The organism is Lacinutrix cladophorae (assembly GCF_053604645.1).
Genome location: NZ_JBSHNR010000073.1, coordinates 115,343 through 201,308 on the forward strand (window position 1 = coordinate 115,343; position 85,966 = coordinate 201,308).

An 85,966-nucleotide genomic window follows, 5' to 3' on the forward strand; every position below is an offset into this window, starting at 1 on the left:
AAAGTTATTTTAAGTTGTTTTAATTTTCTTCTTAAAATTTCTTTACCTTCCTCTGCTACCAATTTTGTGCTTTCTTTTAAAGCAGTTTTAATTTTGCTTCTAGCTCTTGCTGTTGTTGCATAATCTAACCAGTTCGGATTAGGTTTTGCACTTTCTGAAGTTAATATATCTACTTGATCTCCACTTTTTAGCTCATGACTTAAAGGCACTAATTTTCCATTTACTTTTGCGCCTCTTGTTTTCATGCCAACTTCGGTGTGAATACTAAAGGCAAAGTCTAAAGGAGTAGCACCTTTTGGTAAGGATTTTAAATCTCCTTGTGGTGTAAATACAAATATTTCTTTAGAATAAAGGTTGAGTTTAAATTGCTCTACAAAGTCTACGGCATTTGCTCCATGGTTTTCTAAAGCTTCCTGTAGTTTGTTAATCCAGGAGTCTAAACTATCTTCTTCTTTTTCACTTTTGTTTTTATATTTATAATGTGCAGCATAGCCTTTTTCTGCTATTTCATTCATGCGCTCGCTACGTATTTGTACTTCTACCCAACGTCCTTTTGGTCCCATTACAGTAATGTGTAGAGCTTCGTAACCAGTAGATTTTGGAGAGGAAATCCAATCTCGAAGTCGTGTAGGATTTGGTCTAAAATGATCGGTTACTATAGAATAGATTTTCCAAGCAAGAAATTTTTCGTTTGCTGCATCGCTTTTATAAATAATACGAACAGCAAATTTATCGTAAACTTCATCGAAAGAAACCCCTTGATTCACTATTTTTCTTCGAATAGAGAAAATAGATTTGGGCCTTCCTTTTATGTCATAATTAAGGTTTTCTTTATCTAATGAGTTTTTTATTACATCATTAAATTCTTGGATGTATAAATCTTGTTCCTCTTTGCTTTCTTTCATTTTAAGCAAAATATCATTATACACTTCTGGTTCGGTGTATTTTAATCCAAGATCTTCAAGTTCTGTTTTTATGTTATACAGTCCAATTCGGTGTGCTAAAGGTGCATAAATATATAGTGTTTCGCTTGCTATTTTTACTTGTTTATCTGCTCGCATAGACTCCATAGTTTGCATATTATGCAGCCTATCTGCTATTTTAATAATGATAACACGAACATCATCATTAAGTGTGAGTAGCATTTTTCGGAAGTTTTCTGCTTGCATAGATACATCCATATCTTTATTAAGCGAAGAAATTTTTGTGAGTCCATCTACAATTTTGGCAACCGTCTCTCCAAAGAGTTGTTCGATATCTTGAATAGAATAATCTTCATTGTCTTCCACAACATCATGAAGTAGTGCTGCAGCAATAGAAGTGCCATCTAAGCCAATTTCTTGTGCTACAATTTTTGCAACAGCTATAGGGTGAAAAATATAAGCTTCACCAGATTTTCTACGTTGTTCTTTATGTGCATCTACAGCAACTTCAAAAGCTTTTCGGATAAGTTTTTTGTCTTCGGTAGTAAGCGTTCTGTAGCTTACTTTAAGCAATTCTTTATATGCTTTGGTAATGGCTGCGTTTTCTTGTTCTATTTCTACATCTGTCATAAGTATTAAAAATAGTATAAAGAAAATTAATGTACAACCCTTTTTTGTTTAAAGTTTGGGAAGATTTTTTTGAAAGAAATTATTTCTTTAAATTCTGAATTCTCTCCAACAAAGTAGGATGCGAATAATGCATAAACACATACGCTTTATGAGGTGTTAAATTACTTAAACTGTTTTTAGATAATTTTTTTAGCGATGTAATTAAGGATTCTGCTTTATAGGTGTTTTTAGCATAATCATCTGCTTGGTATTCAAACTTTCGGGAAAACCAATTCATTAATAAACCTGTTATTTCGGAAAGCGGACTATATAATATACCAAAAGCAATTAAACCAATATGAAAACTAGGAGTTGCTACGCCTAAAGCTTGTGATAATATAGGTTTTGAAATAAATAAGGAAAGTATAAAAAGGGTGAACCCAGTTAATAAAATCGATGCTGTTAAATTGAAGATGATGTGCTTTTTTTTGTAATGACCAATCTCGTGTGCCAGTACTGCTACTATTTCTTCTTCGTCTAGATCATTAATCAATGTATCGTATAAGGTTACGCGTTTTTCGCTACCAAAACCTGAAAAATACGCGTTTGCTTTCGTGCTTCGTTTAGAGCCATCAATCACAAAAATTTTATCTAAAGTAAAACCAACGGTTCTTGCATAGGCAGAAATTTTATCACGAAGGCTTCCTGCTTCTAAAGGCGTTTGCTTGTTAAATAATGGGACAATAAGTTTGGCATAAAACATATTCATGAAAACCGTAAAAGCTGTAACTAAAGCCCAAGCGTATAACCAAAAGTGTTTTCCTGTGGTTTGGTAAAACCAAAGGATAGCAGCAAGAATAATACTACCAAGAAAAGCCATCATGAACCATCCTTTTATTTTATCTAGCCAAAAGGTTTTCTTAGATGTTTTATTAAATCCGAATTTTTCTTCAATTACAAAAGTCTTATAATAGGAAAATGGAGTTGTAAGTATATCACTTCCAATCATTATTATTGCGAAGAAAATTAATGCGATTAGAATTGGATTTTCAGAATAACTTCTAGCAAGGTTGTCGATAGCTTCAAAACCATCAAAAAATAAAAAGCTTAGTGTTAAAATAATAGAGAACGAAGAGGTTAAGATTCCGAATGTATAATTTGTCTGCTTGTAGTTTTGTGATTTTTTATACTCCGTTGCATCATAAACATCTTCAAGTTCTTGTGGAACAGTATCTTTAAAGCGTTTGGCGTTTAATGCGTCTAGAGTTTTATCAATAATAAAATCGATAATTAAAATTGCAATGATGATGTAGAATAGAGTAGTAGGTGTCATGCTTTTACTTAAAATTTCTTTGTCTTTTTGCTTCAAAAACTAATATTCCTGCAGCAACAGAAACATTCATAGAATCTATTTCACCTTGCATTGGTATTTTAATATTTTGTTTAGATGCTTTTCGCCAAGATTCGCTTAAGCCATCTGCTTCAGTACCAACTACAATTGCAGATGCTTTGGTGTAATCTTGTTCGTGATAATTTACAGCTTCTTGTAAAATTGCACTATAAATAGCAATGTTGTTATTGTTTAAAAAAGTAATAATTTCTTCTGTTGTTCCTGTGGCAATTTGGTTGGTGAAAATACAGCCAACGCTAGATCGAATTATATTGGGATTATAAAGATCTGTCTTAGGGTTTGCTATAATTACAGCGTCTACATTTGCTGCATCTGCAGTACGTAAAATAGCACCAATATTTCCAGGTTTTTCAGGAGCTTCAGCAATTAAAAGTAAAGGGTTTGAAGTCTTAAATTTTAAGTTATTAATAGAGGATTCTTTTGCTTTTGCAATAGCAATAATGCCTTCTGTAGTACTTCTGTATGCTAGTTTTTGATATACTTCTTTAGAGACTTCTATGCAGTTAACATCTGTTACGTTTAGCTCGTTCAGGTTCTCTTCAGAAAATAACGCAGGGTAAAAAACAATCGTTTCCAATGTATAGTTTCCTTTTAAGGCTAAAGAAACTTCCCGTTCTCCTTCAATTAAAAACAATCCAGATTGTTTTCTGTTTTTAGATTTATCTTTTAAAAGCACAAGTTCTTTTATGTAAGCGTTTTGCGTGCTAGTTATTTGTTTAAAAGCCATAAATTTACTTATCTTGTATGCACAAAGTTACACTATTATGAAGAAACAACTACTCTTATTATACGTTACCATTTTATTTAGCGTAAATCATTATTCGCAAATATCCTTTATTTCTCAAGAGGTAGAATGTGCTACAAATTGTTCTGAATTAACTATAGATTACTATAATGCTTTAGCAACAGAAAATTATACGGTTCAGAGTATAGCTTATAATCCACCATCTGATTTTTTTGGATTAGCTAATAATATTAATAATACAGATGACTCTTGGAGTGATACTATTAATTTACCTTTTGATTTTGATTTTTTTGGCGAGACTTATTCTCAACTGTTAGTTAGTGGAAATGGCGCTATATCTTTTGAAATGGAAAATGAATCCGATTATCATGCATGGAATTTTTCAGAAACCTTACCAAATAATACTAATGATGCATTTAGCCAAGCAAATATTTTTACTCCAATGCAAGATATGGATCCGGCAAATCAAAATAATAGTGAAATTAATTGGGGAGTAATTGGTGTAGCTCCAAATAGAGCAGTGGTTATAAGTTACTATAATATGCCTATGTTTAGTTGTAATGATTTAACGACAACACAAATGGTAGTCTTATATGAATCGACAGGTATTATTGAAATGTTTATTGAAAACAAACCAATATGTACCAATTGGAATGGTGGAGTTGCTGTTTTAGGGATTCAAAACCCAGAAGGAACTCAGGCTATTGTACCTCCAGGAAGAAATACAGGTGCTTGGGAAACTGTAAATGAAGCTTGGCGTTTTAATCCTAGTGGAACAACTTTTGAAAATGAATATGCTTGGTATGATGCTAGTGGGACTTTAATTAGTAATACCATAAGTATTAATGTTTGTCCTACTGCAGAAGAGGTTTATACCGCAGAAGTAAGTTATTATAATCCCAGCACAGCTTCTTATGAAACCGTAACTGAAGATATCACTATATACGCTACTTATCAAGGTGAAGATCCTAGTAATATGGAAGTTTGTGCTACACCAGACGAAACGGTATTCTTTGATTTAACACTTCAAGCAGATTTAATTACTGGAGGAAATACGTGTAGTCTGTTAAGCTATTATCTTAGTTTAGAAGATGCAGAAAATGCAACAAATACTATTGTAAATGAAGAAACTTATACTAATATAGCTAATCCAGAAACGATATATATTCGTGTAGAAGATAGCAATACAGGAAGTTATGAAACCAAGATGTTTGATTTAATAGTTAAAGATTCACCATTAGCAATTTATGTAGATGTTATTGTTTGTGGACAAGATGGATACGCAACTTTTAATTTACCAGATTTTAATAATGAACTAACCCAAGGAAATACCAATTATTTAGTTTCCTATTATGAAACAGTTATAGACGCAGAGAATGCAGAAAACATGTTATCTGATATCTATGTGAATACAATAGCAAATAATCAAGAAATATTTGCTCGAGTAGAAGATGCTATAAATGGATGTTACAGTATTTCATCTTGTTTTTTAAATGTAGATAATGGTGTTGATTTAACTAATGTGGCAGACTTAGTTCAATGTGGTACTAATGCAACAGCGTCTTTTGATTTAGTTTCACATGTATACCAAAATATTAATACGAGTGTACAGCCAGAAGTGATTTTCTTTACATCTCAAGAAGATGCAGTGAATGAAAATAATCCTATTTTTCCAGCAGATAATTATACCAATATAAGTAATCCACAAACTATTTTTGTTCGAGCACAAGATGTAAATTCAGGTTGCTTAAGTTATGGTAGTTTTCTAATTCAAGTAGAAGATGGTGCTACATTTAGTACTCCAACTCCATTAACAGTATGTGATTTTGATGGTGCAGAAGATGGTTTTTATGTGTTTCGTTTAAATGAAAAAGATGCAGAGATTTTAGAAGGGTTAGATCCTAATTCTTATTTAATAACATACCACGAAATAGAAGCAGATGCAGCAACAGGAATTAATGCATTAAATAGCACCGAATATTATAATACAACACCAAACGCACAAACAGTATTTGTACGAGTAGAAAACTTAAATGTGGGATGTGTTTCTTATACTACTTTAGATCTGGAAGTAGAGATATGTCAAGTTTCTTGCGAAGAAAATGTAACCTTTTGTTATACTAATGATGTTGTGACCTATACTTATAGTAACGATAATGGTGTGCCTTTAACCGTAATATTTAATGCAGGACAAGTTGAAGTTAATTATGACGAATTAGTTGTTTTAGATTCGGATGGAGTTACTAATTTAAATGAAGCAAACCCTTATGGAAACAATGGGGATTTAACAGGGTTAACATTTACATCTTCTGGAGATTCTTTAACTATAATTATTCAATCTGATGGTTCCATTAGTTGTGAAACGAATAATTTCACCGAAATAGATTTTTATGTTTTCTGTTATGTAGAATCGGGATCTATAGAAGTAAATGCATTTATTGATGAAAATAGCGATTCCATATTTGATGCTTCCGAAGTAAATTTCAGTAATGGCGTATTTACATACGAAGTAAACAACGATGGTGTTATAAATTATGTGAACTCTTCTTCGGGAAGTTTTGTAATTCCAAACTCTCAAGAAGGAGATACTTATGATATTGGTTTTACAATGTTTGAAGAATATAACAGTTGTTTATCCCAAACCTTTATATTAGTGGAAGATGTTGTTATTATGGATAACGAAATTTCCGAAGTAAATTTTCCACTAACTTTAATTTCAAACTGTAGTGATGTTGCAGTGTATTTAAGCGCTAATACAGCGCCAAGACCAGGGGTTATTTATAATAATACTTTAGTAATAGAAAATTTAGGAAGCGTGCCAGTTTCTGGTTCGGTTGAATTTACTCATGATGCATTAGTAACTCTTGATGCTGTTTATAATTTAAACGCAGGCAATAGTATTACCAATACTGCAACTGGTTTTATATTAAATTTTAATAATTTACTTCCTGGAAATCAAGAACAGTTTTATATAGCACTTAATGTTCCTACAAATTTAAATATTGGAGATGTTATTACAAACACTGTAGTTTACAGCGAAACCGATTTAAATTTAGATAATAATACATCTTCTATAACACAGGATGTTGTGAACTCCTACGATCCTAATAATAAACTGGAATCGCATGGGCCAGAAATCAAGCTAGATGATTTCACAGATCAAGACTATTTATACTACACCATTAATTTTCAAAATTTAGGAACAGCTGAAGCTTTAGATATTAGGGTAGAAGATGTTTTAGATGCACAATTAGATGCAAGTACCTTTAAGATGCTTAGCGCTAGTCATGATTATATGGTAACAAGAGTAGCTAATAACTTAACTTGGCAATTTGAAGACATTAATTTGCCAAGTGAAAGTATGGATGAGCCAAACAGTCATGGTTTTGTGTATTTTAAAGTGAAGCCTTTAGCAGGTTATCAAGAAGGAGATATTATACCAAATGTAGCAGATATTTATTTCGATTTTAATCCTGCAATTACAACAAATGTTTTTGAGAGCGAATTTGTTACAACGCTTTCTGTAGATGCATTTACTGCAGTAAGTTATACCATGTATCCTAATCCAGCCAATAGTAATGTTCATGTTGTGTTTAACAACGCTGTAGCGGAAGATATTTTAATTAGCATTTATAATTTACAAGGTAAATTAGTAAGTAAGACAAGTGTAGCTTCTAGTGACAATAAGATTCGTTTTAATGTGTCTAATCTTTCACAAGGAATGTATTTTATAGAATTTAAAGGGGAGAGCTTCAAAATGGTAGAAAAATTAATGATAGAGTAAATAGATACGTTAAATTTAAGTTATAAAAGCTTCCGTTCTACGGAAGCTTTTTTTGTAATGTTTATTTTTACTTTTCGACTAAAAAAAATAACCAAAAAAAACACATTGATGAAAAATTACATTTTTGCTATTGCCTTATTAATTAGCTTCTCGGCATGTAAGCAAAACACAAAAACAGAAGAAATTACAAAAACAGTAGAAGAAGTAGTAGAAACACCAGTTGTTACTTATCCCGATAATCTAATTAAAGTACTGGATGCACATGGCGGAATAGAGAAATGGAAATCTATGAAATCCTTAGTTTTTACTATGGAAAAGCCAGATGGAAAAGAAGTGATAACTACCAACTTAATTTCAAGAGAAGGATTAGTAGATAATCCAAAAGAAAGTATAGGTTTTGATGGTGAAAAAGCATGGTTTTTAAATAAAACAAAAGGAGATTATAACGGGAAAATGGCGAAGTTTAAATATAACTTAATGTTCTATTTCTATGCGATGCCTTTTATTCTTTCTGACGACGGAATTAATTATGCGGATGCAGAACCTTTAGTTTTTGAAGGTGTTACTTACCCAGGAATACAAGTAACATATAATGCTGGAGTAGGGGAAACACCAGAAGATCGTTACGTTTTATATTATAATCCAACTACATATCAAATGGAGTGGTTAGGGTATACTGTTAGTTTTGTCCCAGGAATTGATAAAAAAGAATTACATTTTAGAAGGTACAACAATTGGCAAGAAATAAACGGTTTACTATTACCAAAAACAATTGTAGGTTATGGTTTTAAAGACGATAAGCCAACAGATGCTAAAAAGAGTACAGCATTTATAGATGTTCAGCTTAGTGATGAAGCTAAAGGTTCTAGTACATTTGCAAAACCTGAAAAAGGAGAATTTGTAGAATAACATGTTTATTAACAATAAATAAGCGAGTAATAATTAAATTATTGCTCGCTTTTTTTATATTGTAAATTGTTGCTAGTAAGCGACTGGTTTTAATTTGGATTAGGATCAATAGGTCTATCTAATCCAGGAATTTCTAACATTACTTTTTGTAATTCGTATTTTAAAAAGTATTTAGAAAAATCTTGATATGCCGTATTTCTATTAAAATTTTGAGGAATAAATACCAAGTTACGATTTGTAATCGTTTCAAAATTTTTAAAAGGTGCTGTTGTTTTTAAATTTTCTTCTAAAGTGTATATGTTCTCAAAAGTATAGCTGTCAAAAAGAGAGTAGTTTTCTTTTTTTATTTTCTTTAACTCTAGTGTTTGTGCAAAAGAAATAACGCTAAGTAAAAGTGTCAAGCAGGTTAGTTTTATTTTCATAATTAATGAATTACACCTACTAATTTATGAAAATTATATCGAATTATAAAGTTTCCTTGTCATAATGATTTACTAGAAGCGCAACCACATAACTGTAACTTTGCATTCCTCCTTTTTGATTGTTAGCCTTTAAAAAGCTAGAATACACCGTTTCAAAAATGGGCTCGGTAATATTTTGATACTTATCCCAAAAAGCTTGTGTTTCTTGGTAGTTTTTAATAATTCCAGAATTTATTGATTTTAATAATGATTCGTAGATTACTGGGTCTCTTCGATAAATTTCTAATAAGCAATGTTTTAATCCAAAGGTGAAACCAGAATAATTGAAATAGATGTTTTCGTTGTTTATGGCTGCCAAAAAGCCAATAAAATTAGCTTCGTTTTCTTTTGCATAACCTAATTGATGCGCTACTTCATGCGAGGCTGTGGTTGGAAATTTATATTTTGGAATTAAAGCATCTACTTGTGCTTCATTAGTTAACGGATTTAAATAACCAGAAAATCCCATATAGGTTAAAGGTAAACTAAATAGTGATTTTTTTATGCTTTTAGTATGGTAAGAAAGATGCGGGAAATCTTTTTCTAAAATAGTATAACCATTTGGAACTTGTAGTAATAATTCGGTTTTACTATATGGCATTTCTACTTTAATGGTATCGTTTTTTGTAATTTCAAGATGTAATTTGTTTGATTTTTTAATGAGCTCTTTTGTAACGCTTATTAATTGTTCAGTAGTGTAATCTGCTTTCAGATTTAGGTTTTTGTGTAATGGTAATCGATAGTAGTTCATTGCCCAAAAAAGATGAAAAGCAAAGTAAATTATTGAAATGGCAGCAAAAACGTCTAATAGCCAGTTTTTCGTGTCTTTTCTAATTCTTCTCCTATTAATTATAAACCATCTAATGCCATAAATTATGGAAAAAGCATAAAATAAATCGCCAAAAGAAAACGGTATCCAACCTAGAGTAAATCTGAAAATATTCGAGATTATTGGATATAACCCGTTACTATAATAGGTTTCTATAAATTCAGGATAACCAGAAAGTAACTTCACCATAAAGTAAAGTGGAAGTATAGAAAAAGCAATATAAGGTTTTGGGTTTTTCAGCATCTTTCAAAAGTAAGCAAATGTTTGTAATAGTTTCCTTGTAGGATTTAAAAACTGGCAAGGTTTCTTCTAAGACTATTTGTATCTTTACACTTTCAAATAAAATAAAGAGATGAATTCAGAAATAAGACAATTAGAGCCACAACAACTTTGGAACAAATTTGCAGATCTAAATGCTGTACCAAGACCATCCAAAAAAGAAGAGCGTGTTATCGCGTTTATGAAAGATTTTGGAAACAAATTAGGTTTTGAAGTAATAGAAGATGCCGTTGGAAACGTAATTATAAAAAAACCAGCTACAGCAGGAATGGAAGATAGAGTAACCATTGTAATGCAATCGCATTTAGATATGGTACACCAAAAAAATGCAGATACTACATTCGATTTTGATACTCAGGGAATTGACATGTATGTAGATGGAGATTGGGTTCGTGCAAAAGGAACAACGCTTGGTGCAGATAATGGTTTAGGGGTTGCAACTATCATGGCTATTTTAGAAAGTACAGATATTCCTCATCCTGCAATTGAAGCATTGTTTACTATTGATGAAGAAACTGGAATGACTGGAGCAATGGGATTAAAAGGAGGTTTGCTGGAAGGCGGAATTTTATTAAACTTAGATACCGAAGAAGATGATGAAATAGGTGTAGGTTGCGCTGGTGGAATTGATATTACAGCAACAAGAACATATGCTGAGGAAGAAACTCCAGAATTTAAAACTGGTTTTTCTATTGTAGTTAATGGTTTGCAAGGCGGGCATTCTGGGATGCAAATTCATGAAGGTTTAGGAAATGCAAACAAAATCATGAATCGTGTTTTATTTGATGGTTTTGAAAACTTCGGTTTACGTATTTCTGAAATTGATGGAGGTAGCTTGCGTAATGCTATACCAAGAGAAAGTAAAGCTATAGTGGCTATTGATGCAGTTCATGAAGATGCTTTTATAGCAGAAATGGCAGAAATGGCAAATACGATTAAAACCGAATTTAAAACAATGGAGCCAGATTTAGAAATTACGGTTTCTAAAATCGATACACCAGAAACCATAATGGATTTAGGGGTGCAAGAAGGGGTTACAAGAGCTATTTATGCAGCTTGTAATGGCGTGTACCGAATGAGTGCAGACATTCCTGGCTTAGTAGAAACATCAAATAATATTGCAAGAGTTATTATTAAAGATGGCGCAATTAAAATTGGTTGTTTAACACGTAGTTCTGTGGAGAGTTCTAAAGACGATTTAGCAAATACGCTTCGTGCAACTTTTGAGCTTACAGGTTGTGAAGTTGCGCTTTCTGGCGATTATCCTGGTTGGGCTCCCAATATGGATTCGTCTATACTAAAAGTGTTAGATGGTTTATACGAAAAAATGAATGGCGAAAAAGCACATGTTGCTGCATGTCATGCAGGATTAGAATGTGGAATTCTAGGACAAAATTATCCAGAAATGGAAATGATTAGTTTTGGGCCAACAATTAAAGGAGCGCACTCTCCAGACGAAAGAGCTAGTATTTCTTCGGCTCAAAAATATTGGAAGTTTGTTTTAGAAATTTTAAAAGAGATTCCTAAAAAGTAAATACAAAATAATAGAAAATAAAAAAGCAGCTCATCGAGCTGCTTTTTTTATAAAATAGAATTCTTAATTACTTTTGAATTCCCATTATCTCTAAATCAAAAACTAAGTTTGTGTTTGGAGGTATAGGCCCCATTCCGTTTTCGCCATAACCTAAATAACTAGGAATAAAAACGTGAGCTTTATCACCAACATTCATGTTAAGCATTGCTTCTCTAAATCCAGGAACAAGAGTTGCCGTTTCGTTATATATCATTGGAAATGGTTTGTATCCACCTTTTTTATCACGTTGCTCGTTGTATTGGTCGTTGTCTTTAGCTACTTGAACCCAACTGGTATCAAATAATCTACCATCTTCAAAGAAACCAGCGTAGTTAATTAGTACTTTGTCTGTAGCTGTTGGTTTTACACCATTTTTAGCTTCGTCTACAATCATTACTAAACCAGTAGGAAGTGTTTTTATAGTTCCTTTTTTAGCTTCATTCTTTTTTAAGAAATTTTCGGTAGCAACTTTTGCTTGTTCTTTAAGTTTTGCTGCTGCTTCTTCTTTTAACTTTTTAGTTCTTTCGTCAATTTTAGGTAATTCTTCAGTGTATACTTTAGGAGCATCAAATGCTTTTGCTAATTTTCCTTTTCTAATAATGTTTAATTCATTTATAACAACATCAATAAAAGGCTTATTGCTTGGTTTTTCAATTTGAACATTAGAGATACTATCTTGTACTTCTAAACCTAAAACAACTTCTCCAAAAACAGCATGACAACTAACTCTAGGATTGTCGCATTTTTTTAAGTTTCCTTGTGCATCAAATGCATCTAAGTTTGGTGTAGGACCTTCTGTTATAAAAAATTGACTACCATTAGTATTTGCTCCAGAATTAGCCATAGATAATATTCCCGGTTTGTCATGTCTTAAATCTGGGTTAAATTCATCTGTAAACTTATAACCAGGATTTCCCGATCCAGTTCCTGTTGGATCACCTCCTTGAATCATAAATTTATCTATCACTCTGTGAAAAGTTATTCCGTTATAGAATCTTTTTCCTTTTAAAGAATCGGTAACATTTGGATGTGTACCTTCTGCTAATGCTACAAAATTAGCAACGGTAACAGGAGCTTGTTCAAAATATAATTTAGCGACCATTGTACCTTTGTTGGTTACAAATTCTGCATAAAGACCATCTTCAAGATCTGGATATTTGTCTTGGCAAGAGGTAACACTTAATAAAAGTGCTAGAATAAAAATTTTCATAGTTTGTTTTAAAAAATTCATGTTAATTAGATTGATTTTGAGTTATTGAATTTACGGTTACTTCACATATTAAAGGAATGCTTGTTCCTATTCTATTATTGTCTCCATAATAACCATATGCTTTTGGTGATGGAAAAAGAAAAGTAACAGTCTCTCCCGATTTCATAAGTTTTAAACCTTCACGTAAACCAGTAAAAAGTTCTTGCTTATCCATCGCATAGTTTTGGGTTTTTAATTCTTCTTTAGAATAAATTAAGTTTCCATTTAAAGTTTTTACGTTGTAATTAAAATTTACAATGTCACCAAATTTAGGCTTTATAATACTGTCTTCTATCTTCGTGTTATAATAATACCAGAAACCGCTTTGCGAAGCTACATAGTTATTCTCTGGATTTTTATCCATTATGGCTTCTATGTTAACTTGTTCTTTAGCAAAAAGCTCTTTGTTTCTAGCAACAGACTCTTCAATAAAAGAACCAGAAGTAGCAGAAATGGGCCTTCTTGCTTCTGGTGATTTACAAGATGCGAATAGTATTAAAAAAAATGATAATATTACAAATTTATTCATTGTTTAAAGCCTTTTTATAGCTTGGTAATATACTAATAAATTTTTCAATGGTTTTATTCATATCTGTATCGCTTTTACCTCCTGCTGCATTAGTATGTCCTCCACCTGAAAAATGTGCTCTTGAAAATTCGTTTACAGAAAAGTCCCCTTTAGATCGTAACGATATTTTTATGATACTTTGTTTTTGGTCTTCAATAAAAATTGCTGCAAATATAATGTTTTGAAGAGATAATGCATAGTTTACAAATCCTTCCGTATCTCCTTTTTTGTAATCAAAATTGTTTAATTCTTGTTGCGAAAGTGTGATATAAGCAGTTCGGTATTCTGGTAAAATTTTTAGATTGCTCAAGGTACACCCTAATAATTGTAATCTGTTGTAGCTATTAGTATCGTAAATAGCATTATGTATTTGTGCATTTTGTGCTCCTTTGTCTATTAAGTCTGCAATTACTCTATGTGTTGTAGAAGTTGTTGAAGAAAACCTAAAAGACCCAGTGTCTGTCATAATTCCTGTGTATAAACATGTTGCTATATCTGCATCAATTTTAGTTATATCATCTAGCATATTTATAAAATTATAAACCATTTCGCAAGTAGAACTCATGCGTACATCGCTATAGGTGTATAATGCATAATCATCGGGTTGTTGGTGATGATCTATCATTATTTTTAGGGCTTCACTTTTAGCAAGAATAGCCTCCATATCTCCCGTTCTATTTAAGGCATTAAAATCTAAAGTGAAAATAATTTCTGCTTGATGTATTAAAGCATCACTCGTTTTAGTTTGCATATCATATTTTAAAATAGTGTTTTCGCTTGGCATCCATTTTAAAAAATCAGGATAATCATTTGGAGCAATAACGCAAACTTCATGATTATATTTTAATAGATATAAATATAGTCCTAATGTAGATCCTATAGCATCTCCATCTGGGTTTTTATGAGGAACAATTACAATTTTTTTTGGGGATTGTAAAAGTGTTTTAATGTTACTAATGTCTTGTTTTTTCATAGGTAGCGAAGATACAATTTTTTAATAATGGATTATATTGTTTTTATGAAGAAATACATTACTTTTGCAAAAAAAATTATATTTAAAAAATGGCAACAAATAGAACATTTACAATGCTTAAACCAGATTCTGTTGAAAAAGGGAATATTGGTGCAATTTTAGAAAAAATCACAGCTTCAGGGTTTAAAATCGTAGCAATGAAGTTAACACAAATGACATCTGCTGATGCGCAAGCATTTTATGCAATACACAGCGAACGTCCATTTTTTGGAGAGTTAGTAGAGTACATGACACGTGGACCAATCGTTGCAGCTATCTTAGAAAAGGATAATGCAGTTGAAGACTTTCGAACTTTAATTGGTGCAACTAACCCTGCCGACGCAGCAGAAGGTACTATACGTAAACTTTATGCAGCATCTATTGGTGAAAACGCTGTTCACGGAAGTGATAGTGATGAAAATGCAGCTATTGAAGGTGCTTTCCATTTTTCTGGAAGAGAAATGTTCTAGGAAATTCACATAACAATTATTAAAAAAGCCTGCAATTTGCAGGCTTTTTTGTTTCTATAATTTAGCTAAGTTTAAACTTTAAATAAGTTGTAGTATCTTTATAAAAAAAAATATAATGAAAAAATCTTCCAGACTTTTATTACTTTTCTTCTTGTTAGCGATTACTGCTAATGCGCAAGAAATACAAAAGAGTATTGCTTCGTTTGTAAATGAAACAAATGCAATTGTTACCATTAATAAAAATACTGAAATTGTAAATTTCGTTAAGTTTCAATCTGCAAATCCTTTAGTCTTAGAAGGGGGAACATTAGAACAAAAAGTATTTCAGTTTCTAGAAAAATATAAAGGAATATTTAATATGAATTCAGTGGAAGATTCTTTTATTGTTGAAGGAACAAAAACGGATACATATGGGTTTCAACACATAACATTTAATCAGGTTTATAATGGGGTTGCTGTATATGATGGTCAATTAAAGTTTCATTTTAATAGTGACAATAAACTAACTTCTATTAATGGAAATTTCATTCCAAATATTAAACTTTCAGCGTTACCAAATATACCAAAAGAAACAGCGAGTAGTGTCGCTATGGAAGCTGTAGGGAAACAAAATATAAATACTTCTCGTAAACCTTTAAAAGTAAATAAAAACACATTATATGTTTTTCAAAAAGGATTGGCTCAAGGAAATTACACTTCAAAACATCTTGTCTATGAAGTGGAAATTAGAAATGATGTAGATGTAAGAGAGTTTGTTTTTGTCGATGCACATTCTCAAGAAATAGTTGAGCAGTTTACAGGAATGGCTAATGCTTTACATCGAATTGTTTATGAAGATAATACCTCAAACATTGTTTGGGAAGAAGGAGATGCCTTACCAGGAACTTTATCAAACTGGCAGTTAAATGAAGTAGAAACTTCAGCACAAGTATATTATTTGTTTAATAATACTTTTGGTTTTGATTCTTATGATGGTTCTGGGGCTCAAATGCGAACGGTTAACAACGATCCAAATGTTGCAAATGCAAGTTGGAATGGTTCTACCACAAACTATCGTGATGGTACAGCAGCCGATGATGTCATTGCGCATGAATGGGGGCACGCATATACCGAATACACAAGTGGTTTAATTTATGCTTGGCAAGCTGGAGCAATAAATGAATCTTATTCTGACATTTGGGGAGAAACTATTGATTTGTTAAATAATTATGAAGATGAAGGAGAAGATTTTTCTTTAAGAACGGGCTGTTCGAGTTCAGATAGATGGAGAATGGGAGAAGACGCTACTTATTTTAGTGCTGCAATTCGTGATCTTTGGGATCCTACCTGTAACGGAGATCCAGGTAAGCTTACAGATGCTGAGTATCACTGTTCCGATAGTGATTCTGGTGGAGTACATGTTAACTCTGGAGTACCAAATCATGCCTACGCTTTATTAGTAGATGGAGGAACTTATAATGGACAAACTATTAACGGAATTGGGTTTACTAAAGCGGCTCATATTTTTTGGAGAGCTCAAAGTATATATCTAAGTGCTACAAGCGATTTTTCGGTTTTAGCAGATGCTTTAGAAACTTCTTGTATAGATTTAATAGGAATAGATCTTCCTGAATTAGTGACTACAAACACTACAGCAGGAGCTTCTGGTGAAATTATTACAGTTGCAGATTATGACGAATTAGTAAAAGTGCTTTTGGCTGTTGAGATTCGTATCTTACCAGAACAATGTAATTTTACAGCGATTTTACAAGAAGTACCAGAATTATGTGAGCCTGCGACTAATAATGCTGTGTTTTTTGAAGATTGGGAATCTGGTTTAGGAAATTGGGTAGCTACCGAATTACCAAGCAATGCTGCAACTTGGGAGTCTAGACCATGGAGTCTAGATACTAATTTACCTAACGGTAGAAATGGACAAGCTGTTTTTGGTGCTGATCCTGTAAATGGTGATTGTGCAACAGATTTACAAAACGGAATAATTAGATTAGAAAGTCCATTAATCACATTACCAGATTTTACAGAGGGTGTTTTTGAAATGGCTTTCGATCATTATGTTGCTACAGAATCGCAATGGGATGGTGGAAATATAAAATATAGTGTTACTAATGGTCTTTTGTGGAATATTGTTCCAAGTTCTGCATTTACACATAATCCATATAATAATACCTTAAATACTAATGGAAATGATAATCCATTGCAAGGTCAAGAAGCTTTTACAGGAACCAACGGAGGTAGTATAGGAGGTAGTTGGGGAAAAAGTATTATAGATTTATCGGCAATAGGAGTAGGAGCAAATAGTACTGTTAAATTTCGATGGGAATTAGGTACAGATGGTTGTAATGGTAGAGTAGGTTGGTATTTAGATGATGTGGTAATTTATAATTGTGATAAAGCTTTATCTGTTACAAATTTTGAAGCTTTAAATAACAGTATAAAAGTGTATCCAAATCCATCTAATGGTTTATTTACAATTCTTAAAACGCAAAACATAAATTTAAGTACTGCTAGTATTCATGATATCAATGGAAGATTTATTAAGCAAATAGATTTAACCAATATGCAAAAGCAAAAAGATATCAATATATCTAATTTAGCTTCTGGTATTTATTTTATGACAGTTGCTTCTTCAGAAAGTAAAGCAGTTATTAAGCTTGTTAAAGAGTAATCGTAATCGTATTATTATAATTGTAATAGAAAAGCACAACTATAATCGTTGTGCTTTTCTATTTGATGTTCCCTGTAAATTAGAACATAATGCAAAACAAAAAAACGCAACCTATTGGTTGCGTTTTTGTTCTAAAAAGATAAGCGTATATATTAGATAACTTTTACGTTTATTGCGTTTAATCCTTTTTTTCCTTCTGTTAATTCGAACTCAACTTCATCGCCTTCACGAATCTCATCGATTAATCCCGAAATGTGTACAAAATGTTCTTTGTTTGAACCTTCTTCTGTGATAAAACCAAATCCTTTGGTATCGTTGAAGAACTTTACTGTTCCTTTACTCATTGTTAAAATATTAAATATTAATTAATTCTATTAAGGCAAATATAGTGCCAATAAATTTAATAAACTGTAATTATTTGTAATTTATCTTAAGACTAGTTTCTTAATTACCTCTTTTCCAAGACTCTCATTAAGCATTTTGATTATTTTTTCTTTACCATAGCTCAATTCTTCGCGTAAAACACTAGAGCTTAATTGTATATATAAAGTATCTCGTTCTAATTGTATTGCTGTTGTGTAATTGTTTACACCATTTCCCATTAAGTTAGCCCAAGCTTCGGCTACATTAACTTTGTCTAAGCCTTTTTCTAGTCTGTTAGTTTCTACAAACTCTTTTAAAGCATCTGCTATACTTAGGTTTTCATTATTCCGTTTTGCCATGTTTACTTCCCACGTAAGTGGGAATATTTATTTAATTAGTATTTATTTCACCTAAATCTAAAGGTAGATAACGCTTATATAAATATACGTCCTTATTCTGGTTTATTATTTTTAATTGCTCTGTAGTTGCTAACAAAATGCTTTCTTTCCAAGTAGCAAAAGGTGTTGTGTAATATATATTTAAACTGTCGTTTTCTATTATAACCTTTATGTTTTCTACATCTTTAGAGGTTTCAAAAGTACCAATGAAATTCGGTTTTAACTTTTTTCTAATTCCTGTGAAACTATCGTTTATTTCGAAATAATCAATAGTATCGTTATAATTGTAGTCTTTTTTGCTTCCGTCTTGTAAAATCACTTCATCAATTTCCCAATATCCATTTATATGAGGAATAAAAGTTTCCGGATTTGGCGAACAGTTAAAAATAAATAGTGTTAAAAATAAAAATGCGTATGGTTTCATAGCTTGAAAATTTCAAAAGATTGGTGTACTTGTTTTACAGCATTTTCGGTGCGTTCTGCATGTGTGTCGCTAATAAATAATTGCCCAAAATTTTCATCATCTACTAACTTAATAATTTGTGCAACGCGTTGTTCGTCTAGCTTATCAAAAATATCATCTAAAAGTAGAATAGGATTTACACCACTTTGTTTTTTAATGAAATCGAATTGCGCCAATTTTAAAGCTATTAAAAATGATTTTTGTTGCCCTTGACTTCCAAACTTTTTAATAGGATGCGCTTCTATATTAAAAACTAAATCGTCTTTATGAATTCCTGTACTTGTATACTGAAGTGCTTTATCTTTATTAATAACTCGCATTAAAAGAGTGTTGAGATCTCCTTCAAATAAATCACTTTTATATACCAAATCTACGGTTTCATTATTATTGCTAATTGCTTCATAACGCGATTTAAAAATAGGAATAAACTCTTGTAAAAAAGTATCTCGCTTTTTAAAAATACGTGTTCCATAATCGGTTAGCTGATTGTTGTAAACTTCTATTGTGTCTTGATTATAAGTGTTGTTTAGAGCAAAATATTTTAATAAAGAGTTGCGCTGCGCTAGAATCTTATTATACTTAATTAAATCGTCTAAATAAGTCTTATCACTTTGTGAAATCACACTATCTATAAATTTACGTCTTGTGTCACTTCCTTCCGTAATTAAATCTCTATCTGCTGGCGAAATAATCACCAAAGGCAAAAAACCAATATGCTCGCTAAATTTTTCGTAAGCCTTATTATTTCGTTTAATTACCTTTTTCTGACCTCTTTTTAAACTAACCGCAACTTTTTCTGTGTTATTTTCTTTTTCATAATCGCCATTAATTACAAAAAACTCTTCATTGTGTTTTATATTTTGAGAAGCAACAGGATTAAAATAACTTTTACCAAAAGACAGATGATAAATTGCATCTAAAATATTGGTTTTCCCTATGCCATTGTTGCCAACAATGCAATTTATTTTTTCATTAAATGAAAAAGAAATGCTGTCAAAATTCTTGTAATTAAGTAGAGAAAGTGATTTTAAAATCATAAAAAAGTTAGATAAACGTAATTCTAGAAGTTGTTTTCTTAAAATGTCTTGCAAATTATTGAAAAATAACAAATAAATAAACCTTATTTCTGAAGAAAAATTTTATTTTTGCCTCGCAATAATTAAGAATATAATGGCAACATACAAGAAAAGAGGATATAAACCGAAAACTAAAGTAGAAGAAGTTCAAGTAGAAGAAGAAAACTCAACAACTGCAGAAGTTTTTAATACACTAGATGAAACAGCTTCTAAAACAGAAGATTGGGTTATTAAAAATCAAAAATACATTTTTGTAATTATTGGTATAGTTGCAGTATGTGTGTTAGGTTATTTAGGTTACAAAGAATTTGTTTCAAAACCTGCTCAAACAGAAGCGATGAACGATATGTTTCAAGCGCAAAAATATTACAACGAAGCGGTAACTGGCGCAGACAAAGATTCTTTATTTAATCTAGCATTAAATGGAGGAGAAGGTAAGTATGGAATGTTAGATATTATATCAGAACACAGTGGAACAGACGCTGCTAATCTTGCAAATTATTATGCAGGAATGGCTTACTTAAACATGAAAGATTACAAAAATGCAGTTTCGTATTTAGGTAATTATACAGGGAAAGACGAAGCTACTGGACCTATTGCTAAAGGTGCAATTGGTGATGCATTTGTTCAATTAAACCAAAAAGAGGATGCTTTAGGCTATTATGTTCAAGCAGCAGAATTGCGTAACAACGAATTAACTTCACCAATGTATTTATTCAAAGCTGGTGTTATAGCTCTAGATTTAGGAAAAGCTACTGAAGCATTAAAGTATTTTACTAAAATTAAAGAAGAATATTCTTCTGCTACAGAAGCTACAAATATTGATGTATTTATTGGCAAAGCAGAAGTGTTGGCTAGTAAATAAATTACCGCTTTCGCGGAAAAAAATATGGCAACAGTAAATAAAAATTTATCCGATTACGATAAAAACACAATCCCAAATGCGAAAGATTTTCGATTTGGGATTGTTGTTTCAGAATGGAATGATAATATAACCGAAGGTTTATTTGAAGGCGCATATAACACACTTATTGAAAACGGTGTAACAGAAGAAAATATACTTCGTTGGAATGTTCCTGGAAGCTACGAACTTATTTTTGGAGCAAAAAAAATGCAACAATATAATGTAGATGCAGTAATTGCAATTGGAAGCGTAATTCAAGGTGAAACAAAGCACTTTGATTTTGTTTGTGAAGCAGTTTCTCAAGGTATTAAAGACTTAAATGTTTTACACGATATACCCGTAATTTTCTGCGTGCTTACCGATATGAACATGCAACAAGGTATTGAACGTTCTGGCGGAATTCATGGCAATAAAGGTACAGAAGCTGCTGTGGCTGCTATTAAAATGGCTGCACTAAATACGCTTTAGTTTTTAGCGCATAGTCGGGTTTGCAATCGAAGGCTTAGACTTTACAAAACTATTTTGCTTTTTTACAAGTTTATAAAGAAACAAGCTTAATTGAATCTTGTTAACATTTTTTAGCACTTTCAAACCAATATTTCCTTGTAAATTAAGTAAATTTGAAAGGTAACGTACTTTTAATTTTACAGTGAATTTATTTAAACAGCGCAGAAACAAATCGTTTAACTACACTCCAAGACACCAAACGGAACAGGAGCAAAACCCTAAAGAAGAACTAGCTTCTAAATGGGAAGAAATTCGTGGTACTTCTAAACGTAAAAGCACTTTTTTTTCAAGCTTACCTCTTATGGTGTTGTTTTTGATAGCTGTGTTAGTACTCTTATACATTTTAAGTCGTTACTAATAAAGCAAACATTATGGGAATTTTTAAAACAAGACAAAATAAAAAGTTTGATTATACACCGCAACACTTTAAAGGGGAAGGAAATCCTTATGAAATTAAACATAAATTTGATGACCATAGGCAAACAGTTGGTAGTCAAGGCGGACTTAAATCGAAGTTAGTTTCAGCACTAAACGATTATAAACACAACGAAGATAAAACAGCAAATAAACGCGTTTTAATTATAATCGCTATTCTCATCTTTGTATTTTTGTTTATTATAGATTTCGATTTATCTATATTCTTTTCAAAATAATTTATGGCAGACATTATTCAACTTTTACCAGATCATGTTGCAAACCAGATAGCAGCTGGAGAAGTAGTACAACGGCCTGCTTCAGTAGTAAAAGAATTACTAGAAAACGCAATAGATGCACAAGCTACAAGTATTAAGCTAATTGTAAAAGAAGCTGGTAAAACCCTAATTCAAGTGATTGATGATGGTAAAGGAATGAGTACAACAGATGCTCGTTTAAGTTTCGAGCGTCATGCAACTTCCAAAATTCGTACCGCAGATGATCTTTTTCAATTAAATACCAAAGGCTTTCGCGGTGAAGCTTTAGCAAGTATTGCTGCTATTGCTCATGTAGAATTAAAAACCAAACAAGAAGGGGAAGAAGTTGGAACAAGTATTATTATTGAAGGCAGCGAAATTGTAGAACAGGAAGTAGTGGTAGCTCCTAAAGGAACTTCTATTGCAGTAAAAAATCTGTTTTTTAATATTCCTGCACGACGCAATTTTTTAAAGTCGAATACCGTAGAATTGCGTCATATAATAGACGAATTTCATCGTGTTACACTAGCGCATCCTAATATTGCATTTGCGATGTATCATAATGGATCGGAATCTTTTCAGCTACCAGAAAGTAATTATAGGCAACGTATTGTAAATATTTTTGGAAACAGAACCAATGAAAAATTAGTTCCTGTAGAAGAAGATACCGAAGTATTAAAGATTTCAGGATTTGTAGGTAAACCAGAATACGCCAAAAAATCGCGAGGAGAACAATTCTTTTTTGTAAACGATAGATTTATAAAAAGTGCCTATCTAAACCACGCTATTGCATCGGCTTTTGAAGGTTTATTAAAAGATGGCGCACATGCGAGTTACTTTTTAAACTTACAGGTAAACCCGCAAACTATTGATATTAATATTCATCCAACAAAAACCGAAATTAAGTTTGACGATGAGCATACCCTCTATGCAATTTTACGTTCGTCTGTAAAACACAGTTTAGGACAATTTAATATAGCTCCTGTTTTAGATTTTGAACGCGATGCAAATTTAGACACCCCTTATGGTTTTAAAAATAAAGGGGCAAGTACTCCAACAATAGAAGTAGACAGAAGTTTTAATCCTTTTCAAGAAGAAAAAGAAACAAGAACAAAACCACAAGTTTCTTATAAAAAGGAAACTGCTGGAAGTTGGGAAGGTTTATATGTTGGTTTAGAGTCTAAAAGCACGAAAACACAACAGGATTTTAGCGAAGTACATTTTGAAAGCGATGAACAAACTGCTTCTATGTTTACTAATGAAAATGAAGTAGAGCAACAGCAATCTACCTATCAACTAAATAATAAATATATTATTAGTAAGGTGAAATCTGGAATGCTACTTATCGATCAGCATAGAGCGCATCAACGAGTACTGTACGAAGATTTTTTGAAAAATTTAACGGTAAAAGAAGCGATGAGTCAACAGTTGTTATTTCCACTGCAATTGCATTTTTCATCGCAAGAAATTACAATTATAAATCAGGTTAAAGAAGATTTAGAACACACAGGTTTCATGTTTGCTTCCATTCATACAGATAGTATCGAAATAACAGGAGTTCCTGTAAGTGTTCCAGAAAGTGAAGTTTCAATCATTTTAGAACAGCTTATTAGCGATGTGGAAAATGAAGTGCCAGATAGTAATTTTAGTGCAACCGATTTATTAGCAAAGTCGATGTCTAAAAGTCTAGCAATTAAAACCGGACAAAGTCTAAGTTTACAAGAACAAGAACATTTGGTGAATAAACTCTTTGCTTGTAAAGAGCCTAATGTTTCACCAACCAATAGGCCAACTTTTGTTACTATGACTATGGATGAGTTGGATAGAAAATTTTTATAATATATAATAAGAGGATTCCCTTTTTCAAGGGAATAAAAACAAGTTTTTGATGAATAGAATAACAGATACAGTAAAACATTTAATTATCATAAACGTACTAATGTTTATTGGTACTTTGTTTGTAGGTGGAGGACAATTGTTTTATGAATGGTTTGCTTTATATTTTCCTAAAAATGAAGCATTTCAACCTTGGCAAATTATTACGCACATGTTTATGCATGGTGGTGCAGATTTGCAAAATCTAAGTCTAATGCATTTAGGTTTTAATATGTTTGCTTTATGGATGTTTGGTTCTTCTGTAGAGCAGGTTTTAGGAAGTAAGAAATTTTTGTTTATCTATATTTCAGCAGGTTTAGGAGCCGTATTGTTTCAATTGGGGTATTACTATTTCAGTTATATTCCTTTATATGATGAATTGATTGCTTCTGGATTAACAAATGATCAATTGGTGCAAATGTTTACTTCTAATGAAACTATTTCTGGTATTACTGATGCACAATTAGTAAATCTAAAACAAGCTTTTCCTATTTACAATGCTTCAATGGTTGGAGCATCTGGTTGTATTATGGGAATTCTTGCAGCATTTGGTATGATGAATCCCGAAGCAAAACTGATGATGATTTTTTTACCAATTCCTATAAAGGCAAAATATTTTATTCCAGGAATTATTTTATTAGATGTTATTTCTGCAATCTCAGGACAATCTTTCTTTAGTCCAAGTAATACAGCGTATATGGCACATGTTGGTGGTGCTATAACAGGATTTATAATCATGTGGTATTGGAAAAAAAATCAGTTTAATCAAAATCGTTGGGATTAATGACAAATCTAAATCAGGACATTAAACAAAAATTAACGCAGCTTAATGTGTTTGAAAAGCTTATTGCTGTTAATATTCTTGTTTTTATTATAGCGCAAGTTTTAAGATTTGTATTAAATACAGCATCTAGTATGTCTTGGTTAGAACTGCCTAGTGATTTTTTTACTTTTTTAAAACAACCATGGAGTATTATTAGTTATGCTTTTGTGCATTATGATTTTATACACATGTTGTTTAATATGCTTTGGCTATATTTTATAGGTCGAATGTTTATTAATTTATTTAACACCAAACTAGCTTTAAATGTGTACTTTCTGGGTGCTATTTTTGGTGGCCTCGTTTTTTTATTAGGCTACGCATTATTGCCAGATGTATTTAGCGCTGGTCATCGATTAGTTGGTGCTTCTGGAGCTGTTAGAGCTTTGCTAATTTTTATGTGTGCTTATATGCCTAATATGGATTTGCGTTTCTTTACCTTTAATATTAAATTAAAACACGTAGGTTTTGCTATTATTATTTTAGATTTTATTGGTCTTTTTGGCGGAAATGCAGGAGGGAATTTAGCACATTTTGGAGGAACTATTCTTGGTTATTTTTACGCAACACAACTAACTAAAGGAAAGGATATAGGAAAAGGTTTTGAAGGAGTTATGGATCGTTTTGCAAATCTTTTTAAGAAAAATCCTTCTAAATTAAAAACAGTTCATAAAAATAAAAGTAAGGTTGCGGGCTATACTAAAGATGAATTTAAAGAGTTTAATAACCAGAAGCAAATTGATATTATTTTAGATAAAATAAGCAAAAGTGGCTACGAAAGTTTAACCAAAGAAGAAAAAGAATTATTGTTTAGAGCAGGTAAGTAGAACAGTAGTCAATAAGTAGTAAACATGTTTACGTTTTAAACAGCACATGAAAAATTTAAATTTTATAAATAAAATAGTATTCTTCTTCAACTCTGTTGCTGCTACGCTTTTATTGCTTTCTTATGTGTTGCCTTTTGTACCTCCAAAAACATTTTCAATTTTATCTGTCTTAAGTTTAGGTGTGCCTTTTTTAATTTTAGTAAATGTATTATTTTTTTTATACTGGTTATTAAAAATTAAAAAACAGTTCTTTTTATCTTTATTCGTTCTAGTTATTGGCTATATGTCTTTTGGTTCTTTGTATAAATTTTCAAACAAAGTAGAAGTAGCTAAAGCGAGTAGTCTTACCGTTATGAATTATAACGTGCGACTTTTTAATTTATATCATTGGATTGAAGAAGACAATACCGATTTGAAACTAATTGATTTTATTAAAGAAAAGGCTCCTGATGTAGTTAGTTTTCAAGAATACCATCCTAAAGAAAATATAGATTTGTCTTTTTTTAAATATAAATTTGAAAAACTTACAGGTAATAAAATTAAATTCGGACAAGCAATTTTTTCACAATATCCAATAATAAATTCAGGTTCTGTTGCTTTTCCAAATACTTCTAATAATGCCATTTTTGTAGACATTGTAAAGGAAAAAGATACTATTCGTGTATATAATGTGCATTTACAATCTTTAAAAATCGATACTAAGGTGGAAACTATATCGCAAGAAGATTCGGAGCGTTTAGTAAGGCGTATTGGGAAATCTTTTGAAATGCAACAAACGCAAACCGAATTGTTTTTAAAGCATAAAAAGCAGTGTAAGTACAAAGTAATTGTTAGTGGCGATTTTAACAATACAGCATTTTCTTATGTATATAAAGAAATTAAAGAAGGTTTAAAAGATGCTTTTAAAGTAGCAGGAAATGGTTTTGGTAGAACCTATGATTTTAAATTTTTTCCTACACGAATTGATTTTATTCTAGTAGATAAAAATTTTAAAGTAGATACTTTTAAAACCTATGATGTGCATTACTCCGATCATTTTCCTGTAATGACTAAGTTGTCTTTAGTGGATTAGTCTTTTTTAGAATTACATAAAAGAACAATCTACATAATCTGCAAGCATGTGTATGCATAAACCAAGTCCGATTAATCTTGTTTTTTTAGGAAGTAATAACAACACATAAACGATCATTGCGTAATAGGTATGTAACGGATGAAAGTTTATACTACATCTATTTGCTTCAAAAATTGGTGTTGCTAGTAGATGATCTACATCTATAATAATTGCAGAAGCCAGTATTAAATAGGTAACTTTCCAATTGCTTTTATAAAAGAGAAGTGCAATTAGTAATGGGAAACCAAAGTGAATTCCATAATGTAAAAAAGATTGCAGCATTATAGATGTTTAAACTGATTTTCTAGATAATTTATAGCATTTGTTCCTTCATTAAAAAGTAAATCTAAGATGCTTAAATTAGAAATATATCCATGTTTTTCGTTGAATACTTGTGTGTAATTATCAAAATTGAAATTTGGTTCTTTTCTAGAGTTTACCAAATATCTAAAGTCGGATTGGTCTGTAATTTCTTTTTGAAAAATTTCCGTTTCCGAAGATTTTATATCCAGTTGTAAGCATTCTAAAATGGTTTCAAAACATTTTAAATTAAAGTCTAAAAGGAATTCTGCTTTTTGTGTAAATAAAGGTTGTAATTCATCTTCGTAAAATTCAAAAAAAGGAGAGGTTCTATAAGCAGATTCTAGAGATTTCCAATGTAAGGTTTGCCATTTTTCGGCATTATGAATTTTAATATCGCTGTATTTTTGTCTTTCCTTTTGCGAGTATATTACAGGTACACTTAGTTGTAATTTGCCATTTGCACCATAAATAAAACTTCTATTTCTATAGGTTTGCTTTTGGTAATTGTCGTGCATTTCAAATACAACATTATTAGCTTGAAGCATAGCTGCAAAATGTGCTATATTAGGAAAGTAAGTTGGATGTATAAGGATGTTCATTTGTAGATGCGTTTATTTTTTGATTTGGTAGTTTTTCAACGCATTCAATTTATTGGTAATACTTTCAACGTTTATTCTTAATTGTGAACACAACCAATACTTTTCCTTATTCGGAAAGGTGTTGGTTGTGTTATAAATAGTTTTAGTTAATTCTTTTGTTTCCTTCCAAACTTCTAACTTTTCAAAACTATATTGATACATATTAAAATAAACAATTAATTTGCTTCTTTTCTCTTTCTCCATTTACCATAACCATACCAACCAAGTAATAAAACTAAAAACGGAATTAAGTACGAAACACGCTCTCCACTACCACCAACAGTGGTGAATAAACGATCCCATCGTATTTTGTTCTTAATACCTTTGCCATCACTATCCCAACTAAACCAAATAAAAACAGGTTTACCAACTACGTGGTCAAAAGGTACAAATCCCCAAGTTCTTGAATCTTGAGAGTCATGTCTGTTATCTCCCATTAACCAATAGTAATCTTGTTTAAAGGTGTAGTTTGTTGCTAGCGTATCATTAATAAATATCTGGTTTCCTTTTACTTGTAATGTGTTGTTTTCGTATTCTGTAATAATACGTTTGTAAAGTGGTAAAACATTTAAATTTAAGTCTACCGTTTTTCCTTTTTCAGGAATGTATAAGTTTCCGAAATAATCGTTATTCCAGTTGTAGTTTGGATCGTGCGGAAAAATATTTGCATCTCGTTTTCCTTCTTCACTTTTTAAAGGAATGATTTTATCGATTTTCGGATTATTTTTAAATTTCTCTAAATCGCCTTTATAAATTCCCATAAAGATATGATCATTTCCGCTTTTTCCAATTCTATTCGGATTCATATCATACCTATCATGAAGATATTGCAGATTAAAATTTTGATTGTTTTTTGTTTTTACTCGGTACGAAAATTGCAATTTAGCTCTGTCTGGTAGTTCATTTTGTTTTCCGTTAATAAATACATATCCATCACGAACAGATAAAGAGTCTCCAGGTAAACCAACACAACGTTTTACATAGTTTGTTCTCTTGTCTATTGGCTTATTGTAGTTTCTGTCTGGTCTAGGAACAGTCATGCTATATGATGTGTCTATTGGCCAGTTAAAAACCACAATATCATTACGTTTTATTTTTTGTAATCCAGGAATTCGCATATAAGGTAAAGACAACTTATTAATCCAAGAAGTGTTCTTTTTTTCTAAGTTATCATCATACAAATACGATTTCTTTTTTATAAAAGGAATCGTGTCATGTACCATTGGCGCAGCAACGGTTGTCATAGGTACTCTTGCACCGTAGTGAAATTTACTAACAAATAAGAAATCACCTACTAATAACGATTTTTCTAAAGATGAAGTAGGAATCGTGTATGGTTGCATAAAATAGGTGTGTACAATAGTTGCGGCAACAATTGCAAATAAAATAGAACTTGCCCAATCTCCCGAAGCAGATTTAGGATGTAAACTTCTGTCTTTAACATGCTCTACATCTGCAATATAATTAAGATAATAATTGTAAAATCCGAAGCTAATAATTGCTAAAAAAGTATCTAAAGGTTGGTTTTTGCCAAAGCTTCTAGCGGTTTCTACCCAAATTACCGGAAACATGATAAGATTAACAATTGGTAAAAATAAAAGAATCGTGTAGTACCAAGGTCTGTTAATAATTTTCATTAAAATTACTGCATTGTAAACTGGTACAAATGCTTCCCAAGCTTGTCTTCCTGCTTTTGTATAAAGTTTCCAGGTTCCTAATCCGTGGATGACTTGGATACTAATAAAAAAGATAAATAATTGCGTAAATGTCATAATCTGTATAATGATAATTGCTTGTAGCAATTAATTAATTGTTGTTAGTTGTTGCTTGTGTGTGTTATGTTACAAATATATTACTACTTAACTAATATTTAACACATCTTTCATTGTAAAAACGCCAGTTTTTCCAAGTAACCATTCTGCGGCAACAACTGCTCCAAGAGCAAATCCTTGTCTGTTATGTGCTGTATGTGTAATGTCTATTGTGTCGACATCACTTTTATAAGAAATGCTATGTGTTCCAGGAACGTCTTCTATTCGTTTTGCGATTATTGGTAAAGCATTTTCAGTATTTTGGTCTATACTCCAATTAGTATAACTAGTGTGTTCTTTAATAATATCGTTTGCAAGTGTAATTGCTGTTCCGCTTGGTGCATCTAGCTTTTGTGTGTGATGAATTTCTTCCATAGATACTTTATAGTCTTTTAAAGTATTCATCATTTTAGCTAAGTAATTGTTTAATTCAAAAAATATATTTACACCTAAACTAAAATTAGAGGCATAGATGAAGGCTCCTTTTTTTTCTTGACATAATGCTACGGCTTTGTCATAATCTTCTAACCAACCAGTTGTTCCCGAAATTACAGGAATATTATTCTCTATACAATTAGATATGTTTTTGTATGCTGCTGTAGGAATACTAAAATCGATAGCAATATCTGCTTCAGAAATATCATAATCTTCATCCATTGCTTTGGTAACAATAGTATGACCACGTTGTATTGCTATCTGTTCAATGGTTTTTCCCATTTTTCCGTAGCCAAGAAGTGCTATTTTCATCAAAAATATAAATTTTTATTTCCGAGATATCGGAAATACTATTAATGTCTATTAAAATTTAAAATTTAGAGTAAGTCCTAAATCTCCTGTATTATCAAATTCGTTAATTTTATAATGCGGCATAAAAGTAAGATTCTCGTCTACATTAAATTGCAATAAATGCGCATCTACATTTGCCCAAACAATGTTTAATATATAAATACCTGCAGTAATTAAAAGGGATAATTCTTTGTTTCTTCGTAATGTACTTTGTGCTTCTTCTAAACCATCATCTGTAATTGTATCATAGAATTCGTCGTCTGTAAAGCCTGCTAATCTACGTTTGTATGCATCACGATAGCGATTGTATTCCTTTTGGTTGTCTAAATAAAAATACATTCCAGCACCTAGTCCTGCGTAAATAACAGGAACTTTCCAATATTGTTTAAGATGTATGTGGCCTAAACCTGGTAAAACAGCTGAATAAAAAGCAGCACGAGCAGGAGTAAGCGGGTCTATTGGTTCTCTTGTACTAATTTCTCCATCGATAACAATTCCTTCTTCAGCTAATTGTTTTTTTGTTTCTTTGGTTACTTCTTCTTTAGGTTCTTTTTCTTGTGCTAAAGCCGATAAACTAAAACAAATGCTTAAGAATAGGAATATGAAAAGTTTATTTTTCACTTTGTACTAACTTTTTTATTCTATTAAAATCTTCTTCCGAATGAAAAGGAATTGTAATTTTCCCTCTACCATTACTAGAAACTTTAACGTCTATTTTATGACCAAAGTATTCCGAAAAATCTTTCATGCCTTTTTTAACAAACTTTGGCAATTCTTCTTTTGTTTTCTTTGGTATGTTTACTTCTTGTGTCTTATTGTAGTTTTTAACTAGTGCTTCTGTGTCTCTAACAGATAATTTGTTTTGAAGTATTTTTTCATAAATATCTAACTGAATAGATTGGTCTTCAATATTAATTATTGCACGACCATGTCCCATAGAAATAAAACCATCTCGCATTCCTGTTTGAATGATTGGATCTAGTTTTAATAAACGTAAATAGTTAGCAATTGTAGATCGTTTTTTACCAACACGCTCGCTCATTTGCTCTTGTGTTAATTGGATCTCGTCAATAAGACGTTGGTAGGATAATGCAATTTCAATAGGATCTAAATCTTGACGTTGAATATTTTCTACCAAAGCCATCTCTAGACTTTCTTGGTCGTTCGCTATTCTAATATAAGCAGGAACGGTTTCTAAGCCAATTAATTTGGATGCACGAAAACGACGTTCACCAGAAACCAGTTGGTATTTTTCGAAGCCTAATTTTCTAACCGTTATTGGTTGTATAACACCAAGTTCTTTAATAGATGAAGCTAGTTCACGAAGAGATTCTTCATTAAAATTAGTACGTGGTTGAAAAGGATTCATTTCAATTAAATCCAATTCTAACTCTACAATATTACCAATTACCTTGTCGGCATTTTTGTCTTCTGCATTTTGTATATCGTTACTAGGGTCTTTTAAAAGGGCAGAAAGTCCTCTTCCTAAAGCCTGTTTCTTTGTTGCCTTCGCCATAATCTAGGAGTTTTTTGTAATCACTTCTTTAGCCAAACTTAAATAATTACTTGCACCTTTACTAGAAGCATCATAATTAATTATACTTTCGCCATAACTTGGCGCTTCACTTAAACGTACATTACGTTGAATGATGGTTTTAAAAACCATATCGTTAAAATGTTTTTGCACTTCTTCTACCACTTGGTTGGAAAGGCGTAAACGCGAATCGTACATGGTTAATAATAGGCCTTCAATGTCTAAATCTGGATTGTGAATTTTTTGAACACTTTTTATGGTGTTTAATAATTTTCCTAAACCTTCTAATGCAAAATATTCGCATTGAATTGGTATTATTACTGCATCGGAAGCTGTTAAAGCATTCAATGTTAATAAGCCAAGAGAAGGAGCACAGTCAATTAAAATATAGTCGTAATCCTCTTTGATTTCTTGTAAAGCCTTTTTTAACATATACTCGCGAGATTCTTTATCGACAAGTTCTATTTCAATAGCAACAAGATCTATATGGGCTGGAATAATATCTAGGTTAGGTGTTTCTGTTTTAACAATAGCCTGTTTGGCCGAATTTGTATGCTCTAAAAGTTGGTACGTACCAATTTCTACAGTTTCTACATCGATACCAAGACCAGAAGTTGCATTTGCTTGCGGATCTGCATCTATTAGAAGTACTTTTTTTTCAAGTACACCAAGTGAAGCTGCTAAGTTTATTGAGGTTGTAGTTTTACCTACCCCTCCTTTTTGATTAGCAATTGCTATAATTTTACCCATTAATTTCATTTCATTTTAGGAACAACCAAAAATACGATTATTTATGGGTTTATAAAACCGAAGTTGTTAACAGTTGGTTAAAAGAAGGTGTGTTTTATGGCATGGTTTTTAAAATAGTAACCATTACAAGGTTAAAACATTATTTTTCATGAGATTATGTGTATTGTTAAATAGACAGGTCTTACTATATTAACTATTTTTACAAAACTTATTTTTTAATAGATTATGAAACAATTTGTACAATTACTATTTTCAGTTTCCCTTTTGTTAAACGTATTAAACGCTTTTGCTCAGGAAGTTATTGCCAAAAACGGAAGTTATGGAATAGATAAAGAAAACAGAGTTATTGTTTGGCATACTAGCAATCTAGATTCTTTAACTTCTGTTAATGAAAAGATTACTAGTATTAAATTTGATGCATCTTTTACATTAGTAAATAGCAAAAAACAACTCTCATACTCTAATATTAATGTTGTTAAAGGGAAAGAAGCATATACATTATATATTTCTAAGCTTCCATTGGTTCATATAACTATAGATACTACATCTATAAATAATCAATATAAAAGGCCTGGGTATTTTACCCTTTTTTCCGATACGGAATATATAAAAAGTACAATAGGAGTAAGGCATCGTGGTAATTTATCATTGTCTTTTCCTAAAAAATCATTCGATATAGAATTTTGGACAGATAGTATATCTAAGCAGAAAAAAGATGTTAAATTTAAAGGTATGCGATCTGATGATGATTGGATTCTAGATGGATTATATAATGAGCCTTTACGTTTAAGGTCTTATATCTCAACTAAATTATGGAATAAAATTCATTCTCCTTATTACGCAAAAAAAGAGCCAAACGCTAAAAGTGGTTTTGATGTAGAATTTGTCGAGGTATTTAAAAATAACTCCTATTATGGTCTTTATCAATTATCAGAATCTGTGGATAGAAAACAATTAAAACTAAAAAAAAATAAAGCAAATATTATTCATGGAGAATTGTATAAAGCACATTCTTACAAAGGTGGACCAGGTTTTACAAAGTCTCCTGCAGAATATAATAATATTTTTCCGCATTGGAACGGTTGGAAAACCGAATACCCATTTATTGATTATACATCCGATTTTAGTAATTTATCTGCTTTTACAAATTTGGTAGTACATGCCTCAGACAAAGATTTTTCGCAAAGGATAGAAACTAATATCCATATAGAAAATGCTATTGATTATTATCTTATGGTTAATATAATTAGGGCTTCAGATAATATGGGGAAAAATTATTATTTGGGAAAATATGATATATTAGAACCTTACTTTTTTGTGCCATGGGATTTAGATGGGGTTATGGGAATTATTCAAGACGGAAAACGAGAACGAGGTGTTAATCAAATTTTATCTAATGGACTTTTTGATAGATTGTTAGAAAACAATCCAAATGAATACAAAGCAAAAATGAAATCCAGGTGGTTTACTTTAAGAGAAAATGCTTTTAGCAAAGAAGCATTGTTAGGTAGTATTACAAAAATATATGATAGATTTACTGTTGAAAAAATTTACGAACGTGAACAATTGATTTGGATTAATAAGTTGAATGATCTACCCAATAAAGACCATTATGAATATCTAGAAAATTGGATTGAAGAAAGATTAACCAATCTAGATGAGTATTTTAAATCGCTATAAACTATTTGGTAACAGCTTTTTTATTTTGGTATCATCAATACTAAAAATAGTGTCTTTTTTAATAAGTAATCCTTTTGTTTTGCCCGAAAACTTTAGCTTTCCATGGTGTACATCTGTTCTAATAACCGTGCCGTCAAAATCTGTTGATATATCTTTAACCGTAGTGTGACCAATTATAATTTTTTTAGAATTGTAATGTTTTAAAATTTTTTGTAGCTCAAAAGCTCTTATTTTATCATATTTTATTCGGTTGGTAATTAATCCTCTATACCAAAAAGGAGCATGAGAACTATACAGAAATTTAACAGTTTCATTTTCTTTATCTGTTAAAGCGTAATATTTTAATCTAGTAATTTTATTTATTTCATCTAAAGTTAATCTGTATTTTAATATTTCTGGACTCAAACCAGCGTGTACGAATAGATAGTTTCCTATTTTTTCAATAACATTTTTTGTAGCGAGCCATTTACCTAATTCAGACTTTTTAGAATACATAAACTTAGTAGCTTCTTTTGGGTCTTTTAGTTTACTTATATCTTGTGCTGCTTTTATGTATTTGCCGCGATTATATCTATGGTCACCTTGAAAATTAAGTATTTCATGATTGCCTAATATAAAATGTACAGCTCCGTTTTGTTTTTTTGCTTGGTGTTCTAACTTATAGATTAACCATAAAACTTGTGTTACATTTATTCCTCTATCTACAAAATCACCACCCAATACTAAATGACCATCGTTAAAAATCCAATTGTGGTTTTTGTCTATTACATTATTAGCAATTAAAAAACTAGCAAACGCATTGTAGTTCCCTTCAATGTCTGAAATGACAATCATTTTTTCAGGTAAACTATAAATGGTTTTAGGTAAAGTGTACTCTTTTTCTAAGGTGACAAAAAAAGCATCTTCCTCTACATTATTTACTCTAACAAGTATGGAATCCCTTTTAAAAAAGGATCTTGCAGTAAGTTTATTTTCTTTATTTATATAATATATGCTATCGTTAATTATATAAGGCCCATCATTGCCATTAAATGAAATTATTTTTTCTTTTTTTGTTGGATGATTAGATTTTGTAACATTGTCTTTTTGTTGTGCTTTTGGAAATGGGTTTGTTTGTGCAAAACTTTTAGTCATACAACTTGACAAGCATAGTATGAAGCATATAATATAGCAATTTGTATATTTTAATAAATCATGCTTCATGGTAATAATACTTCAACTCGTTTTGTGGAGCTGTAATTTAGAAAAAATAAATAGGTCTTTTAAGTATTGTTATATTTTTTAAGAGTTAGAAAGGTTGAATTTAACAGTTTGTTTTATTAATCAATTAATATTTCTAAAATTTTAATTGCAGCATCACTAATTTTAGTACCAGGACCAAAAACAGCAACAGCTCCAGCATCGAATAAATATTGATAGTCTTGTTTTGGTATTACCCCTCCAACAATAACCATAATATCTTCGCGACCATATTTTTTAAGTGCTTCTATTACTTGTGGTACTAGGGTTTTATGTCCTGCAGCTAATGACGATACACCAAGAATGTGAACATCATTTTCTACTGCTTGTTTTGCTGCTTCTTGTGGTGTTTGAAAAAGTGGGCCTATATCGACATCAAAACCAACATCTGCATAACCAGTTGCTACTACTTTTGCACCACGATCATGACCGTCTTGTCCCATTTTTGCAATCATAATTCGCGGACGTCTACCGTCTTGTTCTTCAAATTTATCTGCAAGTTCTTTTGCTTTAGCAAAAGATTTATCATCTTTAATTTCTTTACTATACACGCCAGAAAAGGATTTAATTTGTGCTTTGTAGCGACCGAATTCTGCTTCTAAAGCATCACTGATTTCGCCTAAAGTTGCTCTTTCTCGAGCTGCAATTACTGCTAAAGCTAGTAAATTTTCTTCACCTGTTTTAGCAGCTTTAGTTAAATTCACTAATGCTTGGTTTACTTTCTCGTTATTTCTTTCAGATTTAATTTTGTTTAAACCTTCAATTTGTTGTAAACGTACGGTTTGGTTGTCTACTTCTAAAGTAGCAATAGTATCTTCTTGTTCTAAAACATATTTGTTTACACCAACAATAATATCTTGGCTAGAATCTATTCGCGCTTGTTTTCTTGCAGCAGCTTCTTCAATTCTAATTTTTGGTATTCCAGCTTCAATAGCTTTAGTCATGCCTCCAAGTTCTTCTACTTCTTCAATTAAAGACCATGCTTTTTGTGCGATATCATGTGTTAGTTTTTCTACATAATAACTTCCTGCCCAAGGATCTACCGTTTTTGTAATATTGGTTTCTTCTTGTAAAAATATTTGTGTGTTTCTTGCTATACGTGCAGAAAAATCTGTTGGTAAAGCAATAGCTTCATCTAAAGCGTTGGTGTGTAAAGATTGTGTTCCACCAAAAGCTGCTGCAGCTGCTTCGATGGTTGTTCTTGCTACATTGTTAAAAGGGTCTTGTTCTGTTAGACTCCACCCAGAAGTTTGGCAATGTGTTCTTAAAGCCAAAGATTTTGGATTTTTTGGATTAAATTGTTTTACCAGTTTAGCCCATAACATTCGAGCAGCACGCATTTTAGCGATTTCCATAAAGTGGTTCATGCCAATTGCCCAGAAAAAAGATAATCTAGGCGCAAAGGTGTCAATATCCATTCCTGCCGCTAAGCCTTTTCTTATGTATTCTAAACCATCAGCTAGTGTATATGCTAGCTCAATATCACAGGTTGCTCCAGCTTCTTGCATGTGGTAACCCGAAATACTAATGCTATTAAACTTTGGCATGTTCTTACTAGTGTATTGAAAAATATCTGAAATAATTTTCATAGATGGTGTAGGAGGATAGATGTATGTATTTCGTACCATAAACTCCTTTAAAATATCGTTTTGTATGGTTCCAGCTAAGTCTTCAGGTTTTACACCTTGTTCTTCAGCAGCAACAATATAAAATGCCATGATTGGTAAAACAGCTCCATTCATGGTCATAGAAACCGACATTTTATCTAATGGAATTTGATCAAAAAGCACTTTCATGTCTTCTACAGAATCTATTGCAACTCCAGCTTTACCTACATCTCCAACTACGCGTTCATGATCGCTATCGTAACCTCTGTGTGTTGCCAAATCGAAAGCAACAGAGAGCCCTTTTTGTCCTGCTTCTAAATTACGTCTATAAAAAGCATTGCTTTCTTCTGCGGTACTAAATCCTGCATATTGCCTAATAGTCCAAGGTCTACGAACATACATGGTAGAATATGGACCACGAAGGTTTGGAGCAATTCCAGCTACAAAACCTAAATGTTCGACATCTTGAATATCCTTTTTATTATAATTGGACTTTACAGGAATGTCTTCGGCAGTTAGAAACGGACTATTAGCTTTTGTTTTTTTGCTTTTAGTTTCCGTGTTCAAGGTAATATGTTGGATGTTTTTACGCATAAGTTTATTTTACTGCTTTACCGGACGCTTATTAAAATCTACTTTAGAATTGTTTGCGTTTGGATTAAAAATTGGCTTCGTGTTTTCTTGTTTTGTAGCTTTTGGTCTGTTAAAATCTACATTAGTGAAATCTGTTTTTAATATTTCTACATAAAAGTATTCTAAGGCAACATACAAGGATAAATATTTGTCACCATTTACTTTATGTGTTTTTGTTTGTAATGCAGGATTAAATAATTGTTTACTAAAACTATTGGTTGCTACTAGAGCATTAAAGGTTGTTTTAATACCTTCTTTTTTCATGTTCTCAGCGATACATTTAATAAGCGGGTTGTTATAATTTACTCCTTTTCCTGTTATAAACCCAGATTCTTTAAGCGCATTTGCTAGCGCTACAGAGTGTTTAGAAGCAAACAGGGTTGGGTCTATTTTTTTTCCTGTGGCTTGTTTTGTGAAGGTATTGTATGCACGAATAGGATTTTGTTGTAAAAGATCATAAAACGGTACAAAATCTTTTTCGAAAGAATATAATGCTTCGTTTAATAATTCATTGTCTAAGTCCCCGCAATTAATTACTTGAACTTCGTTATTAAATTGATAATCTGCAAAAGATGACTTTTGCTTTTTACAGCTTGAAAAGTTAATGATTATGGTTAATAATAAAAGTTTAATACTAATGTTTTTCATGTGTTTAATTTTCGGTTTTTACTCTCTCTTGTTCTATGTTTTCAGCCAAGCGTTTTTCAATAATTGGTTGTACTAGGGTTTTTCTAATATTTGTTTTTACAAAAGGGAAGAGTTCTAATTCGTCTTTCATTTTATCGTTTTTGTTAGGATGTTTGTTGGTTCCTAATAAAACGATTTCACCTGTATTAAACTGTTCTTGCTCTTTTGCAGCACTTTCTTTTATTTTTCTTTGGATAGTGCCTTCTTTTAATTGGTTTAAAAAGCCTCCTTGTGCTTCAATATCTTTAAATAGCTCTAATGCTTTTTCGGCTAGTTGCTTGGTTAAGCTTTCAATGTAATAAGTACCTTCGGAAGCATTTTCTACTACATCAAAATAGCTTTCATTTTTTAAAATTAGTAATTGATTACGTGCTATACGTTCCCCAAACTCATTGTTCTTGTGGTAAATAGCATCATAGGCTAAATTGCAAATGGTATCCGCTTCTCCAAGTATGGCACTCATGCATTCTGTTGTAGTTCGAAGCATGTTTGTATTGTAGTCGTATATAGTTTTGTTTCGTTTTGTTGGTGTTGCAAAAATATTACAATTTGCTTCTAGGTTATATTCCTTAATTAAGGCATTAAATAAAATACGTAAAGCACGAATTTTAGCAATTTCGAAGAAATAATTTGTGCCAACAGAAATATTAAAAATTACTGTTTCAACTTTTGTGTTTTCATGTAAGTGATTGAAGTATTCATTGGTTTTTGCTATTGCATAAGCCAATTGTTGCACCATTGTTGCTCCTGCATTTTGATAAAGAGAAACATCAATACTAAAAGAATTAGTTTGATTAACAATGGTTTCAAAATGTTGGTGGTCTTCTTTTAGGTTTGTAAACCAGTTTCCAGATTTTGCTAAATTACCAATAATGTCTGTGTTAATATGTAAACCTGCTTTTGAAGGAATTGAATCAAGTTCTTTTACAAAGTTGGAGTCTAAAAACTGTAATTCGAAATACAAGCTCGTTGTTTCAAGATCTATATTATGCAGTAAATTGTTTATTACAACTTCTTTGTTAGGAATAATAAATAGAATGCTCTCTGCACCACGTTGTATGGCATCGATAGCTTTTTTGTTACTTAAAGCTACATCGTGAACAAATATAGATTGGCAGATAAGCCATTTTTTTTGGTTAGAAATATTTTGAAAATCTTCGTTAAAGTCATCGGCATGATAAAACGGTTTTACATGAATACCTTCGTTAGATTTCCAGATTAACGTATCATTGTAGTCTGCACCTTTTAAGTCTGCTTGAATTTTTTGTTTCCATTGTTTAGAAGAAACTTTTTCAAAATCAGTAAATAATTTTTTAGTCATTTTTCTTCGTTTTTAAGCTGTCTTCGTATTCTATAATATAAATTTCTTCCTTTTCGCGTTTCATGTAATATTCTTCGCGAGCAAATTTTTCTAATCCTTCGTCTGTACTTAGTTTTTTAAGTTCTTTATTATCTTTTTCAATTTCTTTAAGGTAAAACTTTTTTTCGTCTTCAAGATCGTTAATGTTGTTATTTAATTCGTTATGAATGAGTAACGAGTTTGCATCAAAAAACAGCATCCAGATAGCGAATATTACAAAAATAATAAGGAATATGTTTTTAAAATATTTTAGCATTAACTAATTCTTTCATTAATAATAGTTCTAACTATATCTACAGCAACTGTATTGTATTTGTTGTTTGGTATAATTATATCAGCATACTCTTTCATCGGTTCAATAAATTGTTGATGCATTGGTTTTAGTGTTGTTTGGTAGCGTGTTAAGACTTCGTCTAAATCTCTACCTCGTTCTGCAATATCTCGTTTAAGCCTTCGTATTAATCGTTCATCACTATCGGCATGTACAAATATTTTAATATCGAACATATCGCGTAACTCCCGATTTGTAAGAATTAGAATCCCCTCAACAATCATTACTTTTCTTGGCATGGTATGAATGGTGTCACCAGTTCTGTTATGCTTTACAAAAGAATAAACTGGTTGGTCTATTGGATTGCCATTTTTTAATTCTTTTAAATGTTCAGCAATTAAATCGAAATCGATACTTCTTGGATGATCGAAATTTATTTTTATTCTTTCGTCGTACGAAAGGTGCGAAGTATCTTTATAATAGGAGTCTTGTGATATTACACCAACTTCTCCTTCTGGTAATTCGTTAAGTATTTGATCTACAACGGTTGTTTTTCCACAACCAGTTCCACCAGCAATTCCTATAATAAGCATGAATTTTTTTTTGATTTAGATTCACAAATTTAATGAAATCTTCTACACGAGTTTTAAATATGGCCTTTAATTTATTACTATATTTTATTTGAAGTTATTTCTTTGAATTAGTTTTTAATGAATTTATAATTTTGAACACTATTGTTATTCGTAATACGTACGATGTATATTCCAGAAGCAAAGGAAGATACCTCTATGGTTTTATTATTTGTATTAGTATTTTTAAAGATGGTTTTTCCGTTAATGTCTAATATATTAATGGTGTATGGGTTGTTATTTTGAGTTGTAATATGTAGTTGATTTGTTACTGGGTTAGGGAATAATTTAAAGCTTTTTTTAGATGCCTCACTAGTGGATAATACACCAATTTGTGCTGTAGCTTCATTTGTAATAATTGCAGGATTAAAATCGAAATAAATATTAGATTTTGATCGTACAATATTACTATTTGAAAACCAGCTTTTTAGTTTTGCTTTATAAAGTATCCAGCCATGACTAGCAGGCTCGTTAGCATCTGCATGTGGTAGGTTAATGTTTTCAAAAGTATAGGTTAATTGATTGCTTCCATTTAACTGTACATTGGTATTATGACTAGCAGCAACTGGTTCAAAAGTATTATGCTCTATGTATTGATCTAAAGTTTCAGTAATTACTATGTTTGTTGCGGCGGCAGTCCCTTCATTTTGAAAACGGGTTAAAAAATGTAGATATCCATCAGATTGTTCTTGAGTAATATATGCTCCTTCTAAAATAGTTTTGTCATTTGGATCAAAAGAGTTTACAGCAATTTGGTTTAAAGTATATTGATTATTAATCGGGTTACTATCTGTGCTATTTTGTGTAGTTGTAGCAGTAAATGTTAGAATGTCATCCGATACAACTATTGGAGGAATACTTATTGTAAAACCAACAAAATAGTCTGTATAACTAAATGGTAATAAGTTGTTGTAATTCCATGTTAAACTATTGGATGTGTTAGCGTCACTAATTGGTGTTTGCTCAAATAATGTTGCTTGGGTATCGTTATAAGTCAATGTAACTGTTCCGCTTAGATTTGTACTTCCTTGATTATAAAGTTTAACAATATACGAGCTGTTAAATCCAGGGACGGCATTAGATTGCGGAATAATAATTACTTTTAAATCGGTGTAATTATCCGAAGAACTTACACAAAAATCAGCAGCATATGTTTCGTTAGATCCACTACTTGTAATAGAATAATTTGCTGGGTTCGCGGTAAATTCTGAGTTTAAATTTATAGAAGCAGTAGTATTGTAAGTATTTATATTTGGGATGTATATAGAATATTCTCCTAATTGATTTGTAAAACTAGAAAAATTAGCGCCACTCGTAGTTGCTTTTACTTTTCTGTTTGGAAAAGGTATTCCTGTACCACAATCATCGTTATTTGCATTAAAACTTACTTGGCCAGAAATTTTATTTGGTAACATATCGGTTAAGTTTGTTTTAATGCAGTCGTTACATCCACTAGGAGTTGGGCAGTTAAAGCAACTGCTATACTGGTAAATATCTACATAATTACAGTAGTCGTAAGCATCATAATCGAGATCTAATTGATAATAAGCATAGCCTATTGCAATATCTGTTTCATTTAAATAATACATTGCAGTAACGGGGTTGCCAATATAATTAATAGTTGACGAAACTGTGACAGCTTCATTATTGTAAAGGTTTGTTGGGTTTAAAGTGAATTGATCGTTAGGGAATAAAGCACCAAAAGTATATGTGGATGAATTAATAGTATATTCAATTGCATCTCCTAGATCGACAATGTTGTTATTATTTAAATCTAAGTAGGTTTCCGATATTTCAAAAATGGTATTAGATTGATTCATTTCTATAAAGGTATAGTTGTTATAATAGTAACTATAATGGTCTGAAAAATCGGTTACTTCCGTATTACTTGATGCTGTTGCAGTAACTTGAAATTGAATATCATTATAACAATTATAATTATTTTCAATAATAACTGTCATAGTAATAATTTCGTTGGGGTATAAGGTTTCTGAGGATAAGTCGGGGCATGAAAACGAGTTGTAATTATTTTCACATAAAGTGTAAGAGTTAATAATTACGTTAGTATTATCTACTATTGAAATATTCGTTAAAGTTTCGTCTCCAGTATTTTTAATACTAAAAAATAGTGTTCTGTTTCCGTTGTATATTTCTGAGTCGTTATATAAATCTTCTGCAGAAAGAATAAATCCTATAGATGGGTTTTGTGCATGTATAAGAGAATTAAAAAAAAATAAAACGAATAGAAGTAGTAGTTTTTTTAGCATGATATAATATTGTTAATAGTTTTGTTTACAATAGATTGTCAAATTTAAGGTTATTTCTTCGGAATAATTTTAACTATCCCAACGTTTTCTACACCAACATAAATATAACCATCTGGTCCTTGAAGAACGCTGCGTACTCTACCAATTTCATTTAATAATCTATCTTCTTTAATTACTTTATTGTTTTTTAGCACACATCTATCTAAATACTGAAACTTTAAAGAACCAACTAAAAGATTTCCTTTCCAGTTTGGGTACATATTACTTGTAATAAAAGTCATGCCGCTTGGAGCAATAGAAGGATCCCAATAATGAAGTGGTTGTTCCATACCTGGTAAGCTGGTTTTATCTGTGATTTTTGTACCATGATAGTTAATCCCATAGGTTATTTCTGGCCAGCCATAATTTTTACCAGCTTTAATAATGTTTATTTCATCTCCACCACGAGGGCCATGTTCGTGAGTCCAAATTTCACCAGTAATGGGATGTTTTGTCATGCCTTGCGGGTTTCTGTGTCCATAGGAATATATAGCTTTTTTAGCATTTGGATTATTTACAAAAGGATTGTCTTGTGGAATAGATCCATCGTCTTTTAAGCGATACACTTTTCCGCCATCTTTAGTAATATCTTGCGGGTTTATATCTCTTTCTCCACGTTCACCAATGGTAAAGTATAAATAGCCCTCGTTATCAAATGTTATTCTTGAACCAAAATGTTGCCCTGCAGTAGTATTTGGTAGTGCTTTATAAAGCACCTTTTTGTTTACTAGTTTATTGTCTTCTAATTTTGCTCGCATAATAGAAGTGTGAGCACCATCATTTTCGTCATTAGAAGAAGCATAAGAAATATATAACCAACCATTTTCTTTATAGTTTGGATGCAGTGTAATATCCATTAAACCACCTTGGCCAAGCACTTCAATTTTTGGTAGGTTTGAAATCTCTGTTTTTTTATTGTTTTTGAAAAGAATCATTTTTCCAGATTTTTCATTTATTAAAATAGAACCATCTGGAAGAAAAACAAACCCCCAAGGATTGCTAAGACTTGGAACGACAACTTCATGTGAATGTGCCGTGTTTATGGGGTTTTTATCTTGTGCACAAGAATTGAAATGAATTAAAATTAGTATCGTTATAAATAAAAAAGGAAGCTTCATAAGTATTAAAATAAAAACTATTCACAATTTACTTCTTTTTCTTGTTTGTTTTTAAAGAAAAGCTATATATTTGCAATCCTTAAATGATAAAACATTTTCGGGGTGTAGCGTAGCCCGGTTATCGCGCCACGTTTGGGACGTGGAGGCCGCAGGTTCGAATCCTGCCACCCCGACTTTTAAAGCTCAACTTTTTGTTGGGCTTTTTTTATGCCTATAGTTATTTGTTTATGTAAACAGTTTTAATATTTACAAATTCATGAATACCTTCTTTAGATAGTTCTCTACCATAACCAGAAGCTTTTGTGCCACCGAAAGGTAATCTTGGATCTGATTTTACCAATTCATTAATAAAGAAAGCACCATCTGGTATTTTAGAAATGTTTTTAACAGCAGTATCTATATCTTCTGTAAATAACATGGTACCTAAACCAAATTTAGTATCTGTAGCTAGAGTTAGTGCTTCTTCTACATTTTTTACTTTAAATATTGGAGCAACAGGACCAAATGTTTCTTCTGTAAATACAGCCATGTTTTTGGAAACATTTGTTAGAATAGTAGGTTCAAAGTATGCTTTATTTCTTTTATTACCTATAATAACTTTAGCACCTTTTTTTATAGCATCATCTACTTGTTTTTGTAAATCAATGGCTAGATCTTCTCTTGCTAGTGTAGCAATTTCTGTTTCTTCGTTTAAAGGATCCTTATATTTTAAAGCTTTTACCTTAGCAGTGAACTTCTCTAAAAAGGCATCATAAATATTATTTGTAACAATAAATCGTTTTGCTGCAATGCAACTCTGTCCAGTGTTTAGCATTCTTGCTTTAACCATAGTATCTATGTACTTGTCTAAATTTGCATCATCTAGAACTATGCATGCGTTATTACCACCTAACTCTAAAACAACCTTTTTTAAATTTTGACCAGCAATTTTAGCAATATTTCTTCCAGCTTTTTCACTTCCGGTTAGAGAGACTGCTTTAATAATATCGTCTTTTATTATTTTTTCTATGACGTTATGATTGGTTATTAATGTTTGAAAACAGCCTTTTTTATAACCTGCATCTTCAAAAATAGTTTGTATTGCAATTGCGCACCCAGTAACGTTAGATGCATGTTTAACTACAACCGTATTTCCAGCAGTTAAAGTAGGTATGGCGAATCGTAAAACTTGCCAAAACGGAAAATTCCAAGGCATAATTGCTAGAATAACTCCTAAAGGATCATAGCTAATAAAACTTTCATGTGCATCGGTTTCAATAATTTGATCTGCTAAAAAAAGGTCCGCATTTTTTGCGTAAAAATCACAAAGAAAAATACATTTATTAATTTCAGCTCTACTTTCTTTGATGGGTTTTCCCATTTCTAGGGTGATAAGTTTACTTAATTCGTCTATTCTTTCTTCTAAAATGTTTCCAACTTCATGTAATAATTGAGTACGATGTTTTAAGTTTTCTTCTTTCCAATCTTTAAATGTGTTCTCTGCTATTTTTAGCTTAGAGAATATTGCTGCTTCCGTTTCTAAGTTATAGGTTTGAATTGTCTCTTGATTATAGGGATGGATTGATTTTATAGTTTCTGACATCAGGTTCTGTTTTTATAAAAATTAGCCTTTAAGTTACTTGATAAGATTTTTAATTCCGTTAACATTATTATAATAAATATTAAGGTTTTCATAAAGTTTTTTTGAGCTAAAGATTGATTGTAATGAGTTAATGTTAGCTTTTGTTTGGTGGTATCTTTACATTAATTGTTTAACAAAAAAAATAAAAACTATGAGTAATTCAAGTAATACATTATTAGGAATATTAGCAGGAACAGCAATTGGTGCTACACTAGGTATATTGTTTGCACCTGACAAAGGCTCTAATACTAGACAGCGAATTTCGGATGAAGCACAAGCTGCTAAAGAAAAGCTAGCAGAAACAGCTGTAGACTTAAAAGATAAGGTAGTAACTTCTGCTGTATCTAACAAAGAAAACCTTGATCAACAAGTAGAATCTATAGTTTCTAGTGCAAGTTATAAAGCAGAGGATGTGATTTCTACTTTAGAAAAAAAACTAAAAGATTTAAAAGAGAAGAATAAGAAATTACAAAAGACATCATAATTTATGAGTGTATTTGAATCCATAAATAATACCTCTGAAAAAGCTACAGATCTTGGTGAGAAGTATATTAAAACTTCACATGATTACATTAAACTAAAGACATTTCAACAATTAACTTTCTCAATTAGTTTAGTAGTTAAGCTTTTTGCTGTTGGAAGTTTGGTGTTTTTGGGCTTAGTTTTTCTAGCCATTTCTGGAGCAATTGCAATTGGTAATGCCTTGGGGAGTTTTACCTTGGGTTGCTTTATTGTAGCATTAATTTTTATAGCACTAGCTGTTTTAATTTATGTTTTTAGAAAGTATATAGACCAGAAAATAATCAAAAAAGTTTCCATTAAATTTTTTAATTAATACTATGAAAACCTATAAATCATTTAAAGATATTGATAACGATTTAAGAAGACTTGACCTGGAGCGACAAATTGCTTGGGAAGAACTTAAACTCGTTAAAGAAGATATTAAAGAAGATTTACAACCAATTAATTGGGTGCGTTCTGCAATAAAAATGGCTGGTAAAATGGGAGGGTTTATGCTATTGAAAAAAATTATTAAATAAGTTTTTATCCAATTGTTTGAGCTGTCTAAATGGTCCTAGGTGGCTTTTATAGTATCTTCATAGTCTTATTCTTTATAACTTTCTTGTTTGTAGCTTAAGCTTTTTTATAAATTTTCTTGTTTTTCCAATCTAAACTATGCATCGATCCAAAATAACAATAAGTATACTTTTAGTGGGGGTTTTAGGATGCTTTTTCTTTCTTCAAAATAAATTTAAAACAGAAGTAATTCAAGCAATACACACTAAACTACCTAAAAACATAAAACTAGAATATGCCAATATACAAGTAAATGTTATCACGGGAACAATCGATATGGACTATCTAAATCTAAAAGTTTTAAATAGCGATAAAAATATTAGAGCAATAGTACATGCTAATCATCTTAAAGTAGATGGTTTTAAATTATGGCAGTTTGTTTTTAATAAAAAAGTAGTAATAGACAATGTTGTTTTTAGTGAGCCCAAAGTGGAATATTTTACACATTCAAATGAGCAATTTCAAAAAAGGAAGAATATTGGAGATGACAAATGGGATAAAACTGTAACTATTCATAATATTTCTATTGTAAACGGAGATATACAAGTAAAAGATGCAAATTCAAATAGGGTTTTCACTAGTGCAAAAGCATTTAATTTTAAGCTGAAAGATCTTCAATTAGATGCCGAAATAATAAAGCGAGACATGCCTTTTGTTTATAAAAATTATCATCTTACTGCAAAACAATTTTTCACCACTTTAAGTGCTTATGAAACACTAAAAATAGATATATTAAGTATAGAAGATGAAGACTTAAATTTGAAAAATATTATTCTACAAACAAAGCTTTCAAAAGAAGAATTATCTAAGGAAATTGATGTAGAACGCGATTACGTAGATCTTCATATTCCAGAATTACTGATGCATAAATTAGATTTTGGTTTTAATACCGAAGGTCTTCTTGTAAGAGTAAACACCGTAAAAATTCAGCAGCCCGATCTAAGTATTTATAGAGACAAAAGAGTGACAGATGACATGCGAATAAAAAAAATGTATAGTGAAATGTTGCGTGATTTGCCGTTTTATTTAGCTATAAAAAATATAGATATTAGCAATGGAACTATAGAATATGCCGAAAGAGTAGCGGCTAGTGGTCCAACAGGAAAACTGTTTTTTAAAACAGTAAATGCTAAGATAACTAATTTGGCAACCACTTTTAAAAATAGAGATACAACCGAAATTGTAGTTCGTTCTAATTTTATGGGAAAAGCACCAATGGAATTGAATCTTAGTTTTGACGTGAATAATACCCAAAATGCTTTTTTAGTTTCCGGACAATTCAAAGACTTCCAAGCCGAAATAGTAAATACCTTTTTTAAATCTAATTTAAATGCAAAAGCAGAAGGGGATATTGAACAGATATATTTTACATTTAGTGGAAATGAAAGGCATTCCAAAGGGATGTTAAAAATGAAATACAAAGCATTTAAATTTGAGATTTTGGATAAAAAGAATAAAGCCAAGACCTTATTAACAGCTATTGCTAGTATATTTGTAAATGATGGATCTAAAACCGATAAAGACGGTTATCGATATGGTGAAATACAAGTAGGTCGTAACAACACAAAATCATTCTTTAATTATTTATGGATTAATGTGGAGAGCGGATTAATAAGTGCATTAACAGGAGACGGAAGTAAATAATATTTAATTGTAATATATAATATGAATACACCTATTATTTTCAAAAAGAAAAGATATATAATTCCCTTATTAATTATTGTAGCCTTAATAATTTTAAGATTAATGCTTCCTTTTCTTGTGAAAAAGCATGTAAATAAAGTTCTAGCAGATATTCCAGGTTATTATGGACAAGTAGAAGATATCGATATTTCATTAATACGTGGTGCGTATGTTATAGATAACTTGTACTTAAATAAAGTGAATGCAACCTCTCAGGTACCATTTTTAAATTTCAAAAAAACCGATATTTCTGTAGAATGGAAATCCTTATTTAAAGGTGAAATCGTTAGTGAAATTATAATGAATAGTCCCGAAATAATTTATGTTTTTGAGGATCAATCTGAAGACGCAAACGAATCTGATTTAGAGGATTGGTCTAAAGCTTTAACAGACTTGGTGCCAATTGATATTAATAACCTTGAAATTCATGATGGAAAATTTGCTTTTGTTGAGGTAACTGCCGAGCCAACTATCGATCTGCATTTAGATAAAGTAGAACTTTCTATGTCTAATTTAAGAAATGTAGTAGATAAGTCTGTAAAGCTACCTTCTACAGTCCATGCAAGTGCTATTTCTGTTGGTGAAGGAAACTTTACATTAGATGGGAAAATGAATATTATTAAAAAAATTCCGGACATGGATATCTCTTTTTCTCTAGAAAACGCAACGGTAACTGCTTTAAATGATTTTACAAATCATTATGCTAGTATTGATTTTGATAAAGGTGATTTTAATGTTTTTAGTGAAATCGCTATTGCTGATGGTTATTTAAAAGGTTATGTAAAACCCATTTTGAAAGATGCTATACTAATAGGTAAAGAAGATGGTTTTTTAGAAACACTTTGGGAAGGATTTGTTGGCTTTTTTAAATTTGTATTAAAAAATCAAAAAGTCAATACTTTAGCAACTAAAGTACCTCTAGAAGGAGATTTAAATACTGTAAATTCTAAAGTTTGGCCAACAATTACAAACATATTTAAAAATGCCTGGGTTGACGCATTTAAAAATGTAATTGACAACGACATAGATTTTAAAGATGCAGAAAATGGAGCTGATGAAAAAGAAAAAAAACAGCAAAAAAAATAAGGTAAAAAGAAGCTAAAAAAATATAATGAAGAATCGGATCTTTTATTTAAGATTCTTCTTCGATTAAAACTACAATCTGTTTTTTAAATTCATTTGGGGTTAATCCATATTTATCTTTAAAAATTTTTGAAAAATAACTTCTGCTTGTAAATCCTATAGAATATACTATCTGCGAAATATTTAAGTTGGTATTATTCATTAAATCTCTTGCTTTTTCTAATCGTACATGTCTAATGTACTCTGTAACTGTTTTCGCAAATAAAAATTTAAAACCTTCTTGTAGCTTTGCTTGCGACAAACCTGTTTCACTCGATAGTTCCTCTAATAGATAATTATCTTCTGGGTTTTTAACTATTTTTTTACCAAGTTTTTTAATCCTCTTTAAAACGGATTTTGAAAGTGGAATATCTAAAACTTCTGCACTATCATATTTGTTGTGTAATTCAATATGCATAGACAATAATTGGTATAATTCTCCTTCTGCTTTAAGTAACCTAATCATGCCTTTCGTTTTAATGTCTTGCAGCGCTTTTACACGATCTGCCATTTTTAAACTTATTGGACCATAATAAGCAAACTTATTATCATGTTGCTTATCCACAAAAACTTCATATAGTTTATTATTAAGCATATTAGAAATGTTTATTCGTTTGTTTAAAAACTTTTTACGAATAATTCGAATTGTATTTAACTCTATGTGAACGTCTTTTGGAAAATTAAAATGATGCGAAACATCGCTATCACAAGTCCCTATAAAGGAATGAAATTGTTCAATAGTAGTAAATTCTTCTTGATTACTAAACTTATGGTCAAAAGAACCATTTAAAGAATATGAAAATTGAATTGGATTAAATTTTGAAGGATCTGAAATAACTTTGGTGTTTTGAAAGAAAATAAGGTTAAACTCAACAAAACTAACTCCCCAATCAAAAGACATCGATCTGATGCATCCTTTAGCAAATTCGTTATCTATATCTAATACATTTTCTCCCCATTTTTGAGTAATAGTACCACCAATTTGTTCTTTAATTTGCTGAATACTATCCATAGTATTTTCAGCATTAATTTTAATAATTTTCATTAATTATAACAAACGGTTTAAAATATATTATATCTGATAAAGTAAAGGTATATAAAAAAAAACGAATACAGCTTCTCTTTTTGCTAGGTTATTGATAATTGAAACCCAATAAACACAAATAATCTTCTTGTTTTAAAGTAATACTTAAATGAGCACCTATTTTTAGTATTACAATTAACGTATTAAATGAGTTCTTCTTTTATTGTAAAAAACGAATATTATGTTTTATAAATTACGAAACACTGCTAGTTTAAAAACGATAGAAGATACTTTTGAAGCCCAATTTAAGTATCCTAAGTTGTATAAACCAATACCAATTATTAATGGTTTAAAAGAAAGTACTTTGCCAATAATAACTATAGAAAAAACAAAGACTATCGATTTTTCAATTTGGGGGTTGTTACCTGTAGATTTTAAAGATAATTGGGCGGTTTTTCAAAATATATCGAACACCTTAAATGTGCCAGTAAATAACGTTACTAATGAAGATGTTTTTTATACCAAAAGTTTAAAAACGAAAAGATGTCTTATTGTTGTAAATGGATTTTATACCACATTTATTAGTGCAGGAAAAATTAAAACCTTTCTTGTCTATAGAAAAAACAATAAACCTTTTTGTATGGCTGGAGTGTATAACGAATTATCAGACGGTTTTAAGACTTGTTCTCTCTTAATAATGCCAACAAAAAATAATTCTATTCCCAATTTTTCAAAAAATCAACCCGTAATTCTTAAAAGGAAATATTTTAACTATTGGTTAGATAAAAGCTATTCTTTTTCTGAAGTAAAAGCAATAATAAATAATGGGGATTATTATGATTTTCAATCGAAAGTTGTAAATCAGGAAATAATTCAATCTAGTGAGCTAACAAGCTAGAAAGTATAAACATTCTATTAGAATACGGAAAGAGTTAAACGAAGTTTTGATATAGTTAAGCTTTAAGGTAAAAAAGATGGATCTTAGAGTATTGTAATGAACGTCGTTACAACAACAACTTAAAACCAAATATAATATGTTACGTTACGCAATCATTTTCGTTATTTTAGCAATAGTTGCTGGAATTTTTGGTTTCGGAGGAATATCTGAAGGAGCCGCAAGTATAGCAAAAATTTTATTCTATATTTTTATAGTGCTATTCATTATTTCCTTAATAACCGGAAGAAAAAAAATATAAAAAATTATTTAAAATTAAAACTGTTCTAAGCCTACAAGCAATTTTTTTATTAAAAAAAACAGTAGAATATTAATAATAAAAGGCAGTTTAATCTAAGGGTTTTACTGCCTTTTTGTATAAAAAAAACATGAAATGGAATACGCTAAACATGAAATAGAATATATAGAAAGGCTAAAAAAACATGGATATACCAATAATTTTAGACTTGTAAATGAAAAGCTAATAGAAGTAAATAGTAAAGATGCATTTATGCCGCATCAAATTTATATTGATAAAGAAATGCGATTTGAAGGTATGAGTAATCCTTCCGATGCATCTATATTATATGCCATAACTACAAGTTCAGGACTCCAGGGAACCGTTTTGGCTAGTTATGGACCAACTGGAAATTTAGAATTGGCGGAGTTCTTTAAGAAAATCCCAAAAAGTAATATTAAAACACATTAATTACTATCTAGTTTTTATGGGTTTAAAGCCTTACTATCCGGTTTCATGTATTTTATAAAATCCGAAGGAGTTTCTAATAAATGATAATGATTTCCTATATTTAAAATAGAACATTTTAATGTTTCTGGATGTTTTTGTAGTACTTTAATCCAATCTTCTGTGTTTAAATCTATGTTTTTTTCAGAATAGTTTTTTGTGAAATCTGGATGCTTTTGGTGCACCAAATCCGCCAACGGCATTTTTAAATTCTCAGCTATTTCAATCCATTGCGTTCCTGTAACTTTTGTTTTAGAAAGATCTATGGCTAAAAGTTTCTTGTTTGAAGCTTGCGCGTATGGTAGCGTTTGCTTACCAATTGCTGTTTTAGAATTGTAATATAGTTTTATTTCTCTTTTATTTGTTGCTATTACACCCATTTTATTTTTCTTTTTTAAATTTGATTTATCGATATTCTTTTTTATAAATTTTTATTATTACGATAAGTAGGCTTAATAATAATGGACCAAAAATTAATCCTATAAAACCAAATAAAGGCACACCAATAATAACACCAATTAAGGTAATTAATGGGTGTACATTGTCTAGTTTTTGTAACACATAAAGTCTTATAATATTATCTGTAGATCCAACAATTAGTATTCCGTATAATAAAATTCCCCAAGCCTGAAAAGCATCACTATTGGCATAGGTTATTATAAATGCTGGAATAATACCTAACATGCCACCTACAAATGGAATCATAGATCCAATAGTAACCATTACAAACCAAAAAACGGGATTCTCAATTCCAAAAATAAGGAAACCAATAAGCGCTACAACACCTTGTGCGATGGCAACTAAAGGGATTCCTATTGCATTAGAGCGCACCATAATACTAATGTCATCTCCTATAATTTTTAAATTATCGGTACTTATAGGTATGTATTCAAATAGACTTTCTCTTAATTTTCTTCGGTTCGTTAGCATATAATAAAGCAAAAAATACATAATAAATATAGAAATAGTAACTTCAAAAGTACTTCCTGCAAAACTTTGTAACTTTTCTGAAATAATAGATGAAACTTGAGAAGAGTCTATTTGATCATTTATATTAAACCCTAATAGGTTTTCCATTTTTTTAAACTGAGATGTTAGCGCATTAATAACGCGTTCCGAGTTTTCAGAAACATTACTTATTTTGTTACTTAGCATAAGTACAATACCTAAAACAGGTAATAGTATACAGATAACAGATAAAGCTAGTAAAACGAAAACCGCAAGTTGTGAATTCCATCCTTTTGCTACCATTTTCCTCATGGGTTTTCGTAGTAAAACATAAAAAGTTATTGCTCCTAGTACACCTGAAAAATATGGTGCCATTTCGAATATAATTATTGCCGCAATGCCTAGTATTAAGGAAAGCAAAAATATTTGATTGATAATTTTCTGACTAATATGATCCACTTTGAATAGAGGTTTTAATTATTATTTGTTATGTATAGATTCACTTGTTGGTTTAATTCCAAAACCATATTTTTCAGCATAAACTCTAGTGAATTCTGCTCCAAAAAACAAAATTAAACAGGAGTATGATACCCATAGTAGTATTAAAACCACTGTTCCTGCTGCACCATAAGTGGAATCAAAATCTGCACGTCCAAAATAAAGACCTAATAAGAACTTACCTAGAACAAATAAGATAGCAGTAATAAATGCGCCAATCCAAACGGATTTCCATTTTATTTTTGCATTTGGCAAATATTTAAATAAGAGAGCAAAAAGTACAGTAACCATGCTTAAAGACAGAATGATATCTATAAAATAGGCTAAATAAACGATTACATCCGGGAAATTTCTGCTTAAAAATTTTGTAAGCGCAGAAATACCTGCAGTAATTATAAAACTAATCAACAGTAAAAAACCTAAGACTAAAATGAAAGTAAAACTTCTAGCTCTATTTAATAACATTCGCCAAAATGTTAATTGTAATGCAGCATCTATTTTCCAAATTTGATTTATAGAGATTTGTAAATGGTAGAAAACTCCAGAAGCACCAAAAACTAAAGTCCCAATGCCAATAATGGTAGAAACAATGTTTTTATCTGCATCTTGTGTTTCCGAAATCATTGTTTCTACCGCAGTTGCAGTATCTCTTCCTAAGGCCGTTGATATTTCATTAGTTAATTCACCTTTAACTACTTCTTCTCCTAGAATAGCACCAATTACATTAATAATTATTACTAATAATCCAGGCATAGATAGGATAGCATAGTAGGCAACAACAGCACTTAATCGAAATGGGTTTTCTGCATTCCATTCTTTATAGGTTTTAATTAGTAAATTGGGTAAATCTGCTAATTTAAATTTAGAATGTGGTTTTGTGTTTTGCAATGTTTTAAGTTTTTCAATAAATTAAGTTATTTCGGATATTTAAATACCTTAATCGATATTTTTTTTAACCCAAAAAATAATTAGAGAATTATTGAAGAAGATAGAAGCGTTTTTTTGTATCAATTATTCTTATGTTTTAATAACAACTGTTGATAACTTAAATGTAAGTTTTCTATCAAAAATCCTACTTTTGTATACCTAATAAGATACTAAAATTATGTCTGATACAATTGAAAAAGTAAAATGCTTAATTATTGGTTCTGGACCTGCTGGTTATACAGCTGCGATCTATGCCGCTAGAGCAAATATGAAACCTGTTTTGTACCAAGGTACACAACCAGGTGGTCAATTAACTACAACTAACGAAGTTGAGAATTTCCCTGGTTATCCAGACGGTATTACCGGACCTGAAATGATGATGGAGCTACAAAAACAAGCAGAACGTTTTGAAACTGATGTTCGTAATGGTTGGATAACGAAGGTAGATTTTTCAGGAGATGTTCATAAAGTTTGGGTAAATGAAACGAAAGAAATTCATTGCGATACTGTAATTATTTCTACTGGTGCCTCAGCAAAATATTTAGGATTAGAGTCTGAACAAAAATATTTAAAACTTGGAGGCGGTGTTTCTGCTTGTGCTGTTTGTGATGGGTTTTTCTATAGAAACCATGAAGTGGTTATAGTTGGAGCAGGAGATAGTGCTTGCGAAGAAGCACATTATTTATCGAAACTTTGTAAAAAAGTAACGATGTTAGTAAGACGTGACGAATTTAGAGCTTCTAAAATTATGGCTGCTCGTGTTGCTAATACAGAAAATATTGAAATTCTTTTTAATACGGAAACGGATGAAGTTTTAGGTGACGGACAAGTAGTAACTGGAGTACGAGTAGTAAATAATAAAACCAATGAAAAACACGATATTCCTGCAACAGGTTTTTTTGTAGCTATTGGGCATAAACCAAATACGGATATTTTCAAAGACTATATAGATTTAGACCCAACAGGTTATATTGTTTATGCAAAACCAGGAACCTCAAAAACAAATGTGGAAGGTGTTTTTGTAAGTGGTGATGCTGCAGATCATGTTTACAGACAAGCTATTACTGCTGCTGGAACAGGATGTATGGCTGCTTTAGATGCGGAGCGTTATTTAGCTGCTAAAGACTCGACTTTTGAGGTGAGTACTTCTAATTATAACTAGAAGTATAAAATACAAGTATTAAAAAGTGGCTAAAGTTTAATTAAACTTTAGCCACTTTTTAATATAAGTAGATGTGGAGAAATTTAACACACACATCTTTTATATTTTCTTTTTATGTAATGTTGAGGTGTCTTTAAATTTATTTATAGTAATCTTAGGATCACCATAAAGATGCACATCACTTGTTCCTGAGGTTTCTAAAGTTAAATCATTTACTACATGTATTGTAGCATCACTAGAATCTTCAATAACTAAATTACAAGTATTGATAGATAAGTTTTTTGCCGAAAAATCGGAGGAGTTTATCGTGTTAAGTGTAGCGTGTTCTACATCACCTTCTAACTTTGCATAAGCACTTTGGTACATATCTATTTGTAAACTATCCGTTTCGATTAAAGCTTCGGTTTTACTGTTTTCGTTAAGTTCGATTAACACCTTATCGCTTTCTATATTAAGTTTTGATTTAGAACTAATCCCAAATGTGGATTTATTGTTATTTGTTAGTGTGAATTGTTTGTTTTTAATATTTAAAAACGCCTTAGAGTAGTCATTAATTATTAATATCAAAGAATCGTTTTTTAAGGTGTTTGCAGCACTCACTTCTGCATCTTCATTAATTTCTATTTTACGAAGTGATTTAGTAATATTCACTACTATATTTAATTTTTTACTAGATTGAATTTTTGCAGAAGTACTAAAATGAAGCACACTATCTTTTACAGAAAACTCAATAATATCATGTAAGTTTTCGTCGGTTTCAATTTCTACCGATGCAGCATCGCTTTGTATTAATTCAATTTCAAATTTTTCACCAAAAGAAATGGTGTTAAAATCATCTATTAAAGTTTCTACTGTAGTAACATTTTTATTTCCTTTTACTTTTTCTTGAGCAAAACTTGAAATTGCTAGTGTAGCAATACACAGTGTTATGAGCCATTTTTTAGCCATTTATTTTAAAGTTAATAGTTATACTACAAATATATACAAAAACCATCCCAAACTTGATTTTAAGTTTGAAATGGTTTTTTTGTACTGAAAAAAATCAGTACAACTGGATTAATTGGTTGGTTTTAACTCTTTGCTAAAATAAAATATCCAATGCTATTTTTATTATAGCCCCTACTAAATTGATCATAATTGTTTGTTTTTTGATTGATTAATGGTTCAAATATTATACTTTTTGTTAGTGATTAATAACTTTAATATCTGACTTGTTGATTTATTAGGATGAATTGTTAATCGTTTTCCGTTGATATTTTTATTCCATCTTCGTCAATTTTAACTTTAATGTCCTCCGAGTTTCCTCGAACACCATCTTCATCTATTTTTAAATTAGAGTCTTTGGTTTTTAGTTCTAAACCTTCATCATCTATTATAAGACTAGAGCCTTTGTCATTATTGACATCAATATTTAATTTGTAATTTTTATCCTCTTCCTCTTTTTCAGTACAATCTAAACAAGTTGCTTCATCATCTAATACTTTTAAAATGTGGCCAGAATCTTTATAATTAACTAAATTATTATTGGAGGTATAATAGTTTAAAAAGGATCTAGTATTCTTGTTTAAGTTTATAACTGTTCCTTCGGGTACATATAAAATTAATCTTACTTCTTGATCACTAAATTTATTATCTGCATTGGTTGTTAAATACGAGTCAAATTGTAATGTATTATTAACAAGCGCATAATTATAATCTATGTTTTCGGCACGTTCTTTAGCCGTTTGAAAACTTCTACCATCTGCATTTTTTTCAATGTGTAAAGTAGCTACAGAGTCTTGTGTAGACCTAATAACTATTTTTACGTCTGATGAAAAAATATATTTTTGGTCATCATCTCCATAAACTAGATGAAACGAATTATTATTTCTTTGCATACTTTTGTTGTAGTCATTATTGTCTATCATCTTAATATTTAAAGTGTCAATTGTTGCCATACTATATACTTCTTTATGTTTAATAGTTGCATCAAAAGCATGTTCTGTAGCTTGTGTAACACCAATAACAACAAGACCTATTATAGCCATTAACCATAAACCAAGTAAAGAGTATTTTGCAATATTACCAATAGATCTTAGGTTATTAATTAATATCTTTAGACCTAAATAGAATACAAAGAAAAATGGGATTCCAATTGCAAATAAAGCCAATAGAGAAACTAACCAAACGGGAGTTCCTGCAGCATTTGCGGTATCTACTATGTCAAATCCTGGTACGTTAATGGCATCAGAAATGCCTACCGTAAACATTCCTATTATTAAACCTATTAAAGCAGAAGCACCTATTATTATTAGTATAACTCCAATAAATTTTGCAGCTACTTTTAAGAAAAACATAAAAATATCTCCAATAGTGTCAAAGAACGAAGTAGATGTTGACTTTAAGGAGTTACTTTTTTTTTTAAAGTCGATGTTTTTTGCTGCATCACTAACCGAATCGGAAACGTTTTTTGCAACATCTTGAACCGTATCTGAAACAGTAACAATACCATCTTTAATTTTCTTTTCGATATTACTAATGTTTACCGGTTCTCCTTTCATCATTAGTTTGTCACTTGTGGTAACGGCTTCAGGAAGTAAAATCCATAATAAGATATAAAGTAAAACTCCAGTTCCAGCACCAAATATTAAAAGAATCCAAATTAAACGAATCCAAATAGCATCTATACCAAAGTAATGGGATAGTCCTGCAGAAACACCACCAACATAGGAGTTATCTGTATCTCTAAACAGTTTTCTGCTAGAAGTTTTATTGCTAGAAGAATATTGTTTTGGTTCATCTTCAAATATTTCATCGTCTACTATGTAATCTTCGGGTTGCCCCATAATAGTAATTACATCGTCTACTTCTTTAATACCAATAACTTGCTTGTCGTGTTTTACGCGTTCTGTAAAAAGTTCAGCAATTCTTGCTTCTATGTCAGAAATAATTTCCGAGCGACCTTGAGAGTCTGTAAACGAACGTTTAATAGCCTCCAGATAGCGTTGTAATTTCGTATATGCATCTTCATCTATATGAAAAAATATACCTGCTAAATTTATGTTGACTGTTTTATTCATTATTTGTTGATTTTTGTCTTGTTACTATATTTACTGCGTTTTGTAATTCGCTCCAAGTGGTAGTTAATTCTTTAAGAAACAATTTTCCCGTTTCAGTTAAACCATAATATTTTCTTGGAGGTCCTGAGGTAGATTCTTCCCATCTGTAATTAAGAAGTCCTGCGTTTTTTAACCTAGTAAGTAAAGGGTAAATTGTTCCTTCTACTACTAAAAGTTTTGCGTCTTTTAATGTTCCTAGAATTTCTGCAACATACGCATCATCGTCTTTTAAGACCGAGAGTATGCAGTATTCTAGTACACCTTTACGCATTTGTGCTTTTGTGTTTTCTATCTTCATAGTTTCCTTTTAATTTTGTTATAACTGTTCATTTTTTGATGATTAAATGGTTGATGATTAATTTGTATTTAACGAGTGATTAATTCGTTTAAATTATTTTAAAAAATTGATGGTTAACGGATATTTAAAAAATTCGCCATCTCTTGCTGTTAAACTTGCTTTAATAATAAACACTAGTTCTAATAGAAAAGCAATAACTGCTAGCCCGGCAAAAGCACCACCAATATATAATAAAGGAGAAGGCTTGTCTAAGTTTATACTAATGTTTTCAAAAGCATTAATATTTATAAAATCTATTTGTTTAAAAATATTAAAGATGAAAAACGGAACCGTTAGCAACCCTATTACAATACTATATAGTAAAATACTTATCTGAAAATTAATAGCTTGCTTTCCGTGTGCATCTACAAATTCTGATTTATCCTTATTAGCAACCCAAAGTATTATTGGTCCAAGAAAATTTCCTAAAGGAATAATGAATCTTGAAAACGTAGATAAATGTATAAAAGTTGCAATGTTTTTTTGATGGTTGTTTACCATGATCTAAAAGTATATAATAGTTTCTTATACAAATATATGTCTTTAAAAAGGTATTATGTTACGCATAGTACTAAAAATTAACAAAATTTTAACAAATTGAAATGTCAAATATTTTCGATAGTTTTGGTGAAAATTATATCTATAATGAAGCTAACACCTAGAAAAATTAATACTTTTAATCTGTTTAAGTTACCATCCGTTTTTTTTACAGGAGTACGAGTAAAATCTATTAATAATGAAGCTTGTACTGTATATGTTAAACATAGATGGATAAATCAAAACCCTTTTAAATCTATGTTTTGGGCTGTGCAAGGTATGGCTGCCGAATTAACAACTGGTGCTTTAATGCTAATGAAAATTAAAGAAAGTGGAAAAAACATTTCTATGCTAGTAGCAAATAATAATGCCACTTTTACTAAAAAAGCGACAGGTAAAATTATGTTTGCTTGTAATGATGGAAATAAAATCGATGATGCAATTGCTAAAGCTATAGAAACTGGCGAAGGGCAAACCATTTGGATGCAATCTACAGGAACGAATGCAGATGGAGTAGAAGTATCAGTATTTAATTTTGAATGGAGTATAAAAGTGAAGTCTAAAAAGTAATTTGTAACAAAAATTAAAACAAAACTACTCATATACATATTAATCAAATAAACCAATAAAAAATGACAGCACACGAAATCGATTACAGAATATATGGTGAAGAAATGCAATACGTAGAAATTGAGTTAGATCCTCAAGAGGGTGTTGTAGCAGAATCTGGAAGTTTTATGATGATGGATGATGGTATTAAAATGGAAACCATTTTTGGTGATGGCTCGCAAAAAGATACTGGCTTTTTAGGTAAGATTTTAGGGGCGGGAAAACGTATTCTTACAGGAGAGAGTTTGTTTATGACTGCTTTTTATAACAATCTTGACGGTAAACGTAATGTAAGTTTTGCTTCGCCTTATCCAGGAAAAATAATACCAATTGATTTAACCGAATTTGGCGGAAAGTTTATTTGCCAGAAAGATGCATTTTTATGTGCAGCTAAAGGAGTAAGTATAGGTGTAGAGTTTTCTAAAAAGCTAGGAAGAGGTTTATTTGGAGGAGAAGGTTTTATCATGCAAAAATTAGAAGGTGATGGTATGGCGTTTGTTCATGCTGGAGGTACCATGGCTAAAAAGGAATTAAAAGCTGGGCAAACTTTACGTGTAGATACAGGCTGTATTATTGGCTTTGACCAAACCGTACATTATGATATTGAATTTGTTGGTGGTATTAAAAATACCGTCTTTGGAGGAGAAGGTCTATTCTTTGCAAAGCTTGAAGGTCCTGGAACTGTTTTTGTACAATCCTTACCTTTTAGCAGATTAGCAGGAAGAGTATTAGCAAGTGCACCAAGAACAGGAAGTAGTAGTAAAGGAGAAGGTAGTATACTAGGTGGAATTGGCGATTTACTAGATGGAGATAATAGATTTTAGTTAATAACTTTTAGGTGTTAAAGTTTTGTTTAAATAGAAATGCAATGCAGTTTTTTCACTATATTTAATCCATATATAAACAAATAGCCTATAAAACATTTCTACTTTTTTATTTCAACTAAACCTAATAAAATTATGGCAAGAGCAATGTTCGAGTACACCAAAACGGTACTTAATAAAGTGAGTTTTGATGCTACTTTGTTTTGTAAAGAAGTGCAAAAAGCTATTAACAGATTATTACCTTATGAAATTGAGGAACTAAAGATATTTGTTGAATCACTTGTAAAGCAAAACCCAGAACTAAATCAATGTTTAATCTATTTAAAACCATAAATTAAAAGCGACTATAAAGTCGCTTTTTTTAACTAATTTAATTAGATTAATTTTAAGTTTCATCTTATCTTTGGCCAAAAATATTAAACTGAAAAAAATATTTATTTACATATTGTTATTAGCATTTGCTTTTAAGCCAATGTATTATGTAAGTCAAGTGCTTTACTACCAGCTTAATATTGACTATATTGTAGAAACCTATTGTGTTAATAAAGAAAAACCAACGCTACAATGTAATGGTAAATGTCATTTAGCAAAACAACTGCAACCAACTTCTAACACTAGTAATAGTGATGATGCTATTTCAAGTCTTGTAGAAGCATTTACTTTTGTTTATTATAACGATTATCCTTCCTTAATATTTAATACTGTTTTCTTATTAGAAAGCAGAGAAAAATCTTTTTTTTATACTAAAAACTATACTTATAAATTCGAGTATAGTCATTTTAGACCTCCAACGGTATAATTTTATTTTACGGATTAGACTACTTTTAGAGTCTTTATCAAATAAGCTTTTAAATATTATATAAGCTCGTTTCTATATGCGAAATGTTGCTTCAACTAGTAATATATTATTAGGAATAGTATTTAAGATTTTTGATACAAATTAACAATTCAAAATATTTAAATTATACAAAATGAAATTTTTAAAATACACATTTGCGTTATTAGCATGCGCAGCAATTACTTCTTGCTCCTCAGACGATGACAATAACAATTCAGAAGATTTAACAGGGCAAACAGGAGAGCTAATTCTTAAGTTTGACAATGGAGTAGGAGATCAAGACTTTATTTTTGGTACAACATATAGCAAATCTAACGACGAATCTTTTCAATTAGATAACTTAAAATACATTATTAGCAACGTACAATTTACAGATAGTGATGGTAATATTTTTATGTATCCAGCAGAAGATAACGTGTTTATTGTAGACGAAACAGATGGTAATAATGCAGGTGAAATCTATATTACTTTAAACGATATAGATGCAGCAAATTATGTTTCGGTAAGCTTTGGAGTTGGTATAGATCAAGATCGTTTTGCACTTGGAGCAGATGGTCAAGGAGATTTTTTAGACGAAGCTTCAGAGGAAGGAATGATGTGGAGTTGGGCTTCTGGTTATAAGTTTATTCGATTAGATGGTACTTTTTCTACCACGACACTTACAAACGAACCTTTAAACGTTCACATGGGAAGCGTTGGTACTGCACTAGACAATTATCGTGAAGTAACTTTATCTTTTCCTAATACCGTATTAGTAAGAGAAACTACTTCTCCAGAAGTGCATATTAAAGCAGATATAGCAAAAGTATTTGACGGTACAACAACTGCAAACTTTGCAGATGGTTACGATCAAGTTCATACAGATGTTAATGAAACTCCTATTATAGCAGATAACATTAATGCGATGTTTACTGTACACCACGTACATAACGATTAATTAGTAAATAAAAATCAAGGAAAGTAAATAACGCTTTCCTTGGTTTTACTAAATACATATAATATGAAAAGAATAGTTCTTTTTTTATTGGTATGCTTTGCTTTTTTATCTTGTAGTGAAGATTCTGAAACAGAAGCATACGTAGCAATTCCACTTGAAGTCGTATTGCCAGAAAATTTTCCAGATATAGCTTATAATCTAGATAATAATCCTGTAACTGAAGCAGGTTTCGAGTTAGGTAAAGATTTGTTTTACGAAGGTAAATTATCTTCTAATGGAGCAATTGCATGTGCTTTTTGCCATGAACAAGCTTTTGCATTTACACATCATGGACATAATTTAAGTCATGGTGTAAATGGAGGAGTCGGTTTTAGAAACGCGCAACCTATTCAAAATTTAGCATACCAAACTTCTTTTATGTGGAATGGTGCAGCTTCTCATTTAGATTTGCAACCAATTATTCCTATTACTGCAGAAGTAGAAATGGGAGAAACCTTAAGTAATGTAATCTCTAAATTAAGTGCAGATCCCGAATATCAAGTAAAATTTGCCAAAGCTTTTGAAGATGGTGAAGTAAGTACAGAAAACATGCTCAAAGCATTATCACAATTCATGCTAATGATGGTTTCTTCAAATGCTACCTACGATAAGTATGTAAGGCAAGAAGACAACGTTACATTAACAGCAATAGAATTAGATGGATTGAATACATTTCAACAAAAATGTACCTCCTGTCATGCTACCGATTTATTTACAGATCAAACGTTTAGAAATAATGGGTTACCAATAAATCCACTATTAAATGATACTGGACGTTATGAAATTTTAGAAGATCCTAACGATTTATACACATTTAAAGTGCCAAGTTTAAGAAACGTTGAGGTTACTGGACCTTATATGCATGATGGAAGATTTACAACTTTAGAAGTGGTTTTAGATTTCTACGATTCTGGAGCTGTAGATAATGGTAATGTAGATCCTTCTCTTTTAAGGGAAGATAATACTTATGGTATAACATTAAACGATTACGAAAAAGAAAGTTTAATAGCTTTTTTAAAAACACTAACAGATAACGAATTTTTAGAAGATGAACGTTTTTCAGAATTTTAAAACCGGAATTGTAGTATTTGCAATTACACTTTTATATACCAATATTGCGCAAGCAAGTCGTATAGAAAATCCATGTGCTAATCACGAACCATTTAAAGTGTATTGTGATTTGTGTGGTTGCTCTACTAGTAGCGGAAGCTTTGGTTTTGGTACCTTAAGCAATGCTAATTTTGTAGGAGTACGGTATATTTATCAAAACTTTGAATCTAGAAATGGTATTTTCGAAAATTCGCCAGTTAGTAAAGAAACCTTTAATACCTACCAGTTATGGGCGCAAATACCAATAAATAATTCTTTTTATGTAAGTGCGAATTTGCCATACCAAGATTTAACTAGAAATTTTAATAATGCTAAAGAAAATATAAACGGTTTAGGTGACGCTAGTCTTATAGGTTGGTATAAACTACCATTTTATAAAAAGCAAAAGGAAGATAAGGTAGATTTTAATGCCGAAAGAGAAGCTTCTGGACATTCGCTGCAGTTTGGATTGGGAATTAAATTACCTACAGGTAAATTTGAAGAAAGCTTAGCAGATAATATAAATCCAGGATTTCAGGTTGGTACAGGAAGTGTAGATGGTATTTTTTCTTTAGGATATAATTATGGGGGAGATAAATATGGCGTAAATACACTTTTTAGCTATTACTTGAAAGGTGAAAATAAAAACGATTATCAATTTGGAAACCAGTTTAGTTATGCTACAAATCTGTATAGAGCATTTGCAACAGAAAAAATGAATATTATGCCTTTTGTTGGCGTATCTGGTGATGTTTATAACAAAATCACACAGTATGACGAAACTCTAGAAGATACAGATGGAAACATTCTTAATGCTTCCTTTGGATCGGAATTAGCAATAGATAAATTTATTTTTGGTGCGAGTTATACATTGCCAATTAGCCAGAGTTTGTTTGGAGATAATGTAGAATCTAAACAACGCGTATCTGTTTATGTAAACTTTGCGTTATAATCTGATTGCAAATAATTTTAAAGTTTTATACTATTTATAAAAGCAACCAGCTCTTAATTAGAATTAAGAGCTGGTTTTTTTACTGCTTTAAATAGTAATAAATGATATAGGGATTTTGTAATTATTATTTGATTTCATTATTCATATCTATTAACTTCAATTCTTTATAGTAGTTTTCAATTCTGGAGTGCGCAGTTCCATCTACTAATAAAATAACGATCATCATAGCAATGGTCGTAATGCTAATTGCACGCCAAGTTGGTGTGTTTATAAAAATTATTAATAAAGCAGCTACAATGATTATCATTGGGACTACTTTAAAAACTACTGTTTTATATTCTTTTAAAGTACTTTCTGCACGTTCCATTTCTGAAGCAACAAATGCAGTAGCATCTTTATGGTAAGCAGTTTCAAATGCTGTGATTCTTGATTTATTGGTGAAAAATAAACCAAGTCCGATAATTAAAAGTAATACACCTGCAATTAAAGTTGGAATGATGTATGCTTTAGCTATATCTGTTTTTCCTATTTGCCAAAACCCTAAACTAGCTAGTATAAAAAGGATGCCGAAGAGTATGAAAAATGGCGTAGAAAAAAGTTCTGCTTTGGCCCAATCTGTTGCTGTTTTTAATATATCCATAATTTAATTTAATTTGTATTTTTCTCTGTAGGCTGTTGGACTTATACCTTCCTTTTTTTTGAATAATCTAGAAAAGTATTGTGGATATTCAAACCCTAATTCATAAGCCACTTCTGCTATACTAATGTTTGGTTTTAATAAAATATTTTTTGCTTCATTAATTAAATATAACTGTAAATGTTCTGTAGTTGATTTGCCTGTTTCATTTTTAAGTGTATCACTTAAATACCGTTTTGAAACCAACATTTTATTTGCTATATTTTCAATACTAGGTATTCCTTTTTCGTGTAATTGGCCAGACTCAAAATAATTTTCTAACTGCAGATTGAATTGAACTAACAAATCATTGGAGAGTTCTTTTCGGTTTATAAATTGCCTTTCGTAAAAACGATTAGCATATTTTAAAAGGGTACTTAATTGCGAAATAATAATTTCTTTACTAAAGGCATCCTGGTTGTTTTGATATTCAATTTCAATATTTTCTACTATAGATTCTATTTGTCTTTCTTCTTTTGGTGAAAGATGCAATGCTTCATTCACGGTATAGGAAAAGAATCCATATTTTTTAATTTGATGTGCTAATTCGGTTCCTTTAATAAAATCTTCATGAAAGTTTAAAGAAAAACCTTTTTGCTCAAAAACGACACTATTATCCCACTGTAAAACTTGTCTTGGAGCAATAAAAATCAATGCACCATTGGTGAAGTCATATTTTGTTCTTCCGTAGTTTAAATCGCCTTTTACAAATTTCTTTAAGCTAATAGAGTAGCAGTCATTTGTAATTGGTGGCGAACTTTCTCTTGGACATGGTAGATATCCATCTCCTTTTGAGTTAAAAACACTAAGCATAGGATGCTCTGGTTTAGGAAGCTCTAAATAATCTAAATAGGAGGATAATGTTTTAAAATGTTGCATATTACAAATTTATATATTCCATTTTAAACCTGTAGCTTTTTCAGAAACTACCCAAAGTTTTTTAGCTACCGCTTTGTCTTTTGCATGTGGTTCTAGTTTACATGCACCAACTGGTCCTCCCCAATAGTTTTTTCCAGTAGGACCATAAAAACCACTTTGGTCTAAATCTGGTTCTGTAGCGCACATTAATTGTGGATATGCACCTTTTTCTGCAGATTGTACCATTGGTGTTAATTTCATTATTTGCCAAATGAATCTGGTTAATAAGCTACCACTAGTTTTAATTAGTGATGTTGAAGAAGCGCCTGGATGACATGCATATGCTTTAAGGTCTGTTTTTCCTGCTTTTTTTAGTCTATCTTGTAATTCGTAAACACACATGATTTGCGCTAGTTTACTTTGACTATACACAGCATTTGGGTTGTAGTTTTTATCCCAATTCATATCCTCAAACTGAATGGTTTTAATACCTAAATTATAGCCCATGCTTCCTACAGTAACAATACGTCCTTTAGATTCTAGTATTCTAGCGTATAGTAATCCTTGTAATAAAAAATTACCATAGTGATTTACGCCTAGTTGGCTTTCAAAACCATCAACAGTAAGTATTTGTTTTGGTACTTGCGCAATGGCAGCATTACAAATTAGGACATCTATTTTGGGAAATTTAGTTAGAACTTCCTCTGCAGCTCTTTTTACAGAAGCTTGTTCTGCTAAATCCATATGTATATTAGATGCATCTATAGTGTTGCCAAGTTCTTGTTTTAAGCTTGCTATAGTGTCTTCTGCTTTTTTTGTATTACGATTAAGCATGACCACTTTTGCTCCTTTTGATAGTAATATTTTAGCAGCTTCAAATCCTGTTCCGCTGGTAGTTCCTGTTATTAAAAATAGTTTACCATATACATTTCCTATTCTATCAGGTGTCCATCCTTTTTTACCAAATTGATTTGTTTTCATCTTGCTTATTTTTATTTCTAATTATATGGCAAAAATAAATGCGAAGTGACTGTTGTTTCTTATACAAATTTTCGAATATTGTATACTTTTTGGTGCTTTTTTATACTTGGGGGTTTGTTGGTTGGCTAGAACTAGCAATTAATTATTCACGGTGTTGTACTTTCGTTATTTATTATCGATTTCATTATTGATATTTTGAATTAACTCCTCTATCTCTGGTGTAAATATCTTGATTTTAATTTTTTAACTCCAAACACGATAATCAATATCTGCAAGTAGCTAGATAAATTTTGGTTTTTGTAAAATGTCCTCCGGAACACGATTAACTACCCAATTGTTGTTTTTATCAAGGAATGGATCTTCGCGAAATGAGAGCAGTAAATCTACATTAGGCCTATAGCGTCTTTTAGTATGGTCTATTTGGGTATGATAATCAAACAATCTGAAACCAAAGAAATTAATAAGTTGATTTTTAATACTGTCATTCGAAACACGATCAATTCCAAAGGATTTAAGAGCACCATATGGGCCTCTTTTAAACTGTAGATAATTACCCAAGTTTAATTTCCATAAATCGGATTGTATAGACATATCGAAAAAGACGTGATTATTTGTAAGATTTGTAAAATAATCTACAGTATTTTTTAAGGTAGTATAAGTTTCATAATGTTCCTGCAAATTTGATAAATCTAATCTTAAGCATTTTCAATTTCTGACAACATTTTTACTTCATATACTCTGTTTTTTTGCTGGATATAAATTATTAATCCGTAGTGCAATCAAAATACCAATAAGAACAAGCACAATCTCGCCAATTGCATAAATTAAATATTTGCCAAATTTGTTTTCAGTTAAAAGTTATTGTCTTATTCGTCTAAAAAACTTAATCATTGGTTAGTGGTAGTGATGTATAATGATTTTATTTATAATTAGTTACGTTCTTGGTGTAACTAATTTAACAAATACAAACCAAATAGAAAATTAGAGCAGATTTTAGTATGTTGGCAAGTATTATAAATGAATTATATAAGGTGTTGTTTGTAGTGACTTTCTAATCTTTATTATTTAATTTATAATTGAGTAATTCGTTTATTGTTTTTGAAAAACGGCCTGAATTAAAAGGTCAAATTGACATTTTTCAAGTGAAAAAATGACAATATCACTGAATATTTGGCATTTTCACTTAAGATTTCATTAAAATTTTCACATAAAAAGCGATGAATTCATTTTGGTATTTTTTTTGTAAAAAACTATAAAGAAGTCATATGATTTCAAATTTGAAATAATGTTTAATTTAAAATTTTTTAATTATGAGCAATTTAGTAACTGTTCCTAAAAATGGAAGTTTATCAAACACGAATTCAAATGTAAACTTCCCCAATTGGTCTAGCTGGTTAGATGATATTTTTAATAGAGACCTCCCTTCCGTATTTACGTCAAATTTCAATACTGGAATTACTTTACCTAAAGTGAATATTAAAGAAGCTGCTGATGCCTATATAGTAGAAATGGCAGTTCCTGGTCTAAAAAAATCGGATTTCCAAATTGACCTAGAAAGTCAAGTATTATCGATTTCTACAGAAACGAAAATAGAAAACGAAGAGAATGAAGAGAACTATACTCGTCGTGAATTTGGATATTCTTCGTTTAAAAGAACTTTTAGTTTGCCTGAAACTGTAGATGAAGATAAAATAGAAGCAAGTTATAGCGATGGTATTTTAAGTATTCATTTACCTAAAAAAGAAGAGGCAAAACAAAAGCCTGCAAGAACCATTAAAATTTCTTAATTACATAAAGCTATAGTTACATGTTGAAGATGAGGCTGATTTTTCGGTCTCATCTTTAACTATTATTGTTTGATTTATAGGTTTTTAATTTTAAAATTTAAAATAATGAAAAAATATATTTTATTGTTAATGATAATTTTTTTGTGTTTTAGTTGTAGTGGACAAGATAATGAAGCAAATAAAATAGAATCACAAAAAAGTGAAAAGAGTATAGTTGAAGTGCCTAAAGGTAGTTGGAAGGTTGATAAGGAATTTGATGAAAATGGAAATTTAATACAATACGATAGTATTTATTCTTGGTCATCTAATGACAAATTCAATACTCTTTCAAATTTTAGTAGAGATAGTTTGATGCAATCTTTTAAATCACGTTTCTTTTCTGACTTTTCAAAGTTTAAAAATGAAGGATTTGAAGATGTTTTTTCTCAAGATTCCCTTTTTAGCAAGCGCTTCTTTAATGATGATTTTTTTGGAAGCTCTTTTGGAAAAGACTTTATGGATATTGATAAAATAAGAGAGCAAATGCTTGAGAGGCAGAAGATTTTTTTAGAAAAATACCAGTCAGAATTTATTAAAACTGAAGACGAAAACTAAATAGTTTTCGTCTTTTTTTAGTTTAACAAAAGTCATAAATATATAAAAACATAAACGAATCACTTTTTCTCTAAGTTTTATACACGTTGTTTACTCTCGCATTTATGTGTCTTGAATAATAAAAACAACTTTACTAAAATCTTTTGTCTTCAAATCAATTTTTCTAATTCCAAAATAACAGCCTGATATTCCAATAGCCTCAAACTTTCCCCACATTCCAAAACTTAAAAGGTTAATAAAATCTGGGCGTAATTCTTGAACTTGCTTTTTTATATTCTCATCCTTATAATCCCTTGATTGCAAATAAGAGTATGCCCAATCAACTTCTACGGCATCTTGAATTGGACAAGGTGTACCTAAAATTGTTTCTCCTTCACAAAACTCAAATTGCTCTAGAATTTCTTCGTACAATTCATTATCCTTTTCCGATAAGCCTAAATTTTGATATTTCCAAGTATATGTTGTTGCTGGTAATCTAAATTCAAGATCCATATCTATTGGCACTTCTTTAAAGTTAAATTCTGTAGGTAAATCTTTCGGGAATTCCGTTTTTTTTATGCTACTTAAATTTCCGTTATAATATAATACTTGATATTTTTCTTTCTCCATTTGGAATTGATAATTTGAACCATATTCGCTCTCTGGTTTATTAAAATGGGTGAAAAAGTATAAAATACCATCCTTTGGAAGTATATTTTCTTTATCCAAATGAGAGGTTTGTTCTAAATTAATTTGAGCAAAAAATACCATTGGTTCTTCTTTAAAATTCGGCCACTTTGTATTAACAGGTAAATCTGGAGTCCCACCAAATTTTGAGTTTCCAATTTTATGCGATTTGCCTTCTGATAAATAAATGTTTGGTTCAATTAATGAAATTACCTTTTCTGGTTCTTCCCATTCGTATTGTTTTAATTCTGTTATTAATTTTTGCTTTTCTTTTTCGTAATTAGAAGGTTTTTTATTTCCAAAACATCCAAAAAACATAGTTGAAGATATTAAAATTAATAATAGGTGTAGCGATTTTTTCATGTATTGTACATGTTTATGTAAGCTTTGTTACGTATTTTAACAACTAAGTTAGTAAATAATAGTCAAATGTAAAATTCGTTTGTGTTTTCGTAAAAAGCTAGAACAGGCAATTAATTAAACATGTTGTTGCAGTACGTTTTTATTTCCATTTCGAAATAAAATTAGAATAAAACCAATTAGAGTTATCGCATATCCAAAAATTAGCCGAAAAGGTAACGGTATGATATGCCACAATATTAGATTAGCGATTAAAATTATTACTATTCCTGTCTTATTGTTTTGAAAGTAATTAAAGCTTAAAATCAATAAACCAAGGTTGAAAATTTTAGAACTTGGCCCTATAGTCATAAAAGGTTTCCATATTGATGGAACTTTTGAAATATGATTCGTGAATTGATTACGCAGTTCTTCGTTTGGAAAGCTCCACCAAATGAAGTCCAATACACACATTCCAATAATACAAGTAATCCCTATTAAAGTTAAAGGAATTCCAAGGATGCTAAATATTTCTTTAGGAAAAGAAACAACTTGAGGTATTAATAATACTACTCCAACTAACAAAAACCAATGTGCAAAATCAATAGGTTCTTGAGCGTATACAAAATCATTTCCTTTAGACATTATAATCTGACCAATTAGAAAGAAAAATAATCCAACTATAAAGCATGATTTGTATATGAACTCCGTTTTGTTTTTTACTTTTTTAGTTGTTTTCATTGGCTTTTTGCATGCACTATTATAGCTTAATATAGGCTTTTTTTTTGTAGATTTAAGTACTAAATTTAGCAAATAAAAACCGAATAGAATATTCCGAAAGAATATTTGTAAGTAGGATCGAACTAGTAGTTAATTAATATGTTGTTGTGTAATCGCTTTTATTTTTCAATCCATTTTCGAAAAGAAGCTGTCTTGCTTTGACTGGTTTTAAAATAGGTTTTAATAGCTTTTATTTTAATGGCCAAGATATTTTTGTTGTACCGCTGAATTTTTTCTACGTGTTGTTTGTTTACGAGAGTACTACGATTTATCCTAAAAAAATATTCCGTATTAAGCTCTTTTTCTATCTCGCTTAAAGTGGGTTTATTTAATAAGTGTTTCTTGCCTTTAATGTCATAAGCAAAAATAACACCTTCACTTGCTTCAAAGAAAGTAATGTTTTCCGTATCCAAAAAGTAAATTCCCTGATGCGTATTAATAGTAAAGCGTTTTTTGTAGGTGTTTTTTTCGAAGTTTTGTTGAATAAGTTTAGTAAGCTTATTCAGTTGTAGATTTTCATTAGAATATGACGTTTTCAAAAGTAGAAACTTATCCCAAGCTATTTGAAAACGGTCTTTGGAAAATGGTTTTAATAAATAAGCTATTCCATTACTTTCAAAAGCATTCATCAAAAACTGATCATAAGCTGTAGTGAAAATGATAGGACAAGAAACTTGAACTCGCTCGAAGATTTCAAAGGCATTACCATCTAACAATTCTATATCTGAAAAAATTATATCTACGCTAAAGTTACTAAGGAATTCAATTGCTGTTTCTACAGTATCAATCTCTGCTACTATTTTGGTTTTGGTTTCTAATGCTTCTAGAAATCTTTTTAGTTTCTTTCTTGCAGGTATTTCGTCTTCTATAATGAGTATTTTTATCACTTTACTAATGTATTTATTATAGGAATAATAACGGAAAAGGTACTATCAGACTTTTGAATTTCTATAGGATTCTCGATTAATAATTTATATTGCTCTTTTAAGTTATTTAATGCTCTTCCTGAAGTTGATTTTGCATTTCTTTTGGCAATATAATTGTTTGTTATTTTTATTCTTTTGTTTATTTCAATTTTTATAAAAACTGGACTTTCTGAAGTTCCTAAATTATGCTGGACTGCATTTTCTATTAGTAACTGTAAGGATAGCGGTACGATATAGCCGTCCGTATTTTCATTTTTAATTACTAATCGGTATGCGTTTCCATATTTATGTTGAATCAATCTAAAGTATTGTTCTGCAAAAATTAATTCTTCTTTTATGCTAACAAACTTTTTGTCTGATACTTGTAAAATATACCTGTAAATTTCTGCAAATTCATTCAAAAAATAAGATGCTTTGTTTTTGTCTTCATCAATCAATTGGTCCAAAACATTGAGATTGTTAAAAAGGAAATGCGGGTTAAGTTGGGTTTTTAGTTGTTTAATTTTATTTTCTGAAATCGCTTGGTTATACTTAATTAGCTTCTTTTGTTTATTTATATTCTGATTATAGTAGTAATATACTAAAAAAAAGCTGCCATAAATAATTCCGTCCAATAGATTAGAAAAGGTAGATAGAATAAGAGTTTGTTGATTAAAATTACGTTCAATACTATCAAAAGCATAGGCAATCATAAAACCAATTACTTGCATTGCAACCACAAAACTAAGAAGCGAAGCACCAAATATTTTCAACAATACTTTTATTCCAAAAACATCAGATGTTTGCCATTTTCTAATAAAAAAGACAAGGATTAAAAAAAGAATACATACTGAAACCAATGTAGCAAAAGCAGCTTCTGGTGTAAAGGTATAAGCGTTAATTTCTTGCCTTACTATAATGCGCTTATAAACAGATTGTATGTATGCAAACAGTAAAATAAACAGCAAAAAATGCCAATTAGAATATGCGGTATATAATAGTTTTTTCATTTGTAATCAAATTTAAAAATAGTACTATATCGCTATAGTGTTATTTTATTAAATATGTTATTTGGTTTTTTCTGGGAACGAGGCAATTGTATTCCCCTGTTCGTCATAAAATTCGAGTTTGGCTTTATTCTCTTTGTCAATATAAAACATAGCCTTCGGTAGTCCTTTATCATCAAAAAGAAACAAGCCGTTATTCTGACTTCGTGTTTTTCCGATCAATACTCGTGGCACTCCGCCTATCAATTCGTTTTCTTCATATTCCTTTTGTTTAATCTTCATCGTTTTTGGATCTATTTTACGAAGTTCTTGTAGCTCCTTTATTATTTCAGCTGTTTTTAATTGGGATTCTTTACTTGGCCGATCGTTAAATACCAAACTGCTGCTAACAAACCTTTTGTCTCCTTTTTGATAATCCTTTGTTAACAATTGCATTACTTGGTCGCCATCATATTGGTCATAGGTTAATGATAATCCCGAGCTGTGACCATTTTCATTTTTCTGTCCATCGTAAATGAAACCACCACATTCTATTCCGTCTTCGTTGTAAAATAGCATTCCCGAACGCTTTTTTCGTTCTTCATTTGTAGGCCTTGCATTGATTTTATCACTTCCGTTAGGAAAGCGATCAACGTTTGTAATAATCATCTTTACAGTTCCGTTTGCTTCTACAATATTGATTCTTTCGACATCAATTTCGCTGAATTTTTGATTACCGTTTTTTTTGAAACCTGAAGTGGTTATTAAGATCATTCCGGCTACAGTAGCTATGGCAAAAGCTCTTAAAAAAATTAATTCTCTTTTCATTTTTTGTTATGTTATAATGTTAAAATTTGATAGAGCAAATCTATTTCAAAGAGACTTTAAGTTCAATAACTAAACAATGGTGTAAGGAAAAAAACTAATGAGCTAAGGAATTTACCTTTTGAGTTTAACTTAGATGTCTAGTCCTGAAATATGGCTACAGGTTAAAATTGAATTTACGCTGATAATTTATATACCATATTTGATGTTTTATAGGCTAAAGATAAGTGTAATCTTATTTCGTTGTATAAATTAATTAGATTTTTTGTTGCTCTTTTTGAAGAGCTTTGATTCTTGATATTTCGTCTTTAGTTTCCATTTTGCTATGGTGTTCATTAAGTCTTTGCGATTGTACTTTTTATTCCACACATTCACTGTTTTGGCGCTATAGAGTAGAGTTTACAAAGTTCACTTTTTTTGTGTTTTCCAGCACTAAGTTCGGTTAAAATTTTTAATTTAAAGGGTTCACTGTAACGTCTAATTACTTTGTCATTTTTGTACATAATGTTTAAAATTATGTAGCCTTTATTCAGGACGGGGCAGCATTAAAGCTAACGTGTTTGTAAATGAAAAGTTGCGTTTTTGTAAGCGAGGATTTTCCGTAGTAAAATCAGACGTAAAAAAGTGCAACTAACTTTATTTAAGCACTAATTTAGCGGTTTTTTATATACGATGTTGGCAACCGTTTTTATTTCCATCCATTAATATTTGAATATGTTTCATAGTCGCAACCAGATTCGTATTCAAAGTCCTTTTTCATTTTCTGTTCATAAGCAGAAGTTGCAAGATAGAGCAGTGGTTCAAAATCTAAGTCTTTTGGCATTTTTTCAGAATCCAATATCACACTTTCAAACATACTTTTGCCATTGGCAATTACACAACATCTTACATATAGAAAATAATCGGCCGAAAAATATTCTTTTCCATATGAGTTTTTTCCAATATTCTTTGCGTTTTCCTCATTGTCCAACAAATAGAGTTTGTAGCTTAAATTCTCTTGAAACTGTTTTATTTCAGTCACTTTTTTATTAGCTAAAAACTTAATTGCTGTCAACATTCTTTCTTCATCATCACTTTTTGACCAATCGATTTTATCGATAACCTCCCAAAATGATTTTTCGTCCATCATTTTTTTAGGTTTCATATTTCTCTTTCGGTATTCTTCAGCTCTTTTTTTCGATGCAATTTTAGCTATCTCTACTTCTTGTTGAAATTCTTCTTTTTCATTTTCCCACCTCCACTCAAAAAAAGCATCTTGCCCAAAGTTTTTATCAAAAGCCCCATAGTATGGATAACATCCAATTGTGCCATCACCAATTTTGATTTTAAAATTTCGTTCCTCTTTTTTTAAAGGAATGTTGCCCAAATATTCAAAGTTTTCTATTCCTTTTAATATTCTTATTCCAATCGCAGATTTGTTGTTACAGAAGAAACGATTCTCAATTAAAATTTCTGTTAGGTTTTTATCGTTTAGTTTTGGTTTTTCTAATCCGATATATTGTGTAATTCCAACTAAAATACATTCTAAATGTTTTGTAAAACTCGTTTTTCCATTCGTTTTTAATATTCTGAATGCTCCGAAAAAATTCCTTTCGAGTTTAGAAATAAATATGTCTCCTTCTTTTACGGTCATTTCTCAAATGGTTGCAATGTTTGTATATGATTTGTTACGTGGTTATGTACGTAATTTAGCAAATAAAAATCGAATAGAAAATCCGCGAGGATTTTCGTAAGTAGGCTAGAACTAGCAATACATTATATACGGTTTTAGCAATAGTTTTTTTACTCTAGTTTTTTTTTAACAATTCATTCAATATTTTCGTTGACCCTTCACTACCTAATTCCACAGCTTTTGTATAACTTTTTATAGCTTCTTCTTTTTTATCATATTTTAAATAAGCTTCACCAAGTGAATCCCATAAATTGCCATCTTCAGGGAATAATTTCACATTAAGTTTAAATAGTTCTAACGCCCAAGCAGGTTTTTCCTCTTTTTTCAATCTGCTATATGCTAGTCGATTTAGTATTGCATGGTCATTAAATTCATTATTAAGTTCTTTCTTTAAAAAATCTGGTAATTTTTCTGCATTTACAGATGGATTCGTTTTCATAAATTCATGAATTAATTCATAAATGTTCTTGGAAATTGGTGTTGTGGTATAATTTGAATCAAAAATCATTTTACCTATTTCTCGGGCAACGTTTTCTGATTCACTACCTAAAAATGCATTTGTTATGTATATAACAACTACATCATCATCTAAAAATCTAACAAAATCTGCAAAATACAATCCATTACTACCATTATGAGCAACGATTTTCGTGTCTCTATTACTTTGAGATATTGCCCAACCATAACCATAGTACGAAGTCATTTTATCATTTTCGGCTACATACGGTGTTTCTTGGATTTCTTTAGTTTTTGATGTTAAAACAACCTTGTTTTTTAAAGCTAAATGCCATTTATATAAATCTTCAATGGTGGAATGAATGTCTCCCTTACCTATACTATACCAATGTTTGTCATTGAAAGGAAGGTGCTGTTGGGTTGTTCCCCAATCTTCCCATTGCTCATCATTTCTGTTATAGTAGTAGCCATGTGCTAGTCGTTCTGTACTAAAGTTGATGCTTTTATATCCTGTGCTTTTCATTTGAGAAGGTTCAAACAAATAGTCATTTAGAAAAGAACTATACGTTTGCCCTGAAACGGACTCCAATATAACCGTTAACATGATGTAGTTGGCATTTGCATATTGGTACTTTGCGCCTGGTTTAGATTGTAATTCTGATTCAAAGAATTCTTTTAGAAACTGTTGTTTGCTTGCCTCATTATATCTAAAACCACCAGTTCTATTAGAAATTCCTGATGTATGAGTTAATAATTGATGAATAGTTATATCCCTTTTATCAATAGGTGTCTGAATAATATATGAACTTATTTTATCTGATGTTTTAATTTTTCCTTGTTCTACAAGTTTTAAAATAGCTGATGCAGTAAATTGTTTAGTTACTGAACCAATATTAAAGACTGTAGATGGTGAATTGGGTATTTTATTTTCTCTATCTGCCCATCCATATCCTTTAGATAAAATAATTTCTCCCTTTTTAGAAACTAAAACAACTCCAGAAAAGCCATTTGTAACGCTTGCCTCCAAATAAGTGTCAATTCTATTAAATAGTTCTTTATTTGAGCTTTGAGAAAAAGAACTTAATGTTAAAAAGGTTAAGAAAACGAAAATTAGTACTTTAATAGATGAATTCATTTTTTGATTGATTGATTGATTGATTGATTGATTGATTGATTGATTGATTGATGAATAAGTCTATCAGTTTTCTATTTTGTTACATTTTTTAAATGTTTGGTAACTTGTTTATGTAAGATTAGTTGCGTGTTTAAGTAACTAATTTAGCAAATAAAAACCGAATAGAAAGTCCGCGAGGACTTTTGTAAGCAGGCTAGAACCTAGCAATCAATTATACACGTTGTTGCCATTAGTTTGTTTTTACATTTATTTTTTCAATTCTGTTTATCATTTCTTCTGCATTTGTATTTTCAGGATTGAGTTCTAAAGATTTTTGATAGCTTATTTTTGAGAATTCAAATTGATCATTTAAGAAATAACTTTCGCCCATACTATCAAATGCATTTGATGAATTTGGGAATTCTGAGATAAGTAATGTAAAAATACTAATAGCCTCTTCTATTTGACCTTTCTTAATCAAATCATAGCCAAGTTGATTTAATTCATTTTCATCCGAAAAATTATATTCAGAAAAATTTTGCTTTTTTAAGTTTTTATAAAGCTGAATTCCCTCATTAGCATTATCATAACATTTTTCTCTAATTGCGAGATAAATTGATTTCTGTGGTATTGAAAAGGAATTGCCTTTTAAAATATTTTCGACTGCATTAGTTATTTCTCGAAGCTTACGGTTTTTATTATTTGTCATTAAAACGATTGATAATTCTTCTTTCACATTATAATGGATAAAAGATTCATAATTGAAAGATGATCCATGATGTTGATGAATTAGCAAAGTGTCATTCTCAATTACCCCAATTCCTAAAGCTGAAGAACTCTCCTTAGAATGCGAATCAAATAAAGTAATTAGCGATTTATCAGATATAAACTGTCCTGAATGTAAGTTGATTATCCATTTATACATATCATTTGCAGTAGGGTTTACCCAACCAGAGAATTCGATATCCATTGCTCTATCATTTACAAAAGCATTATTAAAAGCGGTTACTAATTCAGGGTTTTGAGTATCCGCGTCAATAATAGCATTTGTCATACCGCCAGGAATAAGTAGGTTTTTTTGAATAAAATCATTAAAACTCATTCCAGATACTTGTTCAACAATTCTTCTTTGTAGAAAAACATTATTGTTACTGTACAAGTAATCTGTGCCAGGTTTAAAACTTAGATGTTTAATATTTTTTAATTCGTTATAGATATCTTTGTCATTTTTAATATTGTTCCAGTTGATTCTTGGCAGTCCACTAGTATATTGAAGTAGATGCCTAATACTAATGGTATTTGACCATTCTGGTAATTGCAATTCAAAATTTGAGATTTTATCATCCAGATTAAGTAACCCTCTTTCATTTAAAACCATTATCGCAACAGCGTTGAATTCTTTTGCTATAGAACCAATGTTAAATATTGAGTTTCTACTAAGTTTTTTTGATCTAGAGGCATCTGAATATCCGAATTCATTTTGATATACAATATGATTGCCCTTTGCTATAAGGATATTTCCGTTGAATAATCCACGATCAAATGACACTTTCATCAATGTGTCTATTTGGTTTATTGTTGTTTCAGACAAATACTTTGCCGTCGGATTGTTTTTGTTTTGACAGTTTGTGAAAAAGATTATTGATGTTAGAAAAAAGAGAGTTTTTATTCTATTCATTTTTTGAAATTTTACTGAAAGACTATAAATTAATTAAACTGCTGCAGTTTTTAATTAATGGCAACGTGTTTGTATAAGATTAGTTCCGTGTTTAAGAAACTAATTTAGTAAATAAAAACCGAATAGAATATTTGTAAGTAAGCTAGAACTAGCACACGATGTTACCTGCTGGCTTTTCTTCTTCTGCACTAGTTTAAATCGTAAATAAAGAACTTTGTCTAATTTTTTATATGCTAATTGTTACTTCTTATATTTTGAAGGTAAAACACCGTAAGCTTCATGAAAACATTTCGAAAAGTAAGTTGGACTACTGAATCCTGTTTGATAAGCGATTTCAGAGATGTTTGACGATTGTTTATCTAGTAATTCAAGCGCTTTATTCAATCTAAACTCTTTAATGAAACTGTTTGGTGACTTCCCTATTATTGATATTATAGTTCTATACAGTTTTGATTTACTTAAGCCTAAATTTTTATTAAAATTTGTGACACTTATATTCGAATTAGCCCAAACACTTTCAGTATAATCAAATAAACGAATTAGAAATTCCATTTCTGTAATGCTTAATGGTTTAATGCCTTTAATATTAATTGGATTATTTTGATTTTCACTTTCGTATAAATCTTTAACTTCTGGCGTTAATATTATGTTTCCATTTATAACATAAGTCAAATATTCCGCTTTTTTAATAGTATCTTCAAATATGCTTCCTTTGTTAGTAACAGGAATTCCTGCGCTTATGCCAATTTTGAAATCTAGATCTGGTGTAATAACACAATTGTGCAATTCTTGGATTTTCACAGCACTTTCAACAGCATTAGTGACAGATGAAAAAGACATTAAAAATGAATTAGATTCTTGCTTAACTACACGTCCTTTTTTCATGTTTACAATATTGATAATCGATTTACTATAGCCACGAATGGCTGCTCGCAAGGTTTCAATATTTTTAGTTCTTAAGGTGTTTTTATTGAATTTTACAATCATTAAGGTTCTAAAAGCCGGATCGTTAATAATATTTAGTTCAGTATTCTGTGATTTTTCAGGGTCTTCAATACGTCCTAAAAAAGATTCAACAAGAGTATCATTTACTTCTATTATTCGTTGCGGTACAGCTCCATGAGATTTTTCATGAAGTTCTTTAATAGCTTCTTTATTTGGTGCTTCAATTAAACAAAATGCTGTTTGTCGTCGTTCATCACACCAATAGGTTAAACCACGACAGTTGTATTTATGTTCAATTTTTAAATCTGCTTGATGCATTTCAGCTACATGAGCAGCAGTTACACCATCTGGCAAATCATGAAAATCCATAAATATTGGCATGAGAAATATATTTTATGTAATATACTATTTTTATTAAGAAGCTGTCTGTTTTAATACCTTGACAGCTCCTTAAAAGAGTTTTATATGTTTTAAAGTTCCGCTGTTGCTGGACTAATTACTGTTTTGACTTCACTTATTGAATTTGCAGGAAAACCACCTTTTTTTGCGTGTTCTTCAATTAAGGCTTTATTTTCTGCTTTGTAAACACAATATACTTTATCACCAGTAACATAACTGTGTTGCCATTCAATTTTTGGTCCCATTTCTTTCAAGACAGAACATGATGTTTGAGAAATTCCTTTCAATTGTTCAGTTGTTAATTCTCCTGCTCCTGGAATATTGCGTTCAATTACATAAGTTTTCATAATGCCATTGTTTTTAATTGTTGTTTGATTTTCTTTTTCTTGTGCTTGTGTATAATTCAGAGTAAACACAATTAGGACTAAAATTAATTTGATTGTTTTCATAATAAATGTTTTAATTATTAATACTTCAAAATTAAAAGAGTTTATAATCAATCAATTATGCTTTTAGTTCAAAAAATAACAATTTTGGTTCAATGCTTTTTTTTTCAGCTTGCAGGTAACAGTGTTTGTGTAAGGAAAGTTACGAATAAAAGCGCGAGAACTTTCCGGTTTATAAATGTAGTAAATTAGAAAAGATGGAACAAAGGAAAAGTACAAAAGCAGCAATTTTATTTACACGATGTTAGCGGCCGTTTTTATTACTCTCCTAATTCCTTTAGTTTAGCTTGAGCTTCTTGATTTGAATCTATTCCTACTGCTTTTTTATAGTTTAATATGGCTTCTGATTTGTTTTTTTGAGATAAAAAGTAATTCCCCAAAGCAACAAAACTTTTTGATTCATTAGGATAGAAATCAGCATTTAGTTCTAAATATGCCAAGGCTTTTTTAGGAAGATTATGTCCATTCAACATAAAGAACCCAACTTGATTTAGCAATTCCCAATCAGGCTTTACTTCACGTTTCATACGAACGCTCAATTTTTTATAGTGGGTTTTAAATGGTTCTGTTAATTCTTTGGCAGAATATTCTTTTGGTGTGTTAAAACGCCACATTTCTGGAAATGGAAACCAAGAGAAAATAGACCGTAATCCATTATACTGGGCTGGAACAACAATGCTTCCGTGGTCTTCATTCTCAAAGTATTCCCATTTAAAATTAATCTCTTTATTATTTTTCACTAATAGGTCATGAAACTTTAAATTTGCTCTAATCTGTTCAGTAGGAATTGTTTTGTCTTTTCTAACTTTAACCGTGTCCATTGCTTTGCCAATACTATTGGCTACAGCTATATATAATGATTTTTCTTTACGATTTCCTTTGTTTAGTAGTTCTTGAGTTTCTTTAACCAGATTTTCTTTGTCCCACCAAAGACTTGGGTCAATTGCCAAATAATTATCAAAAGAATTTTCGTGATTTAAGAATGAATAAAGTACAAACAGACCTCCTGTAGAATGACCAATAATGGTATTGTTGTTTTCGGTTGGGTATTTGTTGTTTATATATGGTTTTAATTCTTCGTCTATAAACTTTATAAAATTACTGGCACCTCCAGAAGTTTCCGATTCGTTTCCGCGTTGAAAAGGAACATTAGTATGCGTAAAATCTCTTGTTCTATCTGTATTGGTAATGCCAACTATTATAGATTGAGGAATTTTGAAAGGTGTTAGTTGTTTTTGCATTCCAGTAATAACATAAAATTGTTGAGATGCGTCCAATACATAAATAACTGGATATTTTTTAGTGCTATTAAAGTCTTCAGGTGTATGTATCCAAATTTCTCTTTGTTCTTTTAATATTTTAGAATATAAACTATCAACTTTCCCAACAACTATTTGCTTTTCGCTATTTTGATTAAATTGTGCTATTCCTTTGAAATATAGGAACAAGGTAATTATGGTTAATACAATTTTAGACTTTCTCATTTGTTTGCTAAGGTTTTAGTTTGTAATTATTTCTTTTGGCTAATTGACAACATCAAAAATAATTCCAGACTTGTCCTTTTACCTATCGTGTTCTTAAATCCCCTCTAAAGTGTTTGTGTAAGATTAGTTGCGTGTTTAAGTAACTAATTTAGCAAATAAAACCGAATAGAAAGTCCGCGAGGACTTTTGTAAGTAGGCTAGAACTAGCAATAAATTTTACACGAGGTTGTAGGTAGTATATGCATCATTAAGAATCAAATTATTCTGATTTATAAACGATTCAATTTTTTTCATTGACTCTTTGGAATAAATATAAAACCAAATTTGTCCAGAATAATGAAATGAAAAAACTGTTTTCAAAGTCTCTGAATAGAAAAAGTTGTTGCCGTAATAATTTGATTGAACCAAATTGAAATAGTTGAGTAACATTTTTTCCAATTCAGAATAGTCAGAGACTAAAATTCCACCACTATAATTTGAGTCTCCGATAAACTTTTTAAAATTGGAATAAGCAGTTTTTGTTGAAGGATGGTGACCTTCAATTTTTTCATGAAACCAAGGTAAATTAAACAAAGGAATGAAAGTATATTCAATCTTATTTTCTTTGGCAAATAACGTTATTATTTTACTCAAGTATACAATTTCATCTTCATCGGGAGGTGAGTCAATCACAATATTGCAAATCATCTCAAAATCTTGTTTCTTAATATCGTCAGTGATTTTTTTAAATTCGTTAATTTCTTTATCGAATATTTCGTTCAATTCATTCTGCGAATAAAAGCGATCGGTATCAGATTTTTCATCATAATATTCACCTTCCTTTCTTGCAGCACTTTCAGAAGGATACCTTGTGTTTTGCCAGCCAGATATGAACGATGCAAATATAGGATCTTGAAGGACTTTTTTTCTGCTTAAATATTTCATCTATATATTACCTACAACGTTTATGTATAAGAATAGTGCGGTTTTGTGTGCGAGGATTTTCCGTAGGAAAATCAGACGTAACAAAAGAGCAACGATCATTATTTAAGTACCAATGTAGCATTTTTTTATACACGATGTTGTAGTGCGTTTTTATTATTCAGTTGTTCGTTTAAAATTCTTATCGATTATAAATTCGGTTGTTGTTGATATTTTTGAATCAGGTTCTAATCCATTCGAACCATTTATTACGCATTTCCCATCCATTTTCGCAATTATAGAATTGGCTTTTATCTCTAAAATTTCAATCCTAAAGTCTTCTACAGTTTCGTGAGAGAAGTAATAAATATTTGATAAGTATTCGTCCCTTGAATAATCGTATCCACTTTTTTGAGGTATAATCATTTTTTCGGTCAGTTTTGGTTCGGCTGAATTTAAAATTGCTGTTACCTCAATCGTAGGTTCAGCGTGCACCACTTTTTCTAATTCTTTAGAGCGTTTTATTGCAAAGTCCGTTTCAATATAAATCACAAATTCCCATCTATTTTTTTCTACTTCATAAAGATTATATTTAGCATTTTCAATATGGAACAATTCTTCTCCAAATTCTTCGTGTTGAATTATTAATTCATCTTTTTTGTCGTTCTTCATACTGGTGAATAATATTGCTGTTAACAAAAGCAAAAATATTGTAATTGAATTTCTGTTCATCGGCTGCATTTAACGGTTTTGTGTATGGCTAGTTGCGTTATCTGGAACTAAGTTAACAAAAGAAAACGAACCATTAGGAAAATCCGCTAGGATTTTTTGATTACACACTGATTAGCAATTAGTTATACACGGTGTTGTACTGCGTTTATTTCATTTTTGATGTAAATATATTCTTAATTGTATCTAATTCTTTTTTGTATTTTAAATCCGTTCTTGAAGCAAAATATAAGGTGTTTTCCGTTTTTACTTTTCCCTCCCAAACTAAATTTATTTCGTTTCTTAAAATTTGTTCTCGACATAAAAAATCTGGAACTAATGCAAGTCCGTTTCCATTGTTTAAACATCTTATAATAGAAGTAATATTTGGTAAGATATAGTTTGGTTTAAAAGCAGGTTTCTTATTAAAGTTCTCAAACCAAAAACGTCTAAAATGTTCCATTTCGTTTGATGAACTATACCAAACATTTTGAAGTAGTTCCTCTTCTAACTTATTTAAATTTTTTGAATTAATGTGGTTTTGTATTTTAGTTACATTGGTTTTATTTCCTGCTATTAAAACGATTCTTTCTTTTGAAAAAGGGATATACTCAACTAATGATTTTTTTTCATTCTGTTTTTTAGGTGTTATTACTAAATCTAAAATTCCATTGTTTAGGTCTTTTATTAAATCTGTATGTGCTCCAAATCGAGCTACTAGGTCAAAGTCTAGTTTTGGAATTTCGGGTTCAATAATAAGTTGAAACATTTCAGAGCACATTCCTACATTTAAAGATGGATTTTTTTCTTGCGTTGTTTTTTTAAAATGCTGTTCTGCTATTTCAAGTTTTTTTAAAGATTCAATAATATATTCATATAAAAATTTCCCATCTTCTGTTGGAATCATTTTTCGCGAAGTACGTTCAAATAGTTTTTTGCCAACATAAGCTTCTAAAGCATTTAAGTGTACACTAACTCCAGGTTGAGAAGCATATAAAGCAATAGAAGCTTTGGTCAAAGTTCCGTTTTCATATATTTCTTTAAATGTTCTATACCATTCTAAATTTACCATAACTATTAAAATATTGATACAAAGGTATGATTTGTATTATTTTTACAATAATAAATATTGATTTAGTTTTGCCTCATATAAAATAAGAGACAAATGAAAAACATATTTATAATTAATGGAAGTCATCCATTTGCACATTCTGGTGGAAGATTTAACGAAACACTTTTCAATAATACTATTTCATATTTTGATTCACATGAGGGTTTTGAAGTGAAATTTACTCAAGTAGGTGAAAATTATAATGTGAAAGAAGAAGTTGGAAAATTTAAGTGGGCTGATATAGTGATTTATCATACTCCAATTTGGTGGTTTCAAATACCGTTTGGATTCAAAAAATATATAGATGAAGTTTTTACTGAAGGTCATCAAAATGGAATTTATGCAAGTGATGGAAGAAGTAGAAAAAATCCAAATATCAATTATGGGACTGGTGGTTTAATGCACGGAAAAAAATATATACTAACTACAAGTTGGAATGCACCTAAAACCGCTTTTACTTTAGAAAATGAATTTTTTAATCAAAAAAGTGTAGATGAAGGTGCTATGTTTGGCTTTCACAAAATGAATGCTTTTACAGGAATGGAATTATTAGCAACACATCATTTTCACGATATGGAAAAAAATGCAGATGTTCCTTTTGAGTTGAATAATTACAGTGTTTTTTTAAATGATTTAATGATTAATTTGTAATTTATCTGGTGCTGCATTCAAGGTTCTAACGCAACAAACGTTGCTTTTTTTTGTTAGATACTAAGCTACATTTTTTAGTTCAGAATCCATAATTTCTAGAGGTGTTTTATATCCTATAATTTTGCGAGGTCTATTGTTAAGTTTTACTTG

General features: G+C 30.6%; 88 protein-coding genes and 1 tRNA gene (1 of these 89 only partly in view). 34 read left to right on the forward strand and 55 right to left on the reverse strand.

Annotation, left to right across the window (positions count from 1 at the left end; translation table 11 throughout):
• The 3 genes from ACVC3Y_RS02590 to ACVC3Y_RS02600 form a co-directional block, all read right to left on the reverse strand.
• A protein-coding gene (locus tag ACVC3Y_RS02590; protein WP_303425880.1) for a RelA/SpoT family protein crosses the window boundary here: on the reverse strand, window positions 1-1,553 show its 5' portion. It extends 664 nt beyond the left edge of the window; only the first 1,553 of its 2,217 coding nucleotides appear in the window; it begins with the start codon at window positions 1,551-1,553; its stop codon lies off the left edge, out of view.
• 79 nt (window positions 1,554-1,632) lie between these two features.
• Complete coding sequence (locus ACVC3Y_RS02595; RefSeq protein WP_452226071.1) at window positions 1,633-2,865, reverse strand: M48 family metallopeptidase; 1,233 nt, start codon at window positions 2,863-2,865, stop codon at window positions 1,633-1,635.
• 4 nt (window positions 2,866-2,869) lie between these two features.
• Window positions 2,870-3,670 (reverse strand): TrmH family RNA methyltransferase, encoded by an 801-nt coding sequence (locus ACVC3Y_RS02600; protein WP_303425882.1) that lies wholly within the window; start codon window positions 3,668-3,670, stop codon window positions 2,870-2,872.
• Window positions 3,671-3,707: 37 nt separating this feature from the next.
• Between ACVC3Y_RS02600 and ACVC3Y_RS02605 the strand changes: the two genes are divergently transcribed.
• A complete protein-coding gene (locus tag ACVC3Y_RS02605) occupies window positions 3,708-7,472 on the forward strand; it encodes a T9SS type A sorting domain-containing protein (protein ID WP_452226027.1) in 3,765 nt (1,254 codons plus the stop codon).
• A 108-nt stretch (window positions 7,473-7,580) separates the two neighbouring features.
• Window positions 7,581-8,381, forward strand: coding sequence for a DUF6503 family protein (locus ACVC3Y_RS02610; RefSeq protein WP_452226028.1), 801 nt, complete (start codon window positions 7,581-7,583; stop codon window positions 8,379-8,381).
• A gap of 89 nt (window positions 8,382-8,470) precedes the next feature.
• On the opposite strand, the gene ACVC3Y_RS02615 is transcribed toward ACVC3Y_RS02610, so the two are convergent.
• Entirely contained in the window at window positions 8,471-8,803 is a 333-nt protein-coding gene (locus ACVC3Y_RS02615; RefSeq protein WP_452226029.1) for a hypothetical protein, read from the reverse strand.
• A gap of 43 nt (window positions 8,804-8,846) precedes the next feature.
• Window positions 8,847-9,914: a DUF3810 domain-containing protein gene (locus ACVC3Y_RS02620; protein ID WP_452226030.1), complete on the reverse strand. Its 1,068-nt coding sequence runs from the start codon at window positions 9,912-9,914 to the stop codon at window positions 8,847-8,849.
• A gap of 109 nt (window positions 9,915-10,023) precedes the next feature.
• Here ACVC3Y_RS02620 and ACVC3Y_RS02625 point away from each other — a divergent pair, with 109 nt between their 5' ends.
• Entirely contained in the window at window positions 10,024-11,484 is a 1,461-nt protein-coding gene (locus tag ACVC3Y_RS02625) for an aminoacyl-histidine dipeptidase (RefSeq protein ID WP_303425892.1), read from the forward strand.
• Window positions 11,485-11,551: 67 nt separating this feature from the next.
• Here the strand turns inward: ACVC3Y_RS02625 and ACVC3Y_RS02630 are convergent, their stop codons facing one another.
• Genes ACVC3Y_RS02630 through ACVC3Y_RS02640 form a run of 3 tightly spaced genes read right to left on the reverse strand, consistent with a single transcriptional unit; the run spans window position 11,552 to window position 14,313 of the window.
• On the reverse strand, window positions 11,552-12,733 hold the full coding sequence (locus ACVC3Y_RS02630; RefSeq protein WP_303425893.1) for a peptidylprolyl isomerase: 1,182 nt from the start codon (window positions 12,731-12,733) through the stop codon (window positions 11,552-11,554).
• 22 nt (window positions 12,734-12,755) lie between these two features.
• The gene (gene gldI, locus ACVC3Y_RS02635; RefSeq protein ID WP_303425896.1) at window positions 12,756-13,301 is read right to left on the reverse strand and encodes a gliding motility-associated peptidyl-prolyl isomerase GldI; all 546 of its coding nucleotides are present in this window, start codon (window positions 13,299-13,301) and stop codon (window positions 12,756-12,758) included.
• A complete protein-coding gene (locus ACVC3Y_RS02640) occupies window positions 13,294-14,313 on the reverse strand; it encodes a DHH family phosphoesterase (RefSeq protein WP_303425898.1) in 1,020 nt (339 codons plus the stop codon). Before ACVC3Y_RS02640 ends, gldI begins: the two co-directional genes overlap by 8 nt.
• 89 nt (window positions 14,314-14,402) lie before the next feature.
• Between ACVC3Y_RS02640 and ACVC3Y_RS02645 the strand changes: the two genes are divergently transcribed.
• The gene (locus tag ACVC3Y_RS02645; RefSeq protein ID WP_303425899.1) at window positions 14,403-14,822 is read left to right on the forward strand and encodes a nucleoside-diphosphate kinase; all 420 of its coding nucleotides are present in this window, start codon (window positions 14,403-14,405) and stop codon (window positions 14,820-14,822) included.
• A 115-nt stretch (window positions 14,823-14,937) separates the two neighbouring features.
• Complete coding sequence (locus tag ACVC3Y_RS02650) at window positions 14,938-17,487, forward strand: M4 family metallopeptidase (RefSeq protein ID WP_452226031.1); 2,550 nt, start codon at window positions 14,938-14,940, stop codon at window positions 17,485-17,487.
• Between the two features lie 152 nt (window positions 17,488-17,639).
• Here ACVC3Y_RS02650 and ACVC3Y_RS02655 read toward each other — a convergent pair whose 3' ends face one another.
• From ACVC3Y_RS02655 to recF, 4 genes are all read right to left on the reverse strand, one after another.
• Window positions 17,640-17,831, reverse strand: a complete 192-nt coding sequence (locus ACVC3Y_RS02655) for a cold-shock protein (RefSeq protein WP_183488476.1) — start codon at window positions 17,829-17,831, stop codon at window positions 17,640-17,642.
• Window positions 17,832-17,912: 81 nt separating this feature from the next.
• Window positions 17,913-18,209: a DUF721 domain-containing protein gene (locus tag ACVC3Y_RS02660; protein WP_303425902.1), complete on the reverse strand. Its 297-nt coding sequence runs from the start codon at window positions 18,207-18,209 to the stop codon at window positions 17,913-17,915.
• A 31-nt stretch (window positions 18,210-18,240) separates the two neighbouring features.
• A complete protein-coding gene (locus ACVC3Y_RS02665) occupies window positions 18,241-18,672 on the reverse strand; it encodes a hypothetical protein (RefSeq protein ID WP_452226032.1) in 432 nt (143 codons plus the stop codon).
• On the reverse strand, window positions 18,669-19,748 hold the full coding sequence (recF, locus tag ACVC3Y_RS02670; protein ID WP_303426012.1) for a DNA replication/repair protein RecF: 1,080 nt from the start codon (window positions 19,746-19,748) through the stop codon (window positions 18,669-18,671). Before recF ends, ACVC3Y_RS02665 begins: the two co-directional genes overlap by 4 nt.
• A 133-nt stretch (window positions 19,749-19,881) precedes the next feature.
• Between recF and ACVC3Y_RS02675 the strand changes: the two genes are divergently transcribed.
• The 8 genes from ACVC3Y_RS02675 to ACVC3Y_RS02710 all read left to right on the forward strand — a co-directional run bounded on the left by ACVC3Y_RS02675 (window position 19,882) and on the right by ACVC3Y_RS02710 (window position 26,463).
• Window positions 19,882-20,652, forward strand: coding sequence for a tetratricopeptide repeat protein (locus ACVC3Y_RS02675; RefSeq protein ID WP_452226033.1), 771 nt, complete (start codon window positions 19,882-19,884; stop codon window positions 20,650-20,652).
• A gap of 24 nt (window positions 20,653-20,676) precedes the next feature.
• Window positions 20,677-21,159, forward strand: a complete 483-nt coding sequence (ribH, locus tag ACVC3Y_RS02680) for a 6,7-dimethyl-8-ribityllumazine synthase (RefSeq protein ID WP_303425906.1) — start codon at window positions 20,677-20,679, stop codon at window positions 21,157-21,159.
• 181 nt (window positions 21,160-21,340) lie between these two features.
• Window positions 21,341-21,556: a hypothetical protein gene (locus ACVC3Y_RS02685; RefSeq protein ID WP_452226034.1), complete on the forward strand. Its 216-nt coding sequence runs from the start codon at window positions 21,341-21,343 to the stop codon at window positions 21,554-21,556.
• A gap of 13 nt (window positions 21,557-21,569) precedes the next feature.
• The gene (locus tag ACVC3Y_RS02690; RefSeq protein WP_303425909.1) at window positions 21,570-21,851 is read left to right on the forward strand and encodes a riboflavin synthase subunit beta; all 282 of its coding nucleotides are present in this window, start codon (window positions 21,570-21,572) and stop codon (window positions 21,849-21,851) included.
• Window positions 21,852-21,854: 3 nt separating this feature from the next.
• Window positions 21,855-23,708 carry a DNA mismatch repair endonuclease MutL gene (mutL, locus tag ACVC3Y_RS02695; protein WP_452226035.1) on the forward strand — a complete coding sequence of 618 codons (1,854 nt, stop codon included), beginning with the start codon at window positions 21,855-21,857 and terminating at the stop codon, window positions 23,706-23,708.
• Between the two features lie 49 nt (window positions 23,709-23,757).
• Window positions 23,758-24,528 (forward strand): rhomboid family intramembrane serine protease, encoded by a 771-nt coding sequence (locus ACVC3Y_RS02700; RefSeq protein ID WP_303425913.1) that lies wholly within the window; start codon window positions 23,758-23,760, stop codon window positions 24,526-24,528.
• Entirely contained in the window at window positions 24,528-25,391 is an 864-nt protein-coding gene (locus ACVC3Y_RS02705) for a rhomboid family intramembrane serine protease (protein WP_452226036.1), read from the forward strand. Before ACVC3Y_RS02700 ends, ACVC3Y_RS02705 begins: the two co-directional genes overlap by 1 nt.
• Window positions 25,392-25,437: 46 nt before the next feature.
• Window positions 25,438-26,463 (forward strand): endonuclease/exonuclease/phosphatase family protein, encoded by a 1,026-nt coding sequence (locus ACVC3Y_RS02710; protein ID WP_303425915.1) that lies wholly within the window; start codon window positions 25,438-25,440, stop codon window positions 26,461-26,463.
• 12 nt (window positions 26,464-26,475) lie between these two features.
• Here the strand turns inward: ACVC3Y_RS02710 and ACVC3Y_RS02715 are convergent, their stop codons facing one another.
• The 8 genes from ACVC3Y_RS02715 to ACVC3Y_RS02750 all read right to left on the reverse strand — a co-directional run bounded on the left by ACVC3Y_RS02715 (window position 26,476) and on the right by ACVC3Y_RS02750 (window position 32,324).
• On the reverse strand, window positions 26,476-26,784 hold the full coding sequence (locus tag ACVC3Y_RS02715) for a DUF6122 family protein (protein ID WP_452226037.1): 309 nt from the start codon (window positions 26,782-26,784) through the stop codon (window positions 26,476-26,478).
• Entirely contained in the window at window positions 26,784-27,404 is a 621-nt protein-coding gene (locus ACVC3Y_RS02720) for a WbqC family protein (protein ID WP_303425919.1), read from the reverse strand. The genes ACVC3Y_RS02715 and ACVC3Y_RS02720 overlap by 1 nt, the downstream gene beginning before the upstream one ends.
• Window positions 27,405-27,416: 12 nt before the next feature.
• The gene (locus tag ACVC3Y_RS02725) at window positions 27,417-27,647 is read right to left on the reverse strand and encodes a four helix bundle protein (protein ID WP_452226038.1); all 231 of its coding nucleotides are present in this window, start codon (window positions 27,645-27,647) and stop codon (window positions 27,417-27,419) included.
• The gene (gene lepB, locus ACVC3Y_RS02730) at window positions 27,620-29,215 is read right to left on the reverse strand and encodes a signal peptidase I (protein ID WP_303425921.1); all 1,596 of its coding nucleotides are present in this window, start codon (window positions 29,213-29,215) and stop codon (window positions 27,620-27,622) included. The genes ACVC3Y_RS02725 and lepB overlap by 28 nt, the downstream gene beginning before the upstream one ends.
• An 87-nt stretch (window positions 29,216-29,302) precedes the next feature.
• The gene (dapB, locus tag ACVC3Y_RS02735; protein WP_452226039.1) at window positions 29,303-30,001 is read right to left on the reverse strand and encodes a 4-hydroxy-tetrahydrodipicolinate reductase; all 699 of its coding nucleotides are present in this window, start codon (window positions 29,999-30,001) and stop codon (window positions 29,303-29,305) included.
• 51 nt (window positions 30,002-30,052) lie between these two features.
• Window positions 30,053-30,661, reverse strand: a complete 609-nt coding sequence (locus ACVC3Y_RS02740; protein WP_303425924.1) for a DUF5683 domain-containing protein — start codon at window positions 30,659-30,661, stop codon at window positions 30,053-30,055.
• Entirely contained in the window at window positions 30,651-31,556 is a 906-nt protein-coding gene (locus tag ACVC3Y_RS02745) for a ParB/RepB/Spo0J family partition protein (protein WP_303425925.1), read from the reverse strand. Before ACVC3Y_RS02745 ends, ACVC3Y_RS02740 begins: the two co-directional genes overlap by 11 nt.
• Before the next feature lie 3 nt (window positions 31,557-31,559).
• Window positions 31,560-32,324, reverse strand: a complete 765-nt coding sequence (locus tag ACVC3Y_RS02750) for a ParA family protein (RefSeq protein ID WP_303425926.1) — start codon at window positions 32,322-32,324, stop codon at window positions 31,560-31,562.
• 225 nt (window positions 32,325-32,549) lie between these two features.
• Between ACVC3Y_RS02750 and ACVC3Y_RS02755 the strand changes: the two genes are divergently transcribed.
• Window positions 32,550-34,004: a CotH kinase family protein gene (locus ACVC3Y_RS02755; protein WP_452226040.1), complete on the forward strand. Its 1,455-nt coding sequence runs from the start codon at window positions 32,550-32,552 to the stop codon at window positions 34,002-34,004.
• On the opposite strand, the gene ACVC3Y_RS02760 is transcribed toward ACVC3Y_RS02755, so the two are convergent.
• The 8 genes from ACVC3Y_RS02760 to ACVC3Y_RS02795 all read right to left on the reverse strand — a co-directional run bounded on the left by ACVC3Y_RS02760 (window position 33,999) and on the right by ACVC3Y_RS02795 (window position 43,854).
• Window positions 33,999-35,138 (reverse strand): metallophosphoesterase, encoded by a 1,140-nt coding sequence (locus ACVC3Y_RS02760; protein ID WP_303425928.1) that lies wholly within the window; start codon window positions 35,136-35,138, stop codon window positions 33,999-34,001. The genes ACVC3Y_RS02755 and ACVC3Y_RS02760 overlap by 6 nt on opposite strands.
• 185 nt (window positions 35,139-35,323) lie before the next feature.
• Window positions 35,324-37,444 (reverse strand): methylmalonyl-CoA mutase, encoded by a 2,121-nt coding sequence (gene scpA / locus ACVC3Y_RS02765; protein WP_452226041.1) that lies wholly within the window; start codon window positions 37,442-37,444, stop codon window positions 35,324-35,326.
• A gap of 9 nt (window positions 37,445-37,453) precedes the next feature.
• Complete coding sequence (locus tag ACVC3Y_RS02770) at window positions 37,454-38,131, reverse strand: hypothetical protein (RefSeq protein ID WP_303425930.1); 678 nt, start codon at window positions 38,129-38,131, stop codon at window positions 37,454-37,456.
• A 4-nt stretch (window positions 38,132-38,135) separates the two neighbouring features.
• Window positions 38,136-39,491, reverse strand: a complete 1,356-nt coding sequence (locus tag ACVC3Y_RS02775) for a methylmalonyl-CoA mutase subunit beta (RefSeq protein ID WP_452226042.1) — start codon at window positions 39,489-39,491, stop codon at window positions 38,136-38,138.
• Window positions 39,484-39,786, reverse strand: coding sequence for an FtsB family cell division protein (locus ACVC3Y_RS02780; protein ID WP_303425932.1), 303 nt, complete (start codon window positions 39,784-39,786; stop codon window positions 39,484-39,486). Before ACVC3Y_RS02780 ends, ACVC3Y_RS02775 begins: the two co-directional genes overlap by 8 nt.
• A complete protein-coding gene (gene udk, locus ACVC3Y_RS02785; protein WP_303425933.1) occupies window positions 39,786-40,394 on the reverse strand; it encodes a uridine kinase in 609 nt (202 codons plus the stop codon). The genes ACVC3Y_RS02780 and udk overlap by 1 nt, the downstream gene beginning before the upstream one ends.
• 107 nt (window positions 40,395-40,501) lie before the next feature.
• Entirely contained in the window at window positions 40,502-42,697 is a 2,196-nt protein-coding gene (locus tag ACVC3Y_RS02790) for a T9SS type A sorting domain-containing protein (RefSeq protein ID WP_452226043.1), read from the reverse strand.
• Window positions 42,698-42,747: 50 nt separating this feature from the next.
• Complete coding sequence (locus tag ACVC3Y_RS02795) at window positions 42,748-43,854, reverse strand: PQQ-dependent sugar dehydrogenase (protein ID WP_303425937.1); 1,107 nt, start codon at window positions 43,852-43,854, stop codon at window positions 42,748-42,750.
• Between the two features lie 98 nt (window positions 43,855-43,952).
• Here ACVC3Y_RS02795 and ACVC3Y_RS02800 point away from each other — a divergent pair.
• Window positions 43,953-44,027: transfer RNA gene (locus ACVC3Y_RS02800), tRNA-Pro, on the forward strand.
• A 44-nt stretch (window positions 44,028-44,071) separates the two neighbouring features.
• Here the strand turns inward: ACVC3Y_RS02800 and ACVC3Y_RS02805 are convergent.
• Entirely contained in the window at window positions 44,072-45,436 is a 1,365-nt protein-coding gene (locus ACVC3Y_RS02805) for an NAD-dependent succinate-semialdehyde dehydrogenase (RefSeq protein WP_452226044.1), read from the reverse strand.
• Window positions 45,437-45,626: 190 nt separating this feature from the next.
• On the opposite strand from ACVC3Y_RS02805, the gene ACVC3Y_RS02810 reads away from it, so the two are divergent.
• From ACVC3Y_RS02810 to ACVC3Y_RS02830, 5 genes are all read left to right on the forward strand, one after another.
• Window positions 45,627-45,959 carry a YtxH domain-containing protein gene (locus ACVC3Y_RS02810; RefSeq protein WP_452226045.1) on the forward strand — a complete coding sequence of 111 codons (333 nt, stop codon included), beginning with the start codon at window positions 45,627-45,629 and terminating at the stop codon, window positions 45,957-45,959.
• A gap of 3 nt (window positions 45,960-45,962) precedes the next feature.
• Window positions 45,963-46,310, forward strand: a complete 348-nt coding sequence (locus ACVC3Y_RS02815) for a hypothetical protein (protein ID WP_303425941.1) — start codon at window positions 45,963-45,965, stop codon at window positions 46,308-46,310.
• A gap of 4 nt (window positions 46,311-46,314) precedes the next feature.
• Window positions 46,315-46,515 (forward strand): DUF6327 family protein, encoded by a 201-nt coding sequence (locus tag ACVC3Y_RS02820; RefSeq protein ID WP_303425943.1) that lies wholly within the window; start codon window positions 46,315-46,317, stop codon window positions 46,513-46,515.
• A 136-nt stretch (window positions 46,516-46,651) separates the two neighbouring features.
• The gene (locus ACVC3Y_RS02825; RefSeq protein WP_452226046.1) at window positions 46,652-48,196 is read left to right on the forward strand and encodes a hypothetical protein; all 1,545 of its coding nucleotides are present in this window, start codon (window positions 46,652-46,654) and stop codon (window positions 48,194-48,196) included.
• A 21-nt stretch (window positions 48,197-48,217) separates the two neighbouring features.
• Window positions 48,218-49,321 (forward strand): DUF748 domain-containing protein, encoded by a 1,104-nt coding sequence (locus ACVC3Y_RS02830; protein WP_303425947.1) that lies wholly within the window; start codon window positions 48,218-48,220, stop codon window positions 49,319-49,321.
• Between the two features lie 46 nt (window positions 49,322-49,367).
• Here ACVC3Y_RS02830 and ACVC3Y_RS02835 read toward each other — a convergent pair whose 3' ends face one another.
• Window positions 49,368-50,402, reverse strand: a complete 1,035-nt coding sequence (locus ACVC3Y_RS02835) for a helix-turn-helix domain-containing protein (RefSeq protein WP_452226047.1) — start codon at window positions 50,400-50,402, stop codon at window positions 49,368-49,370.
• Between the two features lie 220 nt (window positions 50,403-50,622).
• Between ACVC3Y_RS02835 and ACVC3Y_RS02840 the strand changes: the two genes are divergently transcribed.
• From ACVC3Y_RS02840 to ACVC3Y_RS02850, 3 genes are all read left to right on the forward strand, one after another.
• A complete protein-coding gene (locus ACVC3Y_RS02840) occupies window positions 50,623-51,279 on the forward strand; it encodes an SOS response-associated peptidase family protein (protein ID WP_452226048.1) in 657 nt (218 codons plus the stop codon).
• Window positions 51,280-51,415: 136 nt separating this feature from the next.
• Window positions 51,416-51,577 carry a DUF1328 domain-containing protein gene (locus ACVC3Y_RS02845; protein WP_303425953.1) on the forward strand — a complete coding sequence of 54 codons (162 nt, stop codon included), beginning with the start codon at window positions 51,416-51,418 and terminating at the stop codon, window positions 51,575-51,577.
• A gap of 132 nt (window positions 51,578-51,709) precedes the next feature.
• Window positions 51,710-52,024, forward strand: coding sequence for a hypothetical protein (locus ACVC3Y_RS02850; RefSeq protein ID WP_452226049.1), 315 nt, complete (start codon window positions 51,710-51,712; stop codon window positions 52,022-52,024).
• Between the two features lie 14 nt (window positions 52,025-52,038).
• Here ACVC3Y_RS02850 and ACVC3Y_RS02855 read toward each other — a convergent pair whose 3' ends face one another.
• The 3 genes from ACVC3Y_RS02855 to ACVC3Y_RS02865 are packed head-to-tail and all read right to left on the reverse strand — an operon-like array spanning window position 52,039 to window position 54,394.
• On the reverse strand, window positions 52,039-52,440 hold the full coding sequence (locus ACVC3Y_RS02855; RefSeq protein ID WP_452226050.1) for an arsenate reductase family protein: 402 nt from the start codon (window positions 52,438-52,440) through the stop codon (window positions 52,039-52,041).
• Between the two features lie 25 nt (window positions 52,441-52,465).
• Window positions 52,466-53,467, reverse strand: coding sequence for an AI-2E family transporter (locus ACVC3Y_RS02860; RefSeq protein ID WP_303425957.1), 1,002 nt, complete (start codon window positions 53,465-53,467; stop codon window positions 52,466-52,468).
• Between the two features lie 21 nt (window positions 53,468-53,488).
• Complete coding sequence (locus ACVC3Y_RS02865) at window positions 53,489-54,394, reverse strand: YihY/virulence factor BrkB family protein (RefSeq protein ID WP_452226051.1); 906 nt, start codon at window positions 54,392-54,394, stop codon at window positions 53,489-53,491.
• 217 nt (window positions 54,395-54,611) lie between these two features.
• Between ACVC3Y_RS02865 and trxB the strand changes: the two genes are divergently transcribed.
• The gene (trxB, locus tag ACVC3Y_RS02870) at window positions 54,612-55,595 is read left to right on the forward strand and encodes a thioredoxin-disulfide reductase (RefSeq protein ID WP_452226052.1); all 984 of its coding nucleotides are present in this window, start codon (window positions 54,612-54,614) and stop codon (window positions 55,593-55,595) included.
• 99 nt (window positions 55,596-55,694) lie between these two features.
• On the opposite strand, the gene ACVC3Y_RS02875 is transcribed toward trxB, so the two are convergent.
• From ACVC3Y_RS02875 to ACVC3Y_RS02890, 4 genes are all read right to left on the reverse strand, one after another.
• Window positions 55,695-56,543 carry a GIN domain-containing protein gene (locus ACVC3Y_RS02875; protein WP_303425961.1) on the reverse strand — a complete coding sequence of 283 codons (849 nt, stop codon included), beginning with the start codon at window positions 56,541-56,543 and terminating at the stop codon, window positions 55,695-55,697.
• Window positions 56,544-56,830: 287 nt separating this feature from the next.
• On the reverse strand, window positions 56,831-58,654 hold the full coding sequence (locus ACVC3Y_RS02880) for a PspC domain-containing protein (protein ID WP_452226053.1): 1,824 nt from the start codon (window positions 58,652-58,654) through the stop codon (window positions 56,831-56,833).
• On the reverse strand, window positions 58,647-58,991 hold the full coding sequence (locus tag ACVC3Y_RS02885) for a PadR family transcriptional regulator (protein ID WP_303425966.1): 345 nt from the start codon (window positions 58,989-58,991) through the stop codon (window positions 58,647-58,649). Before ACVC3Y_RS02885 ends, ACVC3Y_RS02880 begins: the two co-directional genes overlap by 8 nt.
• Window positions 58,992-59,084: 93 nt before the next feature.
• Window positions 59,085-59,531, reverse strand: coding sequence for a DUF4870 domain-containing protein (locus tag ACVC3Y_RS02890; protein ID WP_303425967.1), 447 nt, complete (start codon window positions 59,529-59,531; stop codon window positions 59,085-59,087).
• 144 nt (window positions 59,532-59,675) lie between these two features.
• Between ACVC3Y_RS02890 and ACVC3Y_RS02895 the strand changes: the two genes are divergently transcribed.
• The 7 genes from ACVC3Y_RS02895 to ACVC3Y_RS02925 all read left to right on the forward strand — a co-directional run bounded on the left by ACVC3Y_RS02895 (window position 59,676) and on the right by ACVC3Y_RS02925 (window position 64,855).
• Window positions 59,676-60,137 carry a DUF4442 domain-containing protein gene (locus ACVC3Y_RS02895; protein ID WP_303425968.1) on the forward strand — a complete coding sequence of 154 codons (462 nt, stop codon included), beginning with the start codon at window positions 59,676-59,678 and terminating at the stop codon, window positions 60,135-60,137.
• Window positions 60,138-60,199: 62 nt separating this feature from the next.
• On the forward strand, window positions 60,200-61,000 hold the full coding sequence (locus tag ACVC3Y_RS02900; RefSeq protein ID WP_303425970.1) for a TIGR00266 family protein: 801 nt from the start codon (window positions 60,200-60,202) through the stop codon (window positions 60,998-61,000).
• A 135-nt stretch (window positions 61,001-61,135) separates the two neighbouring features.
• Window positions 61,136-61,333 carry a hypothetical protein gene (locus tag ACVC3Y_RS02905; protein ID WP_303425972.1) on the forward strand — a complete coding sequence of 66 codons (198 nt, stop codon included), beginning with the start codon at window positions 61,136-61,138 and terminating at the stop codon, window positions 61,331-61,333.
• A gap of 139 nt (window positions 61,334-61,472) precedes the next feature.
• Window positions 61,473-61,799: a hypothetical protein gene (locus ACVC3Y_RS02910; protein ID WP_452226054.1), complete on the forward strand. Its 327-nt coding sequence runs from the start codon at window positions 61,473-61,475 to the stop codon at window positions 61,797-61,799.
• A 172-nt stretch (window positions 61,800-61,971) separates the two neighbouring features.
• A complete protein-coding gene (locus ACVC3Y_RS02915; RefSeq protein ID WP_452226055.1) occupies window positions 61,972-62,775 on the forward strand; it encodes an MbnP family protein in 804 nt (267 codons plus the stop codon).
• 63 nt (window positions 62,776-62,838) lie between these two features.
• Complete coding sequence (locus ACVC3Y_RS02920; protein WP_303425976.1) at window positions 62,839-63,885, forward strand: cytochrome-c peroxidase; 1,047 nt, start codon at window positions 62,839-62,841, stop codon at window positions 63,883-63,885.
• Window positions 63,863-64,855: a hypothetical protein gene (locus ACVC3Y_RS02925; RefSeq protein WP_452226056.1), complete on the forward strand. Its 993-nt coding sequence runs from the start codon at window positions 63,863-63,865 to the stop codon at window positions 64,853-64,855. Before ACVC3Y_RS02920 ends, ACVC3Y_RS02925 begins: the two co-directional genes overlap by 23 nt.
• A 124-nt stretch (window positions 64,856-64,979) precedes the next feature.
• Here the strand turns inward: ACVC3Y_RS02925 and ACVC3Y_RS02930 are convergent, their stop codons facing one another.
• The 4 genes from ACVC3Y_RS02930 to ACVC3Y_RS02945 form a co-directional block, all read right to left on the reverse strand.
• Complete coding sequence (locus tag ACVC3Y_RS02930; RefSeq protein WP_452226057.1) at window positions 64,980-65,495, reverse strand: hypothetical protein; 516 nt, start codon at window positions 65,493-65,495, stop codon at window positions 64,980-64,982.
• A 3-nt stretch (window positions 65,496-65,498) separates the two neighbouring features.
• Complete coding sequence (locus tag ACVC3Y_RS02935; RefSeq protein WP_452226058.1) at window positions 65,499-66,410, reverse strand: helix-turn-helix domain-containing protein; 912 nt, start codon at window positions 66,408-66,410, stop codon at window positions 65,499-65,501.
• Between the two features lie 9 nt (window positions 66,411-66,419).
• The gene (locus ACVC3Y_RS02940; protein ID WP_452226059.1) at window positions 66,420-67,370 is read right to left on the reverse strand and encodes an SDR family oxidoreductase; all 951 of its coding nucleotides are present in this window, start codon (window positions 67,368-67,370) and stop codon (window positions 66,420-66,422) included.
• Between the two features lie 279 nt (window positions 67,371-67,649).
• A complete protein-coding gene (locus ACVC3Y_RS02945; protein WP_452226060.1) occupies window positions 67,650-68,048 on the reverse strand; it encodes a hypothetical protein in 399 nt (132 codons plus the stop codon).
• Between the two features lie 632 nt (window positions 68,049-68,680).
• On the opposite strand from ACVC3Y_RS02945, the gene ACVC3Y_RS02950 reads away from it, so the two are divergent.
• Both ACVC3Y_RS02950 and ACVC3Y_RS02955 read left to right on the forward strand, forming a co-directional pair.
• A complete protein-coding gene (locus ACVC3Y_RS02950) occupies window positions 68,681-69,157 on the forward strand; it encodes an Hsp20/alpha crystallin family protein (protein WP_452226061.1) in 477 nt (158 codons plus the stop codon).
• A 105-nt stretch (window positions 69,158-69,262) separates the two neighbouring features.
• Window positions 69,263-69,751 (forward strand): hypothetical protein, encoded by a 489-nt coding sequence (locus tag ACVC3Y_RS02955; RefSeq protein WP_303425982.1) that lies wholly within the window; start codon window positions 69,263-69,265, stop codon window positions 69,749-69,751.
• A 102-nt stretch (window positions 69,752-69,853) separates the two neighbouring features.
• Here the strand turns inward: ACVC3Y_RS02955 and ACVC3Y_RS02960 are convergent, their stop codons facing one another.
• From ACVC3Y_RS02960 to ACVC3Y_RS03025, 14 genes are all read right to left on the reverse strand, one after another.
• The gene (locus tag ACVC3Y_RS02960) at window positions 69,854-70,780 is read right to left on the reverse strand and encodes a DUF1963 domain-containing protein (RefSeq protein WP_452226062.1); all 927 of its coding nucleotides are present in this window, start codon (window positions 70,778-70,780) and stop codon (window positions 69,854-69,856) included.
• Between the two features lie 114 nt (window positions 70,781-70,894).
• The gene (locus ACVC3Y_RS02965; protein ID WP_452226063.1) at window positions 70,895-71,497 is read right to left on the reverse strand and encodes a hypothetical protein; all 603 of its coding nucleotides are present in this window, start codon (window positions 71,495-71,497) and stop codon (window positions 70,895-70,897) included.
• Window positions 71,498-71,655: 158 nt separating this feature from the next.
• Window positions 71,656-72,423, reverse strand: a complete 768-nt coding sequence (locus tag ACVC3Y_RS02970) for a LytR/AlgR family response regulator transcription factor (RefSeq protein ID WP_452226064.1) — start codon at window positions 72,421-72,423, stop codon at window positions 71,656-71,658.
• Window positions 72,420-73,451: a sensor histidine kinase gene (locus tag ACVC3Y_RS02975; RefSeq protein WP_452226065.1), complete on the reverse strand. Its 1,032-nt coding sequence runs from the start codon at window positions 73,449-73,451 to the stop codon at window positions 72,420-72,422. The genes ACVC3Y_RS02970 and ACVC3Y_RS02975 overlap by 4 nt, the downstream gene beginning before the upstream one ends.
• Before the next feature lie 57 nt (window positions 73,452-73,508).
• The gene (locus ACVC3Y_RS02980) at window positions 73,509-74,255 is read right to left on the reverse strand and encodes a hypothetical protein (protein WP_452226066.1); all 747 of its coding nucleotides are present in this window, start codon (window positions 74,253-74,255) and stop codon (window positions 73,509-73,511) included.
• A gap of 685 nt (window positions 74,256-74,940) precedes the next feature.
• The gene (locus ACVC3Y_RS02985) at window positions 74,941-75,885 is read right to left on the reverse strand and encodes a DUF4240 domain-containing protein (RefSeq protein WP_452226067.1); all 945 of its coding nucleotides are present in this window, start codon (window positions 75,883-75,885) and stop codon (window positions 74,941-74,943) included.
• A 154-nt stretch (window positions 75,886-76,039) separates the two neighbouring features.
• Window positions 76,040-77,515 carry a serine hydrolase gene (locus ACVC3Y_RS02990; RefSeq protein ID WP_452226068.1) on the reverse strand — a complete coding sequence of 492 codons (1,476 nt, stop codon included), beginning with the start codon at window positions 77,513-77,515 and terminating at the stop codon, window positions 76,040-76,042.
• Between the two features lie 229 nt (window positions 77,516-77,744).
• Window positions 77,745-79,172 carry a serine hydrolase gene (locus ACVC3Y_RS02995; protein ID WP_452226069.1) on the reverse strand — a complete coding sequence of 476 codons (1,428 nt, stop codon included), beginning with the start codon at window positions 79,170-79,172 and terminating at the stop codon, window positions 77,745-77,747.
• A gap of 240 nt (window positions 79,173-79,412) precedes the next feature.
• The gene (locus tag ACVC3Y_RS03000; protein ID WP_452226070.1) at window positions 79,413-80,498 is read right to left on the reverse strand and encodes a nickel-binding protein; all 1,086 of its coding nucleotides are present in this window, start codon (window positions 80,496-80,498) and stop codon (window positions 79,413-79,415) included.
• An 89-nt stretch (window positions 80,499-80,587) separates the two neighbouring features.
• Window positions 80,588-80,965 carry a DUF4242 domain-containing protein gene (locus ACVC3Y_RS03005; protein WP_303425999.1) on the reverse strand — a complete coding sequence of 126 codons (378 nt, stop codon included), beginning with the start codon at window positions 80,963-80,965 and terminating at the stop codon, window positions 80,588-80,590.
• Window positions 80,966-81,222: 257 nt separating this feature from the next.
• On the reverse strand, window positions 81,223-82,446 hold the full coding sequence (locus ACVC3Y_RS03010; RefSeq protein WP_303426000.1) for an alpha/beta hydrolase: 1,224 nt from the start codon (window positions 82,444-82,446) through the stop codon (window positions 81,223-81,225).
• 216 nt (window positions 82,447-82,662) lie between these two features.
• The gene (locus ACVC3Y_RS03015; RefSeq protein WP_303426002.1) at window positions 82,663-83,370 is read right to left on the reverse strand and encodes a hypothetical protein; all 708 of its coding nucleotides are present in this window, start codon (window positions 83,368-83,370) and stop codon (window positions 82,663-82,665) included.
• Between the two features lie 153 nt (window positions 83,371-83,523).
• Window positions 83,524-84,018 (reverse strand): hypothetical protein, encoded by a 495-nt coding sequence (locus ACVC3Y_RS03020; RefSeq protein WP_303426003.1) that lies wholly within the window; start codon window positions 84,016-84,018, stop codon window positions 83,524-83,526.
• 205 nt (window positions 84,019-84,223) lie between these two features.
• A complete protein-coding gene (locus ACVC3Y_RS03025) occupies window positions 84,224-85,126 on the reverse strand; it encodes a LysR family transcriptional regulator (protein ID WP_303426004.1) in 903 nt (300 codons plus the stop codon).
• 93 nt (window positions 85,127-85,219) lie between these two features.
• On the opposite strand from ACVC3Y_RS03025, the gene ACVC3Y_RS03030 reads away from it, so the two are divergent.
• On the forward strand, window positions 85,220-85,816 hold the full coding sequence (locus tag ACVC3Y_RS03030) for an NAD(P)H-dependent oxidoreductase (protein WP_303426006.1): 597 nt from the start codon (window positions 85,220-85,222) through the stop codon (window positions 85,814-85,816).
• The last annotated feature ends 150 nt before the right edge of the window (window positions 85,817-85,966 follow it).

Coding starts and splice junctions, on each gene's coding strand:
- ACVC3Y_RS02595 (WP_452226071.1), bottom strand. CDS start 2,865: ATGACACCTACTACTCTATTCTACATCATCATTGCAATTTTAATTATC.
- ACVC3Y_RS02600 (WP_303425882.1), bottom strand. CDS start 3,670: ATGGCTTTTAAACAAATAACTAGCACGCAAAACGCTTACATAAAAGAA.
- ACVC3Y_RS02605 (WP_452226027.1), top strand. CDS start 3,708: ATGAAGAAACAACTACTCTTATTATACGTTACCATTTTATTTAGCGTA.
- ACVC3Y_RS02610 (WP_452226028.1), top strand. CDS start 7,581: ATGAAAAATTACATTTTTGCTATTGCCTTATTAATTAGCTTCTCGGCA.
- ACVC3Y_RS02615 (WP_452226029.1), bottom strand. CDS start 8,803: ATGAAAATAAAACTAACCTGCTTGACACTTTTACTTAGCGTTATTTCT.
- ACVC3Y_RS02620 (WP_452226030.1), bottom strand. CDS start 9,914: ATGCTGAAAAACCCAAAACCTTATATTGCTTTTTCTATACTTCCACTT.
- ACVC3Y_RS02625 (WP_303425892.1), top strand. CDS start 10,024: ATGAATTCAGAAATAAGACAATTAGAGCCACAACAACTTTGGAACAAA.
- ACVC3Y_RS02630 (WP_303425893.1), bottom strand. CDS start 12,733: ATGAAAATTTTTATTCTAGCACTTTTATTAAGTGTTACCTCTTGCCAA.
- gldI (WP_303425896.1), bottom strand. CDS start 13,301: ATGAATAAATTTGTAATATTATCATTTTTTTTAATACTATTCGCATCT.
- ACVC3Y_RS02640 (WP_303425898.1), bottom strand. CDS start 14,313: ATGAAAAAACAAGACATTAGTAACATTAAAACACTTTTACAATCCCCA.
- ACVC3Y_RS02645 (WP_303425899.1), top strand. CDS start 14,403: ATGGCAACAAATAGAACATTTACAATGCTTAAACCAGATTCTGTTGAA.
- ACVC3Y_RS02650 (WP_452226031.1), top strand. CDS start 14,938: ATGAAAAAATCTTCCAGACTTTTATTACTTTTCTTCTTGTTAGCGATT.
- ACVC3Y_RS02655 (WP_183488476.1), bottom strand. CDS start 17,831: ATGAGTAAAGGAACAGTAAAGTTCTTCAACGATACCAAAGGATTTGGT.
- ACVC3Y_RS02660 (WP_303425902.1), bottom strand. CDS start 18,209: ATGGCAAAACGGAATAATGAAAACCTAAGTATAGCAGATGCTTTAAAA.
- ACVC3Y_RS02665 (WP_452226032.1), bottom strand. CDS start 18,672: ATGAAACCATACGCATTTTTATTTTTAACACTATTTATTTTTAACTGT.
- recF (WP_303426012.1), bottom strand. CDS start 19,748: ATGATTTTAAAATCACTTTCTCTACTTAATTACAAGAATTTTGACAGC.
- ACVC3Y_RS02675 (WP_452226033.1), top strand. CDS start 19,882: ATGGCAACATACAAGAAAAGAGGATATAAACCGAAAACTAAAGTAGAA.
- ribH (WP_303425906.1), top strand. CDS start 20,677: ATGGCAACAGTAAATAAAAATTTATCCGATTACGATAAAAACACAATC.
- ACVC3Y_RS02690 (WP_303425909.1), top strand. CDS start 21,570: ATGGGAATTTTTAAAACAAGACAAAATAAAAAGTTTGATTATACACCG.
- mutL (WP_452226035.1), top strand. CDS start 21,855: ATGGCAGACATTATTCAACTTTTACCAGATCATGTTGCAAACCAGATA.
- ACVC3Y_RS02700 (WP_303425913.1), top strand. CDS start 23,758: ATGAATAGAATAACAGATACAGTAAAACATTTAATTATCATAAACGTA.
- ACVC3Y_RS02705 (WP_452226036.1), top strand. CDS start 24,528: ATGACAAATCTAAATCAGGACATTAAACAAAAATTAACGCAGCTTAAT.
- ACVC3Y_RS02710 (WP_303425915.1), top strand. CDS start 25,438: ATGAAAAATTTAAATTTTATAAATAAAATAGTATTCTTCTTCAACTCT.
- ACVC3Y_RS02715 (WP_452226037.1), bottom strand. CDS start 26,784: ATGCTGCAATCTTTTTTACATTATGGAATTCACTTTGGTTTCCCATTA.
- ACVC3Y_RS02720 (WP_303425919.1), bottom strand. CDS start 27,404: ATGAACATCCTTATACATCCAACTTACTTTCCTAATATAGCACATTTT.
- ACVC3Y_RS02725 (WP_452226038.1), bottom strand. CDS start 27,647: ATGGAGAAAGAGAAAAGAAGCAAATTAATTGTTTATTTTAATATGTAT.
- lepB (WP_303425921.1), bottom strand. CDS start 29,215: ATGACATTTACGCAATTATTTATCTTTTTTATTAGTATCCAAGTCATC.
- dapB (WP_452226039.1), bottom strand. CDS start 30,001: ATGAAAATAGCACTTCTTGGCTACGGAAAAATGGGAAAAACCATTGAA.
- ACVC3Y_RS02745 (WP_303425925.1), bottom strand. CDS start 31,556: ATGGCGAAGGCAACAAAGAAACAGGCTTTAGGAAGAGGACTTTCTGCC.
- ACVC3Y_RS02750 (WP_303425926.1), bottom strand. CDS start 32,324: ATGGGTAAAATTATAGCAATTGCTAATCAAAAAGGAGGGGTAGGTAAA.
- ACVC3Y_RS02755 (WP_452226040.1), top strand. CDS start 32,550: ATGAAACAATTTGTACAATTACTATTTTCAGTTTCCCTTTTGTTAAAC.
- ACVC3Y_RS02760 (WP_303425928.1), bottom strand. CDS start 35,138: ATGACTAAAAGTTTTGCACAAACAAACCCATTTCCAAAAGCACAACAA.
- scpA (WP_452226041.1), bottom strand. CDS start 37,444: ATGCGTAAAAACATCCAACATATTACCTTGAACACGGAAACTAAAAGC.
- ACVC3Y_RS02770 (WP_303425930.1), bottom strand. CDS start 38,131: ATGAAAAACATTAGTATTAAACTTTTATTATTAACCATAATCATTAAC.
- ACVC3Y_RS02775 (WP_452226042.1), bottom strand. CDS start 39,491: ATGACTAAAAAATTATTTACTGATTTTGAAAAAGTTTCTTCTAAACAA.
- ACVC3Y_RS02780 (WP_303425932.1), bottom strand. CDS start 39,786: ATGCTAAAATATTTTAAAAACATATTCCTTATTATTTTTGTAATATTC.
- udk (WP_303425933.1), bottom strand. CDS start 40,394: ATGCTTATTATAGGAATTGCTGGTGGAACTGGTTGTGGAAAAACAACC.
- ACVC3Y_RS02790 (WP_452226043.1), bottom strand. CDS start 42,697: ATGCTAAAAAAACTACTACTTCTATTCGTTTTATTTTTTTTTAATTCT.
- ACVC3Y_RS02795 (WP_303425937.1), bottom strand. CDS start 43,854: ATGAAGCTTCCTTTTTTATTTATAACGATACTAATTTTAATTCATTTC.
- ACVC3Y_RS02805 (WP_452226044.1), bottom strand. CDS start 45,436: ATGTCAGAAACTATAAAATCAATCCATCCCTATAATCAAGAGACAATT.
- ACVC3Y_RS02810 (WP_452226045.1), top strand. CDS start 45,627: ATGAGTAATTCAAGTAATACATTATTAGGAATATTAGCAGGAACAGCA.
- ACVC3Y_RS02815 (WP_303425941.1), top strand. CDS start 45,963: ATGAGTGTATTTGAATCCATAAATAATACCTCTGAAAAAGCTACAGAT.
- ACVC3Y_RS02820 (WP_303425943.1), top strand. CDS start 46,315: ATGAAAACCTATAAATCATTTAAAGATATTGATAACGATTTAAGAAGA.
- ACVC3Y_RS02825 (WP_452226046.1), top strand. CDS start 46,652: ATGCATCGATCCAAAATAACAATAAGTATACTTTTAGTGGGGGTTTTA.
- ACVC3Y_RS02830 (WP_303425947.1), top strand. CDS start 48,218: ATGAATACACCTATTATTTTCAAAAAGAAAAGATATATAATTCCCTTA.
- ACVC3Y_RS02835 (WP_452226047.1), bottom strand. CDS start 50,402: ATGAAAATTATTAAAATTAATGCTGAAAATACTATGGATAGTATTCAG.
- ACVC3Y_RS02840 (WP_452226048.1), top strand. CDS start 50,623: ATGTTTTATAAATTACGAAACACTGCTAGTTTAAAAACGATAGAAGAT.
- ACVC3Y_RS02845 (WP_303425953.1), top strand. CDS start 51,416: ATGTTACGTTACGCAATCATTTTCGTTATTTTAGCAATAGTTGCTGGA.
- ACVC3Y_RS02850 (WP_452226049.1), top strand. CDS start 51,710: ATGGAATACGCTAAACATGAAATAGAATATATAGAAAGGCTAAAAAAA.
- ACVC3Y_RS02855 (WP_452226050.1), bottom strand. CDS start 52,440: ATGGGTGTAATAGCAACAAATAAAAGAGAAATAAAACTATATTACAAT.
- trxB (WP_452226052.1), top strand. CDS start 54,612: ATGTCTGATACAATTGAAAAAGTAAAATGCTTAATTATTGGTTCTGGA.
- ACVC3Y_RS02875 (WP_303425961.1), bottom strand. CDS start 56,543: ATGGCTAAAAAATGGCTCATAACACTGTGTATTGCTACACTAGCAATT.
- ACVC3Y_RS02880 (WP_452226053.1), bottom strand. CDS start 58,654: ATGAATAAAACAGTCAACATAAATTTAGCAGGTATATTTTTTCATATA.
- ACVC3Y_RS02885 (WP_303425966.1), bottom strand. CDS start 58,991: ATGAAGATAGAAAACACAAAAGCACAAATGCGTAAAGGTGTACTAGAA.
- ACVC3Y_RS02890 (WP_303425967.1), bottom strand. CDS start 59,531: ATGGTAAACAACCATCAAAAAAACATTGCAACTTTTATACATTTATCT.
- ACVC3Y_RS02895 (WP_303425968.1), top strand. CDS start 59,676: ATGAAGCTAACACCTAGAAAAATTAATACTTTTAATCTGTTTAAGTTA.
- ACVC3Y_RS02900 (WP_303425970.1), top strand. CDS start 60,200: ATGACAGCACACGAAATCGATTACAGAATATATGGTGAAGAAATGCAA.
- ACVC3Y_RS02905 (WP_303425972.1), top strand. CDS start 61,136: ATGGCAAGAGCAATGTTCGAGTACACCAAAACGGTACTTAATAAAGTG.
- ACVC3Y_RS02910 (WP_452226054.1), top strand. CDS start 61,473: ATGTATTATGTAAGTCAAGTGCTTTACTACCAGCTTAATATTGACTAT.
- ACVC3Y_RS02915 (WP_452226055.1), top strand. CDS start 61,972: ATGAAATTTTTAAAATACACATTTGCGTTATTAGCATGCGCAGCAATT.
- ACVC3Y_RS02920 (WP_303425976.1), top strand. CDS start 62,839: ATGAAAAGAATAGTTCTTTTTTTATTGGTATGCTTTGCTTTTTTATCT.
- ACVC3Y_RS02925 (WP_452226056.1), top strand. CDS start 63,863: ATGAACGTTTTTCAGAATTTTAAAACCGGAATTGTAGTATTTGCAATT.
- ACVC3Y_RS02930 (WP_452226057.1), bottom strand. CDS start 65,495: ATGGATATATTAAAAACAGCAACAGATTGGGCCAAAGCAGAACTTTTT.
- ACVC3Y_RS02935 (WP_452226058.1), bottom strand. CDS start 66,410: ATGCAACATTTTAAAACATTATCCTCCTATTTAGATTATTTAGAGCTT.
- ACVC3Y_RS02940 (WP_452226059.1), bottom strand. CDS start 67,370: ATGAAAACAAATCAATTTGGTAAAAAAGGATGGACACCTGATAGAATA.
- ACVC3Y_RS02950 (WP_452226061.1), top strand. CDS start 68,681: ATGAGCAATTTAGTAACTGTTCCTAAAAATGGAAGTTTATCAAACACG.
- ACVC3Y_RS02955 (WP_303425982.1), top strand. CDS start 69,263: ATGAAAAAATATATTTTATTGTTAATGATAATTTTTTTGTGTTTTAGT.
- ACVC3Y_RS02960 (WP_452226062.1), bottom strand. CDS start 70,780: ATGAAAAAATCGCTACACCTATTATTAATTTTAATATCTTCAACTATG.
- ACVC3Y_RS02965 (WP_452226063.1), bottom strand. CDS start 71,497: ATGAAAACAACTAAAAAAGTAAAAAACAAAACGGAGTTCATATACAAA.
- ACVC3Y_RS02975 (WP_452226065.1), bottom strand. CDS start 73,451: ATGAAAAAACTATTATATACCGCATATTCTAATTGGCATTTTTTGCTG.
- ACVC3Y_RS02980 (WP_452226066.1), bottom strand. CDS start 74,255: ATGAAAAGAGAATTAATTTTTTTAAGAGCTTTTGCCATAGCTACTGTA.
- ACVC3Y_RS02985 (WP_452226067.1), bottom strand. CDS start 75,885: ATGACCGTAAAAGAAGGAGACATATTTATTTCTAAACTCGAAAGGAAT.
- ACVC3Y_RS02990 (WP_452226068.1), bottom strand. CDS start 77,515: ATGAATTCATCTATTAAAGTACTAATTTTCGTTTTCTTAACCTTTTTA.
- ACVC3Y_RS02995 (WP_452226069.1), bottom strand. CDS start 79,172: ATGAATAGAATAAAAACTCTCTTTTTTCTAACATCAATAATCTTTTTC.
- ACVC3Y_RS03000 (WP_452226070.1), bottom strand. CDS start 80,498: ATGCCAATATTTATGGATTTTCATGATTTGCCAGATGGTGTAACTGCT.
- ACVC3Y_RS03005 (WP_303425999.1), bottom strand. CDS start 80,965: ATGAAAACAATCAAATTAATTTTAGTCCTAATTGTGTTTACTCTGAAT.
- ACVC3Y_RS03010 (WP_303426000.1), bottom strand. CDS start 82,446: ATGAGAAAGTCTAAAATTGTATTAACCATAATTACCTTGTTCCTATAT.
- ACVC3Y_RS03015 (WP_303426002.1), bottom strand. CDS start 83,370: ATGAAATATTTAAGCAGAAAAAAAGTCCTTCAAGATCCTATATTTGCA.
- ACVC3Y_RS03020 (WP_303426003.1), bottom strand. CDS start 84,018: ATGAAGAACGACAAAAAAGATGAATTAATAATTCAACACGAAGAATTT.
- ACVC3Y_RS03025 (WP_303426004.1), bottom strand. CDS start 85,126: ATGGTAAATTTAGAATGGTATAGAACATTTAAAGAAATATATGAAAAC.
- ACVC3Y_RS03030 (WP_303426006.1), top strand. CDS start 85,220: ATGAAAAACATATTTATAATTAATGGAAGTCATCCATTTGCACATTCT.